This is a genomic window from Aerococcus sp. 150760013-2 (assembly GCF_053627715.1).
The window spans coordinates 1-115,343 of sequence record NZ_JBSEYI010000004.1 but is presented as its reverse complement, the minus strand read 5'-3'; the positions used below and the strand labels follow the sequence as shown (position 1 = coordinate 115,343).

The 115,343-nt window shown below is 40.5% G+C and carries 122 protein-coding genes, 1 pseudogene and 3 riboswitches (1 of these 126 running past the window's edge); of the genes and pseudogenes, 96 read left to right on the top strand and 27 right to left on the bottom strand.

The annotated features are described in order from the left end of the window. The 16 genes from ACUW85_RS03335 to carB all read left to right on the top strand — a co-directional run. Nucleotides 1–471: the 3' portion of a S1 domain-containing RNA-binding protein gene (locus ACUW85_RS03335; RefSeq protein ID WP_026465813.1), read on the top strand. 90 nt of this gene lie to the left of the window's left edge; only the last 471 of its 561 coding nucleotides appear in the window; its start codon lies off the left edge, out of view; the stop codon is at nt 469–471. 177 nt (nt 472–648) lie between these two features. Then, nucleotides 649–2,100: a tRNA lysidine(34) synthetase TilS gene (tilS, locus tag ACUW85_RS03330; RefSeq protein WP_182023169.1), complete on the top strand. Its 1,452-nt coding sequence runs from the start codon at nt 649–651 to the stop codon at nt 2,098–2,100. 197 nt (nt 2,101–2,297) lie between these two features. Then, entirely contained in the window at nt 2,298–2,849 is a 552-nt protein-coding gene (gene hpt / locus ACUW85_RS03325; protein WP_182023168.1) for a hypoxanthine phosphoribosyltransferase, read from the top strand. 67 nt (nt 2,850–2,916) lie between these two features. After that, nucleotides 2,917–5,082: an ATP-dependent zinc metalloprotease FtsH gene (gene ftsH / locus ACUW85_RS03320; protein ID WP_182023167.1), complete on the top strand. Its 2,166-nt coding sequence runs from the start codon at nt 2,917–2,919 to the stop codon at nt 5,080–5,082. A 268-nt stretch (nt 5,083–5,350) separates the two neighbouring features. Beyond that, nucleotides 5,351–6,226: an Hsp33 family molecular chaperone HslO gene (gene hslO, locus ACUW85_RS03315; RefSeq protein WP_182023166.1), complete on the top strand. Its 876-nt coding sequence runs from the start codon at nt 5,351–5,353 to the stop codon at nt 6,224–6,226. Nucleotides 6,227–6,301: 75 nt separating this feature from the next. After that, the gene (locus ACUW85_RS03310) at nt 6,302–7,231 is read left to right on the top strand and encodes a PLP-dependent cysteine synthase family protein (RefSeq protein WP_182023165.1); all 930 of its coding nucleotides are present in this window, start codon (nt 6,302–6,304) and stop codon (nt 7,229–7,231) included. 49 nt (nt 7,232–7,280) lie between these two features. Continuing rightward, nucleotides 7,281–7,616 carry an ArsR/SmtB family transcription factor gene (locus tag ACUW85_RS03305; RefSeq protein ID WP_182023164.1) on the top strand — a complete coding sequence of 112 codons (336 nt, stop codon included), beginning with the start codon at nt 7,281–7,283 and terminating at the stop codon, nt 7,614–7,616. A 228-nt stretch (nt 7,617–7,844) separates the two neighbouring features. After that, nucleotides 7,845–9,371 carry a lysine--tRNA ligase gene (gene lysS / locus ACUW85_RS03300; protein WP_182023163.1) on the top strand — a complete coding sequence of 509 codons (1,527 nt, stop codon included), beginning with the start codon at nt 7,845–7,847 and terminating at the stop codon, nt 9,369–9,371. 313 nt (nt 9,372–9,684) lie between these two features. Then, on the top strand, nt 9,685–10,095 hold the full coding sequence (gene rpsL, locus ACUW85_RS03295) for a 30S ribosomal protein S12 (RefSeq protein WP_026465805.1): 411 nt from the start codon (nt 9,685–9,687) through the stop codon (nt 10,093–10,095). 25 nt (nt 10,096–10,120) lie between these two features. Beyond that, nucleotides 10,121–10,591, top strand: coding sequence for a 30S ribosomal protein S7 (gene rpsG, locus ACUW85_RS03290; protein ID WP_016896550.1), 471 nt, complete (start codon nt 10,121–10,123; stop codon nt 10,589–10,591). Nucleotides 10,592–10,701: 110 nt separating this feature from the next. Next, nucleotides 10,702–12,795 (top strand): elongation factor G, encoded by a 2,094-nt coding sequence (fusA, locus tag ACUW85_RS03285; protein WP_016896551.1) that lies wholly within the window; start codon nt 10,702–10,704, stop codon nt 12,793–12,795. A gap of 168 nt (nt 12,796–12,963) precedes the next feature. Beyond that, nucleotides 12,964–14,151, top strand: a complete 1,188-nt coding sequence (gene tuf, locus ACUW85_RS03280; RefSeq protein ID WP_048727763.1) for an elongation factor Tu — start codon at nt 12,964–12,966, stop codon at nt 14,149–14,151. Between the two features lie 318 nt (nt 14,152–14,469). Beyond that, a complete protein-coding gene (locus ACUW85_RS03275) occupies nt 14,470–14,904 on the top strand; it encodes a glycosyltransferase family 2 protein (RefSeq protein ID WP_182023162.1) in 435 nt (144 codons plus the stop codon). A gap of 3 nt (nt 14,905–14,907) precedes the next feature. Continuing rightward, a complete protein-coding gene (locus tag ACUW85_RS03270) occupies nt 14,908–15,327 on the top strand; it encodes a hypothetical protein (RefSeq protein ID WP_149315103.1) in 420 nt (139 codons plus the stop codon). A 447-nt stretch (nt 15,328–15,774) separates the two neighbouring features. Then, entirely contained in the window at nt 15,775–16,863 is a 1,089-nt protein-coding gene (locus tag ACUW85_RS03265; RefSeq protein ID WP_149315104.1) for a carbamoyl phosphate synthase small subunit, read from the top strand. Beyond that, nucleotides 16,863–20,057, top strand: a complete 3,195-nt coding sequence (gene carB / locus ACUW85_RS03260; protein ID WP_149315105.1) for a carbamoyl-phosphate synthase large subunit — start codon at nt 16,863–16,865, stop codon at nt 20,055–20,057. The genes ACUW85_RS03265 and carB overlap by 1 nt, the downstream gene beginning before the upstream one ends. Nucleotides 20,058–20,136: 79 nt before the next feature. Here carB and ACUW85_RS03255 read toward each other — a convergent pair whose 3' ends face one another. The 4 genes from ACUW85_RS03255 to ACUW85_RS03240 all read right to left on the bottom strand — a co-directional run bounded on the left by ACUW85_RS03255 (nt 20,137) and on the right by ACUW85_RS03240 (nt 24,261). Further along, the gene (locus ACUW85_RS03255; protein ID WP_149315106.1) at nt 20,137–20,976 is read right to left on the bottom strand and encodes an energy-coupling factor transporter transmembrane component T family protein; all 840 of its coding nucleotides are present in this window, start codon (nt 20,974–20,976) and stop codon (nt 20,137–20,139) included. After that, entirely contained in the window at nt 20,969–22,771 is a 1,803-nt protein-coding gene (locus ACUW85_RS03250; protein WP_182023161.1) for an ABC transporter ATP-binding protein, read from the bottom strand. The genes ACUW85_RS03255 and ACUW85_RS03250 overlap by 8 nt, the downstream gene beginning before the upstream one ends. Nucleotides 22,772–22,789: 18 nt before the next feature. Further along, nucleotides 22,790–23,344, bottom strand: coding sequence for an ECF-type riboflavin transporter substrate-binding protein (locus ACUW85_RS03245; RefSeq protein ID WP_048727747.1), 555 nt, complete (start codon nt 23,342–23,344; stop codon nt 22,790–22,792). A gap of 74 nt (nt 23,345–23,418) precedes the next feature. After that, nucleotides 23,419–24,261: an SAM hydrolase/SAM-dependent halogenase family protein gene (locus ACUW85_RS03240; RefSeq protein WP_149256026.1), complete on the bottom strand. Its 843-nt coding sequence runs from the start codon at nt 24,259–24,261 to the stop codon at nt 23,419–23,421. Between the two features lie 359 nt (nt 24,262–24,620). On the opposite strand from ACUW85_RS03240, the gene ACUW85_RS03235 reads away from it, so the two are divergent. From ACUW85_RS03235 to fabV, 38 genes are all read left to right on the top strand, one after another. Then, nucleotides 24,621–25,028, top strand: a complete 408-nt coding sequence (locus tag ACUW85_RS03235; RefSeq protein WP_259345804.1) for an SseB family protein — start codon at nt 24,621–24,623, stop codon at nt 25,026–25,028. A 368-nt stretch (nt 25,029–25,396) separates the two neighbouring features. Next, entirely contained in the window at nt 25,397–25,705 is a 309-nt protein-coding gene (rpsJ, locus tag ACUW85_RS03230) for a 30S ribosomal protein S10 (protein ID WP_016896561.1), read from the top strand. A 68-nt stretch (nt 25,706–25,773) separates the two neighbouring features. After that, the gene (rplC, locus tag ACUW85_RS03225) at nt 25,774–26,409 is read left to right on the top strand and encodes a 50S ribosomal protein L3 (RefSeq protein WP_004262542.1); all 636 of its coding nucleotides are present in this window, start codon (nt 25,774–25,776) and stop codon (nt 26,407–26,409) included. A gap of 23 nt (nt 26,410–26,432) precedes the next feature. Further along, nucleotides 26,433–27,056 (top strand): 50S ribosomal protein L4, encoded by a 624-nt coding sequence (rplD, locus tag ACUW85_RS03220; protein WP_016896562.1) that lies wholly within the window; start codon nt 26,433–26,435, stop codon nt 27,054–27,056. Continuing rightward, on the top strand, nt 27,056–27,346 hold the full coding sequence (rplW, locus tag ACUW85_RS03215) for a 50S ribosomal protein L23 (protein ID WP_004262545.1): 291 nt from the start codon (nt 27,056–27,058) through the stop codon (nt 27,344–27,346). The genes rplD and rplW overlap by 1 nt, the downstream gene beginning before the upstream one ends. Before the next feature lie 21 nt (nt 27,347–27,367). Next, entirely contained in the window at nt 27,368–28,201 is an 834-nt protein-coding gene (rplB, locus tag ACUW85_RS03210) for a 50S ribosomal protein L2 (protein WP_016896563.1), read from the top strand. 37 nt (nt 28,202–28,238) lie between these two features. Further along, nucleotides 28,239–28,517 carry a 30S ribosomal protein S19 gene (gene rpsS, locus ACUW85_RS03205; RefSeq protein WP_016896564.1) on the top strand — a complete coding sequence of 93 codons (279 nt, stop codon included), beginning with the start codon at nt 28,239–28,241 and terminating at the stop codon, nt 28,515–28,517. A 21-nt stretch (nt 28,518–28,538) separates the two neighbouring features. Next, nucleotides 28,539–28,895, top strand: coding sequence for a 50S ribosomal protein L22 (gene rplV, locus ACUW85_RS03200; protein ID WP_048727736.1), 357 nt, complete (start codon nt 28,539–28,541; stop codon nt 28,893–28,895). A 3-nt stretch (nt 28,896–28,898) separates the two neighbouring features. After that, on the top strand, nt 28,899–29,549 hold the full coding sequence (gene rpsC, locus ACUW85_RS03195; protein ID WP_004262563.1) for a 30S ribosomal protein S3: 651 nt from the start codon (nt 28,899–28,901) through the stop codon (nt 29,547–29,549). Nucleotides 29,550–29,552: 3 nt separating this feature from the next. Continuing rightward, complete coding sequence (gene rplP, locus ACUW85_RS03190; protein ID WP_004262566.1) at nt 29,553–29,981, top strand: 50S ribosomal protein L16; 429 nt, start codon at nt 29,553–29,555, stop codon at nt 29,979–29,981. Then, nucleotides 29,974–30,165, top strand: a complete 192-nt coding sequence (gene rpmC / locus ACUW85_RS03185; RefSeq protein ID WP_004262569.1) for a 50S ribosomal protein L29 — start codon at nt 29,974–29,976, stop codon at nt 30,163–30,165. The genes rplP and rpmC overlap by 8 nt, the downstream gene beginning before the upstream one ends. A 29-nt stretch (nt 30,166–30,194) precedes the next feature. Beyond that, nucleotides 30,195–30,458: a 30S ribosomal protein S17 gene (rpsQ, locus tag ACUW85_RS03180; RefSeq protein ID WP_004262572.1), complete on the top strand. Its 264-nt coding sequence runs from the start codon at nt 30,195–30,197 to the stop codon at nt 30,456–30,458. A 27-nt stretch (nt 30,459–30,485) separates the two neighbouring features. Beyond that, nucleotides 30,486–30,854: a 50S ribosomal protein L14 gene (rplN, locus tag ACUW85_RS03175; RefSeq protein WP_004262575.1), complete on the top strand. Its 369-nt coding sequence runs from the start codon at nt 30,486–30,488 to the stop codon at nt 30,852–30,854. Between the two features lie 32 nt (nt 30,855–30,886). Continuing rightward, nucleotides 30,887–31,225: a 50S ribosomal protein L24 gene (rplX, locus tag ACUW85_RS03170; RefSeq protein ID WP_004262586.1), complete on the top strand. Its 339-nt coding sequence runs from the start codon at nt 30,887–30,889 to the stop codon at nt 31,223–31,225. After that, the gene (gene rplE / locus ACUW85_RS03165; RefSeq protein WP_016896565.1) at nt 31,225–31,767 is read left to right on the top strand and encodes a 50S ribosomal protein L5; all 543 of its coding nucleotides are present in this window, start codon (nt 31,225–31,227) and stop codon (nt 31,765–31,767) included. Before rplX ends, rplE begins: the two co-directional genes overlap by 1 nt. 27 nt (nt 31,768–31,794) lie before the next feature. Then, nucleotides 31,795–31,980 (top strand): type Z 30S ribosomal protein S14, encoded by a 186-nt coding sequence (locus ACUW85_RS03160; RefSeq protein ID WP_004262592.1) that lies wholly within the window; start codon nt 31,795–31,797, stop codon nt 31,978–31,980. A 36-nt stretch (nt 31,981–32,016) separates the two neighbouring features. After that, nucleotides 32,017–32,415 carry a 30S ribosomal protein S8 gene (gene rpsH, locus ACUW85_RS03155; RefSeq protein WP_026465792.1) on the top strand — a complete coding sequence of 133 codons (399 nt, stop codon included), beginning with the start codon at nt 32,017–32,019 and terminating at the stop codon, nt 32,413–32,415. A gap of 49 nt (nt 32,416–32,464) precedes the next feature. Next, nucleotides 32,465–33,001, top strand: coding sequence for a 50S ribosomal protein L6 (gene rplF, locus ACUW85_RS03150; protein WP_016896567.1), 537 nt, complete (start codon nt 32,465–32,467; stop codon nt 32,999–33,001). Between the two features lie 92 nt (nt 33,002–33,093). Next, entirely contained in the window at nt 33,094–33,459 is a 366-nt protein-coding gene (gene rplR / locus ACUW85_RS03145) for a 50S ribosomal protein L18 (RefSeq protein ID WP_016896568.1), read from the top strand. 21 nt (nt 33,460–33,480) lie between these two features. Continuing rightward, nucleotides 33,481–33,993, top strand: a complete 513-nt coding sequence (gene rpsE, locus ACUW85_RS03140) for a 30S ribosomal protein S5 (RefSeq protein WP_016896569.1) — start codon at nt 33,481–33,483, stop codon at nt 33,991–33,993. Between the two features lie 13 nt (nt 33,994–34,006). Then, nucleotides 34,007–34,186 (top strand): 50S ribosomal protein L30, encoded by a 180-nt coding sequence (rpmD, locus tag ACUW85_RS03135; RefSeq protein WP_004262600.1) that lies wholly within the window; start codon nt 34,007–34,009, stop codon nt 34,184–34,186. A 25-nt stretch (nt 34,187–34,211) separates the two neighbouring features. Then, nucleotides 34,212–34,652 carry a 50S ribosomal protein L15 gene (gene rplO / locus ACUW85_RS03130; RefSeq protein ID WP_016896570.1) on the top strand — a complete coding sequence of 147 codons (441 nt, stop codon included), beginning with the start codon at nt 34,212–34,214 and terminating at the stop codon, nt 34,650–34,652. After that, entirely contained in the window at nt 34,652–35,953 is a 1,302-nt protein-coding gene (secY, locus tag ACUW85_RS03125) for a preprotein translocase subunit SecY (protein WP_149358574.1), read from the top strand. Before rplO ends, secY begins: the two co-directional genes overlap by 1 nt. A gap of 33 nt (nt 35,954–35,986) precedes the next feature. Beyond that, on the top strand, nt 35,987–36,634 hold the full coding sequence (locus ACUW85_RS03120; protein ID WP_149256030.1) for an adenylate kinase: 648 nt from the start codon (nt 35,987–35,989) through the stop codon (nt 36,632–36,634). A 119-nt stretch (nt 36,635–36,753) separates the two neighbouring features. Continuing rightward, entirely contained in the window at nt 36,754–36,972 is a 219-nt protein-coding gene (gene infA, locus ACUW85_RS03115) for a translation initiation factor IF-1 (RefSeq protein ID WP_004262604.1), read from the top strand. 31 nt (nt 36,973–37,003) lie between these two features. After that, nucleotides 37,004–37,117 (top strand): 50S ribosomal protein L36, encoded by a 114-nt coding sequence (rpmJ, locus tag ACUW85_RS03110; protein WP_004262605.1) that lies wholly within the window; start codon nt 37,004–37,006, stop codon nt 37,115–37,117. Nucleotides 37,118–37,149: 32 nt separating this feature from the next. Continuing rightward, on the top strand, nt 37,150–37,515 hold the full coding sequence (gene rpsM, locus ACUW85_RS03105; protein ID WP_004262607.1) for a 30S ribosomal protein S13: 366 nt from the start codon (nt 37,150–37,152) through the stop codon (nt 37,513–37,515). A gap of 23 nt (nt 37,516–37,538) precedes the next feature. Further along, the gene (gene rpsK / locus ACUW85_RS03100; protein ID WP_004262610.1) at nt 37,539–37,928 is read left to right on the top strand and encodes a 30S ribosomal protein S11; all 390 of its coding nucleotides are present in this window, start codon (nt 37,539–37,541) and stop codon (nt 37,926–37,928) included. A 66-nt stretch (nt 37,929–37,994) separates the two neighbouring features. Then, complete coding sequence (locus ACUW85_RS03095) at nt 37,995–38,939, top strand: DNA-directed RNA polymerase subunit alpha (protein WP_004262612.1); 945 nt, start codon at nt 37,995–37,997, stop codon at nt 38,937–38,939. A 25-nt stretch (nt 38,940–38,964) separates the two neighbouring features. After that, nucleotides 38,965–39,345 (top strand): 50S ribosomal protein L17, encoded by a 381-nt coding sequence (gene rplQ, locus ACUW85_RS03090; protein WP_004262615.1) that lies wholly within the window; start codon nt 38,965–38,967, stop codon nt 39,343–39,345. A 418-nt stretch (nt 39,346–39,763) separates the two neighbouring features. Then, nucleotides 39,764–41,674, top strand: coding sequence for an acyltransferase family protein (locus ACUW85_RS03085; protein WP_182023160.1), 1,911 nt, complete (start codon nt 39,764–39,766; stop codon nt 41,672–41,674). A gap of 115 nt (nt 41,675–41,789) precedes the next feature. Further along, entirely contained in the window at nt 41,790–42,239 is a 450-nt protein-coding gene (locus ACUW85_RS03080; protein ID WP_182023159.1) for an OsmC family protein, read from the top strand. A gap of 70 nt (nt 42,240–42,309) precedes the next feature. Continuing rightward, nucleotides 42,310–42,435, top strand: a riboswitch (FMN riboswitch). A gap of 120 nt (nt 42,436–42,555) precedes the next feature. Beyond that, nucleotides 42,556–43,398, top strand: coding sequence for an energy-coupling factor ABC transporter ATP-binding protein (locus tag ACUW85_RS03075; RefSeq protein ID WP_182023158.1), 843 nt, complete (start codon nt 42,556–42,558; stop codon nt 43,396–43,398). Further along, nucleotides 43,374–44,306: an energy-coupling factor ABC transporter ATP-binding protein gene (locus tag ACUW85_RS03070; protein WP_182023157.1), complete on the top strand. Its 933-nt coding sequence runs from the start codon at nt 43,374–43,376 to the stop codon at nt 44,304–44,306. Before ACUW85_RS03075 ends, ACUW85_RS03070 begins: the two co-directional genes overlap by 25 nt. After that, nucleotides 44,307–45,095: an energy-coupling factor transporter transmembrane component T family protein gene (locus ACUW85_RS03065; protein ID WP_048727713.1), complete on the top strand. Its 789-nt coding sequence runs from the start codon at nt 44,307–44,309 to the stop codon at nt 45,093–45,095. Nucleotides 45,096–45,119: 24 nt separating this feature from the next. Continuing rightward, a complete protein-coding gene (gene truA / locus ACUW85_RS03060) occupies nt 45,120–45,977 on the top strand; it encodes a tRNA pseudouridine(38-40) synthase TruA (RefSeq protein ID WP_182023156.1) in 858 nt (285 codons plus the stop codon). A 155-nt stretch (nt 45,978–46,132) separates the two neighbouring features. After that, nucleotides 46,133–46,915, top strand: coding sequence for a type I 3-dehydroquinate dehydratase (aroD, locus tag ACUW85_RS03055; RefSeq protein ID WP_182023155.1), 783 nt, complete (start codon nt 46,133–46,135; stop codon nt 46,913–46,915). Between the two features lie 233 nt (nt 46,916–47,148). After that, nucleotides 47,149–48,348, top strand: coding sequence for an enoyl-ACP reductase FabV (gene fabV, locus ACUW85_RS03050; RefSeq protein ID WP_182023154.1), 1,200 nt, complete (start codon nt 47,149–47,151; stop codon nt 48,346–48,348). Between the two features lie 113 nt (nt 48,349–48,461). Here the strand turns inward: fabV and ACUW85_RS03045 are convergent, their stop codons facing one another. Further along, nucleotides 48,462–49,358, bottom strand: a complete 897-nt coding sequence (locus ACUW85_RS03045; protein ID WP_107069894.1) for a fructose bisphosphate aldolase — start codon at nt 49,356–49,358, stop codon at nt 48,462–48,464. 193 nt (nt 49,359–49,551) lie between these two features. Here ACUW85_RS03045 and pepF point away from each other — a divergent pair, with 193 nt between their 5' ends. Next, nucleotides 49,552–51,363 (top strand): oligoendopeptidase F, encoded by a 1,812-nt coding sequence (gene pepF, locus ACUW85_RS03040; protein WP_182023153.1) that lies wholly within the window; start codon nt 49,552–49,554, stop codon nt 51,361–51,363. A 582-nt stretch (nt 51,364–51,945) separates the two neighbouring features. Here the strand turns inward: pepF and ACUW85_RS03035 are convergent. Further along, the gene (locus ACUW85_RS03035) at nt 51,946–53,124 is read right to left on the bottom strand and encodes a uroporphyrinogen decarboxylase/cobalamine-independent methonine synthase family protein (protein ID WP_149358575.1); all 1,179 of its coding nucleotides are present in this window, start codon (nt 53,122–53,124) and stop codon (nt 51,946–51,948) included. A 127-nt stretch (nt 53,125–53,251) separates the two neighbouring features. Here ACUW85_RS03035 and ACUW85_RS03030 point away from each other — a divergent pair, with 127 nt between their 5' ends. Next, the gene (locus ACUW85_RS03030) at nt 53,252–53,704 is read left to right on the top strand and encodes a LysR family transcriptional regulator (RefSeq protein ID WP_259345356.1); all 453 of its coding nucleotides are present in this window, start codon (nt 53,252–53,254) and stop codon (nt 53,702–53,704) included. 159 nt (nt 53,705–53,863) lie between these two features. Here ACUW85_RS03030 and metF read toward each other — a convergent pair whose 3' ends face one another. Next, complete coding sequence (gene metF / locus ACUW85_RS03025) at nt 53,864–54,745, bottom strand: methylenetetrahydrofolate reductase [NAD(P)H] (protein WP_048727200.1); 882 nt, start codon at nt 54,743–54,745, stop codon at nt 53,864–53,866. Between the two features lie 3 nt (nt 54,746–54,748). Further along, complete coding sequence (metE, locus tag ACUW85_RS03020) at nt 54,749–57,040, bottom strand: 5-methyltetrahydropteroyltriglutamate--homocysteine S-methyltransferase (RefSeq protein WP_396027403.1); 2,292 nt, start codon at nt 57,038–57,040, stop codon at nt 54,749–54,751. A gap of 445 nt (nt 57,041–57,485) precedes the next feature. Here metE and ACUW85_RS03015 point away from each other — a divergent pair, with 445 nt between their 5' ends. From ACUW85_RS03015 to rpsI, 3 genes are all read left to right on the top strand, one after another. After that, entirely contained in the window at nt 57,486–58,397 is a 912-nt protein-coding gene (locus tag ACUW85_RS03015; RefSeq protein ID WP_149315114.1) for a LysR family transcriptional regulator, read from the top strand. Between the two features lie 152 nt (nt 58,398–58,549). Then, on the top strand, nt 58,550–58,993 hold the full coding sequence (gene rplM / locus ACUW85_RS03010) for a 50S ribosomal protein L13 (RefSeq protein ID WP_004262667.1): 444 nt from the start codon (nt 58,550–58,552) through the stop codon (nt 58,991–58,993). Between the two features lie 14 nt (nt 58,994–59,007). After that, nucleotides 59,008–59,400 (top strand): 30S ribosomal protein S9, encoded by a 393-nt coding sequence (gene rpsI / locus ACUW85_RS03005; RefSeq protein WP_004262670.1) that lies wholly within the window; start codon nt 59,008–59,010, stop codon nt 59,398–59,400. A gap of 302 nt (nt 59,401–59,702) precedes the next feature. Here rpsI and ACUW85_RS03000 read toward each other — a convergent pair whose 3' ends face one another. After that, on the bottom strand, nt 59,703–60,017 hold the full coding sequence (locus tag ACUW85_RS03000; RefSeq protein WP_225968887.1) for a DUF4298 domain-containing protein: 315 nt from the start codon (nt 60,015–60,017) through the stop codon (nt 59,703–59,705). Between the two features lie 421 nt (nt 60,018–60,438). Between ACUW85_RS03000 and ACUW85_RS02995 the strand changes: the two genes are divergently transcribed. The 10 genes from ACUW85_RS02995 (at nt 60,439) to ACUW85_RS02950 (ending at nt 69,078) form a co-directional block, all read left to right on the top strand. Beyond that, the gene (locus tag ACUW85_RS02995; RefSeq protein WP_026465771.1) at nt 60,439–60,873 is read left to right on the top strand and encodes a cupin domain-containing protein; all 435 of its coding nucleotides are present in this window, start codon (nt 60,439–60,441) and stop codon (nt 60,871–60,873) included. 243 nt (nt 60,874–61,116) lie between these two features. Beyond that, on the top strand, nt 61,117–61,500 hold the full coding sequence (locus tag ACUW85_RS02990) for a tautomerase family protein (protein WP_048725549.1): 384 nt from the start codon (nt 61,117–61,119) through the stop codon (nt 61,498–61,500). Between the two features lie 99 nt (nt 61,501–61,599). Beyond that, the gene (locus tag ACUW85_RS02985) at nt 61,600–62,127 is read left to right on the top strand and encodes a methylated-DNA--[protein]-cysteine S-methyltransferase (RefSeq protein ID WP_149358577.1); all 528 of its coding nucleotides are present in this window, start codon (nt 61,600–61,602) and stop codon (nt 62,125–62,127) included. Nucleotides 62,128–62,211: 84 nt separating this feature from the next. Then, nucleotides 62,212–62,850, top strand: coding sequence for an endonuclease III domain-containing protein (locus ACUW85_RS02980; protein ID WP_048725555.1), 639 nt, complete (start codon nt 62,212–62,214; stop codon nt 62,848–62,850). Nucleotides 62,851–62,944: 94 nt separating this feature from the next. Continuing rightward, a riboswitch (FMN riboswitch) is annotated at nt 62,945–63,066 on the top strand. A 120-nt stretch (nt 63,067–63,186) separates the two neighbouring features. Then, on the top strand, nt 63,187–64,281 hold the full coding sequence (ribD, locus tag ACUW85_RS02975; protein WP_182023152.1) for a bifunctional diaminohydroxyphosphoribosylaminopyrimidine deaminase/5-amino-6-(5-phosphoribosylamino)uracil reductase RibD: 1,095 nt from the start codon (nt 63,187–63,189) through the stop codon (nt 64,279–64,281). Further along, nucleotides 64,282–64,884, top strand: a complete 603-nt coding sequence (locus ACUW85_RS02970) for a riboflavin synthase (RefSeq protein WP_182023151.1) — start codon at nt 64,282–64,284, stop codon at nt 64,882–64,884. Further along, nucleotides 64,885–66,081, top strand: a complete 1,197-nt coding sequence (locus ACUW85_RS02965) for a bifunctional 3,4-dihydroxy-2-butanone-4-phosphate synthase/GTP cyclohydrolase II (RefSeq protein WP_182023150.1) — start codon at nt 64,885–64,887, stop codon at nt 66,079–66,081. Between the two features lie 18 nt (nt 66,082–66,099). Then, entirely contained in the window at nt 66,100–66,573 is a 474-nt protein-coding gene (ribH, locus tag ACUW85_RS02960) for a 6,7-dimethyl-8-ribityllumazine synthase (protein WP_048725568.1), read from the top strand. A gap of 145 nt (nt 66,574–66,718) precedes the next feature. Next, nucleotides 66,719–68,098, top strand: a complete 1,380-nt coding sequence (locus tag ACUW85_RS02955) for a M24 family metallopeptidase (protein WP_048725573.1) — start codon at nt 66,719–66,721, stop codon at nt 68,096–68,098. A gap of 137 nt (nt 68,099–68,235) precedes the next feature. Further along, nucleotides 68,236–69,078, top strand: a complete 843-nt coding sequence (locus ACUW85_RS02950) for a glycosyltransferase family 8 protein (protein WP_082148198.1) — start codon at nt 68,236–68,238, stop codon at nt 69,076–69,078. Nucleotides 69,079–69,236: 158 nt separating this feature from the next. Here the strand turns inward: ACUW85_RS02950 and ACUW85_RS02945 are convergent, their stop codons facing one another. Then, on the bottom strand, nt 69,237–73,190 hold the full coding sequence (locus ACUW85_RS02945; RefSeq protein WP_182023149.1) for an FtsX-like permease family protein: 3,954 nt from the start codon (nt 73,188–73,190) through the stop codon (nt 69,237–69,239). A gap of 13 nt (nt 73,191–73,203) precedes the next feature. Beyond that, the gene (locus ACUW85_RS02940) at nt 73,204–73,905 is read right to left on the bottom strand and encodes an ABC transporter ATP-binding protein (RefSeq protein WP_048725582.1); all 702 of its coding nucleotides are present in this window, start codon (nt 73,903–73,905) and stop codon (nt 73,204–73,206) included. Nucleotides 73,906–74,084: 179 nt separating this feature from the next. On the opposite strand from ACUW85_RS02940, the gene ACUW85_RS02935 reads away from it, so the two are divergent. Next, nucleotides 74,085–74,669 (top strand): TetR/AcrR family transcriptional regulator, encoded by a 585-nt coding sequence (locus ACUW85_RS02935; RefSeq protein WP_182023148.1) that lies wholly within the window; start codon nt 74,085–74,087, stop codon nt 74,667–74,669. A 122-nt stretch (nt 74,670–74,791) separates the two neighbouring features. Here ACUW85_RS02935 and ACUW85_RS02930 read toward each other — a convergent pair whose 3' ends face one another. After that, a complete protein-coding gene (locus ACUW85_RS02930) occupies nt 74,792–75,313 on the bottom strand; it encodes an alpha/beta hydrolase (protein ID WP_259345354.1) in 522 nt (173 codons plus the stop codon). Nucleotides 75,314–75,424: 111 nt separating this feature from the next. Further along, nucleotides 75,425–76,786, bottom strand: a complete 1,362-nt coding sequence (locus ACUW85_RS02925; RefSeq protein WP_182023147.1) for a DNA/RNA non-specific endonuclease — start codon at nt 76,784–76,786, stop codon at nt 75,425–75,427. Nucleotides 76,787–77,015: 229 nt separating this feature from the next. On the opposite strand from ACUW85_RS02925, the gene ACUW85_RS02920 reads away from it, so the two are divergent. Together ACUW85_RS02920 and ACUW85_RS02915 are read left to right on the top strand one after the other, a co-directional pair. Next, nucleotides 77,016–77,369, top strand: coding sequence for a winged helix-turn-helix transcriptional regulator (locus tag ACUW85_RS02920; protein WP_048725587.1), 354 nt, complete (start codon nt 77,016–77,018; stop codon nt 77,367–77,369). 157 nt (nt 77,370–77,526) lie between these two features. Continuing rightward, a complete protein-coding gene (locus ACUW85_RS02915) occupies nt 77,527–78,096 on the top strand; it encodes an NADPH-dependent F420 reductase (protein ID WP_048725590.1) in 570 nt (189 codons plus the stop codon). Between the two features lie 283 nt (nt 78,097–78,379). Here the strand turns inward: ACUW85_RS02915 and ACUW85_RS02910 are convergent, their stop codons facing one another. Both ACUW85_RS02910 and ACUW85_RS02905 read right to left on the bottom strand, forming a co-directional pair. After that, complete coding sequence (locus ACUW85_RS02910) at nt 78,380–78,667, bottom strand: YkvA family protein (RefSeq protein ID WP_259345353.1); 288 nt, start codon at nt 78,665–78,667, stop codon at nt 78,380–78,382. A gap of 74 nt (nt 78,668–78,741) precedes the next feature. Then, nucleotides 78,742–79,239 carry a GNAT family N-acetyltransferase gene (locus tag ACUW85_RS02905; RefSeq protein ID WP_149256289.1) on the bottom strand — a complete coding sequence of 166 codons (498 nt, stop codon included), beginning with the start codon at nt 79,237–79,239 and terminating at the stop codon, nt 78,742–78,744. Nucleotides 79,240–79,473: 234 nt separating this feature from the next. Further along, nucleotides 79,474–79,564, top strand: a riboswitch (TPP riboswitch). 185 nt (nt 79,565–79,749) lie between these two features. Here ACUW85_RS02905 and ACUW85_RS02900 point away from each other — a divergent pair. Genes ACUW85_RS02900 through thiD form a run of 3 tightly spaced genes read left to right on the top strand, consistent with a single transcriptional unit; the run spans nt 79,750 to nt 82,040 of the window. Further along, entirely contained in the window at nt 79,750–80,589 is an 840-nt protein-coding gene (locus tag ACUW85_RS02900) for a hydroxyethylthiazole kinase (RefSeq protein WP_182023146.1), read from the top strand. Then, nucleotides 80,589–81,215: a thiamine phosphate synthase gene (gene thiE, locus ACUW85_RS02895; RefSeq protein WP_182023145.1), complete on the top strand. Its 627-nt coding sequence runs from the start codon at nt 80,589–80,591 to the stop codon at nt 81,213–81,215. The genes ACUW85_RS02900 and thiE overlap by 1 nt, the downstream gene beginning before the upstream one ends. After that, nucleotides 81,216–82,040 (top strand): bifunctional hydroxymethylpyrimidine kinase/phosphomethylpyrimidine kinase, encoded by an 825-nt coding sequence (gene thiD, locus ACUW85_RS02890; protein WP_182023144.1) that lies wholly within the window; start codon nt 81,216–81,218, stop codon nt 82,038–82,040. A 93-nt stretch (nt 82,041–82,133) separates the two neighbouring features. Here the strand turns inward: thiD and relB are convergent, their stop codons facing one another. Further along, a complete protein-coding gene (gene relB / locus ACUW85_RS02885; protein WP_182023143.1) occupies nt 82,134–82,355 on the bottom strand; it encodes a type II toxin-antitoxin system RelB family antitoxin in 222 nt (73 codons plus the stop codon). A 427-nt stretch (nt 82,356–82,782) separates the two neighbouring features. Here relB and ACUW85_RS02880 point away from each other — a divergent pair, with 427 nt between their 5' ends. The 11 genes from ACUW85_RS02880 to ACUW85_RS02830 all read left to right on the top strand — a co-directional run bounded on the left by ACUW85_RS02880 (nt 82,783) and on the right by ACUW85_RS02830 (nt 96,948). Continuing rightward, nucleotides 82,783–83,919 carry a glycerate kinase family protein gene (locus tag ACUW85_RS02880; RefSeq protein ID WP_182023142.1) on the top strand — a complete coding sequence of 379 codons (1,137 nt, stop codon included), beginning with the start codon at nt 82,783–82,785 and terminating at the stop codon, nt 83,917–83,919. 152 nt (nt 83,920–84,071) lie between these two features. Next, entirely contained in the window at nt 84,072–85,169 is a 1,098-nt protein-coding gene (locus ACUW85_RS02875; RefSeq protein WP_182023141.1) for an SLC13 family permease, read from the top strand. Nucleotides 85,170–85,507: 338 nt separating this feature from the next. Beyond that, the gene (locus ACUW85_RS02870; protein WP_182023140.1) at nt 85,508–86,686 is read left to right on the top strand and encodes an ABC transporter substrate-binding protein; all 1,179 of its coding nucleotides are present in this window, start codon (nt 85,508–85,510) and stop codon (nt 86,684–86,686) included. A gap of 261 nt (nt 86,687–86,947) precedes the next feature. Further along, complete coding sequence (gene nagA / locus ACUW85_RS02865; protein ID WP_182023139.1) at nt 86,948–88,105, top strand: N-acetylglucosamine-6-phosphate deacetylase; 1,158 nt, start codon at nt 86,948–86,950, stop codon at nt 88,103–88,105. Nucleotides 88,106–88,547: 442 nt separating this feature from the next. Continuing rightward, a complete protein-coding gene (locus ACUW85_RS02860; RefSeq protein WP_048725621.1) occupies nt 88,548–89,774 on the top strand; it encodes a M20 metallopeptidase family protein in 1,227 nt (408 codons plus the stop codon). Further along, a complete protein-coding gene (locus ACUW85_RS02855) occupies nt 89,746–91,032 on the top strand; it encodes a M20 metallopeptidase family protein (protein WP_048725624.1) in 1,287 nt (428 codons plus the stop codon). Before ACUW85_RS02860 ends, ACUW85_RS02855 begins: the two co-directional genes overlap by 29 nt. Continuing rightward, a complete protein-coding gene (locus ACUW85_RS02850) occupies nt 91,025–91,975 on the top strand; it encodes an ABC transporter permease (RefSeq protein WP_016896660.1) in 951 nt (316 codons plus the stop codon). The genes ACUW85_RS02855 and ACUW85_RS02850 overlap by 8 nt, the downstream gene beginning before the upstream one ends. A 211-nt stretch (nt 91,976–92,186) precedes the next feature. Further along, the gene (locus ACUW85_RS02845) at nt 92,187–93,131 is read left to right on the top strand and encodes an ABC transporter permease (RefSeq protein ID WP_149256296.1); all 945 of its coding nucleotides are present in this window, start codon (nt 92,187–92,189) and stop codon (nt 93,129–93,131) included. Between the two features lie 21 nt (nt 93,132–93,152). Then, nucleotides 93,153–94,781, top strand: coding sequence for an ABC transporter substrate-binding protein (locus tag ACUW85_RS02840; protein WP_149256297.1), 1,629 nt, complete (start codon nt 93,153–93,155; stop codon nt 94,779–94,781). A gap of 23 nt (nt 94,782–94,804) precedes the next feature. Beyond that, a complete protein-coding gene (locus ACUW85_RS02835; RefSeq protein WP_182023138.1) occupies nt 94,805–95,989 on the top strand; it encodes an ABC transporter ATP-binding protein in 1,185 nt (394 codons plus the stop codon). Between the two features lie 11 nt (nt 95,990–96,000). Further along, a complete protein-coding gene (locus ACUW85_RS02830; protein WP_182023137.1) occupies nt 96,001–96,948 on the top strand; it encodes an ABC transporter ATP-binding protein in 948 nt (315 codons plus the stop codon). Between the two features lie 76 nt (nt 96,949–97,024). Here the strand turns inward: ACUW85_RS02830 and ACUW85_RS02825 are convergent, their stop codons facing one another. Genes ACUW85_RS02825 through ACUW85_RS02810 form a run of 4 tightly spaced genes read right to left on the bottom strand, consistent with a single transcriptional unit; the run spans nt 97,025 to nt 100,106 of the window. Next, nucleotides 97,025–98,221 (bottom strand): hypothetical protein, encoded by a 1,197-nt coding sequence (locus tag ACUW85_RS02825; RefSeq protein WP_220456989.1) that lies wholly within the window; start codon nt 98,219–98,221, stop codon nt 97,025–97,027. A 13-nt stretch (nt 98,222–98,234) separates the two neighbouring features. Next, nucleotides 98,235–99,050, bottom strand: a complete 816-nt coding sequence (locus ACUW85_RS02820; RefSeq protein WP_182023135.1) for a hypothetical protein — start codon at nt 99,048–99,050, stop codon at nt 98,235–98,237. Next, entirely contained in the window at nt 99,050–99,736 is a 687-nt protein-coding gene (locus ACUW85_RS02815) for an ATP-binding cassette domain-containing protein (RefSeq protein WP_154837761.1), read from the bottom strand. The genes ACUW85_RS02820 and ACUW85_RS02815 overlap by 1 nt, the downstream gene beginning before the upstream one ends. Beyond that, complete coding sequence (locus tag ACUW85_RS02810) at nt 99,729–100,106, bottom strand: GntR family transcriptional regulator (protein WP_016896652.1); 378 nt, start codon at nt 100,104–100,106, stop codon at nt 99,729–99,731. The genes ACUW85_RS02815 and ACUW85_RS02810 overlap by 8 nt, the downstream gene beginning before the upstream one ends. Nucleotides 100,107–100,861: 755 nt before the next feature. Between ACUW85_RS02810 and ACUW85_RS02805 the strand changes: the two genes are divergently transcribed. From ACUW85_RS02805 to ACUW85_RS02765, 9 genes are all read left to right on the top strand, one after another. Then, nucleotides 100,862–101,668, top strand: a complete 807-nt coding sequence (locus ACUW85_RS02805) for an ATP phosphoribosyltransferase regulatory subunit (protein WP_182023134.1) — start codon at nt 100,862–100,864, stop codon at nt 101,666–101,668. Further along, nucleotides 101,665–102,273 carry an ATP phosphoribosyltransferase gene (hisG, locus tag ACUW85_RS02800; RefSeq protein ID WP_182023133.1) on the top strand — a complete coding sequence of 203 codons (609 nt, stop codon included), beginning with the start codon at nt 101,665–101,667 and terminating at the stop codon, nt 102,271–102,273. Before ACUW85_RS02805 ends, hisG begins: the two co-directional genes overlap by 4 nt. Continuing rightward, nucleotides 102,274–103,524, top strand: a complete 1,251-nt coding sequence (hisD, locus tag ACUW85_RS02795) for a histidinol dehydrogenase (RefSeq protein ID WP_182023132.1) — start codon at nt 102,274–102,276, stop codon at nt 103,522–103,524. It begins immediately after the preceding gene. Between the two features lie 3 nt (nt 103,525–103,527). Next, entirely contained in the window at nt 103,528–104,568 is a 1,041-nt protein-coding gene (locus ACUW85_RS02790; protein ID WP_182023131.1) for a pyridoxal phosphate-dependent aminotransferase, read from the top strand. After that, a complete protein-coding gene (hisB, locus tag ACUW85_RS02785; protein WP_016896645.1) occupies nt 104,558–105,136 on the top strand; it encodes an imidazoleglycerol-phosphate dehydratase HisB in 579 nt (192 codons plus the stop codon). The genes ACUW85_RS02790 and hisB overlap by 11 nt, the downstream gene beginning before the upstream one ends. Before the next feature lie 65 nt (nt 105,137–105,201). Further along, a complete protein-coding gene (locus ACUW85_RS02780; protein WP_048725673.1) occupies nt 105,202–105,900 on the top strand; it encodes a HisA/HisF-related TIM barrel protein in 699 nt (232 codons plus the stop codon). A 3-nt stretch (nt 105,901–105,903) separates the two neighbouring features. Further along, nucleotides 105,904–106,650, top strand: a complete 747-nt coding sequence (hisF, locus tag ACUW85_RS02775; protein WP_048725676.1) for an imidazole glycerol phosphate synthase subunit HisF — start codon at nt 105,904–105,906, stop codon at nt 106,648–106,650. Nucleotides 106,651–106,653: 3 nt separating this feature from the next. Continuing rightward, nucleotides 106,654–107,292 carry a bifunctional phosphoribosyl-AMP cyclohydrolase/phosphoribosyl-ATP diphosphatase HisIE gene (gene hisIE, locus ACUW85_RS02770; protein WP_048725679.1) on the top strand — a complete coding sequence of 213 codons (639 nt, stop codon included), beginning with the start codon at nt 106,654–106,656 and terminating at the stop codon, nt 107,290–107,292. Nucleotides 107,293–107,781: 489 nt separating this feature from the next. Beyond that, the gene (locus ACUW85_RS02765; protein ID WP_048725685.1) at nt 107,782–107,976 is read left to right on the top strand and encodes a hypothetical protein; all 195 of its coding nucleotides are present in this window, start codon (nt 107,782–107,784) and stop codon (nt 107,974–107,976) included. On the opposite strand, the gene ACUW85_RS02760 is transcribed toward ACUW85_RS02765, so the two are convergent. Next, nucleotides 107,973–108,695, bottom strand: a complete 723-nt coding sequence (locus tag ACUW85_RS02760; protein WP_048725688.1) for a GntR family transcriptional regulator — start codon at nt 108,693–108,695, stop codon at nt 107,973–107,975. The genes ACUW85_RS02765 and ACUW85_RS02760 overlap by 4 nt on opposite strands. A 598-nt stretch (nt 108,696–109,293) precedes the next feature. On the opposite strand from ACUW85_RS02760, the gene ACUW85_RS02755 reads away from it, so the two are divergent. Continuing rightward, complete coding sequence (locus tag ACUW85_RS02755; RefSeq protein WP_048725692.1) at nt 109,294–109,758, top strand: glutathione peroxidase; 465 nt, start codon at nt 109,294–109,296, stop codon at nt 109,756–109,758. Nucleotides 109,759–110,115: 357 nt separating this feature from the next. Here ACUW85_RS02755 and ACUW85_RS02750 read toward each other — a convergent pair whose 3' ends face one another. From ACUW85_RS02750 to ACUW85_RS02725, 6 genes and pseudogenes are all read right to left on the bottom strand, one after another. Further along, a complete protein-coding gene (locus ACUW85_RS02750; protein ID WP_060779322.1) occupies nt 110,116–111,288 on the bottom strand; it encodes an IS256 family transposase in 1,173 nt (390 codons plus the stop codon). Between the two features lie 292 nt (nt 111,289–111,580). Further along, the gene (locus ACUW85_RS02745) at nt 111,581–112,642 is read right to left on the bottom strand and encodes an AI-2E family transporter (protein ID WP_003141351.1); all 1,062 of its coding nucleotides are present in this window, start codon (nt 112,640–112,642) and stop codon (nt 111,581–111,583) included. Between the two features lie 50 nt (nt 112,643–112,692). Beyond that, nucleotides 112,693–113,676 (bottom strand): type I restriction endonuclease, encoded by a 984-nt coding sequence (locus tag ACUW85_RS02740; RefSeq protein WP_003141349.1) that lies wholly within the window; start codon nt 113,674–113,676, stop codon nt 112,693–112,695. Nucleotides 113,677–113,691: 15 nt separating this feature from the next. After that, the gene (locus tag ACUW85_RS02735; RefSeq protein ID WP_048726159.1) at nt 113,692–114,078 is read right to left on the bottom strand and encodes a restriction endonuclease subunit S domain-containing protein; all 387 of its coding nucleotides are present in this window, start codon (nt 114,076–114,078) and stop codon (nt 113,692–113,694) included. Between the two features lie 115 nt (nt 114,079–114,193). Beyond that, entirely contained in the window at nt 114,194–114,319 is a 126-nt protein-coding gene (locus ACUW85_RS02730) for a transposase (protein WP_235585509.1), read from the bottom strand. A gap of 95 nt (nt 114,320–114,414) precedes the next feature. After that, nucleotides 114,415–115,026: pseudogene (locus tag ACUW85_RS02725) on the bottom strand (metal-binding protein ZinT); the annotation flags it as partial. Nucleotides 115,027–115,343 lie beyond the last annotated feature (317 nt).

The window sequence follows — 115,343 nt, the reverse complement described above, 5'->3', positions numbered from 1 at the left end:
GGTTTAGTCCACATCTCTGAAGTAGCTGAAGGCTACGTGAAAGATATCAACGATGTCTTATCGGTTGGAGATGAAGTAACTGTTTTAGTGACCAATGTAGCTGATGACGGTAAGATTGCATTGTCAATCCGTCGTTTAAACGCAGATGGCGCAAGCAAACCAGCGTCTTCTAATCGCGGAAACAACGATGGTGGCGGTCGCGACCGTGGCAACCAAAACTTCCGTAAAGATGACAACCGCGACAACCGTGGTGGTGGCTATCAAGGTAAACCAAAATCAAACAACCATTCAGGTGGTCGTTCAAACTTTGGTGGCGGGAATTCATTCAAGTCTAACGCTGGTAATAAAGCGGGTACAAATGATTTCGATAGTTTGATGTCATCATTCTTAAAAGATTCTGATGACCGTTTAACTTCTTTAAAACGTAATACAGAAGGTAAACGCGGTGGTCGAGGCGGCCGTCGTTCTTAATAAGATATAGTGGGTCGTAACTAAGGTTACAGGCCCAAAACTAAGTGTAGACACTTATTGAGAGGGGTCTGTGGCAATTTGTCGCAGACCTCTTTGATGTTTAACCGTGTCTATGATAGAAAGGGATACCTAGAGAATATTCGGGAAAGTAAAAACTTAGGAAAGGAGCGGTATGTAATGGGTGAAAATGTACTAAAGATAGTGGAAGACTGGCTACTAGCTACGAAAGACCGGTTGAAGTCGCAACTACCGGCTAACTATGTGCCAATTGATGGGCAGATCCCCTTTCTATTGGCTGTATCTGGTGGCGTCGATTCTATGGTTTTGTTGGATTTGTTTCACCGCTTAGGTCAAAAATCATTAGTGACTTTTTCAGTAATCCATATTAACCACCAGCTCCGTCCTGAATCAACGGCTGAGCAAGATATGGTCATCAAGTTTTGCGAGGACCGAGACATTCCTATCCAAGTAGTGGCTTGGGACCACGATGACCCGCAGAATCCAAATCGGTCGGAATTGGCGGCACGCGAATTCCGATATGCGGTCTTTGAGCGGATGATGGTCTTGACCAAGTCACCTTTCCTAGTGACTGCCCACCATCAAAATGACCAGGCGGAAACAGTCTTGATGCGGTTGGTTCATGGCGGCCGCTTGAAGAGTATTGCCGGCATTCATCCCTACCGGCCAATTCCCTTGGACCAGGGCTTGCAGACGGGCTATGTGCTCCGCCCCTTGTTAAGTGTGGATAAGGCTGATTTATATGACTATGCAATGGCGTGGCAGATCCCTTTTAGTGAGGACGCGTCTAATCTTGACCTGTCTTATACCAGAAACAGGTTTAGACAGCAGTATCTGCCGGAATTGGAGTCGGAAGATGGCACTCTTATCGACCATCTGGGCGACTTCGCCTTGGCTGCTCAAGCGACTAGCCGGTTTGCGGAGGCTTATATGGACCAAGTTTTAAGAGATGCCTTGACGAAGAAAGATGACACTTGGCAAGTTGATCTGCCTACCATAGCGGACTATGACTTGCCTGAACAGGTCTTGTTGTGGCAACGATTGTTCGACCGAACGAGGGTTGCCGCCTTGGCTGCCTTTACGCAAGACGGCTTTAAGCGGATGGTGGCTTTCTTACAAAGCGAGAATGGGCAAGCTGAGTGGCGGTTGCCCGGAGGCTACCGCCTGGTCAAGGTGTATGATACGGCCTATATTCTGCCCAGTGGCCGGTCTGATTTCTTAGCAAGTGCTGGTGCCACCGGTAAAATGACTGAGCAAGTTTTAAGCTGGCAGGACTGGGTGGCAGTAAGCGACCAGGTCAAATTTGGTTGGTTTGACGAGGACCAAGCGGATGCTTATTTGCACCAGGGGTCTATTTTGTTGGCTGAGGTGGGTGTTGACGTTAGCTTAACTGTGCGCAATCGCCGTCCCGGAGATTTTATCAGCCTCTCAAACGGTCATCGACAAAAGCTAAATCGCTTTTTAATCAACGAAAAAGTCCCATCTGGTATCCGAGATGATATTTTTGTGTTAGCGGATTGCCAGCAAGAGGTGTGGGGCCTCTTTTTCAATGGAGAGGTCTTATATGTAAACCGGAGTGGTGCGGGGGCTAAAGTATTGGTAAAATTTTAGGGGTTTTTGACGTATTTGTTGGCGTTTAATGGTAAGATTGATATAATACTTTTCGCTTATTGAAAGTTTTTTAGGGTGGTTTTTCTGCGCTAAAGGGGCTAGATTTGGATGAGTAGTCTTAATTAATTGCTATTAAATTGGGTTGTTTGCTAAAATAACCTAGAATTATGTGAAATGAAATGTGGAGGATTATAGGCATGCATAAAGATGTAGAGGAAATTTTATTTTCTACTGAGGAAATTGCGGAACGTATTCAGGTGTTAGGTGAGGAATTATCGGCGGATTATCAAGATAAAAACCCGATTGTGGTTGGTATATTGAAGGGTTCTGTCCCATTCATGTCTGACTTGATTCGTGCAATGGACATTAAATTACAAATTGACTTTATGGATATTTCAAGTTACGGCGGTGGGATTGAGTCATCAGGTCAGGTGAAAATTTTGAAGGACTTAGATGCAGACGTATCTGGTCGTCACGTGATTATTGTTGAGGATATCGTGGATACTGGTAATACGCTAGCAAAAATTCATGATTTGTTCCAACACCGTAATGCAGCAAGTGTGAAGGTGGTAACTTTACTTAATAAACCTGAACGCCGTACTGCAGATGTTTCAGTGGATTATATTGGTTTTGAAATCCCTGATAAGTTTGTAATTGGTTATGGTATGGATTTTGACGAAGAATATCGCCAGCTACCTTATATCGGTATTTTGAAGCCTAGTGTTTACGCACATTTATTCCATAATTAGTGAGTTTTTTATATTTATAACTATTCGATGGCTACTTTAAGAACAACAATTAGAATGGGGAAAATGAATGCAACAAAAGAGACCTAACAGACCAAATAGAAACACCTTCATCAGAAGTGGTTTGCTGTGGCTGATTATGTTCTTTGCTTTGATGGCATTAGTTAGATCATTAACGAGTGATTCTACTGGTGGTACCACTGAAGAGTTAACACAATCAGAATTCATTCAAACACTTTCTGATGGAGATGTAGAGAGTTTCTCTATCCAATCCAACGCCGGGGCTTACCAAATCCGCGGTGCTTACAAGGGTTCGGGTGAGGAATCAAGTGAATCATCATCATCAACTAGTGATGGGATTCCAATTTTCCAAGATTTACAACAAAGCTCAGCTTCTGAGTTTGTGGTAAACGTATTACCCAATGACAACACGATTGCAACGATTACGGACACAGCGAATGCGACCGGTACTGAAATGACGGCCTTAGAAGAAGACCAGTCTGGTATGTGGTTGAGCTTATTATTCACTGCTGTACCGATTGTTTTCTTCGTTGTGATTATGTATATGATGTTCAGCCAAAGCCAAGGTGGCGGTCGAAACAACCCAATGTCTATGGGTAAATCGAAGGCTGTTGATCAATCGAAGAAAGAAGTAAAAGTACGATTCTCTGATGTCGCTGGTGCGGATGAAGAGAAACAAGAGTTGGTTGAAGTGGTGGACTTCTTGAAAGATCCACGTAAATTCCAAGCTTTAGGAGCCCGTATTCCAAAAGGTGTGCTTTTAGAGGGTCCTCCAGGTACTGGTAAGACATTGCTTGCTAAAGCAGTTGCCGGTGAAGCTGGCGTGCCATTCTACTCAATCTCAGGTTCTGAGTTTGTGGAAATGTTCGTTGGCGTCGGAGCTTCTCGTGTACGTGATTTATTCGAAAATGCTAAGAAGAGTGCCCCATCTATCATCTTTATTGATGAGATTGATGCTGTTGGTCGTCGTCGTGGTGCTGGTCCAGGATCAGGTCATGATGAACGTGAGCAAACATTAAACCAATTGTTGGTTGAGATGGATGGTTTCTCTGAAAAAGATAATGTTATCGTGATTGCAGCAACTAACCGTTCTGACGTATTGGACCCAGCTTTACTACGTCCAGGCCGTTTTGATAGACAGGTATTAGTTGGTCGTCCAGATGTTAAGGGACGTGAAGCAATCCTGAAAGTACATGCCCGTAACAAGCCGTTCGGCCCAGGTGTGGACTTGAAGGTATTAGCGAAACAAACGCCTGGATTTACTGGTGCTGAACTTGAAAACTTATTAAATGAGGCGGCTTTAGTGGCAGCTCGTGTAGATAAGAAACAAATTGATATGATTGATATTGATGAAGCGCAAGACCGCGTGATTGCTGGTCCGGCTAAGAAAGATCGCGTGATTTCTAAGGTTGAACGTCGTATGGTTGCTTACCACGAGGCTGGTCATACCATTGCTGGTTTAGTCCTAAGCGACGCCCGTGTAGTCCACAAGGTGACAATTGTACCGCGTGGTAAAGCTGGCGGTTATGCGATTATGCTTCCTCGTGAAGACCAAAACCTTTACACAACCAAAGACTTGCGTGAACAAGTTATTGGTTTACTAGGTGGACGTGCCGCTGAACAATTAATATTCAATACCCAAACTTCTGGAGCTTCTAATGACTTTGAACAAGCGACAGGTATTGTTCGTGCCATGATTACTGAATACGGTATGAGTGAATTACTTGGACCAATTTCATACGAAGGTAACCACTCAATGCGTGGGGCAGCTTCTGGTTATGCACAAAACAAATCTTACTCTGAACGCACGGCTGGTCAAATTGATGACGAAGTACGTAAGTTCATGGACGAGTGCTTGGAAGAAGCAGAAAGTATCTTAGCTTCTCACCGTGATCAATTAGATGTGATTGCTAAGAAATTACTAGAACTTGAAACATTAGATGAACGCACAATTCGCGCCTTATTCGAAACTGGTGAAATGCCAGAACCATTAGATGGCGAACAACAACGTGAATCAGAAGCTAAATCTTTTGAAGAAGTGAAAAAAGACTTACAACGTGGCGCTGAGCACCGTCAATACCGTAATGGTGAGTGGTCTGAAGAAATGACTTCAGAAGACCAAACCGAAGCGGCTGATGATGTTAATGACTCTGATGACGACAACGACGATCATCAAGGTCCACAAGGGCGAAACGCACATATAGATCAAGACTAAGGAAGGGCGCGAGCGAACCCGACTAGGGTGTAAGAACCGACTTTTCTTGAATCAATAAAAAACCTCCGATGACATTTTATCGGAGGTTTTTCAATGCAATTAAAGAAGCGACTTTCCTAGCAGCAATAAACGCAGTCATTATTTACCGGGTTGCTTTACACTTTGCTAACTATTATATTTTCACTGTTCGTCAAATTAGGTTAGAATGGTAGTTGAAGAGCGACAAGCGAATAATGGGTGCCTAGCACCTAATGATGGAGTGAAATAAATGACAGATAAATTAATTAAGGCAGTGGCCTTTGATGGTGAAATTCGTATTACAGCTGTAGATGCTACAGGTATTGTCCAAGAGGCACAAAAGAAACATGATACATGGTCTGCTTCTACAGCAGCCCTAGGACGTACGTTAGTGGGTACTTTGATGATGGGGTCTGATATTAAAGATGATGCCAAAATCACTATCCAAATCAACGGGAATGGCCCAGCTGGTAAGTTAGTGGCTGTTGCGGACGGTCAAGGAAATGTGAAAGGCTACGTTCAAGAGCCATATATCAGCCTAGATCCAAACGACAAAGGCAAGATTGATGTACGTGGTGCGGTTGGAACGGAAGGACTTTTTACCGTAACGAAAGATTTAGGTTTGAAAGAACCCTTCTCAGGTCAAGTGCCAATCGTTTCAGGTGAAATCGCTGAAGACTTCACGTACTATCTTGCTTATTCTGAACAAACGCCTTCTGCAGTAGGTTTAGGTGTCTTGGTGGATACGGATGAAACAGTAATTAACGCTGGTGGCTGGATGATCCAATTGATGCCAGGGGTGACTGAATCATCTATTGAAGCCGTTGAAAAGGCCGTTGCTGAAACACCGCAAGTAACCGAATTATTGTCAGATGGCGCGACAGCCAAAGACATGATCAACCGTTTGTTAGGAGAAGAAAATGTCAAATTCTTAGATGAACGTGATGTGCAATTCGCTTGTGACTGTAACAAAGACCGGTTTGCAGCTGGATTAGCGACTTTACCAAAAGAAGAAATCACAGCTATGATCGAAGAAGATAACGGGGCCGAAGTGGTATGTCAATTCTGTAATAAACGCTATCAATTCACAGCTGAAGATTTAAAAGGCATTGAAGACCAAGCTTAAGGTCAAGGTTTGCTATAATAGGCACAATCAACAAGGCTATGCAATCATTTTATAGAGAAAGGTTTGAGCTAGAACATGGAAGTTACAAATTATATGAGTCAATTAATCGGAGAAACACCATTACTGAAATTGCAACGAACAGTCCCATATAAAGCCGCCCAGGTATACGTCAAACTCGAAACAGCTAACCCAACTGGATCAATTTACGACCGAGTTGCCTTAAACATGATTGAGGTAGCGGAAAATGAGGGTCGCTTACAAGCGGACCAACAAATTGTGGTCGCAACTACAGCCGAAGTTGCTGCCTCTTTCGCCTTACTAGGAGCGAGCAAGGGTTATGATACAAAGGCCTTTGTCCCAGATACAGCCACTCACCATGACTTGACAATCTTGCGTGCATACGGGGCTCAAGTGCAACTAATACCCGGCAAACAAGGTGTTGTAGATGCGATGACCCAAGCGCGGGCTTACGCTGAAGCGGGCAACCACCTATTTATTGATGTTTACGATGATGAGGGCAACGCTGCCGTCCATGAAAAAACAACAGGACCAGAAATCATCGAAGCCTTAAACGGCGCGCCAGATGCCTTTGTATCAACTGTCGCAACTGGTGGGACGATGACGGGCGTTGGAACAGCCCTTAGACAAGAGAATAAGGATATCCAACTCTACGCGGTAGAAGATAAGGATAGCAAATTCTTGTCAGGTGAAATGGCTAAGCCAAGTGTAGCTACTGGATTCAACCCAGGTTTATTGCCTTTGAATTTGGATACCACTTTATACGACAGTATTGTGGCTATTGATTTGGCCAAGGCCAAAGAAACTAGTCGTTTGTTAGCCATCAATGAAGGTTTATTGGTAGGGCCAGCAGGTGGTGCGGCAGTTGCAGCAGCTATCGCAGTGGCTAAAACACTAGGCCAAAACAAAAAAGTAGTCGTTGTTATTCCAGATGATGGTAGACGATTTGTTGCTGAAGGTGCTTTCGACTTCAATACAATCAATTAATAGAAGTAATTGAGTGAATAAACATTATTAAAAGTGAAAGAAGGCTTTTATGAAGGAAACAGAAGAACATCTTGGGGATCTACATGGTACGGTTGAACCGGAGCAAATTAAACATTTGAGTAAAATGTTTAAGGCTTTGGGGGATCCGACAAGATTACGCATACTATATTTATTGGCTGAAGGCGAAATGATGGCTACTAAGATTTCTGAAGAATTAGGTTTGGAACAATCAGCAGTGTCGCATCAATTAAAGAAATTGTTTGAATTGCGGCTAGTAAAGAAACGTAAGGAAAGAAATACGGTCATTTACAGCCAGGCAGACAGCCATGTCCTGCAAATTTTAACGGATGCCTTTACGCATATTAAAGAAGAGGATGACCAATAATTGAAAGCATAAGCAGTTCCTACCATAATAAGGTTTTCTTTAACCTAAAAATTTGGTACAATGCTTGTGTTTTCGTATTCTCATAGAGAGACGACAGTTTATCCGAAAAAACTGTTCTGATAGAAATTGTCGACAAGGGTCGCTTGCTTTTTTGACAGAAAGTTGGCAATATAGATAAGTATCAAATTGACTAGAGGATAACGATAGATAAAGTAAGGAGTGTATATAGTGACTGAAGAAAATAATCAACATCAAGCTACTGATGCGACTGAAGGGTTGAACGACCAACTACTTGTCCGTCGTGAAAAAATGGCTGAGTTAGAAGAAAGCGGCTATAACCCATTTGCTTCAGGGTTTGAACGTAACGCAGTAGCAGCTGATTTACACAAAAAATATGAGGCTTATAACAAAGAGCAATTAGCTGAAATGGATGACGTCGTAGCCATTGCCGGTCGTTTAGTAACGAAACGTGGTAAGGGTAAAGCTGGTTTTGGGAACATCCAAGACATGTCAGGCAATATTCAAATCTACGTGCGTCGTGACCACATCGATGAAGAGGATTACGACCACTTATGGAAGAAAGCTGACTTAGGGGATATCGTTGGTGTTGAAGGTACTTTAATGCGTACAAACACTGGTGAATTATCTGTTAAAGCGACGAAATTCGTCCACCTAACAAAAGCTTTACGTCCATTACCGGATAAATACCATGGTTTAACAGACGTAGAACAAATCTACCGTCACCGTTACCTAGATCTAATTGCCAACCGTGAATCATTCGACCGCTTCACAAAACGTTCGCAAATCATCCGTGAAGTTCGTCACTACTTAGACAGTAACGACTATCTAGAAGTTGAAACACCTGTCTTACATAACATTGCTGGTGGTGCCTCAGCGCGTCCATTCATTACCCACCACAATGCCTTAGACATGGAATTATATCTACGTATCGCCCTAGAATTGCACTTAAAACGTCTAGTTGTTGGTGGTATGGAACGTGTGTATGAAATCGGTCGTGTATTCCGTAACGAAGGGATCGATACAACGCACAACCCTGAATTCACTATGCTTGAAGTTTATACAGCTTATAGCAAAATGACTGACGTGATGGACCTAGTTGAAGGTTTATTCCAATCAGTCGCTGAAAAAGTATTAGGTACAACAAGTATCACTTACGACGGTCAAGCAATCGAATTAGGTGGCAAATGGCGTCGTGTACACATGGTAGATGCAGTTAAAGAAGCGAGTGGCGTTGATTTCTGGCAAGAAATGACAGATGAAGAAGCTCGCGCAATTGCCAAAGAGCACCATGTACAAGTTGAAAACAACTTTACAGTTGGACATGTCATTAACGAATTCTTTGAAGAATTTGTTGAAGACACTTTAATTCAACCAACATTCGTTTACGGTCACCCAACAGCGATTTCGCCATTGGCACGTAAAAACGAAGAAGACCCACGCTTTACTGATCGTTTTGAAGTATTCATTGTAGGTTCAGAATCTGGTAACGCCTTTACCGAGTTAACGGATCCAATTGACCAACGTGAACGTTTTGAAGCCCAAGTGAAAGAAAAAGCTGAGGGTAACGACGAAGCGCATCCACTAGATGAAGAATTCTTAGAAGCCTTAGAAACAGGTATGCCGCCTACAGGTGGTTTAGGAATTGGTATCGACCGTATGGTTATGCTATTAACAGACGCACAATCTATCCGTGACGTCTTACTATTCCCAACAATGAGAAACGTAGAACAGTAAGTATAAAAAAAGGCCACACTTTCCCATGCTAGCCGGGGTAAAAGTGGTCTTTATTTTTTTGAGATTATTTGTTGACGCGACCTTGCGAATATGATAAATTATATAAGGTGCTTTTTGTATGCAGATTCCTGTATTTGTATCCAAATCGAACAGTCGTGCTGACTGGTACATTAGCACACAAACATTGAAAAGCTGAAATCGTAGCTGTAAAGCGATTTTTATTTTTTCAAAAAAATTATGACACGCTTGGATGTGTGAGCATAAAGTATATACAAAAAAATCACCCATTAATGGGAAGGAGGAGCTTATAGTTATGCCAACTATTAACCAATTAGTACGCAAATCACGCCAAAGCTCAACTAAAAAATCTGGTTCTCCAGCTTTAGGCCGTGGTTACAACTCAATGAAACGTAAATCTACTTCTACAAACTCTCCTCAAAAACGTGGAGTTTGTACACGTGTAGGTACTATGACACCGAAAAAACCTAACTCAGCGTTACGTAAATACGCTCGTGTTCGTTTATCAAACATGATCGAGGTAACAGCTTACATCCCAGGTATCGGCCACAACTTACAAGAACATAGTGTTGTTCTTATCCGTGGTGGACGTGTGAAAGACTTACCAGGGGTTCGTTACCACGTTGTTCGTGGTGCGTTAGATACTGCTGGAGTTAACGACCGTAAACAAAGCCGTTCTAAATACGGTACTAAAAAACCTAAATAATTAAAATTCGAAAGGAGGAGCACAAATGCCTCGTAAAGGACATATTGCAAAACGTGATGTATTACCAGATCCAATTTATAACTCAAAATTAGTTACTCGTTTAATCAACCGTATCATGGTTGATGGTAAACGTGGTAAAGCAGCTACTATTTTATATACTGCCTTCGACAACATTAAAGCTGAAACAGGTAACGATCCAATGGAGGTTTTCGAACAAGCAATCGAAAACATCGCACCAGTTTTAGAAGTTAAAGCTCGTCGTATTGGTGGTTCTAACTACCAAGTGCCAATCGAAGTTCGTCCAGAACGTCGTCAAACTTTGGCATTACGTTGGTTAGTAAACTACGCTCGCCTACGTGGGGAGAACACAATGGAACAACGCTTATCACACGAAATTATGGATGCTGCTAACAATACAGGTGCTTCAGTTCGTAAACGTGAAGAATCACACCGTATGGCAGAAGCTAACAAAGCCTTCGCACATTTCCGTTGGTAAGAGTTTTCTAAAAGTCGATAATTTATATTGTCGACTTTTCTCTAAAAACGTTATAATGATTGTGGAAACCAATTATTAAACGAATCAAAGAAAAAAGGAGTAAAGATAAGATGGCTAAAAGAGAATTTCCTCTTGAAAAGACTCGTAATATCGGTATCATGGCCCACATTGATGCTGGTAAAACGACGACTACTGAACGTATCTTGTTCTACACTGGTAAAATCCATAAAATCGGTGAAACTCACGATGGTGGGGCACAAATGGACTGGATGGAGCAAGAACAAGAACGTGGTATCACTATTACATCTGCTGCAACAACTGCACAATGGAAAGACCACCGTGTAAACATCATTGATACCCCAGGACACGTGGACTTCACTGTTGAAGTTGAGCGTTCATTGCGTGTATTAGATGGTTCAGTAGCTTTACTAGATGCCCAATCGGGTGTAGAGCCTCAAACAGAAACTGTTTGGCGTCAAGCGGATACTTATAAAGTACCTCGTATTGTATTCGTAAATAAAATGGATAAAATGGGTGCAGACTTCTTATACTCTGTAAACACTATCCACGAACGTTTACAAGCAAACGCTCAACCTATCCAATTACCAATTGGTTCTGAAGATGACTTCGAAGGTATCATTGACTTAGTGGAAATGAACGCTGAAGTTTACACTTCTGATGACGGTAGAGAATACGAAGAACGCGAAATTCCAGAAGAATACCGCGAATTAGCTGAAAAATGGCACACAAACCTAATTGAATCAATCGCTGACGTGAATGAAGATATTATGGAAAAATACCTTGAAGGTGAAGAGATTTCTAAAGAAGAGTTGAAAACGGCTATCCGTACAGCAACTACTAACGTTGACTTCTTCCCTGTAATGTGTGGTTCTGCCTTTAAAAATAAAGGTGTTCAATTAATGCTTGATGCAGTTATCGACTACTTACCTGCACCAACTGATGTACCACCAATCCAAGGTCATGCATTTGACAACCCAGAAGAAGTGATCGAAGTTCGTGCGAACGACGATGCACCATTCTCAGCATTAGCGTTTAAAGTTATGACTGACCCATTCGTAGGTCGTTTAACTTTCTTCCGTGTATACTCTGGTACTGTTCAATCAGGTTCATACATCCAAAATGCTACTAAAGACAAACGTGAACGTTTAGGTCGTATCTTAATGATGCACGCTAACTCTCGTTCTGAAGTAGATGAAGTATTCTCTGGTGATATCGCTGCTGCCGTAGGTCTTAAAGACACTACTACAGGTGATACATTATGTGACGTTGACAACAAAGTTATCCTTGAGTCAATGGAATTCCCTGAGCCGGTTATCGAAGTTGCTATCGAACCAGATACTAAAGCTGACCAAGACAAAATGTCTATCGCTTTAGGTAAATTAGCTGAAGAGGATCCAACTTTCCGTGCGTCAACTGACCACGAAACTGGTCAAACAATCATCGCTGGTATGGGTGAGCTTCATCTTGACATCATCGTTGACCGTTTGAAACGTGAATTCAATGTTTCTGCAACTGTAGGTGCGCCTCAAGTATCTTACCGTGAAACATTCACACAACAAACTCAAGTTCAAGGTAAATTCGTTCGTCAATCAGGTGGTAAAGGTCAATACGGTGACGTATGGATTGAATTCACACCTAACGAAGAAGGTGCTGGATTTGAATTTGAAAATGCAATCGTCGGTGGTGTGGTTCCTCGTGAATACATCCCTGCTGTTGAAGCTGGTCTTAAAGATGCAATGGAAAACGGTGTATTAGCTGGATTCCCATTAATCGATGTTAAAGCTAAACTTTACGATGGTTCTTACCATGATGTCGATTCATCTGAGACAGCTTTCAAAGTTGCTGCTTCATTAGCGTTACGTAACGCTATTAAATCTGCTAAACCTGCAATTCTTGAACCAATGATGCGTGTTGACATCCAAGTTCCTGAAGAATACTTAGGGGACGTTATGGGTCACGTATCAGCTCGTCGTGGACGTATTGAAGGTCAAACACCACGTGGTAACGCGTTGATGATTAACTCACAAGTTCCGTTATCAGAAATGTTTGGTTACGCAACTACTTTACGTTCTGCAACTCAAGGACGTGGTACTTTCACAATGACATTCGATCATTACGAAGCTGTACCAAAATCTATTCAAGAAGACATTATCAAACAATATGGTAAAGGTTCAGAAGATTAATTTTTAAATTAAGACTTTGACCATAGGCTTACTCGTGGAAATCAAGTACCTGCTAGGTTTTTCAAAGGTTAGATGCTTGATTTCTGAAGCGAGTTTGACTATAATGAACTTATTGAAAATCTATAAAATTTAGGTTTATATTTTCTATTCTTAGGAGGAATACATAAAATGGCAAAACAAACATATGAACGTACAAAACCCCATGTTAACGTTGGTACTTTAGGACACGTTGACCACGGTAAAACAACTTTATCAGCTGCAATCGCAACTGTATTAGCTAAACACGGTTTCGGTGAAGCTCAAGACTACGCTTCAATCGATAACGCTCCAGAAGAGCAAGAACGTGGTATTACAATCAATACTTCACACATCGAGTACGAAACAGCTAACCGTCACTACGCGCATATCGACGCCCCAGGACATGCTGACTACGTTAAAAACATGATCACTGGTGCTGCTCAAATGGACGGTGCGATCTTAGTAGTATCTGCTGCTGATGGTCCAATGCCACAAACTCGTGAGCATATCCTTTTAGCTGGCCAAATTGGTGTTCCAGCATTCGTAGTATTCTTAAACAAAGTTGACCAAGTTGACGATGAAGAATTACTAGAATTAGTTGAAATGGAAGTTCGTGACTTATTATCTGAGTACAACTACCCAGGTGACGATCTACCTGTAGTTGCTGGTTCTGCTTTATTAGCATTACAAGGCGACGAAGCTCAAGAAGCTAAAATCATGGAATTAATGGAAGCTGTAGATACTTACATTCCAGAACCAGAACGTGACAACGACAAACCATTCATGATGCCAATTGAGGATGTATTCTCAATCACTGGTCGTGGTACTGTTGCTACAGGTCGTGTTGAACGTGGTGAAATTCGTACAGGTGACGAAGTTGACATCGTTGGTATTGCTGAACAAATCGGTAAATCAGTTGTAACTGGTGTTGAAATGTTCCGTAAAAACTTAGACTACGCTCAAGCTGGTGACAACATCGGTGCATTATTACGTGGTGTTCAACGTGAAGACATCCAACGTGGTCAAGTATTGGCTGCTCCTGGTTCAATCACTCCACATACTAAATTTAAAGCGCAAGTTTACGTTTTATCTAAAGAAGAAGGTGGACGTCATACGCCATTCTTAACTAACTACCGTCCACAATTCTACTTCCGTACTACTGACATCACTGGTGTTATCACTTTACCAGAAGACGTAGCTATGGTTATGCCTGGTGACAACGTTGATATGGACGTTGAATTGATTCACCCAGTTGCGATCGAAGATGGTACTAAATTCTCTATCCGTGAAGGTGGACGTACTGTAGGTGCGGGTACAATCACTACAATCGAAGCTTAATTAACACAATTAAACTTTAAAAATCAAATTTGCAAATTGGAAAGGCGACCGGGTGACGACTCGGTCGTCTTTTTTTGTGCTTCTATAATAAAAGGTTCTATAATAAATAGTGTTGGTGAGATTTCATGTTGAATCTCATTGACACTATTTTTGTGTACGCCAAAAGGCCATGCTATCTTTCATGCATGCAAAACAGTTACCTAACGAAATATCATGAATGATGTAAACAAATAACGAAATATTTTGCCGCAATATCTTTTTTTTTGAACCAAGGGAGTATACTTATGGCAGCGAAATTTAAATGAAATTTGGTGTTTTATGCATATCTTTGAGGATGCGACTACGGTTGCTGTTGGTGGTTTATTAGGCGTTTCAAATGATGTTGTTTTTAAACATGCATATCCTGTGGAAACAAAAATCTCTAAAAGTTTGGTAGCAGCTATGCAGTCACTAGAGTATTCACGAGCCTTTATGGGCTCTCGCATTTTTAGCGATGCTTTTAATGGTAATTTAAATGTATCGGGTGGGTTTGGTCTCTTTAAAAAGGAAGCGCTTATTCGTGTGAATGGTTATGATGTGAATAGTGTGGCTGAAGACATGGACTTGGCTTTACGCTTACATCGGTATTACGTGGAGAATAAAATCCCCTATAATAATCGGTATGTTGCGAATGCAATCTGTTGGACGCAAGCGCCTTTTACTTTAAAAGACTTGGCGAAACAGCAGTCGAGATGGCATCGAGGATTAATATAAAGTATGTGGCAACACCGTACCATCATGTTAAATCCTAAATATGGTTTACTAGGTACCGTATCGTACTTATTCTATTTTCTATATGAATTGATGGCGCCATTTATTGAATTACTAGGTATCATCATTATTTCTTTATCATTCATGCTAAGCATATTAAATGTTTCTTCCGCGATAGCACTTGCGCTGTTATATTTTCTGTTTTGTGTTTTTCAAACGATGGTTTTCTACGTGGGCAGATATTTTATCCAAGACTATCAATTTTTCCGCGGGGATACCTTAAAAGCTTTTGGTATTACAATTCTAGATTCGATCTTCTATAGACCCTATCTACTATTTGTTCGTTTATATGCTGCGATTACTTATAGTACCCACTTGCATAGTTGGCATAAGATTGAACGAGAAGCATTCGATAAGATAAGCTAAATAAAGCTAGTGCATTTGTAAAGAGACAAGTAGCTTTAAGGAATAAGGATTTGTGCTTGCTTGTTGTCTTTTCATTTTTATACAGTATTTGCACATTCTAACCTAAATTAATATAGTAATGAAATTTCAGGAGACCGGATTTAAGGGCCTTTTATTAGAATTCTATGAGTAGATTGTATATAAAATTGTGAAAAATGATAATTTTTTACATGATTTTGTTGACTTTGCATAGTCAATAGCGTAATCTTAGAAAAAACAAAGCAACCTTTTAATCAAGTCCTGTGAGGCTTTCAAGGGGTCAAGTGAAACCATGCGAATGGTTTGTTTACTATATCTTCAATTTACTTGTAGTGTCGTAAAGCGCTTAGCCCTCGGGCTAAGTGCTTTTTTTTATAGTGTAAATGTAAATGGTCATAATCGGTGTGTTCGTTGAAGGTGAGTGAAAAAATGGAAAAAATATTGTTGTTAGAAACTGGTGAAACATTTTATGGTGAAGCTTTTGGTGCTACGAAAGAGGTTATTGGCGAAGTAGTCTTTTCAACAGGAATGACTGGTTATCAAGAATCATTAACTGACCAGAGTTATAACGGTCAAATGTTAACATTTACCTTTCCATTAATTGGAAACTATGGTGTAAATGCTGATGATTTTGAATCTGTAGACCCTACAGTGAAGGCTATCATTTGTCGTGAAGTTGCACGTTTCCCATCTAACTGGCGATCAAAAATGAGCTTGGATGAGTTCTTAGTGGAATATGATATACCAGGCATTAAACATATTGATACGCGTCAATTAACCAAAACAATCCGTAGTCACGGAACGATGAAAGCTAGTTTACTAAATGAGGAGACTGACATTGAAGCTGCGCTTGCGACACTTCGCGCGACAGACTTGCCTACAAACCAAGTAGCGCAAGTATCAACTAAAACGCGATATGTGAATCCAAATGCTGGTAAGAATGTGGTCGTAGTAGACTTTGGTTTGAAACATTCAATTTTACGTGAATTAAACAAACGTGAGTGTAATGTAACGGTGGTACCATATGATACAACTGCCCAAGAAATTTTACGTTTAGCTCCTGATGGCGTCATGTTAACCAACGGCCCTGGGGATCCAACGAGTATTCCAGAAGCTTTAGACATGATTAATGAAATTCAAGGTAAAATACCTTTGTTTGGTATCTGTCTTGGTCACCAATTGTTGTGTTTAGCGAATGGTGGCGAAACCTTCAAAATGAAATTCGGCCATCGTGGCTTTAACCACCCTGTACGTGAAATTGCTACTGGTCGTATTGATTTCACTTCTCAAAACCACGGTTATGCGGTAGATGCTGATTCATTAGTGCATACAGATTTAGAAATCACTCATATCGAAATCAACGATGAAACGGTAGAAGGTGTGCGCCACAAAACTTTACCTGCTTTTAGTGTGCAATATCATCCTGATGCAGCACCAGGACCACATGATGCAGACCACTTATTTGATCGTTTTATTGAATTAATGGATAACAACAAGAACTTGGAGGGGACTATTTAATGCCAAAACGTACTGATATTCACAAGATTATGGTTATCGGATCTGGTCCAATTATCATCGGACAGGCAGCAGAATTTGACTATGCTGGTACACAAGCATGCTTATCTTTACGTGAAGAAGGTTATGAAGTTGTATTGGTTAACTCCAATCCAGCAACTATCATGACTGACACGGAAATTGCTGACAAAGTGTATATTGAACCGATTACGCTAGAATTTGTATCACGCATCTTACGTAAAGAGCGTCCAGACGCGATTCTACCTACTTTAGGTGGCCAAACAGGTTTAAACATGGCGATTGAATTAGCCAATGATGGTATTTTAGATGAATTAGGTATCCAATTATTGGGTACAAAATTATCAGCTATCGATCAAGCTGAAGACCGTGACCTTTTCCGTAATCTAATGCGTGAATTGAATGAACCAGTTCCTGAGAGTGATATTGTACATACAGTTGACGAAGCACTAGCTTTCGCAGAACAGGCTGGTTATCCAGTAATTGTACGTCCTGCCTTTACCATGGGTGGAACAGGTGGGGGGATTTGTAATGACCATGCTGAATTACGTGAAATTGTTGCTAAGGGCCTTAAATTATCGCCTGTAAACCAATGTTTGATTGAAATTTCAATCGCTGGTTACAAGGAAATCGAATACGAAGTAATGCGTGATAGCGCAGATAATGCTTTGGTTGTTTGTAACATGGAAAACTTTGACCCAGTTGGTATTCATACAGGAGATTCAATTGTTTTCGCACCGACCTTGACTCTAACAGACCACGAAAACCAAATGTTGCGCGATGCATCATTAAAGATTATCCGTGCCTTAGGTATTGAAGGTGGTTGCAATGTGCAATTAGCCTTAGATCCAAACAGCTTCAATTACTACGTTATTGAAGTAAACCCACGGGTGAGCCGTTCTTCAGCGCTTGCATCTAAAGCAACTGGTTATCCAATCGCCAAAATTGCAGCCAAAATCGCAGTAGGGTTAACACTTGATGAAATGATCAACCCTGTAACAGGTACAACCTTAGCCGAATTTGAACCAGCTTTGGACTATGTGGTTGCGAAGATTCCACGTTGGCCATTCGATAAATTCGAGAAAGGTGATCGTCAGTTAGGTACTCAAATGAAAGCCACTGGTGAAGTCATGGCTATTGGTACGAACCTTGAAGAAGCGCTGTTAAAAGCTGTCCGTTCACTAGAAATTGATGCTGAACATATGGCAACAACTGCTAGTCGCGAAGCTGATGAAGTAACCTTAATTGATAAGATTACACGTGCACAAGACGACCGTATCTTCTACTTAGCTGAAGCTTTGCGCCGCGGATATACCATTGAACAATTGCATGACATGACAAAAATTAATCTCTATTTCCTAGATGTTTTAATGCACATTGTAGAATTAGAAAATACACTTGAAGCCAATAAAGAAGATGCTGCTGTCTTAAAAGAAGCAAAACGTTATGGTTTCTCTGATTTAGCCATCTCTAGACTATGGGAAAATGATTTAGCAGATGTACGTGACTTACGAGCTGCAAACGGCATTCGCCCAGTCTACAAAACCGTTGACACCTGTGCGGCCGAGTTTGAATCGAACACACCATACTACTATTCAACCTATAGTGCTGATAACGAAAGTATGCCTTCAGACAAAAAGACTGTTTTAGTATTAGGTTCAGGTCCCATCCGTATCGGTCAAGGGGTAGAATTTGACTACGCCACAGTTCACTCTGTTAAAGCAATCCAACAAGCTGGCTACGAAGCGATTATCATGAATAACAACCCAGAAACAGTTTCAACTGATTTCTCTATTTCGGATAAACTTTACTTCGAACCACTTACTTTAGAAGACGTACTACATGTCATCGACCTTGAACAACCAGAAGGGGTTATTGTACAATTTGGTGGTCAAACAGCGATAAATCTAGCTGAACCATTACATGCATTAGGTATTCCTATCTTAGGGACAACCGTAGAAGACTTAGATCGTGCTGAAGACCGTGACTTGTTCGAGCAAGCCTTAACAGACTTAGGAATCCCTCAACCAGAAGGTTTTACAGCAATGTCTGTAGAAGATGCTTTACAAATCCCAAGTAAGATTGGCTATCCAGTCTTAGTACGTCCAAGTTATGTCTTAGGTGGGCGTGGTATGGAAATCGTGGATAACGATGCCGACTTACGCAGCTATATGGAAGATGCCATGATTGCCTCTCCAGACCGACCAATTTTGATTGACCATTATGTAGTGGGTACCGAAGTCGAAGTCGATGCAATTTGTGACGGTGAAAATGTCTTAATCCCAGGAATTATGGAACATATCGAACGTTCTGGGGTCCACTCAGGTGACTCTATGGCCGTTTATCCTTCACAAAGTCTAACTGATGAGGTGAAGGCGACCATCGTCGATTACACTGAACGTCTATCTTTTGGCTTAAATTGCTTGGGTATGATGAATATTCAATTCATTGTTCAAGATGGCCAAGTTTATGTGATTGAAGTAAATCCACGTGCCAGCCGTACAGTACCTTTCTTGAGTAAGGTAACGGGTATTCCAATGGCACAAGTAGCAACGCGTGCTATCCTTGGCGAAAGCATTATTGACCAAGGTTACCAACCAGGTCTTTACGCTGAAGGCAACATGGTTCATGTAAAAGCACCAGTATTCTCATTCACTAAATTGAACCTAGTTGATCCGCAATTAGGACCAGAAATGAAATCAACTGGTGAAGTGATGGGTTCAGATATCAACCTTCAAAAAGCACTATACAAGGCCTTTGCAGGTAGCAACATCCACGTCAATGATTTCGGTAATGTCTTGTTCACAATTACCAAGGCTGACGTAGCAGAAAGTTTGGCATTGGCACAACGTTTCCGTCAAATTGGCTTCAGTGTCATGGTAACGGGCGACATGCAAGCGGAATTTGAAGCTGCAGGTATTGATACTGTTGCAGTGACATCAAATGAAGTAACAGACGAAAAAGAAATTGAGCAAACATTAGTGAACTTGATTACCGAAGAACGTGCACAAATTATCATTAATACATGGGGTCGCGCGCGACACGACCAAAACTCGGGTCAATTAATTCGTAAAGCTGCCATCGAGCGTGGTGTGCCACTATTAACATCCATCGATACAGCAGAAGCAATTCTATACGTATTGGAAGACCGCGGTTTCCAAATCAAAGCGTTAGTATAAACCGCCATCTGATTTGAAACTTTAGGCAAAATAAAAAGGTAGTCCGAAAGTACATGAAACTTTCGGGCTACCTTTTTTGTTATTGAAATGGATTATAGAAACGACCACCATTGGTAAAGAATAGATATATACCAATCGCTACAATGATGACTGTCACAAACAGGGCAAGGAAATCCCCACGCTTGAAGGGGCGTGCGCTATACCATGTACGTCGATTTTCTTTACCAAAACGACGCAATTCCATCGATTGGCTAATCACTTCAATGCGGTCGAGACTAGAAAATATCAAAGGCATGATAACCTGAGCCGAACGCTTAATGCGTTGGAAAAAGGGCGCCTTTTTTGACATTTCAATCCCGCGCGCTTGTTGGCTTTGACGAACAGCAAAGAATTGACTTTGGATATCCGGAATATAGCGTAAGGCTAAGGCCACAGCATAAGCAATACGGTAGGAAACCCCAATCCGGTTTAAGGAAGAAGCAAACTCACTAGGGTTTGTCGTTAAGATAAAAATTAAAGCCAGGGGTATGGTCGAGAAATATTTAACAAACAGATTAAACTCATAGAATAGTTGTTCCTGAGTGATGGTATAACGACCAATACCTTCAGCAATCACCGTACGTGCTCCATAGAGTTGAACCCCGTATTCTGGTTCGAAAATATAGATCGTAATTAGGTTCAAAATAGAGAAGAAGAGGATAAAGTAAATGACTGTATTCACTTCAGACCATCGAATCTTGGAAAGCCAAAAGAGTACAAGCGACAAAATACCCAAGCCAATCAGAAATCTTGTATCGTAGGATGTCATGGCAATAACCGAAAGGGTGATAAAGGCAATTAACTTGGTTGCACCAGATAAACGGTGAAGTGGCGTGTCATGGGCAATGTAGCCTAATGTTTGGGCTTGTGTTTTAGCCATAGTCAGTCACGCTCCTTTCTATACCTGCTGTCGTTGGGTTAACTGCTGGAAGATTTCGTTCAAAGCGAATGAAGGTATCAATAAAGTTTGTCGGTGTGATATTAGGCAATGTCTTGGCTAACTGATAAATGCTAGTTGGTGCCAAATGTGCTTGCTTCATCAAATATTCATTAGAAAGAACGGCAGAAGGTTTATCATCTGCTAGAATTTTTCCATCATGTAGTACGATGGTTCGATTAGAGTATTCCTGCATCAAATGCATATCGTGGGTAATCATCAATATGGTGATTCCTTCGGTAGCATTCAATTCTTGAATAAATGTCATCATATCCGTGTAGTGTTTATAATCTTGTCCAGCCGTAGGTTCATCCAAAATCAAGAGCTTTGGATTTAAGACTAGAATGCTTGCAATCGTCGCGCGTCTTTTTTGCCCATAAGATAGTGCCGAAATTGGCCAATTACGATAGGGATATAGACCACAAATGGTCAACGCATGACCCACACGTTCCTGTAAGGCCTCATCCGTTGCATACTGGTACAAACCGCGATTGATTAAACCCGCAGCCACCTCATCCGCCAGAATATTCTTTGAAATCATCAAATTTGGATTCTGCATGACATAGTCTATATTATCTGCAATTTCCTTAATCGATAGATTTGCCGCATCTTGACCGAACAAGGTAATTGTCCCCGCATCAGGACGCTCAAAACCACACAGGAGCTTAGCGAGCGTTGATTTGCCAGCCCCATTCGTGCCGACCAACGAAATGAGTTCCCCATCGTAGATTGTCAGATGCATATCGGAAATCAGAGGCGCATCTTGATAGCGAAAAGCAACATCATCGAGTTGAACAATTGGGGTCTGTTGGACATCTTGGCTCGTTTCAACCTGACTATCATACCAAGTCGTTAACTCCTGCGCCACCTTAGGCGTTACTAGGTCAGGTGTAAAGGCACCAAGGTGTTGAAATTGATCCAAGGAGACCCCAGCATAAGCAAAAGCATCCAAATAGAGGGGTTGACGAACTCCAATTTGGTCCAACAAATCAGAACGTAGCAACGCGTCAACGGACATATCGCCCACCAAATGGCCGTCTTCAATCACGATGACGCGATCAATATCAGCAATCAGGGTTTCCTCCAGACGATGCTCGATCACAATCGTCGTTAATTGTTCAGACGCATTTAGCTGACCAATGAGTGCCATGGTTGCTAAGCCCGATGCTGGGTCTTGATTAGCTAATGGTTCATCAAATAGGGCAATCGGTGATTCGTCAATTAAAACCCCACCAATAGATACCCGTTGTTTCTGCCCGCCTGACAAGGCTTGAGGTTTGGCATTTAATAAGTCATGAAGATCTAATGTAGTAGCCCAGGCATTTACCTTGTTTACCATTTCTCCTTGATCAACATAATCATTTTCTAAAGCAAAGGCTAGGTCTTCAGCTACTGTTAAGCCAACAAATTGACCATCGGTATCTTGCAAGACGGTACCAACTTGTAGTGAAAGGTCAAAAATTGACTGTCCTTTAATTGATTGCCCGTTAATAAAAATATCACCTGTGAAATCACCGTCAAAGGTATTGGGGATTTGCCCATTAATCATTTTTCCGATAGTGGATTTCCCAGAACCTGAAGGTCCGATAATAAGTACTTTCTCACCAGGATAAATGGCAAATGACAAATCGTGTAGATTTAAGTCCGCTTGACTCGCATAGCGAAAAGATACATTTTTAAATTCAATAGCCGGTGTGACATTCAAGTCCACCGGCTCTGTTGTAAATACGTTATTCATAATAAAAACTACTTTCTATTATTGCTCTTTACGCAAACTTCCTGATTTCGTACGTGTAGAAGCATATCCTTTAAGTAACAATGTACCAATAATACCAACAGATAATGCGTTAACAAGTGCAGAAACACCACCTTGTAAGAAAACTTTGTTGGCAGGTTCAGAATAAATTAAAATGTCTAAGACTGGTGCAATGACAACCCATGATAACACGTTCACGATAACTTGACCAATATTGAATTGAATTGCATCTTTCAGTGTAAAAATACCTTCGTTTACTTTTAAACGACGACCTACGATACCAAAACCATAACCAGCAAAACCAGATGTTAGTACCCATGACCACCACAAACCGTATGTTAATAGGTCTTTGATAGCGTGACCGATTAAACCAATGAATAGACCAGCAAATGGTCCAAAGATAGTAGCCATTAAAGCTAAGAAGGGATAGGTTGTTTCAATACTTGTATTTGGAATACCAGTCGGGATAGATAGGAAGCGACCTAAGATAAAGAATACGGCTGCACCCACACCGATAGCAACTAGGGTTGTAATAGATGATTGTTTTTTATTCATTTTTATTCTCCTTTTAATGTTTCTTCTATATAATATAGGGTTTTACTTATGGTGATTTAAATGGAAAAATAGCTTTAAATTTTTCGAACTTCAATTTGCCAATCAATTCCGGTACCAACACCGTAAGTTTCAGCAAAGTTCTTTTGATTAATTGCGACACCTAGATTTAATAATGAATTGATATAACCGATTGGTTCACCAACAGGCACGTCCGCAAATGAATGGCCAAATAGAATATAATTTTGATAATGTTTGATGCCGTTATGGTAAATGGTTACGCTGATCGTATCGCCGTTTTCAATCCCAGCTGTTTTTAAGGTACTTGAAGGGATATTCGTCCAAAGTGAGCCAAATCGGATATCAAGAATATCTACGGTACCGTGGATAACACCATCGGCTTCATACAGTTCCCCTAATTCGAAAGTAGTAACATCTTCCACAGCGACAGTTTTTTCTAATTGATTGAAATAATCAGCATTATTCGCTAACATGGCGCCGTTGTACACATACACATCGCGTCCATGGAAGGTGTGTGATTCTTCTGAATGCGGCAAACGATTTTTGATCTCGTCAATCTCTTTAACAGCTTCTAGTCCCAAGTGTGCAGCTACATGTGTCAAAGTACCATTATCTGGCGTAATGATGTAGTGACCTGTTTTAGTTTTGGCTACAACTGATTTACGAGCTGAACCAACACCAGGATCTACTACAGATACGAATACTGTTTCCTCAGGCCAGTATTTAATCGTTTGTAATAAGCGATATGACGCCGCAAAGATGTCATATGGAGGAATCTCGTGTGTCAGGTTTGAAATTGTTAGGCTGGGATCTACGGTATAGGCAACACCGTACATTGCTGCTACCGCACCATCACCTAAACCAAAGTCAGTTTGTAATACTAAGAAACTATTCGTCATATCTGTATCCTCCAATGATATAATATCCTTTTATAGGCTTATCATACGCAACTTGTGGGCATTTAACAATCACTGTCAAATGAATTTCGCAGGATATAAGCTATCGCAAGTGATAGGTAAACTTGTTCGGTCCAAGTGGAGATATATGATTTTTGAACAGTCATTTGTTACAATAAACACCGAAAGCATGAATTCGCTATAATATAGAAGTAATCCTTATTTGAAAAAGCTGGTCCGGATTAGCTGACGACCATCTAAAGGAGAGAATGCTATTTTCCGAGAAACTCAATAGCCAATAATAAATAAGAATGATTATACAGTTATTATATAGAAGAAAAATGAAAGGAAGGCAAGATTTAATGACGCAGCCATTCGGCAAGAAACGTTTAATAGAAGTATTGACCGCATATAAGGCAGATCCCAATCCGTTAACAACGCTGGCTATGTTGACCACGATGGCGACCGCCCACTTATACGCTATCCAACTAGAGGGGACACCAGCCGACAAAAGTATCTGGTTAACTTACGACAAAGAAAAGGGACAACGAGAGCTTGTGACTTTCACGGACAAAGATCAAGCTAGCCAATACGCATCTAAAGCAGATAATGTTTCGACTCAGCAAATGACTTTTAAGCAGATTGCCTTGATGGTTTTAGCCAAAGACAACCCTATTGATAGCTTTATCGTTAATCCTTGGACCACCAAAGCAAAATTTAATCAAAGTATCATCGAAAAGGTATGGCAGTACGCGATAAAACATGTATAATATACCTAATGAAAGATGACACAGTAGGGCGCGTTGCTAAGAAATGGCAACCGCCTTGTAAAATGTTTCAAAATGATACACTAGGTAGCGTTGGCAATAACCCCCAAAAAATAGCCTTTAATAAAGAAATAGCGATAAATAAGGATTTTTTTAAAAAAAAGACGAGAAAAAGCTTGCACTGCCTAGTTTAATTTTGTATACTAATTGGGTGCCGTTTTATACGGAGCAACAGTATTTGCGTGCAAACGTTGATACACCAATAAGCAGTGATGTATGAGGTTGCGACACACCCGGTAGCATTGCCATAAGGGTGGCCGGTAATTCATACGGAGCAAGTCAAATTTAAAATATGACGAGGAGGAAAAGTCATGGCAAAACAAAAAATTCGTATTCGTTTAAAAGCTTACGAACACCGTGCATTAGATCAATCAGCAGCTAAAATTGTTGATACTGCACAACGTACAGGAGCAGAAGTATCAGGTCCAATTCCATTGCCTACTGAACGCTCATTATTCACAGTAATCCGTGCAACACATAAATACAAGGATTCACGTGAACAATTCGAAATGCGTACGCACAAACGTTTAATCGACATCGTTAACCCAACACCAAAAACTGTTGATGCGTTAATGAAATTAGATTTACCATCAGGCGTAGACATCGAAATCAAATTATAATTCCAGAATCATCGAAACAAATTAGTTAACCCAATTATTAAATAAAAAAATTATACGGAGGTGTACTCATGACTAAAGGAATCTTAGGAAAAAAAGTAGGTATGACACAATTCTTTACAGAAACTGGTGAATTAGTACCAGTTACAGTTATCGAAGCACAACCAAACGTTGTTTTACAAGCTAAAACAAACGAAACTGATGGCTACGAAGCTATTCAAGTTGGTTTTGACAACAAACGTGAAGTATTGGCAAACAAACCTCACAAAGGTCATGTAGCAAAAGCAGAAACTACTCCTAAGCGCTTCATTAAAGAATTCAAAGATGTTGAGCTAGGAGATTACGAAGTTGGATCAGAAATCAAGGTTGATATCTTCCAAGCAGGAGACATCGTTGATGTTACGGGTACTTCAAAAGGTAAAGGATTCCAAGGTGCTATCAAGCGTCATGGTCAATCACGTGGACCTATGTCACACGGTTCTCATTACCACCGCAGCCCAGGTTCAATGGGTATGGCGTCGGATGCTTCTAAAGTATTCAAGGGTAAAAACTTACCAGGACAAACTGGTGGTACTCAAATCACTATCCAAAACCTAGAAATCGTTAAAGTAGATGCAGAGCGCAACGTCATCTTAATCAAAGGTAACGTTCCAGGTGCTAAAAAATCTATGGTAACAATCAAATCTGCAGTTAAATCTGCTGAATAATACCAGGAAGGAGGAACAGTTTCATGGCAAACATTACATTATTTAAACAAGACGGTTCACAAGCTGGCGAAATCACATTAAACGATGAAGTCTTCGCAATTGAACCAAATGAAAATGCAATTTACGATGTAGTTATTATGCAACAAGCTTCATTACGTCAAGGTACCCACAAAGTTAAAGGACGTTCAGAAGTTAGCGGTGGTGGACGTAAACCATGGCGTCAAAAAGGTACAGGTCGTGCTCGTCAAGGTTCAATCCGCTCTCCACAATGGGTAGGCGGTGGCCGTGCATTCGGACCAACACCTCGTTCATATGCTTACAAATTACCTCGTAAAGTTCGTCGTTTAGCTTTACGCTCTGCATTATCTAATAAGGTAGCAGAAAACAACTTTATCGTTGTTGATGAATTAGCATTCGAAACACCAAAAACTAAATTATTCCAAGAAGTGTTGAATAACTTACAAGTTGAAAATAAAGTTTTAGTTGTAATCAATAAAGACAACGACAACGCACAATTATCAGCTCGTAACTTACCAAACGTAAAAGTAGTTGATGAAAACAACGTTAACGTATTCGACTTAGTTAACTCTGAAAAAGTCATCATTACAAAAGCAGCACTTTCTAACGTAGAGGAGGTACTAGCATAATGTTGGCACACGACGTAATCATTCGCCCAATCATCACTGAAGAATCAATGTTGAAAATGGACGAAAACAAATACACTTTTGAAGTAGCTGTTAAAGCAAATAAAACAGAAGTTAAACAAGCAATCGAAGAATTGTTCAACGTAGACGTGAAAAACGTAAACATCATGAACGTTCGCGGTAAATTAAAACGTATGGGACGTTTTGCTGGTTATACACGTAAACGCCGTAAAGCAATCGTAACCATCGCTGAAGGTCAATCAATCGAAATCTTCGGAAACGAAGCAGAATAATTAAGATAGGAGGAAATTCACGTGGCGATAAAAACATATAAAGCAACGACTAACGGTCGTCGTAACATGTCAGGTTCAGATTTCTCAGAAATCACTAAAACAACTCCTGAAAAAACATTGTTAGAATCACAAAGCAAACGTGCTGGTCGTAACAACAACGGTCGCATTACAGTTCGTCATCACGGTGGTGGACACAAACAAGCTTACCGTATCATTGACTTCAAACGTAATAAAGACAACGTTGAAGGTTTAGTGAAAGCTATTGAGTACGATCCAAACCGTTCAGCTAATATTGCGTTAATCCACTATACAGATGGTATTAAAACTTACATCATCGCACCTAAAGGTTTACAAGTTGGTGCTCGTATTTCTTCTGGTGAAGCAGCAGATATCAAAGTTGGTAATGCATTACCATTGAAAAACATTCCAGTTGGTACTTTAGTACATAACATTGAAACTAAACCTGGTAAAGGTGGACAATTAGTTCGCTCTGCTGGTGCTAGCGCTCAAGTGTTAGGTAAAGAAGACAAATACGTATTGATCAAATTAACTTCTGGTGAAGTTCGTATGATCTTAGGTACTTGTCGTGCAACAATTGGTGTTGTTGGTAACGAACAACACAGCTTAATCAACGTAGGTAAAGCAGGACGCTCTCGTTGGGCAGGTAAACGTCCAACTGTTCGTGGTTCTGTAATGAACCCTAACGATCACCCTCACGGTGGTGGTGAAGGTAAAGCTCCAGTCGGACGCCCAAGTCCAATGACTCCATGGGGTAAACCTGCACGTGGTATTAAGACTCGTGATAAGAACGCACGTAGCAATAAATTAATTGTACGTCGTCGTAACTCTAAGTAATCACATTAAATAGGATAGCGAAGGGAGCCAAATAAATATGAGCCGTAGCTTGAAAAAAGGACCTTTTTGTGATGACCATTTAATGAAAAAAGTGGTTGCACAACAAGACGCACAAAAGAAACAAGTAATCAAAACATGGTCACGCCGTTCAACAATTTTCCCTAACTTTGTTGGGTTAACAATTGCTGTATACGATGGCCGTAAACATGTACCAGTTTTTATCCAAGAAGATATGGTAGGTCACAAACTAGGTGAATTCGTACCAACTCGTACATACAAAGGACATGGCGCTGACGACAAGACAACTCGTCGTTAATCTGAGAGGAGGAAATAAAGAATGGCAGAACAAATTACATCTGCAAAAGCAACTGCAAACACAGTTCGCGTTTCTGCTCGTAAAGCACGTTTAGTTGTTGATTTAATCCGCAACAAAACTGTCGGTGAAGCTATTGCAATCTTAAAAAACACTCCTCGTTCAGCATCTCCTGCTGTAGAGAAAGTGTTAATGTCTGCAATTGCAAACGCAGAACACAACTTTGGCTTAGAGCCAGCTAACTTAGTAGTAAGCGAAGCATTCGTAAATGAAGGACCAACGATGAAACGTTTCCGTCCACGTGCGAAAGGTACAGCTTCTAGAATCAACAAACGTACAAGCCACATTACAGTGGTAGTAAAAACAGCAGAGGAGGCATAATTAATGGGACAAAAGATTAATCCTATCGGTATGCGTATCGGCGTCATCAAAGATTGGGACGCTCGTTGGTATGCAGAAAAAGACTTTGCAGATACTTTACACGAAGACTTACATATCCGCGAATACATCGCTGAAACATTAAAAGATGCTTCTGTATCTCAAGTTGAAATTGAACGTGCTGCAAACAAAGTTAACGTAAACATCCACACTGCTAAACCGGGTATGGTTATTGGTAAAGGTGGTTCTGAAGTTGACGCATTACGTAAAACTTTAAACAACCGTACAGGTAAAAAAGTACACATCAACATTGTAGAAATTAAAAAACCTGAATTAGACGCTAAATTAGTTGGTGAGTCAATCGCTCAACAATTAGAAAACCGTGTAGCTTTCCGTCGTGCGCAAAAACAAGCAATCCAACGCACAATGAAATCAGGAGCTAAAGGTATCAAAGTTCAAATCTCAGGTCGTTTGAATGGTGCCGACATGGCGCGTTCAGAAACTCAAGTAGAAGGAACAGTTCCATTGCATACATTGCGTGCGGACATCGACTACTCATGGGAAGAAGCCGACACTACTTACGGTAAGATCGGTATCAAAACATGGGTATGCCGTGGTGAAATCCTTCCAACAAAAAATATTCAAGGGGAGGCTTAAAACATGTTAGTACCTAAACGTGTAAAACACAGACGTGAATTCCGTGGTAAAATGCGTGGCGAAGCTAAAGGCGGAAAAGAAATTGCATACGGTGAATTCGGTTTGCAAGCATTAGATTCAGCATGGATCACTAACCGTCAAATTGAAGCATCTCGTATTGCCATGACACGTTACATGAAACGTGGTGGGAAAGTATGGATTAAAATCTTCCCACATAAATCTTATACAGCTAAAGCAATTGGTGTTCGTATGGGTTCTGGTAAAGGTGCTCCAGAAGGTTGGGTATCTCCAGTTAAACGCGGTAAAATCTTATTTGAAGTTGCCGGCGTTCCAGAAGAAGTAGCTAAAGAAGCATTGCGTTTAGCATCTCACAAATTACCTATTCGTACTAAAATCGTAAAACGTGAAATTGGTGGTGAATCTAATGACTAAATTTACAGATATTAAAGATCTTTCCACTGCTGAACTTACTGCTAAAGAACAAGAATATCGTCAAGAATTATTCAACTTACGATTCCAATTGGCAACTGGTCAATTAGAAAACACAGCTCGTATTAAAGCTGTTCGTAAAGATATCGCACGTGTTAAAACTGCGTTACGTAATCAAGAAGCGTAAGAAAATTCAGTAAAGGAGGAAACCTGTCCATGGAAGAACGTAATAACCGTAAAGTGTTACAAGGCCGTGTTGTTTCTGACAAAATGGAAAAAACAATCACAGTCCAAGTTGATACTTTCAAATTCCATCCAACATATGGTAAACGTATCAAATATTCTAAGAAATACAAAGCACATGATGAAAACAATTCAGCAAAAATGGGTGACATCGTCCGCATCGCGGAAACTCGTCCATTGTCAAAAGACAAATACTTCCGTCTTGTTGAAATCGTTGAAGAATCAATCATTATCTAATAACAACTGGAAGGAGGTACTCTATAAATGATTCAATCAGAAACTCGTTTAAAAGTAGCAGATAACTCAGGCGCGCGTGAAGTCCTAACAATTAAAGTATTAGGCGGATCTGGCCGTAAAACTGCAAACATTGGTGATGTTATCGTGGCAACTGTTAAAAATGCAACACCAGGTGGAGTTGTCAAAAAAGGTGATGTAGTTAAAGCAGTTATCGTTCGTACTAAGAGCGGCGTTCGTCGTCCAGATGGTTCATACATCAAATTCGACGAAAATGCATGTGTAATTATTCGTGACGATAAATCTCCTCGTGGAACACGTATCTTTGGTCCAGTTGCACGTGAATTACGTGACAACAACTATATGCGTATTATTTCATTAGCTCCAGAAGTAATCTAAAATCTGAAGAAAATAAGGAGGTGCCCGTTTAAATGAAAGTAAAAGCAAATGACACAGTTATCGTTATTGCCGGTAAAGACAAAGGCAAACAAGGTCGTGTAAAACAAGCTTTGCCAAAAGCTGACAAAGTTGTTGTTGAAGGTGTTAACATCGTTAAAAAACATCAACGTCCAACTCAAATGAACCCTCAAGGCGGTATCATTGAAGTTGAAGCACCTATTCATGTATCTAACGTACAACTAGTAGACCCTAAAACAGGCGAAGCAACACGTGTAGGTTACCAAGAACAAGATGGTAAACGTGTTCGCGTAGCGAAAAAATCAGGCGAAGTAATCGCTGAAGCAGTATCAGGAGAGGAGGACGCTGAATAATGGCTAATCGTTTACAAGAAAAATATAAAAATGAAGTAGTTCCGTCAATGATTGAAAAATTTAACTATAGCTCAATCATGCAAGCACCTAAATTAGATAAAATCGTTATCAACATGGGTGTTGGTGATGCAGTATCTAACGCGAAAAACTTAGAAAACGCTGTTGAAGAATTAACATTAATCGCTGGTCAAAAACCAGTTATTACAACTGCTAAGAAATCAATCGCTGGTTTCCGTTTACGTGAAGGTATGCCAATCGGTACCAAAGTTACTTTACGTGGCGAACGTATGTATGAATTCTTCGACAAATTAGTATCAGTATCACTACCTCGTGTACGTGACTTCCGTGGTATCAGCAACCGCTCATTCGATGGTCGTGGTAACTACACATTAGGTATCCGTGAACAATTGATCTTCCCAGAAATCGACTTTGATAAAGTATCTAAAGTACGTGGTATGGACATCGTAATTGTTACAACTGCTGATTCAGACGAAGAATCATTAGAATTATTAACTCAACTAGGAATGCCATTCCAAAAATAATAAAGTCTTGAAGGAGGCGTGAGTAATTTGGCAAAAAAATCAATGATCGAAAAGAACAAGAAACCAGCTAAATATTCTACTCAAGAATATACTCGTTGTGAACGTTGTGGACGCCCACATTCAGTTTACCGTAAATTTAAATTATGCCGTATTTGCCTTCGTGAACTTGCCTATAAAGGGGAAATTCCTGGAGTCAAAAAAGCAAGCTGGTAAATTTCTGGTAATTAAGTAAAGGAGGGTGTACTCGTAATGGTCATGACTGATCCAATTGCGGACTTTTTAACTCGTATTCGTAACGCCAACATGGTGCGCCACGAATCATTCGAAAGTCCATCATCAAAAATCAAAGAAAATATTGCTGCTATCCTTAAAGAAGAAGGATATATCAAAGATTACGAAATCATCGAAGATGATAAACAAAACGTTATCCGTGTATTCATGAAATATACTAGCGATAACCAACGAGTAATCACAAACTTAAAACGTATCTCTAAACCAGGTTTACGTGTATACGCGAAAAGTGATCAAATTCCTAAAGTTTTAAACGGTTTAGGTACTGCATTAGTTTCAACATCGGAAGGTGTTATCACTGATAAAGCGGCTCGTGCTAAAAACATCGGTGGCGAAGTTTTAGCTTACGTTTGGTAATAAATAACAAAAATAAAAAAACAAAATTGAAAGGCAGGTGCAGTCTAGAATGAGTCGTATTGGTAACAAAATTATCGAGATTCCTAGTAACGTAACCGTAGAAAAAGCTGGTTCAACTATCACTGTTAAAGGCCCTAAAGGCGAATTATCACGTGAGTTCAACCCTGTAATTGATATTCAAATCGGAGAGAAAGAAATCACTTTCACTCGTCCGAATGACCACAAAGAAGTACGTTCTATCCACGGAACTACTCGTGCATTAGTAAACAACATGGTTGTTGGTGTTTCTGAAGGATTCGAAAAGAAACTTGAAATGACTGGTGTTGGTTACCGTGCACAATTAGCAGGTAACAAATTAACTGTCAATGTTGGTTTATCTCACCCTGTTGAATTCGTAGCACCAGAAGGCATCGAAATCGAAGTGCCAACTAACACTACAATCAACATCAAAGGTATCAACAAAGAAGTTGTTGGTGAACTAGCAGCGAATATCCGTTCAACTCGTTTACCAGAACCATACAAAGGTAAAGGTATTCACTATGTTGGCGAATACATTCGTCGTAAAGAAGGTAAAACTGGTAAATAATTGTAATTCTTTACAATTATTTCCTTTTACTTGTATCCAAATTATCTATAAAATAAGGGTGACGAGGTCATCCTTACAAATCTAACAAAGAGGTGACTATTTTGATCAGCAAACCAGATAAAAATAAATTACGTCAAAAACGCCACGCGCGTGTTCGTCGCAACATTTCTGGAACAGCAGAGTGCCCACGCTTGAACGTATTCCGTTCTAACAAACACATCTACGCTCAATTAATTGATGACGTAGCGGGTGTTACTGTAGCGAGTGCCTCTACAAACGAAGAAACATTATCTGCCGCAACTAAAACCGAAAGTGCAGCATTAGTTGGTAAAGCTATCGCTGAACGCGGTGTAGCAGCAGGCGTTAAAGTTGTAAAATTTGACCGTGGTGGCTACCAATATCACGGACGTGTACAAGCTTTAGCAGATGCAGCTCGTGAAAACGGCTTAGAATTTTAGGAAAAGGAGGAAGCCAAGAACATGACAAACACATTTCAAGAATTAAACATTAACGAAAACGACCTTGAAGAACGCGTTGTTGCCATTAATCGTGTTGCTAAAACCGTTAAAGGTGGACGTCGTATGAACTTCGGTGCCGTTGTTGTTGTCGGTGATAGAAATGGCCATGTTGGTCTAGGTACTGGTAAAGCTGCCGAAGTACCAGAAGCAATCCGTAAAGCGGTTGAAGATGGTAAGAAAAACTTAATTACTATACCTCGTGCAGGATCAACTGTTCCTCATGAAGTTATCGGTAAATTTAACGGTGGTAACGTATTACTTAAACCAGCTCAAGCCGGTTCAGGTATCGCTGCTGGTGGTCCAGTTCGTGCCGTAGTCGAATTAGGTGGTATCGCAGATATTACTTCTAAATCACTAGGTTCTAATTCACCAATCAACATCGTACGTGCTACTCTAGAAGCAATTAAATCATTAAAATCTCCAGAAGATGTCGCTGCATTACGCGGTAAATCTGTGGAAGAATTATTAGGTTAAGGAGGAAATTCGAATGACTGAAGTAAAAATTACTTTAAAACGCAGTTTAATTGGACGTCCTCAAGACCAAATTAAAACAGCTCAAGCACTAGGTTTAACAAAAGTTGGTAAAACAGTTGTTAAAACTCGTAACGAAGCAATCAACGGTATGATTACTAAAATTGCTCACTTAGTAGTTGTTGAAGAAGCATAATCTAGAATAGGAGGTGCCTAACAGGATGAAATTACATGAATTACAACCTTCAGAAGGATCTCGTCACACACGTCACCGTGTAGGTCGTGGTGCAAGTTCTGGTTGGGGTAAACTATCAAAACGTGGACAAAAAGGTCAAAAAGCTCGTTCAGGTGGTGGTGTACGTTTAGGTTTCGAAGGTGGACAAACACCATTGTTCCGTCGTATTCCAAAACGTGGTTTTACAAACATCAACCGTAAAGAATATGCGATCATCAATCTTGATGACTTAAACGTATTTGAAGACGGTGCTGTTGTAACCGCTGCTGACTTAATCGAAGCAGGCTTAGTTAAAAAAGAAAAATCTGGTATCAAAGTTTTAGGTAATGGTGAATTAGAACGCAAACTAACCGTTAAAGCAGCTAAATTCTCAGCATCAGCTAAAGAAGCTATTGAGACCGCTGGGGGTTCTATTGAGGTGATCTAATGTTTCAAATACTGAAAAATGGATTTCAGGATAAGGATATTAGAAGCCGCTTGGCATTCACAGCAATCATGTTGATTGTATTCCGTATCGGGGCTAGCATAACTGTCCCGGGCGTGAATGCTGCAGGAATTCAAGGGTTAGCTGAATCTGGTTTATTCAGCCTACTAAACACTCTTGGTGGGGGAGCACTTTCGAGCTACTCCATCTTTTCATTGGGTGTTTCACCGTATATAACCGCATCAATTATTATTCAACTATTGCAGATGGAGATTATACCTTCATTTACAGAGTGGTCTAAACAGGGTGAAGTTGGTCGTCGTAAGTTAAATCGATGGACTAGATTCTTTGCAGTAGCAATTGGCTTTTTCCAAGCTTTAGCTATTTCAATAGGATTTAATTCATTGTCATCACTAGGATTAATTGATAATCCAGGTTTTGTAACTTACTTATTGATTGCTTTATTCATGACTGCCGGATCTATGTTTGTTGTCTGGATTGGTGAGCAAATCACTGAATATGGAATTGGTAATGGTACTTCAATCATTATCTTCGCTGGTATTCTAGCGCAAATCCCTTCAGAGTTAACGTCTTACTATCAAAATAACATTGTAGATGCTACTAGCAGTGAATTAAATCAACAAATGATTTATGCAGGACTATTTGTTCTTGTATTTATCCTATTAATTATGTTCGTCATTTTCATGAGTCAAGCGGAACGTCAAATTCCCGTACGTTATTCCAAACGTGCGAATTCGGCATCGCAAAAGTCTCATTTACCATTAAAAATTAACTCAGCAGGTGTTATTCCCGTTATCTTCGCGTCATCATTAATCATGGTGCCACAAACGGTACTCGGATTATTTGCCGCTGATTATAGTGATGTTTCTTGGTATCAAGTATTGTCAACAATCTTTAATTTGGAGCAACCAGCGGGTATTGCTATTTACGCAATTGTCATTATTTTGTTCACATTCTTCTATGCACATATTCAGATTAACCCTGAACGTGCTGCAGAAAACTTGCAAAAAGCTGGTGGTTATATTCCAAGTATCCGTCCAGGTTTAGCAACTAAAGAATATTTACAGAAAATGTTAAATCGTTTAAGTGCAGTTGGCTCACTATTCTTGATGGGTGTAGCAGTTCTACCTTTACTAGGGGCATACTTCTTTGATATGCCACAATCAATTGCTTTAGGTGGTACAAGCTTACTAATCGTTGTCGGTGTTGCTTTAGACACTGCAAAACAAATTGAAGGGCGTACAATTAAACGTCAATACGTTGGCTTTATTCATGATAAATAAGACTAATGCGTAACGTGCTTGGGGAGGACAATTATGAATATTATTTTAATGGGCTTGCCTGGTGCCGGTAAAGGTACTCAAGCAGCTAAAATCGTTGAAGATTACAAATATCCACATATTTCTACTGGAGATATGTTTAGATCAGCAATCGCTGAAGGAACTGAATTAGGAAAAAAAGCCAAATCATTCATGGATGAAGGTGCATTAGTTCCTGATGAAGTAACGAATGGTATTGTTGAAGAAAGACTTCAAAAAGAAGATACACAAGCTGGCTTTATGCTAGACGGTTTTCCAAGAACTGAAGCGCAAGCTAAAGAACTTGGCGGTATCATGATTCGCTTAGATCGCGACATTGATGCAGTTATCTACTTAGACGTGCCAGCTGAAACGTTGAAAGAACGTTTATCAGGACGAATCATTTGTCGTAACTGTGGCGCAACATACCACAAAGTTTTGAACAAACCAAAAGTAGACGGCGTATGCGATGTTTGCGGAAGCCATGATTTCTACCAACGTGAAGACGATAAACCTGAAGTTGTTGAGAACAGATTAAATGTTAATCAAGAACAACAACAACCAATCTTAGACTTCTATGAAGGTCAAGGTAAGCTTTATCGCATTCCTGGTGATATCGGTATTGACAATGTTTACGCTGAGATCCAAAAGATTTTAGATAAATAATTTTTGTTGCTTTAAGTCGCTAATTATGGTAAGATATTCGGGTTGACTGAACATTTCGTATTTCTATCCTATAATCAATTAGTGATTAAACGAAACAACCACCATTAGGAGGAAAAACTTTGTCAAAAGAAGATATGATCGAAATTGAAGGTACTGTTACTGAAACATTACCTAATGCTATGTTTAAGGTCCAATTGGAAAATGGTTATGAAGTTTTAGCGCATATTTCAGGAAAAATGCGTGTAAACTACATTCGTATTTTGCCAGGTGACCGTGTAAAAGTTGAGATGTCTCCATATGACTTGACGAAAGGTCGTATCACCTACCGATTCAAGTAATGTAGAGATATATAATCGAGGAGGTATAACTGTGAAAGTAAGAGCATCTGTTAAACCAATGTGCGAACATTGTAAAGTTATTCGCCGTAACGGTAAAGTTATGGTTATTTGTTCTAATCCAAAACATAAACAACGCCAAGGCTAATTAAAGATAAATAAAAAGGAGGGTTTTCGTATATGGCTCGTATAGCAGGAGTAGATATTCCACGTGAGAAACGTATCGTTATTGCCTTAACATACATCTATGGTATCGGTAAAACGACTTCTCAAAAAATCTTAGCGCAAGCTGAAATTTCAGAAGATACTCGTGTACGTGACTTAACTAACGATGAGTTAGATCGTTTACGTGCAGCAGTAGATACAATCAAAGTTGAAGGTGACTTACGTCGTGAACGTGCTTTAGACATCAAACGTCTACAAGAGATCGGTTCATACCGTGGTATCCGTCACCGTCGTGGTTTACCAGTTCGTGGTCAAAACACTAAGAACAACGCACGTACGCGTAAAGGTAAAGCTGTCGCAATTCAAGGTAAGAAAAAATAATCTAAAAGGAGGTTAATTACACTATGGCTAAACGTCCAGTTTCACGCAAACGTCGTGTGAAGAAAAATGTCGAAACAGGTGTGGCGCACATCCACTCTACATTTAATAATACTATCGTTATGATTACTGATGAGCATGGTAATGCAATTTCTTGGTCATCTGCAGGTGCTTTAGGATTTAAAGGTTCTCGTAAATCTACTCCTTATGCTGCACAAATGGCTTCAGAAACAGCTACAAAAGCTGCTATGGATCACGGTATGAAATCTGTTGAAGTTTCAGTAAAAGGTCCTGGTTCAGGTCGTGAATCAGCTATCCGTGCTTTACAAGCAGCAGGTTTAGAAGTTACTGCTATTCGCGATGTAACACCTATTCCTCATAATGGTTGCCGTCCTCCAAAACGTCGTCGTGTTTAATCGATTGATGAACTTGGATATGCGATGATACATTTTCTCACGTTTTGAAAGGGGTAATTTGTCGATATGATCGAAATTGAAAAGCCAAATATTGAGACAATTGAAATTAACGACGATAGTAAATTTGGTAAATTCGTTGTAGAACCATTAGAACGCGGCTATGGAACAACCCTAGGTAATTCATTACGTCGTATCTTGTTGTCCTCACTACCAGGTACAGCAGTTACATCAATCCAAATTGACGATGTTTTGCATGAATACTCAACAGTCCCAGGTGTACGTGAAGACGTTACTGAGATTGTGTTGAACGTAAAACAATTATCATTGAAATTGTATGACGTAGAAGAAAAACAAGTAGAAATTGACATCACAGGTCCAGCTGACGTAACAGCTGCTGATATTATTGCCGATGCTGATTTCGATGTTATGAATCCAGACTTACATATCTGTACGCTTGCAGAAGGCGCTCGTTTCCACATGATTATGAATGTTAAAAACGGTCGTGGTTTTGTACGCTCAGAAAATAATAAAGTGGATTCAATGCCAATTGGCGAAATTCCAGTGGATTCTATCTACACACCAATTTCCAAAGTAAACTATCAAGTCGAAAATACGCGTATCGGAGAAATCAACGAATACGATAAATTGACTATGGATATTTGGACTGATGGTACAATTTCACCCGAAGAAGCATTAAGCTTAGCGGCAAAAATCATGACAGAACACTTGGAAGTATTCGTTAACTTAACAGACGAAGCTCGTCAAGTTGAAGTTATGGTCGAAAAAGAAGAAACACAAAAAGAAAAAATGCTTGAAATGACTATTGAAGAACTAGACTTATCAGTTCGTTCATACAACTGTCTAAAACGTGCAGGCATCAATACTGTTGAAGAATTGACTAACAAGTCTGAACCAGAAATGATGAAAGTACGTAACTTAGGTCGTAAGTCTCTTGAAGAGGTTAAAAACAAGCTAGCTGCTCTTGACTTATCTTTACGTCAAGAAGATTAATAAATCATAAAGGAGGATACTGACAATGGGTTACCGTAAATTAGGTCGTACTAGCTCTCAACGTAAAGCTATGTTACGTGACTTAACTACTGATTTAATTATCAATGAACGTATTACTACAACAGAAACTCGTGCGAAAGAGATCCGTCGTACAGCTGAAAAAATGATTACTTTAGGTAAACGTGGAGATTTAGCTGCTCGTCGTCAAGCGAACCAATTCGTTCGTAACGAAATCGCCGATGTTCGCGCTGAAGGTGAAGACATCGTTATCGAGTCTGCTTTACAAAAATTATTCAACGATCTTGGTCCTCGTTACGCTGAACGTCAAGGTGGATACACTCGTATCTTAAAAACTGAACCTCGTCGTGGCGATGCTGCACCAATGGTTATTCTTGAATTAGTTTAATAAAAACTTTTAGTGATGTATAAAACGGAGTGTCATGATGGTGGTTGTACCTAGTATAACCGAGTCTAGCTCTATCTACTCCTAGCGTGATGAAGTTCGCTAGGAGTGGAATATATCCATAAGTCTTATGAATAAATCAAGGCCAATTCATTTAGGTGAAAAATTGGTTCGGCATATGTGTTGTTTAACCAACAGGTGTTTGGTAGCATATATGCTTTTTTATTTTCTAAAGTGGTTGGGGCTAGGGCTCAACCACTTTTTTGGTCTTTTGTGAATCATTTGTCGGCAGGGCTATGGGAAATCTCAAAATTGATGTTCTCATTTTCTCATACTATCGATATAATATATGTATTATAATTGCGTAAATTGTCTCGAGCATTGACAATTGCGTGCTTGACAATTTAGAGAGGCGAAGGTAATGAAGAAAAACTACTTTACACAGTTTGATACAATTCGATTCTTAGCGATGTTGGGTATTATTTTATATCACTATCTAACTCACCGTGTTTCAGGTGGTTTCTTAGGGGTGGACATCTTTTTAGTCCTTTCAGGTTACCTAGTGACGAGTCAGATGGAAAGTAAATACCAAGCGGACATTGATGAAGGATCCTATTTTAAGAAAACCTGGGAGCGTATGCGCAAGGTATGGTGGCCCATGGTCATTATCACTATGGTTGGCCTTACCTATCTACTCTTATTTAGACAGCAACTCCTAGTAAATATAGGGATTAACCTATCCACCTCCCTGTTATTCGTGAATAACTGGCAGCAGATTCTATCTGGATCGTCCTATTTCGCCAATATGTTACACCCGTCTTTGACCACTCATTATTGGTATATAGCTGTTTACATGCAGTTTATGGTCATTTGGCCACTATTCTTCAAGGTTAGTCGACGTTTCACCAAGACCAAATGGCAATCCGGTTTGGTCATGCTCGCTGCCGCACTTTTGTCAGGCATCTTGATGGCGATCGTCTTCACACCCGGTGAAGATCCTTCAAGAGTTTACTATGGTACGGATACTAGATTCTTCTCTATCGCTCTTGGTGGGGCTGCTGCTCAATTGTTAGATATGGACCAACTGGCTACTTGGTTGAAGGACCGAGTTGGGCGCTTTCACCACTTTATTGTTGATGTGGTGTTGTTAGGCCTACTGGCTATACTCACTTATGGGATGCTCCACATGCTTGATGCAGCGACGTTCACTTACTATGGTGGAATGTTTGGCTTTGATTTATTAGCTGCTGTAATGATTGCCTTGTTGACTTATGAAGGATCTTGGATTGGTTTTCTATTGAAATTTAAACCTTTGCGGTGGTTAGGGCAACGTACATTCCATATGTATTTATGGTATTACCCAATCAATGTGCTGTTCCATATGGTACCAACCAGCCAGAATCGGTTTACCAATAGTATTTGGCCACAAGTCATTTTGATTATTATCCTGTCGTGTTTATCTTATGCCTTACTAGAGGAAAAAAGATGGCCGGTGCCGGTTTTCAATGAAGTGCGTAACAACCAACCCGTCCATCTTTTTACTAAGGTTCGCAACTTGTTTAAAGAGCCGGCACCCTGGTTGACCCGCATTTTATTCATTGCATTTGCCCTCGTTTTCCTAGGAGGCGTGAGTGCGGTGGCGGTGTCTAAACCAGCTGACAATGTGACGGTAGAGGAGCAGCAAGCTGCTGAGCAAGCCAAGAAGATTGAAGAACTGAATAAACAAAGGGCTGAGCAAGAAAAACAAGCTGACGCTAGTCTTTCAACTTATAAAAAGAACTTAGGTGAGGCATCATTAGGGTTTTACCAAGGTATTCCTGATGAGCAAGCTCGGTTTGCGTATCAGCTATCTGTGACTTTCATCGGTGATTCCTTAATGGTGGGCGAATCAGAAGGTTTGTATACTTTGTATCCTAATGCAATTGTGGACGCTGCGGTTGGCCGCCAGTTATATACCTTAATTGGCTATCCAGCTAGCTTGGACGCGCAGGGTATGCTAAAAGATGTCGTTTTGGTTGACCTAGGTGCAAATGGTGGCTTTACATCAGCACAACTAAGTGATTTCTTAGATGAGATTGGTCGAGAGAAAACGATTTTTCTAGTGAATACGCATGTTGATCGCCCTTGGGCAGATGATGTAAATAAAACTTTGGCTCAGGCAGCTAGTGACGAACGTGATTCAGTCTACTTACTGGACTGGCATGATTACTATACCAACCATGCTGAAGCGCCTACTTGGCTAAGTCAGGATGGGGTACACTTTAATTCTGATGGTGGGCAAGTTTGGTTACAATTTCTGACAAATGGCATGTATCAAGTCTTGAAAAAATAATACTGAATTGAAAGGCAATTGCATGATTTAAATGCGATTGCCTTTTTTGCTAGGAGTATTAGGGGTATAATGACCCATATTAGAGCATAACCAAGAAGATGGAGGAAATGCCCATATGGCTGAGGATAAATTGTTATATTCAACACGAGTGCATAATGATCAAGGACTTAAAGGAACGGCTTGGGTTGAAGGGGAAAATGAGCTGCGGGTTCAAACATCAAGTCCATTGAAAGCAGATGAGCCGGGGACTAACCCAGAACAACTCATTGCCTTATCATGGGCAACTTGCTTGAATGCGACGATTGAAATTGCTTTAGACCGACACGGGATCAAGGATGTAACCAGCGAGGTAGCTATCCAAGTGGACTATAAGTTAAACAAGGAAACGAAGATTACCTACTTTGATTTTAAAGTAGATGTTTTCCTCGATTTACCACGCGACCAGGCGGAAACCATTGTTCATGAGGCAGAAGGACGGTGCCCGGTATCTCAAATCATCGGTGATTATACATACACGGAAATGGTAATCCACCCTAATGATTATGGTGACGGTTCAAAGGGGTAAGGTGTCTTGACATCTAATGATTGCTTTTACTGGTGGATTTTAGTAGACTAAACTAAGTGAAAAATATATGAAATGTCTTCAGGGCAGGGTGCGAGTCCCGATCGGCGGTAAAGTCCGCGAATTACCAGGTGTATTAGGTGATTGAACTAGTGGAATTCTAGTACCGACTGTTACAGTCAGGATGGAAGAAGCGTATAGCAGGATGAACGAGACAGCGATACAAGTGGCTAGCTGGGCTTGGTCTTCTTTAACAAACTCTTCCAAGTAACGTTGGAGGAGTTTTTTCTTAAATATATAAAGTGAGCGAGGGAACAAGATGGCGAAACCGATTATTCAGGTTCAGGATTTGTCTTTTCAATATAGTCAATCAGATGAGAAATTAGCTATAGATGGCCTATCAACGACTATCTACGAAGGTGAGTGGCTAGCGATTATTGGTCATAATGGATCAGGGAAATCAACATTTTCAAAACTATTGGTAGGCTTATTAGAAGCTAAATCTGGAACAATTGAAGTGGATGGAAAAGTCCTATCTATGGAAACCTTATGGGCTATTCGTAGCCAAGTTGGACTAGTCTTTCAAAATCCAGACAACCAATTTGTGGGCGCTACTGTAGAAGATGATGTGGCTTTTGCCTTGGAAAATATGGGCATGCCGGTTGATGAGATGCATGAGAGGGTGGAGTCTGCCCTAAAACGAGTTAAAATGTGGGACTACCGCGACAAGGAACCAGCAGCCTTATCTGGTGGTCAAAAGCAACGGGTTGCGATTGCGGGCGTGATTGCTATGGCACCAAAAATCATTATTTTAGATGAATCGACTTCAATGTTAGATCCTGAAGGTCGGGACGAATTGATGGCAATTGTGGCGGATATCAAACAAGATAAGGCCCTGACTGTGATTTCGATTACCCATGATTTAAATGAGGCGGCGGAAGCTGACCGTATGCTTGTTTTTAAAGAGGGGCAAATTATTAAAGAGGGTACGCCAGCTGATATCTTTATTTACGGGAATGAGTTAACTGAGATTGGTTTGGATGTGCCTTTTTCCGAGCAACTAAAAAGTGCCCTAGCAAAACGTGGGGTTGCTGTACCGGATGCGTATTTTGATGAGGAAGGGTTAGGTGAATGGTTATGCAAATCGCATTTGAACAAGTAGGCTTTACCTATGGCGCGGGCACACCATTCGCTAGTGAAGCTCTCCATAATATCAATGTGACAATTCCAGATGGTTCATATACGGCGATTATTGGCCATACTGGGTCAGGGAAGTCGACCATTACCCAACACCTTAACGCCTTGGTACAACCCACTGTGGGCCAAGTACGGATTGGTGAGGCGGTAGTGTCAGCTGACTCTAAACCAAAAGACTTGAAGAAGATCCGCCAACGAGTGGGGATGGTCTTCCAATTTCCTGAAGGGCAACTATTTGAAGAAACTGTCCTTAAAGATGTGATGTTTGGGCCCATGAATTTTGGCGACGATGAAGCAACGGCCCGCGAGAAAGCTGAAGCGGCTTTAGCTGCAGTTGGGATTGCCTCGACTTTATTTGAGCGGTCACCCTTTGAGTTATCTGGTGGGCAAATGCGCCGTGTAGCTATTGCTGGGGTGATTGCCATGAAACCAGAAGTACTGGTTTTAGATGAACCAACTGCTGGATTGGATCCAAAAGGTCGGATGGAAATGATGTCTATGTTCGACCGCTTGTACCGAGATCAAGGGTTGACGATTGTTTTAGTGACCCATCAAATGGAAGATGTGGCGGCTTATGCCAACCACGTGATTGTGTTGGATGCAGGTACATGTGTGAAAGAAGGAACACCAGCTGAAGTATTTGCAGATCCTGCTTGGTTAGCCAGCCACCAATTGGCTTTACCGGACGCAGCTGATTTTGCTTTTAATTTACAAGATAAATTAGACCGCCAGTTATGGGACACAGCGACTGAAGTCCCATTAACGGTGGATGCTTTAGCTGACTTAATTGTTGATAAATTGGCTTTAGCAACCAGACAAAATAACGACGACAAGTTAAGCGGATTTATTACAGGGGAAGGGGGTCAATTATAGATGAAAGATAAATTGATTATTGGCCGGTACATTCCCGGTAATTCCTTGATGCACAAACTGGACCCAAGGGTGAAATTGGTGGGCTTGATTGTGATGATGTTGCTGGTGTTTGCGGCAACTGATGTCACGACCAATATCGTCATGATTGCAGTGGTTACGAGTTTGGTCTTTTTAACTGGGATTTCTTTAGGGATATTTTTACGTGGTTTAAAACCCATGATTGCTATTATTATTTTTACGGTAGCCCTACAAATCCTCTTTACGCATACTGGGGACGTCCTGTGGTCATTTGGTCCACTAGCCTTAACAACTGGTGGTTTATCCAATGCGGCCTATATTTTTGTCCGCTTCCTATTGATTATTTTCCTATCGACGATTTTGACTTTGACTACTCAACCCTTGGCTATTACCGATGCCATGGAAGCCTTGCTGAAGCCTGTTCGTAACATTTTGCCAGTCCATGAGATTGCCTTAATGTTATCGATTGCCTTGCGATTTGTCCCGACCCTACTAGAAGAGGCAGATAAGATCATGAATGCACAGCGGGCACGTGGTGTAGACTTTTCAGAAGGGAATATCCTTGAGCGGGTAAAAGCCTTTATTCCAGTCCTAATTCCCTTGTTTATTTCTGCCTTTAACCGAGCTTACGACCTAGCCACTGCCATGGAAGCGCGTGGTTACAAGGGTGGTGAAGGCCGGACCAAGTACCGTCAATTGCATTGGGGCAAACTAGATACCCTTGCCAGTATCTGTCTTGCGGTTTTGACCGTTGTCATGATTATCTTATAGCCACTAGTAGAAGGAGGGCGCATTTTGCCTAGATTTAAAGTAACCTTGCAATACGACGGAACACCCTTTGTCGGCTTCCAAGTGCAACCAAATGGCCACACTGTACAAGAAGCCCTTGAAAAAGCCTTAAAGCTCATGTCAAAAGGACAGACGATTCCTGTTGTTGGGTCAGGCCGGACCGATTCAGGTGTTCATGCCCTTGGCCAAGTCATTCATTTTGACTATCCAGCGGAAATTGGTGAGGAAGCGGTCTTAAGGGCAATGAATTCAATCCTTGATGATGCTATTCGAATCACTAAGGTTGAACGGGTGGAAGATGATTTCCACGCCCGTTTTCATACTAACGGTAAGAAGTATATTTACAAGGTAGATACGGCCAAGTTTCCGTCACCATTTACTAGACAGTATATGTACCACCATCCCTACCGAACGGATATTAAGCGTATGCAGGAGGCTTTAAAGGACATTATCGGCGTTCATGATTTTAAGTCCTTCTGTTCGACTAAAACGGATAAAACCAACTTTGTCCGAGAAATTTACCGGGCCGAAGTGACGGCTGACCCGGATGCAGAAACCTTGACCTTTGTCTTTGAAGGGTCAGGGTTCTTGTACAATATGGTCCGGATTTTGGTGGGCACAACGCTTCAAATTGGGGACGGGTTAAGACCAGTTGACGAGATGAAACGGTTGATCGCAGCCGAAGACCGGAATGAAGCAGGACCCACAGCAGCCGCACATGGCTTGTATTTAGCGGAGGTTTATTACCTAGGGCTAGAAGACCGCCGCCAGGTTTCCAAGGCTTATAGCGACTATAAAGCTGGTTTAGGGACTCTTGTGGATGCAAGTGTGGACTTAGATGCAAATTCAGATGAAGACTTTTAGGAACGGTCGACAAATTTGATGATATGAATGAAGAATGAGTTCTTCAATCTTTGGTCACAAATTTGATATAGCTTAAAAGGCAAAAACTCGATACAATATACATATCAAATGGTATCGAGTTTTTTATTTTGCCTTGATGTCAGAAGGAGTCCAACATGAAGAGTGTAAAAATTGCTTCCTTGAAGTTCGGGGAGGATAGACCAAAAATTATTATTCCCTTAGCCGAGGATAATGCTGTAGATATTATCAACTGTGCCAATTTCTACCGACGTCAACCAGGCGATATGGTGGAATGGCGGATTGATTACTTTGACGATTTCGACGAGCTGGAAGAGTTGGCTGAATTGAGTAAACGGGTGAAAACCTCTATTCAAAAGCCCTTACTTGCCACCTTTAGAACCTTGAGCGAAGGCGGGGAGTCAGCTATTGGCAAGAGCCAGTATGTTGAAATGTATCGGTATTTAATCCAAGCTAAGGCTGTCGACGCTATTGATATCGAGTTTGAGCGAGGCCAGGACATCTTAGACAACCTGATTCCTTACGCTCACAAACACCAAGTCAAAGTCATCGTTTCCTACCATGATTTTGTGAAAACCCCTTTAGAAAATGATATAGTCAAGCGCCTACAAAAGATGGGTCAGTCAGAGGCGGATATTGTGAAAATGGCCGTCATGCCCCACGATGAAGCGGATGTATTGGCTTTGATGAATGCGACCCACCAAGCGTCCACATTAATCGACCAATCCTTGATTACCATGTCGATGGGCCGTTTAGGTAAGATTACCCGAATTGCCGGGGAAATCTTCAAATCAACGGCTAGCTTTGCCACTATAGAAGGTATGTCGTCTGCTCCTGGGCAAATGGACGTTGAAGATGTGGAAGAATGCATGAACTTGTTGAATTTACGTGTAGATGACCTAGATGATGACGATTTCTAGGAAATAATTTGTTTCTAGGGTTGAAAAACGGCCATTAAGTAATGAAAATACGCATATGACAAGAGAGGATTGCAGGGTAAAACCGCAGTCCTTTTTGCTTTCAAAAAATTTTTTCATTAAAGCTTTGATTTTTGATATAATCATGTAAAACTTTACTACTAGTTTCCTTAACTATATAATTAAAAAGTGAATTATCAAAAAAATGAGAAATTAGTAAATATTAGGAGACTTATATGACTTTAGAATTTAAAGCAAAAATGCGTGGAAATGTCCTTGTTGGTGTGAATCCGATGGGGTTGAAGCAAGAAGTAAACAATCAAATTCAATATGTTAAAGACCAAGGGACCTTTGAAGGGCCGAAGAAAGTTTTGGTATTAGGGGGCTCATCTTCTTATGGATTGGCTAGTCGGATTAACTTAGCTTTTGGTGCGGGGGCAGATACGATTTCAGTTTCCCACGGTGGGGTACCACGATCTGAGAAAAACCTTGGTAAGCCAGGCTGGTATAACAATATCTTTTTCCGGCAAGCAGCGGAAGCTGAAGGGTTAATCGCGAAAAATATTATGGCAGATGCCTTCTCTAACGAAGCGAAGGACAAAGTGATTGACTTCATCAAGAATGAATTCGGCGGAAAAGTGGACTTTGTGGTCTATTCATTGGCTTCAGGACGCCGTACAGACCCAAATACAGGGGAAACTTACAATTCAGTGATCAAATCAATCGGCCAAGAAGTTGTGGGACCAAATGTGAATTTACAAAAGGAAACCTTCTATGAGCAAGTGCTTGAACCTGCAACTGAGCAAGAAATCGCAAATACTGTGAAAGTAATGGGCGGTGAGGACTGGCGGATGTGGATGAATGCCTTACAGGAAGCAGATGTGCTTGCTGAAGGTGTTGAGACAGTGGTTTATTCTTATTTAGGGGCTGAATTAAACGAGTCATACTACAATAAGGGAACTTTAGGCCGCGCTAAAGCGGACTGTGATAAGGCTGCCGCTTTAATCAATGAAGACTTAAAAGACATCGATGGAAAAGCGACTGTCGTTGTAGCAACAGCAGTGACGACGAAAGCATCATCAGTTATTCCATTCTTCCCAGTTTATTGTCTAGGGTTGTATAAAATAATGGAAGCACGCGGCCAACATGAAACGCCAATTATGCATATTGACCGAATTTTCCGTGACATGTTGTTTGGTGATAAGCCAGAGTATGATGAAGAGGGCCGTTTGCGTCCGGACTCATGGGAATTAGATCCAGAAGTACAAGCTGAAGCCAAGGTTTTAATTGAACAAATCAACCAGGACAATTTTAATACTGACTTTACTGCATGGGATACCTTCATGAAAGAATTCTTGAATTTAAATGGCTTTGAAGTGGATGGTTATGAAGAAACACCAGTGACTTATGAAGAGTTAGTGAATTTAAAACCCTAAATAGCGATCATCATCAAGCACGGTAAGGAAGACGCGTTCGACTTATCGTGTTTTTTGCTATAAAAAAGCTCAGAGGACTAAAATCCCCTGAGCATGATGTATATTAAAATAGTTTATCTCTTGTTAACGGATGCGTCGTAAATGGTATCAATAGCACTGGCTAGTAAGTCATTGAATTCGTCATCTGCTTGGCTTGCTCGTAAATCAGACGCGAGGGCACGTGAGAACGACGCAATCATGTCGTGGTTTTCCGCCAATAGTTCATTGGCTTCTTCACGGGTATAACCACCTGATAAGGCCACTACACGAACAACGTTAGGGTGACTGGCTAATTCACGATAAGTATCTGGTACAGTAGGGATTGTCAGCTTCAACATGACTAAGTCATTTTCCCCTAATTGATCTAAGTGTAATCTGATTTCTTCAGCTAATAATTCTTCGATGGCTGCTTTGTCTTCAGCCTTGATATTCACTTCAGGTTCAATAATCGGTACTAAACCTGCATCAATAACTTGTTTAGCGACTTCAAACTGTTGGTCGACAACTTCTTTGATGCCTACAGGGTTAAATGCGAGAATATTAGACCGTTCCTTAGTACCGAAAATACCGCGGTCATTTGCACGTGCTAATAGGTCGTCAAGTTCTGGCATATCTTTCATTAATTGTACGCCATTGGCTTCTTCGGCAAGTCCTTTATCAATTTTAAGGAAGGGTACGATCCCTTTGTCTGCTAAGTATTCTGCGGTGTATTTACCGTCTACTTGGCGGTCCATGGTATTTTCAAATAGGATAGCAGCTAGAATTTTATCGCTAGTAAAAGCTGGACTGGTCATGATTCGCGTCCGCATTTCATGAACTTTCGCAAACATTTCGTCTTCATTGCTGTAGGTATCTTCGGCTACACCATAGGCTAATAGGGCTTTTGGTGTTGAACCGCCTGATTGGTCTAGGGCAGCGATAAATCCAGGGGCATTTGACATGCGTTCTAATTGTGCTTGATTAATTGACATATTGAAAATTCCTCCTTAAAAATTAGCGGTGGTATCATTTCGTCACTTATTATTATGAACCTAATATTTTAAAAATCCAAAGAAAAACACTTATGAAGAAGGATAGCCAACCTATTTCTGGTAAGTTTTGGGGTTTTAGTGGTAAACTTGTTTAAGAAAATTACCATTAAGCTAGGAAAGAAGGATATGCCGGATGACAACAGAGAATACATTCCCAACCCGCGACCAAGTAGATGTAGCAGCCACTTGGGACCTCAGCCAAATTTTTGAAGATGAAGCAACTTTTGAAGCGAAATTAGCTGAATTTAAAGATCTAGGACAAGCTTTCAAGGAAAATTATGAAGGTAAATTAAGTGACGCGAGCGATATTGCTAATGCAGTTTTAGCGGCTTCTGACGTGCAAGTTTTAGGGTCACAATTGATGCACTATACCTTTTTAGCGGTTGAAGCCGACCGTACAAATTCACAAGCAGCATTGAAATTACATAAGGTATCGGCAGCGAGCAAAAATGTTCAAGAAGCGATGCTATTTTTCCAAAATGCATTGCTAGAAAAATCAGCAACTGAACTGGAAGAAGTAAAGGCCATTGCTCCAGAAACAGCAGATTATATTGCTGAAGTTGAACGTCAACAAGCGATATATCTGGGTGCTAAAGTGGAAGATGTACTATTCCAATTCGAACAAGCACATGATCAAAATTATGAAGTGTATAACAACGCTAAATTAGCCGATTTAACTTTTCCTGATTTTGAAGTAGATGGTACTACTTACCCTTTAAGCTTTGTTTTATATGAAGATAAATATATGTTTGAAGAGGATACAGCCGTTCGTCGGGCAGCCTTTGATGCTTTCTCAAAAGAATTGGCAAAATACCAAAATACCTTTGCAACAACTTATTATGGACATGTCTTGCAGGAAAAAGCTCAAGCTAACATTAGGGGGTACGAGTCGGTAATTGATTATCTACTCTTCAGCCAAGACGTGCACCGAGAACTATATGACCGTCAAATTGATGTGATTATGGAGAAATTAGCGCCCGTTATGCGTAAATATATCAGCCACGTTAAAGAAGTACGCGGCTTAGATAAGATGACTTATGCAGACTTAAAGATTAGTTTAGATCCAACTTTTTCAAAACCCGTTTCTTTTGAAGAATCAGAAGCCTACGTTAAAGAAGCCACAGCTATTATGGGTGAGGACTACTTTAACGAAATCGCACCAGCCTTCACCGACCGATGGGTAGATTACGCCCAAAATATTGGTAAATCAACTGGTGGATTTGCAACCATCGCTCCTGGTGTTCATCCATATATCTTAATGAGCTGGACAGAACAATTGTCTGATGTCTATACCTTGATTCACGAATTGGGTCATGCTGGTCAAATGAGCCGGGCAGAAGCCAACAACTTGTTTATTTCAAGTGAACCCAGCTTGTATGTGATTGAAGCGCCGTCAACTTTCAATGAGTTACTATTAACTGGCTATTTACAAGCCAATGGTGAAGACGACCGTACCCAACGCTTTGCCTTAGCCAATATGCTAACCAACACATATTTCCATAACTTCATTACACACTTGTTAGAAGCAGCCTACCAACGTGAAGTTTACCGACTAATTGACAAGGGTGAAGCCTTCACAGCTGAAACCCTTTCTGACTTGAAAAAAGGGGTATTAGAAGCTTTCTGGGGTGATGCTGTAGAGATTAATCCGGGTGCTGAATTAACTTGGATGCGTCAACCACATTACTACATGGGCTTATATTCATATACTTATTCAGCAGGCTTAACGATTGCTACACAAGCCTACTTGAATATCCGTTCAGGTGAAGATGATCAAGCCATTGAAAAATGGATTGACTTCTTGAAATTGGGGCGGATTAACCCGGTTGAAGCTGCAAAAGTAGCAGGAGTGGATATTGCAAGTGGTGAACCATTAGAAAATACCATAGCCTTCTTAAACGACACAGTTGACGCTATTATTGACTATTCAGCGAAACTGGCTTAATGAAGACTAGGGATTGCCACAAATAGATGGAGAGAAAGTTTGGTGAATAGATGATTTGGGTATTTTTCGTAGCAGCTCTTTTGCTACTGATTACCAGTAATTATATGTACAAAAAAGAGCAGAAGCGTATCTACCTCGTCTTCGGTGTCCTCGCGGTTGTGCTATTAATCTTCTTTATGGCTTTCTTTGTACTATACAATATGCAAGGGGCTTAAATATTGAATTGCTATCTAAGTAGAATCCTATTTTTTGGATTCTACTTTTTTATTTATTACAAAAATCCGTAGGCTTCCGCTTTCTCTATCATTGCCTTAAAATCCTTGGGACCGATCTCATCCAAGGTGTGAGAACTTGCCTGACCATTCAGACTGTAAGGGGGTTACCCCGAACATTCTGAATGGTCAGCATGAGAATATTTAAGCCCTTAATAGGCGAGGGCTGCAACAAAGTAAAGCTCAAAGGCTTAACTTTAACTTCTCCGATTGATTGAAGTGATTGCTGATACAAGAATAAAGACATTAAAAAAGAGGCTGGCGTGGGGAGCCAACCTCTTTTGAAGGATGATAGTTTTTTGATTAGGGATTATTCACCAAAGTATTTGAATGCGATTGCTTGTCCTTGTTTGATTTTGTCCCATTGGTTTTCGTGGGTTAATTCGTTACCACCGTCACATGAGGCAAAGCCACATTGGTGGGATAGGTATAATCGATCTTTTGATACATATTTGCTAGCTTCTTCTAAGCCGTTTAGGGCGCGTTCTTCATCGTCTAAGTCAGCTGTTTTTGATGATAGTAAACCTAATACAACTTCTACTTGGTCGTTGTCTTTAAAAGCTTCTAATGCGTCGATTGAACCAGCACGCTCGTCGTCCCACTCTAAGTAGAAACGGTCGTAACGTTGGTTTTTCAAGAAATAATGAGCAATTTTCTCATACGAACCGTCACCTAGGTGTCTAGAAGCGTAGTTACCACGACAGTTGTGGGTGTATACTTTTAAACCTAATTCATGACCATAATCAATAATTGCATTGTTAATAGCTACATAAGCTTCTGCACTGGCTTTAGCGGCCTCAGCGTCCCAAGTACCATCTTCATTTCTAAATGGTGAATTTGATGCATCCTCTGCATGGATAGTCCATAAACAGTCATCTAATTGGAGGACTTTACCGCCTTCTTGTACATATTCATCTAAGAATTCTTTGTAGGCCTTGATTAAACCTTCTCGTAATTCAGCTTGTGATTTGTATACCTCGTTGTATGTTTGTAGGTTTAAACCTAAATCAACATACATATGACCTGGTGAAGGGATACAAACTTTCACATCAGCATCTGAATCATTTAAGGCCACTAAACGTTTGTAGTGGTCGATGAAGGGATGATTTTTTCCTGATAATGGTTTGAAGATTTCAATACCGATATCTTTACGCGTTTCGAATGCATGCTCATGGTCATGGTCAACGAAGATATAACCTTGATCAGCAATGAAACGACGTACGCCGTCAAAGCCCCAAACGAAGTCTAGATGCCATAATGATTTAGAGTATTCGCCATCTGTAATTTCTGGGAAGTCTAATTCGATTTCTTTTTTTACGATATCAGCAACTGCTTCGTCTTCTACTTTTTCGTAGTTGTCGAAATCTTGGTAGAATGGATATTGGATATCGTCGCGTTCCTCGATTTGTCGTTTGTAGGCTAATAAGTCTTCTGGACGTAAGAATGAACCAACTGTAAGGAATCGTTTTGAAGTTTGTGTTTGTGTCATAATAATGTTCTCCTTTTTCGATAAATATTTTTGAACTTGTTATGAGTATATGGGTCTGGCATAATAATTACAAATAACTATTATATGTCGGTTTTCATAGCTTGAAACTATGGTAAGGAGTGAGCGTATGCGGATTGAAGATTTGCAGTATTTTATGAAGGTTGTTGAAGTGGGGAATATGACGCAGGCGGCCAAGGACTTGTTTATTGCCCAGCCGTCTTTGTCGAAAGCCATGGCCAATTTGGAGTCTGAGATGGGGGTAACTTTGTTTCAGCGGACGGCTAAGGGGACGGTTCTGACGGTGCAAGGGGAGGAATTCCTCCAGTATGCACGGCAGGTCTTGGAGCAGATTGACTTGATGAACCACCGCTACAAAGAAGGCATTACGGCCAATCGAATATTCTCCATTTCCGCTCAACATTATGCCCTTGTAGTAGATGCCTTCGTAAAGCTTCTTAGCGAAATGGACGCTGATCAATATGAAGCAACCCTAAAAGAAGAGTGGACCTTCGAAGTCTTGGACGACGTAGCCAATTTGAAATCAGAAATTGGTGTTATCTATGCTTCTCAATTACTCTAAGAACAGCTGCGACTCTTTCATCTAACATATGCTTAGTCCCTCTTTTAGACATAAAAATGCCCCCTTTACAGTAGTAGAGAACTTTTATTATTTCTCTGTCTACTATATTGGGAGCATAGCAAATCACGCTGGAGGCTGTTGCTTTATATAATTTGCTCTTTATACGCCTAAGAGTTCCGTAGTTTGAAACAATGATTTTGTTGCTTGATGAATTTGCCGAGCGGTATCGGATTGATTCATGGTATATAAATGAATGCCATCCACGCCTTGTGTGACTAAGTCGACAATCTGATCAATGGCGTAGGCAAGCCCCGCATCACGCAATGCAACAGGATTGTGTTCATATTTTTCTAAAATTGCTAAAAATTTCTTCGGCAGTTGAGAAGAGCTGACTTTAATTAGACGTAAAGCCTGTTTACGATTTACGATAGGCATGATCCCAGCCAAAATGGGGGCATCAATCCCTGCCAGTGAGCATCCTTCTTTGAACTGATAAAATTGTTCATTGTCAAAGAAAAGCTGTGTAATCAACTGACTGCAGCCAACTTCTACTTTTTTCCTTAGATGCTTGATATCAGAAATCCGGTTGTCTGAATCTGGATGAATTTCAGGGTAGCAAGCACCTGAAATGTCAAAGTAGGGTGCTTGTTCCTGAATAAAAGTAACCAAATCACTCGCATAAGAAAAATCTCTTTTAGGTGGAATTCCTTCAACAATATCGCCTCTAAGAGCTAAAACATGCCGGATTCCTAGTTTTTCAAGCTGTCCAAGGATGGTAGATACTTGTTGCTTGGATAAATAAGCTGCCGGTAAGTGTGCAATGGTAGGAATTCTCAATGTGTTTGTTACATAATCAGCAATTTTGACGGTTGTTTCTTCAATATTAGCTTTGTTATTACTGCAAGTTACGCTAATAAAATTCGGCTGTAAATCCTGTAGTTCATTCAAGGTCTGAATCAATTTTTTTGTACCAACTTGGGTATTCGCTGGAAAAACTTCAAAAGATAGGGAAGTGCCATTTCCTCTTTGAAAATCGGTCATTGCCTACAGCTCCTTTCGAATCGTCTTCACTGCTTGCGTCATGTTTTCCAGGCTCGCTTTTGTTTCACGTTCCCCACGAGTCTTCAAACCACAATCCGGATTAATCCAAACTTTCTCTTTTGGAACCTTTGCTAAAATTGCTCGAATGGTTTCCGTAATTTCTTCCACTGAAGGAATTCGTGGTGAGTGGATATCATAAACACCGGGGCCAACTTGAATTTTAAAGTTTTGTTTTTGTAATTCATCTAAAATTTCCAAATTAGAACGAGACGCTTCAAAGGAAATGACATCCGCATCCATATTCTCAATCGCAGGGATAATATCGGTAAACTCGCTATAGCACATATGGGTGTGGATTTGCGTTTGGGGTTTCACTTTGCTGTGAACCAATCGAAAGGCAGGGATTGCCCAATCCAAATATTCTGAATTCCAATCACTTCTTCTTAATGGCAACTTTTCCCTCAAAGCAGCTTCATCGATTTGAATCACGCGAATACCGTTTGCTTCTAAGTCCAATACTTCTTCCTGAATCGCCAGAGCAATTTGTAAAGTAGATTCACGCAATGAAAGATCCTCTCGAGGGAATGACCAATTTAAAATGGTCACCGGACCCGTTAACATTCCTTTTACGAATTTATCTGTTTGTGACTGCGCATAAGCAGACCATTCCACCGTAATCGGTGCCGCTCTTGAAACATCTCCCCATATGATAGGCGGTTTCACACCACGAGTGCCGTAAGATTGTACCCAGCCATTTTTACTAAATAGATAACCTTCCAAGTTTTGCCCGAAATATTCGACCATGTCGTTTCGCTCAAATTCACCGTGAACCAAAACATCTAACCCAATTTCTTCCTGCCAAGCTAACCAATCATTCGTTCGGTTTGCGATAAATTCTTTATAGTAATCTTGACTGATTTCTTTTCGTTTGAAAAGAGCACGCGTCTTTTTGACATCTTTCGTTTGTGGGAAAGAACCAATCGTTGTAGTCGGTAGTAACGGAAAATTAAAAATGTCCTTTTGCAAAGCTTCTCTTTTTGAAAAATCTGGTTTCCTTGTAAAGGCATCTTGGGACAATTGATTGATTTTTTCCCCTAGAGCAGTATTTACCGCAATTCTTTCTGATGCAAACAAGTCTTTATTTTCAGCCAGAGCAGCGCTGCTTTCTCCATCAAGAATTTCTTTTAATTCAACGAGCTCCTGTAACTTTTCTTTAGCAAAAGAGAAATGCCGCTTGATTTCTTCAGGAAAACTTTCCTTTTCTACTGTGAATGGTACGTGGAGCAAGGAGCAAGAAGTAGACAGGACATAATTTTTCACCCTCAAACTCTCTAATAGGGCCAAGCTTTTCGAATAGTCATTTCGCCAAATGTTTTTTCCGTTAACGACTCCTGCATACAGAAATTTGTCTTCTGGAAAGGCAATTTGAACCAACTCGATATTTTTAGTACCTTCCACAAAGTCCAAGCCGATTCCTTCTACTGCTAAGGCAGTCAATTCATGATACACGTCACGTACATCACCAAAGTAAGTTTGAATGAGGATTTTCAAGCCAGCTTTATCTGTAAGCAAGGAATCATAAAGATCTACAAATAATTTCTTTTCCGCTTCATCAACATCTTTTACCAAAGCAGGTTCATCTAATTGAATCCATTCTGCACCGATTTCATTCAATTTGTGAAACACTTCTTGGTATCCTTTCACCAAGTCAGCGACAAAGTCACGAGCAGCTAATCCATCTTCAAACTCGCTTAGTTGAAGCAAAGTAAAAGGCCCAACTAAAACAGGGCGGCTATCAATTCCCAAATCCTTGGCTTCTAAGAACTCATCAAAAATTTTGCTCGTACTAATTTGAATAGCGGTGTCTTTTTCAAATTTTGGTACGAGATAATGATAATTCGTATTGAACCATTTTTTCATCGGGAGAGCTTTAATATCGCCTTTTTCTCCTTGGTAACCATGTGCTAAAGTAAAATACTTATCTAGGGAAGATAAGTCACTTTTTTCGACTTCTTTTGGAAGAATATTGAATAGAAATGCAGTATCCAAGGTCTGATCGTAAAAGGAAAAGTCATTACTTGGAATAGAATCAATTCCTGCTTTTTTTAATAGTGTAAAATGCTTGCGCCGGATTTCTTTTCCAATTCGGAATAATTCTTCTTCATTGATTTCGTTTCGGAAATACTTCTCCGTCGCAAATTTTAATTCACGGTTTTCGCCCAACCTGGGGAAACCAATAATGGATGTTTGAGTCATAGTGAATCCTCCTTTGTTGTTATCACCTGAATAATTCATACCTCTAATATCAAAGGCTGTTTTATCTATATTGTTATATTTTCTTTATCGTTTATCATCTTCTATCCTAATTGATTAATTTTTCTGGCCCTTATAATTATTTTGAGTTTTTTCACTTTTCAAACTCAAATTTTGGACGCACTGCTCCTTGGGCCATTTAAAAATTTTTAAAAATCTGGTTATTAAATGTACTGCCGAATCCTTTGGTTTTGCCTGAATACGGTATAAAATTCTCGCTGATAAAGGGGTTCTTTTTCATTACCTAATGGGTGATGAAGCAGATTACTTTAAAGACTAATAAATCAATGTTAGGAAAGACTATTAGTAAAACTATGAATTATTCAGGTTTTGAACTTGTTATGAGTATATGGGTCTGGCATAATAATTACAAATAACTATTATATGTCGGTTTTCATAGCTTGAAACTATGGTAAGGAGTGAGTGTATGCGGATTGAAGATTTGCAGTATTTTATGAAAGTTGTTGAAGTGGGGAATATGACGCAGGCGGCCAAGGACTTGTTTATTGCCCAGCCGTCTTTGTCGAAAGCCATGGCCAATTTGGAGTCTGAGATGGGGGTAACTTTATTTCAGCGGACGGCTAAGGGGACGGTTCTGACGGTGCAAGGGGAGGAATTTCTCCAGTATGCCCGGCAAGTCTTGGAGCAGATTGACTTGATGAACCACCGCTATAAGGAGGGAAGTCAGGCCAACCGGATATTTTCAGTATCCGGCCAGCATTATGCCTTTGTAGTGGATGCTTTTGTGAAGTTACTAAGAGAGATGGCTGCAGACCAGTATGAGGCGACATTAAAAGAAGAGCGAACATTTGAGGTCTTGGATGACGTTGCTAATTTTACCTCTGAGGTAGGTGTTATTTACCGGTCTAATTATAATCAGAAAGTATTGGAAGGGGCTTTTCAAGAGAAGCAACTGACTTTTACGCCATTGTTTAAAACTGCACCACATGTGTTTATTGATAAAGGGCACCCTTTAGCGAAACAAGCGACGATTAGTTTAGATGACTTAACCGCTTATCCTCGTTTATCATATGAACAAGGTACCCACAATTCTTTCTACTATTGGGAAGAGATTTTAGCGGATATTCCTGTCCCAAAACGGATTATTGTATCTGACCGGGCAACTTTATTTAATTTACTCATCGGTCTAGATGGCTATACGATTTCTTCAGGGATAATCAATGATGACTTGAACAGTCCGGATATATTAGCAATTCCTCTTGAGTCAGACGAGGTGATTGAACTAGGTTACCTAACTGCTAACCGTCACCAGCTGTCTTCAATTGCCAAACGCTACTTAGGCTTACTCGAGGAATCAATCCAACAATATGCTAAATAAGAAATCTATGATAAGTGATTTTTTTCGTTGAAAAAGATTGACGTAATGAATTTCAAAGTGGTACAATATAAGACGGTATTGTTTGCCCCATGATAGGCCCCGGAAACCAATTATGAATCGAACAATCAGACAAGATAAACGGAGGAAATATAATGCGTACAACATATATGGCGAAAGCAAATGAAGTTGAACGTAACTGGGTTGTCCTAGACGCAACAGATGTTCCATTGGGACGTCTATCAACAGTTGTGGCAAGCATGTTACGTGGTAAAAATAAACCAACATTCACACCAAACGTTGATACAGGTGATCAAGTTATCATCATCAACGCTGAAAAAGTGAAATTAACTGGTAAAAAAGCAACAGATAAAAAATACTACCGTCACTCAGGTTACCCAGGTGGTATCTATGAAACAACTGCAGGTACATTACGTGATGAAAAACCAGCACGTTTAATCGAAACTTCAGTTAAAGGTATGTTACCAAAAAACCGTTTAGGTCGTGCTCAATTTACACACCTACACGTATACGCTGGTGCGGAACACCCACATGCAGCGCAACAACCTAAACAATTAGACATTAACGAATTAATCTAAGGAGGGAAAAGCAAATGGCACAAGCTCAATACATCGCAACAGGCCGTCGTAAAAACTCAACAGCCCGTGTACGCTTAGTACCTGGTACAGGTAAAATCGTTTTTAACGGTAAAGAAATGGCAGAATACCTACCATACGAATCATTATTCGTAATCGTTAAACAACCTTTAGCAGTTACACAAACTGAAGGCCAATATGACATCTTCATCAACGTTAACGGTGGTGGATATGCTGGTCAATCAGGTGCAGCTCGTCACGGTATCTCTCGTGCGTTATTAGAAGTAGATCCTGACTTCCGTAAACCACTTAAAGATGCTGGTCTTTTAACACGTGACCCACGTATGAAAGAACGTAAGAAACCAGGTCTTAAAAAAGCCCGTAAAGCACCTCAATTCTCAAAACGTTAATTTTTGGCGCTATTACGAATTTATTCGTTTATGGATACAGTATGGGACGGAGATTTCCAAAGAAGTCGAGTACGAATCCATATACAAATCAAAAAGACATTTCTCACTTATGTGGGGAATGTCTTTTTTTGTTTTTTTGTGATAAATAGCCTAATATCAATAAAATAGCTGGATTAGCTTATCCTAAACTTCTACTTTTGATAGATGCGCCAAATTAAGCTAAATAGAATAAAGGATAGCTATTTACCACTTAAAATTCGATTTAATTAGCAGTAAATAACTAAATTTTTGTTATGGATGGATTAGGAATTTGAGCTGTCTTCCAATAAGCTTTCACCAACACTTTTTAGTTTATTGGCTAAATCCATAATATCTATAACAAGGTCATAACTGTAGTCTTCTCCTAGTACAGCTGTTGTACTAGCATCTTCAAATAAGCCTTGTTCTTCCATCTTTAAGTGTTTAAACCAAGTCTCACTGCCATAGTAGTTAAGGAATAGTTTGATATTTGGTAGGTATCTTTCAAAATTTTCCAGGGAATCAGACATGGCCTCAATTTCTTTAGAAATATTCAAAAAATTTTCTTCCATCTCATAAAAATTATCAGTGTTCTTCACGTTACCCCCACCTTTCTTTAATGATATACATTTGATGATTATTTTATTGCGCTAATGATAGTGGTAATTGTTGGTACGATTGAAATGATCGTATAAACTTGGACAAAATAAGCAATAGGTTCCTCCCATGAAGGAGGTGCAATTAAAGCAATAAAGTAGAGTATAATAATAAAAATAAGATTTGTTAAAATCCTAGATAATGCTAGGCGCCAGCCTATTTTCTGTTTAAAATTAAATGTTTGTTGCCAAAATTGGATAAGTGATCTCATGATAAAACGCCTTTCTAAATATGAATGCATAACTAAAAAAAGCATAAACTAAAAATATACAGCAAGCAACAAAATTATTTATGATCACTGATTCACAATATATTTGCATTTAAATATATAAGGAGTAAAATTATAGATAAGGAGGGATTATGATGACTGATAATAAATTTCTGACTGGTAATGTAGATAACGACAAAAAGCCGTATATTATAGATGTTGAAAAAGAAACGTTAGAGAATACAAATTTTCGTACGACGATTTGGACAGGTAACAAGTTGCAGTTGACTGTTATGGAAATTCCTGTAGGCGGTGATATTGGTTTAGAAGTACATCATGAAAGTGATCAATTTATCCGTATCGAGCAAGGTGAGGGTCTTTGCCAGATGGGTCCTGCTGAGGACGATTTATCCTTTGAACAAAAAATTGGAGAAGATGAAGCAGTCTTTGTGCCACTAGGTTTATGGCATAATATCACCAATCGGGGGAGTGTACCGTTAAAACTGTACACCATTTATGCTAGCCCTGACCACGTACCTGGTACTGTTCATGGCACTCAAGAAGATGCTGAAAGCGATCCAAATGAATAAAACAAACATGAAATGCATCAAAAGTACAAACAATAGTTAAACCAAGAAAACCGATGACTTTAAAGGCGTTATCGGTTTTTTTTATGCTAGAAATCAACCAGTCTCTATAAAAAGATATTCCTTTACATATATCAATCAATGTATAGTACGGTACTTCTAAAAAATTGTTGTAGGGTGAAACTAGCAATTTAATTAAATTTTCATATATAATAATATTATGCAAAAAGATAAGGAGTGTGCTACATGCCATTAGTTAGAATCGATCTTTTAGAAGGTAGGACTGCAGAATTTAAATCACAACTAGGTGAGTTAGTTTACGAATCTATGCTTGAAACAGTTGGCATTCCTGAAGAGGATAAGTTTGTGGTTGTTAATGATTTAAAAGCTGAAGAACTGATATTTTCTACCAACTACCTAGGTATTGACCGTACAGATGGTATCGTGATCATTCAAATCACGATGAATGAAGGGCGTACAACTGAGGTGAAAAAAGCTTTATACAAGACAGTTGCTGATAAATTAAATAGCCAATTAGATATTCGCAAAGAAGATGTCTTTATCAACTTAGTAGAAGTAAATAAAGAGAACTGGTCCTTTGGTAATGGTATTGCACAGTACGCAGAATAAGTAGCATTACTACAAGTATATAATAGCCATACCCTAGCTATCCCCATCTTTTTTTGAGATAGCTAGGGTATCTGTTATCTTAACCCAGGAGGGATTACCATGTATTACAAATCATCTTACACCTCACCACTTGGTCAAATGACTATCGTGAATGATGAACATGCGATTAAAGGATTGTGGTTTAGTGATCAAAGATACTTTGGTGGTAAATACGATTTACAGACTATGATAGAAGGAGAAACGCCAGTGACAAAGCAAGTCAAAAATTGGTTAGACGCTTATTTTGCTGGTGAGAACCCAACTCTTGACCCAAACATTTTGGCCCCAGAAGTAACGTCTTACCGTAAGCAAATCCTGAACGCACTGATTAATGTCCCTTACGGCCAAACGACTAGCTATAAGGAATTAGCTGATAAAGTTGCTTTAAACACTCTTGGGAAAAGAGGCTCAGCTCGTGCAGCTGGCGGTGCTGTTGGCCACAATCCCATTTCGATTCTAATTCCATGTCACCGGGTTGTAGCCACTAACGGTGCATTAACTGGTTATGCAGGTGGTATCGACCGCAAAATTGCCTTGCTGGCTTTAGAAGGCTTTGACCAATCCAAGCTAGATAACCACCAAGTATAGGTGTGACGCTCATAGGAACCCATTAATTTTTACATGAAGATGCAAAGAAAAATACCACATAACGGCAAAATAATTTAGGGTGAGATGATGGATAAATTAGCTATTAGAAAATTATATGATACTTTACTGAAAGAAATGGGGCCACAAGGATGGTGGCCTGCTGAATCTAAGGTAGAAATTATCTTGGGGGCTATCCTTGTTCAAAATACCAACTGGCGTAACGTTGAAAAGTCCCTAAATAACTTGAACGCAGCTACTGACTTTTTGCCAGAAGAAATTTTAAAACTCCAACTGGAAGAATTAGAAACGTTGATTCGACCAAGTGGATTCTACCGCAACAAGGCGCGAGCAATTCAAGCCAGTTTCCAATGGTTTGATAACCACAAATGGGATTATCAAGCCATGGAGTATGAATACGGAAAACAGTTGCGAAGTGAAATCTTGAAATTACAGGGGGTAGGGTTTGAAACAGCTGACGTATTTCGCGTTTTTATATTTGACCAACCAGCGTTTATCGCTGATGCCTACGCTAGGCGGTTATTCAGTTGGTTGACAGGCAATTCGTACACAACCTATCAAAGCCTTTACCAAGAGATTAACCTACCGGATGACTTCACTTATGAAGAAGCCCAGGAATTCCATGGCTTAATTGATGAGTTTGGCAAACTATACTTGGGTAAAAATGGCCAAGTGAAGGGAAATTTTTTATCCAATCACCCATGATAAATACTCTATAGTATATATTTTTAATTTAAAAAATACATTTGGGTTTACATTTTCTTTTTAATACCGTATGATATCACCATAAACATTCAAATAAAATCTTCAGGGCAGGGTGTAATTCCCGACCGGCGGTAAAGTCCGCGACCCCCTTTAATTAGGGGTTGACTCGGTGTAATTCCGAGACCGACAGTAGAGTCTGGATGGAAGAAGAGTAGAATTAAAATAAACGAATACTATAAGTCTATAGTTTATTTGTGTGCCCTAGGAATCTTATTTCTAGGGCTTTTTTTCGTCACTCTGACTGGATTATTTGTTGTTTAGAGAAAGGATGAGTGAATGAAAGACTATATGCAAGAAGCACTTGACCTAGCCAAATTAGGACAGGGGTGGACAAGGTCTAATCCTATGGTTGGTGCAGTTATCGAAAAAAATAGCCAAATCATCGGTCGAGGCTATCATCAGCAGTATGGTGGTTTGCATGCGGAAAGAGAAGCCTTAAAGGATGCCAGCGAACAAGGGCATGATGTAAAAGGGGCAACTATGTACGTAACCCTTGAACCCTGCTGTCATTTTGGTAAAACGCCGCCTTGTACGCAAGCTATTATCGAAGCGGGTATTGAAAAAGTGGTAGTTGCTGCAATTGATCCGAATCCATTAGTTGCTGGAAAAGGCATCCAGGAATTAAGAAACTACCATATTGAAGTAGAAACGGGTCTTTTGGCTGAAGAAAGTGAAGACCTTAACCGTAAATTCAATTACTTTATGACTCATCAACGCCCCTATGTCACCATGAAATATGCCATGACCCTAGATGGTCGAACGGCCGCCTATACTGGGGATTCCCAGTGGATAACGGACAAAATTGCACGAGAGCATGTGCATTACCAACGCCACAGTAACCAAGCCATTATGGTTGGCATAGGGACTGTACTTGCTGATGACCCATCGTTAACAGTTCGAATTGAAGACTTTGAGGGGATTAATCCTATCCGTATTGTTTGTGATACTAACTTGAAGCTCCCCTTAACCAGCCAATTAGTGGCGACAGCGAAGGAAACGCCCACAATTATTGCGACAACTAATCAGAATCTACAAGATCACCAAGCCTATCAAGCAGCTGGCTGTCAGCTATTGGTTGTGAATGCGAAGAATGACAAGGTAGATTTAGTGGATTTAATCACACATCTAGGTCAACAAGGTATTCAAAGTATTTATGTTGAAGGTGGACCAAAACTAAATGCTTCGCTACTTGAAGCTGGTTTAATCCAGGAAATCCACACGTATATTGGACCCAAAGTCATTGGTGGTTTTGACCAGTATAGTCCTATCAGTGGTTTTGGTTTTCCGCAGATGGACCAAGCACTTACAAGTAATGTTCAGGCAATCACACCATTAGGTAAAGACATTTTGATAGAAAGTAGGGTGGATTAAATGTTTACAGGAATTATCGAAGATATTGGCCACATTAAAAGTATCGAGGCTATCAACAATGATGCAGGACTTCTTTTAACCATTGCATCAAGAAAAATAGTATCCGATGTCAATCTAGGGGACTCTATTAGTGTGAACGGTATTTGTCTTACCGTGACGAATTACACTGATACGAATTTTCAAGTTGAAGTGATGCCAGAAACGATTGCGAAAACGTCTTTAGAAGGAATTGCTAACAATAGCCGCGTGAATCTGGAACGGGCGATGAAGGCAAATGCAAGATTTGGTGGTCATATTGTAAGTGGCCATATTGATGGTATTGGTAAAATCACCGCAATTGAGGCGGATGGTATCGCTAATTGGTACACGATTCAAACAAGTAAACCATTAATGCGCTATATCATCATGAAGGGGTCTATTGCTATTGATGGCACAAGTTTAACGGTTGCTGGCGTTGAAGGAGATACATTTAAAGTATCAATCATTCCTCACACGAGTGAACAAACAATTTTTTCAACCTATCAAGTAGGAACTATAGTGAATTTAGAAAATGATATTGTCGGCAAGTATATTGAGCAATTTACAGTGAAGGAGCGGGTATAGATGGATTTTTCAACAATCGAAGACGCATTAACAGCTTTACAAGCGGGTCAAATTATCATGGTTTTGGATGATGAGAATAGAGAAAATGAAGGAGACTTGATTTGTGCAGCTGAGTTTGCAACAACAGCTAATATTAATTTTATGGCGACTCATGCTAAAGGGCTAATTTGCCAGCCAATGAGTCAAGCAGTAGCTAGTCGGTTGAATTTATCGCCAATGGTGAATGATAATACAGACCCACATACAACCGCATTTACGGTATCCATTGATCATAAAGAGACAAGTACAGGTGTATCCGCAGTTGAACGTGGGTTAACCATGCGTGAAGCAGCAAATCCGGCTAGCCAACCCAGCGACTTTAACCGTCCGGGCCACGTTTTCCCATTGGTGGCGAAAGAAAATGGTGTCTTGGAGCGAAATGGTCATACAGAAGCAACGGTTGATTTGATGAAATTAGCTGGACTGAATCCAGTGGGTGTTTGTGTAGAAATTATGCGCGAAGACGGTACAATGATGCGCCAAGCCGAATTGCTTGAGCAAGCAGAGAAATGGCAGATGCCAGTCATCACCATTAAAGGCTTACAAGACTACCGGTTAAAAACTGAGCGTCATACCCACCATGTATCACAAGCTAAAATGCCGACAAAATTTGGTGAATTTACTATCCATACTTTTATCAACGATGTAGATAATCAAGAACATGTAGCTTTGGTAAAAGGGGATGTTTCAGGTAAGGGACAGATCCTAACGCGTTTGCATTCTGAATGTTTAACGGGAGATGTATTGGGATCAAACCGGTGTGACTGCGGAGAGCAATTACATGAAGCCCTGCGGAAAATCAATGAAGCTGGCCAAGGCGTTCTCTTGTATTTAAGACAGGAAGGTCGCGGTATTGGCTTAATCAATAAAATAAAAGCCTACCAGTTACAAGAAGAAGGACTGGATACTGTAGAAGCCAACCATGCCCTAGGATTCCCAGATGATTTAAGGGAATACCATACGGCTGCGCAAATGTTGGAGGAACTGGGTGTGACATCCATTGACCTGATGACCAACAACCCAGATAAAATCGCACAATTAGAAGCATCTGGTATCCAAGTAGCCAACCGTGTGAGTATTGAAATGGCTGCTAATCCGGATGATGAAAACTACTTAATCACTAAAAAAGTAAAAATGGGTCATTTATTAGACTTATAAAATATGGAGGAAAATAGCATGAATATTATTCAAGGAAAATTGTACAACGGAGAAGATGTTAAAATTGGGATTGTCATTGCACGATTCAATGATTTTTTAACTAAAAGCTTACTAAGTGGTTGTGAAGATGGCCTTACGCGTTCAGGCGTTTTGACAGAAAATATCGACGTTGCTTGGGTGCCGGGGGCCTATGAAATCCCGCTTACAGCCGCAACGATGGCTGAAACAGGTAAATATGATGCAATCATTACACTGGGTGCTGTGATTAGAGGGGCTACAAGTCACTTTGATGTGGTAGTTAATCAAACATCAAGCGGGGTATCTCAAGTAGGTTTAACCCATAAATTACCGGTCATTTTTGGTGTCTTAACCGTTGAAAACATCGAACAAGCTATTGAACGCTCTGGTACTAAAGCTGGTAACCTTGGGTTTACTTATGCAACGAATGCTATTGAAATGATTAATTTATTCAAGGAAATTAAACAACAATAGGTCATCAATCCATATGAAAATATCTCTAACAGTACAAGACTAGCTTTAATTTTAAATCATGGTAAGATGGATGTTGGAACAATAAAGCGCATTCAATTATCATATCTTTCTGATGATTTGCGTAAAAAGCTTAAGGAGACTTCATATGACGATTCAATTTAAACAAACATTAGCGCCAACCAAGGATAATTCTGGAAAACCTATCATTTTAAGTGACGCTACCTTCGCTCAACGCAAGGAGAAAGTCCTTCAGTTAATGCGAAAATATGACTTCTCATCATTGATGATTTACGCAGACAAGGAACACGGTAGTAATTTTGAATATTTAACTGGCTTTATTCCACGATTTGAGGAAGCTATCCAAGTAATAAACCAAGACGGGACGTCGACATTGATTTTAGGTAATGAGAATTTCAATAAGACTAGTATGGCACGTACACAAAGCGAAGGCGTTCTTTGTCCATTCTTTTCTTTACCAAACCAACCTATGGATTTCACTAAAACTTTCGCTGACTATTTAAAAGATATTAAAGTAGATGATTCTAAACGAATTGGATTAGTAGACTGGAAGCTTTTATCTAATGATATGACTAACTTCCACAACCATCATTCAATACCAGCATTTATTGTGGATGGTATACAAGAAGTTTTCGGTTCTGACAAGGTAGTGAATGCAACCCAACTATACATGCATCCAAAAGAAGGTGCTCGTGTAACAAACAACGCAGAGGAAATCGCTCGTTATGAATACGGAGCTTCCCTTGCATCTGATGCTGTCCTTGAAGCAATGAACCAGCTAGCCGTTGACCAAAGTGAGTTAGAAGCAGGTAATCACTTAAATCGCGATGGTCAATATCCTTCTGTTGTGACCATTGCAGCCTTCGGTGATCGTTTTAAAGACGCTAATATTTATCCAACTGATAACACGTTAAATGATGGCGATAAAGTTGCATTAACTGTAGCCTATAAAGGTGGCTTGTCTAGCCGTTCTGGCTATGCAGTGAAAGATGAAAGTCAGCTCGCTGAACGTGATCCAGGATACTTAGAAGAAGTCGTTTACCCCTATTTCCAAGCTTATAAATGGTGGTTAGATAATTTAACTATCGGGAAAAAGGGTGGCGACTTCTACCAAGCGTTCAGTGAGTTTTATCCGCAAGCTACTTATGGCTGGAACTTGTGCCCGGGGCATTTAGTAGCTGACGAAGAATGGCTAAGCTCACCATTTTATAAAGACTCTGATGCAACAATTCAAAGTGGCTACATCTTCCAACTAGACTTTATACCTTCACAAGCGAACCATAATGGTGTTTCAGCTGAATCGACGATTGCGGTTGCTGACGCGGCACTACGTGAAGAGATTAAGATTAAACAACCAGAACTTTGGTCAAGAATCTCTAAGCGGAAGGATTATCTAAAAGAAGCATTAGGTTTAGCGTTACCAGAACATTTATTACCATTAGCGAGTACTTTTGCCTACTATAGACCATTCTTATTAGACAAAAAAACTGCTATCTACTTTGGATAAAAAAATTCCCCTCAAGATTGGTTGCCAAACTTGAGGGATTTTTGTCTATTTTTTAAGTGAATAATGACGGACTATCCATACTGAATTGCCATAAAGATGTTAATATATGTATAATATTATAAATAAATTGGAGGGTTATGCTCTTGGACGAACAGATTGAATTATTATTTACCATCGATGAAGGCTATTTAAATCCCTTAAAAGTGGCATTAACATCGATTCGCCAAAATAATCCAGGCCAAGCCATCCGTATTTGGCTGATTCATGAATCAATTGCAATGCAAACTATTCGCGAATTGCAGAAGTTAACGGATTATTTACAGTTTGGTTTTGAAGCGATTGAAATTGATGGCAGTCGATGGAATAGCGCTAAAACTGAAGATAGGTACCCAAAAGAGATGTACTTCCGCTTGCTTGCGGGTGAAATATTACCTAAAGAAATGAAACGTGTGATTTATTTAGATCCAGATATTTTGGTGGTTAACCCTTTATTAGAGCTGTGGCAAACAGATTTAGAAGGTCATATGCTAGCAGCCGCTACACATGTTGGGTTGACGGACGTTTCTACTCGAGTAAACCAAATGCGACTTGACGTTGACCATGCATACTATAATTCTGGTGTGATGGTGATTGATTTAGATAAAGCTAGAGAAATTGTCAAATGGTCAGATATTGCGCGAATGATTGAAAAATATAATCTGTTACTCTTCTTACCTGACCAAGATATTCTAAACCATTTGTATGGTAAATATACGAAGGAAATACCCGAAGAAATTTGGAATTATGATACCCGTAAATATATGCGCTATTTTACCAAAAGTCTTACCCAACACGATATTCACTGGGTTATGGCCAATACCTCTATCCTTCATTTCTGTGGCGGACCAAAACCATGGGACGATAAACATGACAATCGGTTTACCAGTCTTTACCTTAACTATCAAAACCAATTGAAGCGTATCGAATCGGTGATTAAGTAATTTAAAATAAGTAATTTTCATTACCTATGGTGGTTAAATTCTTATTTATTATCGTCAAATCAGGCTTATACACTTTGGTATCCAATAAAAAATCCCCAGAAGTAAGCGTATGTCTGCGTACTTCTGGGGATTCTTTTTTTATAGGATAAATAATCCAATTAATCGACTGATTTTAATGCTTCTAGCATATCGACGTGTTGTAGGCGTTTATAAATGATATAGGCTAGAACGGCTGTAATTGATCCGATAATAACAGCTGGAACAATAAAGCTTGTCGCTGCTAGTGCAGGGTTAAACATTACATCAGCAGGTGGAACGATTCGAATAATATATTGATGGAGCATTTCACCAATACCGAAACCTACTAGTATACCTAGGGCAGTTAAAACGATTGTTTCACGGTAAATATATAAGGTAACTTCATTATCAAAGAAACCAAGTACTTTGATAGTAGATAATTCACGCATCCGTTCAGAAACATTAATATTCGTTAGGTTATATAGGATAACGATACCTAGTAAACCAGCAACAACAATTAGAACAGTCATGATTTTATCCAATGAATGAACAATTGTATCGATTTGATTCATTAGGGTAGTGTTTTGTACTACACCGGCAACACCGTCTAATTCAATGAATTTTGCAGCTTGATTTTCTGTGTTGTTAATTGAATCATCTTTTAAGTTGACTAGATAAGCATTAGATTGGTAATCCTCACCGTAAATTGTTTCATAAACTTGTGGACTAGCGAAGACAAAGTGACCAATATACATTTCTGTAATTCCTGATACTTTCATTTCACGGTCTTTACCGTTCGTATCTTGAAGTGTAATTGTATCACCCACTTCAGCATCTAATAGGCTGGCTAGTCGTTCAGAAATGACTACGCCATCATCTGGTAAGTTTAGCGTTTCATCAGAACCACGTTCAGTTAATTGAATATAGTCTGAAAATTCATCTATATTTTCTGGGGAAATTAAAGTAATATCTTGTGTATCGTTTTGTTTTCCACCGACAGTTGTTAGCTCTTGATATTCTACTTCACCGAATTGATCAATGTCTTGAGAAGATAAAGTATCCTTAATCTCACCATTTTGTTGATCAGAGACATAATCATTTTCCGCTACAATCATATCGTAATGGATTAATTCACCAAATTGACGTTGGTTAATTTCGCCAATAGATGTTTGTACGCTAAGCCCTGAGAATAATAAGGCAGTAGCACCGGCAACACCAAAGATTGTCATTAGCATCCGTTGTTTATAACGGAAGATGTTTCTTGCTGTTACTTTGTGGGTGAAGGACATCCGGTTCCAAATTGGTGTAATCCGTTCTAATAAAATCTTAGATCCAGCGCTAGGTGCTTTTGGTAAAAGCAGTTGCGCAGGTTGTTCTTGTAATTCTCTCTTCGCTACTAAGTAGGCTGGTAAAACAGCTGCTAATAAGGCTAAAAGAATGGCAACCAAGGAAATTGCCCAGTGGAAGTGTAATTCAATGGCTGGCAAGGTATAGCTTGCACTATAAGCATTGTAAACAATATAAGGGAGTAGGGTGTGTCCTAAGATAATCCCTAAAATAGTACCAGATAAGCTGGCGGTTAAACCGTAGAAAGTAAATTTCTTAATAACGTCTTGGTCATCATAACCTAGGGCTTTCAAGGTACCTGATTTAGTCCGTTCTTCGTCTACAAAGCGTGTCATGGTAGTAAAGGTAACTAGTGCAGCAACGAAGTATAAGAAGATTGGGAAGATATTTGCTAGGGAATCTACAATATTTGAAATGGTACTATAGATTTTATACCCATCGCTACCTGGAATCTCCCGACGACTATTTACGGAATAAGTTGGTAGGGATAAATTATCCACCATTTCTTGTGCTTCGGCTAGTTCATCTTCTTTGTCTGCTATCTCATCTTCAGCATCCGCTTTGGTTTTAGCGAATTCAGCGGCTTTATCTTCGTATTCTGCCTGACCCTCCGCAAGACTTTCTTTGGCATCTGCAATTTGGGCTTCAGCATCCGCAGATTCAGTTGCTAATTGGTCTTCTGCTTGGGCTAATTCCGCTTCTTTATCAGCTAATTCCGCTTTTGCTGCGGCTAACTTATCTACATTCGCTTGGTATTCCGCTGATTTCTTATCTAATGTCTCTACACCAGCAGTCCATTGTGCTAGACCCTCATAGTAAGTATTTAAACCGTCATTATAAGATTGGATACCGGCATTGTATTTGGATAAGCCATCTTGGTATGCCGCTTCTTTTTCTTGTAAGAGGGCTTCATTCTCGCTTAAGCTAGCAGTTGCTGCTTCAATTTGAGCTTTACCATCATCAATTTTGGCTTGATTGCTAGATAATGCAGCATTACCATCACTTAATTGTTTGTTAGCAGTATCTAATTGTGCTTTAGCACTGTTTAATTGTTCTTGGCCAGCATCTAGTTGACTTTTAGCACTTTCTAATGCTGATTTTTGTTGGTCTAACTCAGCTTGACTAGCCTCTATTTTTGCCATTCCAGGAGTGTATGTTGAATTCATGAAGGATTCATATTCACTTTGGCTAGCATCTAATTCTTCTTGTAGGTCAGCAATTTGTGCTTGTAAATCAGCAGTATCAGCTTCATTTAAATCACCTGCATCTAATTTATTTTGTAGGCTAGTGATTTGTTCTGTTAAAGCTTGGATACCCTTTTCATAATTTGCTTTTCCATTTGCCAATTCTTGATTGTTTTGATCAAGTTGATTTTGTGCGCCTTCTACTTGACTGGCTTTTGCTTCGTAGTCAGCTTGTTTTTCCTCAAAAGCATTTAAGTTTTGAGTATATTCACTGTATTTGTTATCATACTCAGCTTGTTTGCTTTCAAGTGTTGCGTTTGCTTCGGCGATTTTTGCCTCAGCGCTATTTATTTGGGCTTTCTTTTCAGCTAATTGACTATAACCATTAGCAATCGCCGTTTGACCTTGGTCTAATTGGCTTCTTGCGGTAGTTAACTGATTTTGACTATCATTTAACTGTTTCTTTGCTTGGTTTAATTTAGCTTTACCATCTTGGAGTTGGTGCCACTTTTCGTCCAATGTAGCTTGCCCATTAGCTAACTGCGTTTTAGCAGCATCTAATTGTGCTTGACTATCATCAATTGTAGTATGGGCATTCGCAATTTGATTGGCACCATCATTAATTTGTGTAGTGGCGTCAGCTACTTTAGTGTCTAATTGATTTTGTGCATCTTCAATTTCAGCTTGACCATCAATTAATTGTTGTTTGGCATCATCTAGTTGTGCTTGTCCATCTGCCAATTTCTTCTTGGCATCATCAATTTGTTTTTGGCCATCATCAATTTCCGATTGATAATCATTTTTAATTGTTTCAAGACGATTTTCTGGTTGGTTTGCTAAGGCATCATCTAAATCATCTTTGTGAACTTGAAGTCTTTCAGTGTAAGTATCTGAATAAGGATCGATATTGATTAAATCATCGAATCTTAATCGAGCCAGCATGTAGACATCTGAATCAAACGCAGATTCAGGAACAATCGCGTAACCTTTTAAGGCGCCAGTTCCGGCTGTAGAAGCACCTTGGTTTAGATTGGATAAAATCTCACCAGAATAAACAAAACCGACAATTTCATAGGTGTCTTCTTTTAGTACAGTATCACCAGAGGCATCTGCCTGTTCTGACAGGTCAATTTTATCACCTACTTGATATTGATCATCAAAGCTTGCATCTATCGCTATTTCATTACTTGCTTTAGGTAATTGACCTTCCACTAATTCATAATCAGAGATATCTTCTCCCATTGAGAATACGCGAATAGCCGTATGGCTATCATCAATTGTGACATCTTTTAAATAGCCATATTCAATATCTGCCAAGCCCGAGGTTTTATCCAAGATGTCAACATCATCATCATCAATACCCATTGAACCAATTACAGTAATATCTGAGACGTTTAAATCATCAAAATAATGTTCACCAGTTGTTCGCATATCTGGTCCAGTCACTTTTAAACCAATTAAGGCAAAAGAACCTATCAACATTAACCCCATGATAGAGAAAAATCTACCTTTTGATTTAGTAATTGATTTTCGAATATCCTTCCATAACATTTTCTTTTTCATGTTTATTTGTCACCTACCATTCGATATCTGAGATATTTTCAGGTGAATCATTCACTTCAATGGATTCCACTGTAGCATTACGCATGTGAATAACTCTATCAGCAATAGGTGCAATGGCTGCATTATGTGTCACGATAACTACAGTAGCACCATTCTTGCGACTCATATCTTGTAAGATTTGTAAGACTTGTTTACCTGTTTCAAAGTCTAAAGCACCTGTTGGCTCGTCACATAATAAGATTTTTGGTTTTTTAGCAACCGCTCTAGCAATAGAAACGCGTTGTTGTTCACCACCGGATAATTGTGCAGGGAAGTTGTCGATCCTCTCACCTAAACCTACACCCTCTAATACCTCGATAGGATCACTCGCATCTTTAACTATTTCAGAAGCCAACTCTACATTCTCCTTAGAAGTCAAGTTAGGCACTAAATTATAAAATTGAAATACGAAGCCTACATCCTCTCGGCGGTATTTGGTTAATTGCTTTTTGTTATAAGTAGCAATGTCATTGCCATCAATGATGACTTGTCCTTCATCATTCGAATCCATGCCTCCAAGAATATTTAGCATGGTAGATTTTCCGGCACCGGATGACCCTAAAATAATGGCTAATTCACCTTTTTCAATTGAAAAATTCACATCATTATTCGCGGTGATGACATTCTCACCCATTTTATAATGTTTAGAACTATTAATAACCTCTATGTAACTCATTTTCATTTCCTTCCTTATAAATATAAAATGATTGCCCAAGTAAATGAACAACGTGTTGATTTATTCACTTAGAGAGTATATAATGATTGTGCAAGAGATTCAATAAACAAAATACAAAAAAGTGTTGATTTTATAACAAAATTTGTCAATTAATCTATTCAAAGAAAGTAGGATAATCAATGAGCCGTAAGATGGAAACAAAAGAAAAAATTAAAGCAGCCTTTATTGATTTAGTACATGAAAAGGGATTTGAGGCGATGACTGTGAGTGATATCGCCAGAAGATGTGACATTAATCGCGGAACCTTTTATCTACATTATGTAGACAAGTATGACTTAATGAATAAGTTAGAAGAAGAAGTGATGTTTGACTTAGAGGCGATTATTTTAAAGGATTCGGATCATAAAGAAGCCAAGGAATCTTTAGAATTGATTCCATATGATGAAATTTTAGAAGCCTTAGTCTATGTTAAAGGTGAATTTGACTTTGTAAAAGCTATTGCAAGCCCAGGTGGGGATCCCAATTTCATGCAAACCTTAAAGTCTATTATTGGACAGCTGATTGATATAAAGGTAAAGCAGTCTAATCGCGTAAAGTTTGAGAAACTAGACCTGCCTGAAGACTATGCGATTGAAATCTTACTATCATCTATTGTGGGGATTATGACGTTGTGGATTAAAAAAGATGGAAAAGAGTCACCGGAAGAAATTGCGCACATGATTACCAAAGCAAAACTATTGCCGCCATATGAACTGCTAATGTAGAAAAATATACAGGATAAAGTACTGATCGTCATTTTTAATGGATATCTATCCTTTTTCGATGATATAAAAAAATAAAGCCAGTAAACCATGATGAACATGATTACTAACTTTATATCATTTTTCTAACACATATGTTTTCTAAAGAAACCAATTTGATCTAGGTTACAGTATTTTGCAACACCGGATTTTTGATCAATGTGAAATACATGGTTTAGTTCAGAACCATCAGTGTTTCTATAGATTTTAAAGTAGACTTCATTCCCTTTAGAAATTAAAAATTGGCCAAATTGGATAGCAGTTTCTTTTAGGAAATCATGGCTTGATGTCATGACAAAAGCAGGGGGAAAGTTGGTAGTGATGTATTGTTCAACGGGTAGCTGAGCTTTGAGTTGATCAGTCATTTTTCCATCGAGGTAATAAGGAAAATCATCAGCGGAACCGATATTATTGCCGATGTAATAGGCACCACAATTTAAACCAACAGCGTTAAATTGGATGTTAGGTACTTGAAAGTCAAATAAATTTTGATAATTAGGATTTGAAGCAATTGTAGCGTACTGTTGAGTGAGTTGACCACCTGCAGAATCGCCCAATAAAAATAAATTGTCTAAATCAATGTAGTATTCTTCGCTATTTGCAGTCATCCATTCAGACAGCGAAGACTAAGCTTAATCATTACAATAATAAAAGACGAAATGCACTTTTCTTGAAGCGCATTTCGTCTTTTTTCGCGTATATACAACTTGTAGGGCGGATTACTCACCAACCATACCATCGCCGTCACGGTCGTCCATATATGGATACAACCAATGGTCTGAATAAATAGGCATTGAAAATCCTGCTGCTTTGGCTTCTTTAATGGTTACCTGACCGTTGCCATTGGCATCAACCGAACTGACATCACCGCCGGAAGCGGGCGCTGTGGTAGCGGGTGCACTTTCGGCTGCAGGGGCAGTTTCAGAAACGGTTGAAGATTGGTTTAAGTTTGGTAATGATTCATCTTGTGTTGGGCCTTCAGGTCCTACTGATGAGCCGTCTGCATAGTTGATTTCAACGTCTGGTTGGATGTTTGGTACATAGATATTGAATTGGATAGTCGCCCCGTTATCTTCAATAGAGAAACCTTCCATGTAAACACCGGATGCCAGTAGGTTATCCCCTTCGAATGCTGGTGTAATGCGGTAGCGGACATGGTTTTCTGTTTGCTCAATATAGTTAGCCACAAAGTTTTCAAATGGCAACATCCCTTCAGTATTAAACCATCTAGTCCCAGTCATCAAGTTGCGGGCATTGGCATCTTCACCAGTTAGTTGGTGGCCAATCAAATGAGATCGGTTATACAACCAACCACCTGAAACGTTGGCATACTTAGCTTGTTGCCAGCCAGTGGGTTTGATATCTGAAATATCACCACGTTCTGTAGTAGGCATCAGTTCGACTCCGAGGACAGCGTTTGCGGCGGTTACCCGACCTAAACTATCCAGTTCACCATATGATTCGTAGGCTTCAGTCGATGTAATATCCGCATTTGTAAAGTAAGGGATATTATCGTTAATTTCTATATAAGTTTGCCCAACTGGTACTGTACGTACTTTTGTGAATTCAGCGCTTGCTTGGCTGGCAATTTCACTTTCGGCTTTTGCTTTAGATTCAGTTGCTGCCTTTTCTTTAGACTCTGATTCAGCACGTTTCATAGAAGAGGCTTGGCGTGCACTTGATTCAGCGGCTAATTTTTTGTCATAAGATTCCTTGGAGGATTTTTGTGACGCATCTTTAGCGGACTTAGCAGCCGCTTCTTCGGCCGCTGATTCAGAAGCCTCATCGGAATCCTTATCAGAAGCTTGATCTGAGGTTATGACTTGTTCTTGTGGTTGAAGGTCAGTTTGATCGGCTTCGGTTTCACCTGTGTCTATTGAAAAGATGACAATCGTACCGATTAATGCAGCTGCTGAGGCAATCAAGCTGTTTCTCAACCATTGATTATTTGGCTTAATCTTGTAGAAAAACAAGGCCAGAATAGGCGCAACAACTAAAATGAATGGTGATAACAAGATAAATATTATCAGTAAAGCCAAGTAAGCCAACAAACGTAACCAGTTAATATTCTTTTTCTTCATTATTTATATTTCTCCCAAAAGTATCTATTCTTTCCCATATTGCCTAACATTATATCGGCCGTCATTCTAAACTGCAATGATTATCGTTCTTTTATTTACAAAATGTAAAATAGATAAAATTATTTCTCGTCAAGAGTTTACAAAATCAATGTCTGTAGTCTTTTTACAATAATCATCAGGCAAATTTCTGGTATGATACTTGTAATAGAAAGTCGATTGAGGTGAAATCATGTTAGCGAAAGAAGAATTACCGGTATGTCCAGTAGCGACAACGGTCGATTTAATTGGGAATAAATGGAAGGTTTTAATTATTCGAGAATTATTAAAGGGAACTTACCGTTTCAATGAACTGCACCGGTCTATTGAAGGAATCAGTCAGAAAGTCTTGACGGAAAACCTGCGCAAGTTGGAGTCAGACGGGATTATCCAGCGGACCGTCTATGCAGAAGTGCCGCCGAGAGTGGAGTATTCCTTGAGTGAATTGGGGGATACTTTAAGACCTATTATTGAAGTGATGCGTGCCTGGGGGAACGATTATTTGAACGGTAACCTGCCTGGAATTGAAAATACAGAAAAAAATTAAAAACTTTTTTGCTGGCAATGCCTTGGTATCTGTCATTACTTACCAATAAGTAAGTAGCTAAGGAAAAAGTGCCTACTTTTAGTAAGTGGATTTTCATGGTTAAATATACCTATCAACAAGTAACCAATAAACTTACAAATGAAAGAGGTATATAAACATGGCAAATATTACAGTATTCGGTAAAGGTAACATGGGTTCAGCAATCGGTGGCTTATTCCAAGAAGCAGGAAACGACGTCGCTTACATCGGTTCTCAAGACGGTAAACAAGCATTAGGCGACATTGTTGTATTGGCAGTGCCTTACGCAGCAGTAGATGGCATCATCTCTAACTACGTTGACGAATTAGCAGGCAAAATCATCGTTGATATCACTAACCCAGTAAATTTCGACACTTTCGATGGTTTAGTTGTGCCAGCTGACTCCTCAGCAGCCCAAGAAATCCAAGCAAAAGTAAGTGGTGCGAAAGTTATCAAAGCTTTCAACACAAACTTTGGGACTACATTAGCTTCTAAACAAGTTGGCGACAATACGACAACAGTTTTAGCAGCTGGTGAAGCAGACGCTAAAGCAACCTTCAAAGATGCATTAGAAGGTAGTGGCTTGAACTTTGTAGACGCAGGTGAATTATCACGTGCTCGTGAATTAGAAGCAATCGGCTTCCTACAAATCACATTAGCAGCCCGCGAAGAAATCGCGTGGACAGCAGGATTTGCAGTAGTTAAATAAGGCGAGTGGTGAGAAAAGTCGTTTAGACTCGATGGGCTGGACCAAAAGTCGAACAATTACTGTCAAGTAATTGGCGTATTTTGGGAAGCATTGGAAGAGTTTGACTTTTCAAGCCGATATTTAGACTGGAATTAGTTATAAAAATATTATAGATTTAACACAACCACCAACGACTCAGTTAATACTAGCTTGTTGGTGGTTTTTATTTTGCCACATCCACAAAAAATAAGCCGTAACACCCGGGGTAGTGGGTTTCACGGCTTTTAGGGGTAGGTATTTTAATCTAGTTGATCACTTTATTTGGATCAAAGTCGGTGTGTGTATTGGCTGTTTGCGTAGATTGTTTTTCATTGTAATTATCTAATAAGGACATGGCAATCGTCGTCAAGACACCAATTACAGCTGCGTCATCCACAAATCCCAAGGGACCGAAGATATCTGGTAAGACATCAGCTGGTAAGACGGTATAAGCGAGTGCTAATCCAGTAATCGCCTTGATGTAGGTAGGTGTTTCCTTATTAAATAAGGCTTTGGCGAACTTGCCCAAGGTCATTTTTGATGTTTGTTTCATTGCGTACATCATCCTTTCTCATGTCTATATATTAAATGGAAAAGGGATTTGATGTATCCGTCCTAAGACCTAATTTAGAGATTTGTCTTCGTTAGGTCTAGATACATGATGTGCATGTCTACATAACGACCGTCTTTCACTTGGAAACCGCCTGGAATAGTTCCCACAATTTCAAAGCCAAATTTCTCGTAAGTATGGATAGCAGCCTTGTTTTCGGCCACAACCGCGTTAAATTGAATCCCTCTAAAACCGTGCATTTTAGCCGTTTCAATGGATTTTGCTACCAAGTCATTGATCAAACCTTGACCCCGGAAGGCTTTATTCACTGCGTAAGTCCCGTTGGCTATGTGACTTGCCCGACCTTCGTTATTTGCTTTAATCAGGTAGTAGCCAGCAATCTGATCATCCACCAACAAGACGTCAACTTGATTATAAGCAGCCAGTTTATTCTCAAATGCGGCACTTGAATAGAGGTCTAAACCTGGGAAGGCGACACCGTCCACCAAAATATCGTTCCATATTTCTCTAAGAACTTCCGTGTCGACTTGAGTGTAATTTTTAAAATTTTTCATACTTTTAGACCTCCAATAAATTTGTGTCGAATACTCACTATTATACCTATATCAATCACATGCTTACAATAGTGCGTAAACAAGAGCATTCATTAGAAGGACGATATGCCATCTATGGTTATGGTAGGTAAAGCATAAGACCTAAGGCTTTACTTTTTTAACTATCGTTCAAAAGTACCTCAAATTGAAAGGGTTGACATTCCTTTAAAAGATTGTTTGAATAGAGTTAATTCATAGAGACGTTTGGGGTGCTGTGACAGCTGAGAATATACCCATGGAACCTGATACAGTTAATACTGGCGAAGGAAAATGTAGTAAATATTGTCAAAAATATGATTCGTTTGGTTTTTTGCCTTGCTATCATTCATTTGGACACTATTTCCCCCCTTTTGTCGAATACTGACAGGAAAGGGGGCTTTTTTTGTTTTCCAAAAGGTGTCTAGATAATTGAACACCAATGATACTTCACCATATTGATTTAAAAGATGCGATATTGAAAGGATTTAAAAGATGACAATCGATTTGTATACATTGAAAGCTTTACCAACTTACGACAACCCCTTCCCATTAGCCAAAAGCCCGCTAATCCAGTGCTTAACCAATACCGTGACGGTGGAATCGGTGGCCAACGCCTTATTATATGTGGGGGCGGCACCAGTCATGGCAGACCAGGCAGCTGAGATGGAAGATTTCTTCAATCAAAACGATGGGGCCTTGATCAATATTGGGAGTTTATCGCCTGAAAAAATCCGCAACATTTTATTGGCTGCTAGAACAGCTGACGAAACAGACACGCCTTTCGTTCTGGATTTAGTGGGGGTTTCAGCCAGTCCCTTGCGTAACGACTTAGCCCAAGAAATCAGCGCATTCACACCAGATGTCATCAAAGGCAACTTGTCTGAAATGCGGGCTTTCTGTGGTTTAGGCTCAACTGGACGAGGTGTTGACGCAGGGGCCGATGACCAAAGTGAGGCGGCCTTAGTGGAATTGGGCCAAGCCATGCAAGAATGGGTGTCAGAGCATGTCGGTATAACTCTATTAGCAACAGGACCAGTAGACGTGGTCGCTGATGCGTCAGGCATTTACTACTTGAAGAATGGGGTAGAGAATCTTGGTCGCTTTACTGGGACTGGAGACATTGTCGGCGCCTTGATTACAGCCTTATTAGGAGCTGGTCAACCAGCCCTAGAAGCTGTCATTTTAGCGGTATCTTACTTCAATTTATGTGGTGAAAAAGCGGACGCAACAACACATGGTCTAGCCGATTTTAGACAAGCAACATTGAATAACCTGTCTCTATTGTTAGAAGACGATGAATGGGTAACAGGTATCAAGGGAGGTCAACTATAATGGATTACAGTTTATATCTAGTCACAGCAGGTTTTGATTACCAAGAAGACACCTTTTTACAAGTGGTTGAAGACGCAGTCAAGGCGGGGGTTACTTTGGTTCAATTCCGGGACAAAACGGCAACCAGCCGCGATGCTTACGCCTTAGCCCAAAAATTGAAAGCCATCACCGACCGATACGATGTACCCTTGATCATCAACGACCGGGTGGATTTAGCGCTAGCGATGGACGCAGCGGGTGTCCATATTGGCGACGACGAATTGCCGGTTGACGTGGTTCGGAAACTCATCGGACCAGACAAGATTTTAGGGGTCTCAACCAAAACCCTAGCGCGGGCAGAAGAAGCCTACCAACAAGGGGCGGACTATTTGGGTGTCGGGGCCATCTTCCCAACAACTACCAAGGATTCCAGCCTAGTAACAGTAGAAACTTTACAGACGATCAGCAGCCAAGTAGCTATCCCAGTTGTCGCAATTGGCGGCATTCAATTGGATAATATCAAAACATTAGCCGGTAGTGGGATTGCGGGGATTTCAGTAGTTTCTGAAATTATGTTGGCAGATTCGGTGACACAACGCGTAAGAGATTTAAAAGCTAAAGTAGCAGATATTTTGGAGGTGGACTAAATGGTAAATTCAACACCACAAGTAGTGACAATCGCTGGGTCTGACTCAGGTGGGGGCGCAGGGATTCAAGCCGACTTGAAAACTTTCCAAGCTCGCAAAGCCTTTGGTATGTCGATTGTGGTCGCCTTGACTGCGCAGAATACTTTAGGCGTCCAATCGGCCTTACCAGTACCCTTGGACTTTATCGATGCACAATTTGCCTCATTGAAAGCGGACTTCAGAATTGGCGCTGTCAAAACAGGCATGTTATTTAACGGTGCTTATGTAGAGAATGTGGTTAAAAATCTGAAAGAGGTAGACTTTGGACCTTTAATCGTTGACCCAGTCATGGTGGCTAAGGGTGGCCATCAATTGTTGGACCAAGACGCCGTCGACGCCATTCAAAACAAATTACTCCCTCTTGCGACCTTAGTCACACCAAATATTCCTGAAGCAGAAATCATCGCTGATATGACCATTGAATCAGAAACGGATATGTTGGCGGCGGGATTGAAGATACAAGGATATGGGGCTAAAAACGTGATTGTCAAAGGGGGCCATTCAAAAGCAGAACGGGCCAGAGACTTAGTTCTCTTTGAAAACCGGGAACAATTATGGCTGTCTAGTCCACGGGTCAATACAGAAAACACACACGGGACAGGGGATACCTTGTCTGCCGCAATTGCAGCCGAATTGGCTAAAGGAACTGACTTGAAGGACGCCATCATTATCGGCAAGCAGTTTATCCAGGGTGCTATCGCAGACGGAATCGACGTCGGCCATGGACACGGACCAACCAACCACTGGGCGGATTTGTCAGATGATATAGTTGTTGAAAGTGAGTAAAACATAGCAAAAAGGACCTAGACTAGGGAAAAAGTGCAAGCGCATAATCCCAAATCTTGGTCCTTATTTTATATGTTTAAAATTTATTACAGCCTAAAAGCCCAACACTTCCAGCATCTCTTGGTGAGATATGCTTTCATCTTTAGATTGATGTTGTGCCATTGCTTTCTCGTACAAGGTCATATCCATTTGCTTTTCTAGGTCTGTCAGAAGACTTGTTCTCACTAATTCTGAAACACTCAAGTTATTCAATTTAGCCATATATTGAATAAATAAGTATTCTTCATCCGTAACGCCAAAGGAAGATGTATGCATATTATAGCCTCCTGTGATGACTATTATTTCTGACGTCGTTTAACCACAAAATCATAGATGGTTAGGATTACGAGATAGATAAGTGTTGCGAGACTACCGATATTCATCATTTGACTATTTTGTGATACCATGCCATAAAGTAGAAATAGGGATAAGCAAAAACTAATAAAAAATCTTGTTTTAGACATGCCTAGCAAAATGATCACCTCTTCAATACACGAAACGCTGAATATTTTAGAATTTATCTAGCGCTTCTATCAAGGCATCCTTTAAAGAATGCCTACAAAAAATCTTTACCGCTAATATTAGCGTTATAATACCACATAAGATTATCACTTTCAAGTTAACGAAAAACTTCAATCTAGGTTTTGTAATCGCTTTTTTGGTAGAATGAAACAAAGACATTCAGGACGGGAGTGACAAGTATATGCGTAAAATTTTAGTGGCACCGGATTCCTTCAAGGGGTCCTTGACAGCTTTGGAGGCTTGCAAGGCAATGGCGATAGGCATTCGCCGAGCTCTGCCGGATGCGGAAATTGTGGAGATTCCCATGGCGGATGGTGGTGAAGGTACTGTCCAATCCTTAGTTGACGCAACGGATGGGAAAGTCATTGAAGCGGAAGTGGTTGGTCCCTTAGGTGATCCAGTAACGGCTAAATATGGGCTTCTAGGTAATGGCAAAACGGCCGTCATTGAAATGGCTGAGGCATCTGGCTTAGGCTACGTCACCGAGGAAACAAAGGATCCAATGGTGACGACAACATACGGAACTGGTCAATTGATTTTGGCTTGTCTTGACCAAGGTATTCAAGAAATTATTATTGGCCTTGGTGGTTCTGCAACCAATGATGGGGGTGCTGGAATGGCCCAAGCACTAGGCTACCAACTGATAGATAAAGCCGGCAATGAAATTGGCTACGGTGGTGGCGCCTTGGCTGACTTAGCAACCATTAAAGTTGACCAAGTAGACAAACGTTTAAAAACTACCCACTTTATCATCGCTTCTGACGTCAACAATCCCCTAGTTGGTCCAGAAGGGGCTTCAGCTGTTTTTGGCCCACAAAAAGGGGCGGATGAAGAAATGGTCGCTAGTTTAGACCATAATTTACAAGCATTTGCGGACATTATCCAAAAAGACTTAGGTAAATCAATCGCGGATACACCAGGTGCTGGAGCAGCGGGTGGTCTTGGCGGTGGATTCCTAGCCTTTACTGACGCAGAGATGAACAAGGGGATTGAAATGGTTTTGGCCTATACCAAACTAAAGGAAGCGGCAGTAGGCTGTGACTTATGTTTGACGGGTGAAGGGTGTATTGACTTCCAAACGAAATTCGGAAAAACCCCATATGGTGTTGCCCAGGCCTTCAAGTCGGTCAATCCCGATAAAAAGGTCATCGCCTTAGCAGGCCATGTTGGCAAGGGTATTGATGAGCTCTACACTGAAGGCATTGAGGCAGTCTTTGGCATTGCGCCAGGTGCTGCTAGCTTGGATGATCTGATTGCCAATGCGAAAGATAATTTAGCGTCTACTACTGAGAACATCATTCGCGCTATTTATTCATAGTCAAAAGTCCCTCTCGGATTTGTTAATCAAGGCAATTTTACATAGTTAATCCCACTTTCTTTTGGTAGAATAATGTAGCAATTAATGGAGTCACCGCCAATTTCTTGGCTGGTGACTTTTTTATGGGAATACAAATTTGAGGGGATTTACTTATGCATAAAATGAACATTTGGGTACGGCAGAACCTGCTCTTTGTGATTGCCGCAAGCTTGGCCACAATTGCTGTGATATTCGGCCAATTTGACCCGACCTATATCAAATATGACGTCTTAGTCAGTTTATTCGGCTTGATGATTGTCCTAGCCTTTTTCCAGACTTCAGGCTTATTACGGTGGGCGTCGATAAAATTGATCGACTGGTCCGGAAATAGCCGCGTCATCATCCAATCCATGGTCCTGACCTCATTCTTTGGATCATTCCTATTGTCCAACGACATCGCCGTCCTGACCCTACTACCGATTTACTTGAACATCCTGCGTCACCTACCAGCCTTCAAAGGCCGGGTGCTCGGGGCAGCCCTAATAGTCGTAGCCGCAAACTTAGGCGGGGTCTTCTTCCCCTTCTCCAACCCACAAAACCTCATCATCTATTCAACCTATCCAGTCGATTTCGTCAGCTTCATGTGGTGGACCCTACCCCTGATGGTCGCCGGCTTTATCCTTGTTATGGTCGCAACTTTCTTCGTAGAGAAAAGGGCAGCACACACACAAGTTGAGGGCAATGCAGTAGATAGGTCGATTGTTATTCAAGCGAGTATTGGCATGGTGCTTATGGTCACTGCTATCTTTGGCTTATTTAATATTTTTTGGACCGTGGCCTTTATTGTGGCCTATGTCCTCCTGACTAACTGGCGGTATTTACTGCAAGTGGATTATTTATTGCTACTGACTTTTGCGTCATTTTTTGTATTAGTCGGAAACATTACTGACTTAACACTTGTCCAAACTTGGTTGGCAGCTAATATTTCAAGCAAGGCCATGGCTTACCTAACAGGACTCTTGGCTTCACAAGTCTTTTCAAATGTTCCGACCACTATTCTGGTTTCACCCTTTACAGACCAGGCTCATAGCTTGTTGATGGGGGTTAACATTGGGGGCTTAGGAACCATGGTCGCTTCATTAGCCAATTTAATCGGTTTTACCATTATTCGAAACGCTATGTCCATGGATTCTAGGGCTTATTTCAAGATTTTCACCATCATAAATGTGATTTTTGTCCTGATTTTAGGCCTCCTTTTCTTCCCGTGGTAGTTTTTTCTCACTTTTTTATCATTATCCTTTAATTAAGTATTGCATTCTTGACCCTTTTAGTATAAATTAAAATTATATTAGAAAACGAAAGAGGCATCTCATTATGTTAAGCACAACGCAAAATAATAAGCATATTGTCATTATTATTATTGATTCTAGGACTTAGGGAATTCGGCAGCAGCCAATTTCATATGTCCTATTTGTGTTGAAACACTAGATGGGACCTAAGCTTCCCATTTAGGGAGGCTTTTTTTATTGGTATAAGCAAATTTTTAGTCTACTTGATAAAGGTTTGTATTGTTGGTATTTATTGGTAGGGTTTGATTTAGGAGGAAAATATGAATTTGAAGAAATTTGGTTTAACATTATTATCTGCAGCTACTTTAGCTGCCTGTGGTTCAGTGACACAAACATCCAACAGCTCCTCTTCTGCGGGGTCAGAAGATTCTGATACGATTAACATCGGCGGGGACTTTGGTTTAACTGGATCAGCATCTGCTTACGGTTCTTACATCAATGACGGTGCGACTTTAGCCTTCAATGAACTTAACGAATCGGGTGGTATCGATGGTAAGCAAATCAACTACATTGCAACAGATAACAAATCTAACGTTCAAGAGTCTGCCAATGAAGCCACACGTCTGCTAGCAGAAGAAAACTTGTCTGTATTATTAGCGTCAGATATCGCAGCCTCAACAGAAGCAGCGATTCAACCAGCTGAAAACGCGCAAGTTCCAATGATCATCCCTTCAGCAACGGTTGATGATTTAACATTGGATTCACAAGGAAATGTATTTGAATATGTCTTCCAAATTGCCTTCCAAATCTCTAACCAAACAGAAGCACTTGGCCGTTTTGCGGACGAGAAAGGTTGGAGCACGGCTGCCGTTTTACAAGATAACTCATCGGATTATGGTCAAAACTTAGCTTCTCAATTTGAAGAAGACTACTCAGGTGACGTTGTCATCAAAGAGTCATTCTTGTCAGGAGACACTGACTTCAGCTCAATCCTAAACAACGTTAAAGCCCAAGATCCAGACGTATTATTCATCGCTGGTTACTACCCAGAAGGTGGAGCCATCGTGAAACAAGCCCGTGAAATGGGTATCGATGCCGCTATCTTAGGACCAAACGGATTAGGTAACGACGAATTCATCAACTTAGCGGGTGCAGAAAACGTAACTGACTTCTACTACGCAACCATCTTCGTGACAGGAGAATATGGATCAGACGCAGCCAACGAATTCGCAGAGAAATACCGTGCGGAATTTGACACAGAGCCAGACTTGTTCTCAGCAGGTGGTTACGACGCAGCCCGCTTAGCAGCTGACGCCATCGACCGTGCCGGTTCAACAGACCCACAAGCCATCCGCAACGCCCTAGAAGAAACCCAAGACTTTGAAGGGGTAACAGGAAACATCTCATTCGATGAAGACCACAACCCAGTAATGAACTCATTCGTAGTAGGCTACACAGAAGGCGAAATCTCATCAGTAGAAGCCGTAACAGCTGAATAAGACCTACTTTTTTGAAAAAAGGATAACAAGACTAAGTTGGGCCAATATTAGTAGAAGAGTCGCGATGTTCATGTCGTGACTCTTTTTTGAGTACAGCTAATATTTCAAGTTAATTCTACACATAGCTTCTGAGACATTTTCACGGTATGAGAAAATCGATTGTTAGTCATAGGATGATTCGATCAAGTAGCGTATAATACATTATGGATCAACAAATCACATTGAAAATATATTTATATATAGAAAGAAAGTGTGGGACATATGCTAGAAGAAAATAAATATTATATCTATGCGGACCGGATTATCTTAGCGGACGAAGTTGTAGAAAAGGCTTATTTAGAAGTCAAAGATGGTCAATTTGGTTATGCAACGATAGAGAAACCCTTAAAAGGTGAGGTTAAAGATTACACGGGTTATACAGTGGCGGCTGGTTTAGTGGATACCCACATCCATGGTTTCCACGGGGCAGATGTGATGGATGATGATTTTGAAGCGGTTCAGACTATGTCTAAAGGCTTGCCATCGACAGGTGTGACAGCCTTTTTGCCAACAACCTTAACTTCTTCTGCTGACTTGTTGACTTCTGTTGCTGGAAAAATCGGTGACCACTACGAGGAAGCTGAGGGGGCGAAAATTTTAGGTATCTTCTTCGAGGGACCATGGTTCACGGAAGAACACAAGGGGGCGCAAAACCCAGCCTATATGGGTGATCCTGACTTGGGTCAATTTGAAATCTGGCAGTCAGCGGCCAAAGGTTTGATCAATAAAATTGCCCTAGCGCCAGAGCGGAAGACGGCTAAAGCTTTCACAGAAACTATCACGAAAGAAGGGGTACGAGTAGCCCTAGCTCACTCATCTGCGACCTATGAAGAAGCGACTGCAGCGGTTGATGCGGGTGCCAACATTTTCATCCATACTTATAACGGCATGTCTGGTTTACACCACCGCAATCCAGGAATGGTTGGGGCAGCGATGGCAACGGATGATACCTATGCGGAAGTAATTTGTGATGGAAAACATGTCCATCCAGGTGCAACCAAAGCCTTGGTGAAAGCCAAAGGATGGGACAAAACAGTCTTGATTACAGATGCCATGTCAGCGGCAGGTATGCCTGATGGCCACTACCAATTAGGCGAATTTCTGGTTATTGTAAAAGAAGGTGAAGCGCGACTTGAGTCAGGTAATTTAGCTGGGTCAGTCTTGACCTTGATTCAAGCGGTTAAGAATGTGGTTGAGTGGGACGTTGTTGACAGTGAGCATGCCTTGCGCATGGCGTCGCAAGTGCCAGCAGCCTCTGTTGGTTTAGAAGACCAAGTTGGTGTGATTGCACCAGGCCGTGCAGCGGACTTCATTGTGGTTGATGCTGATATGAACCTAAAAGAAACTTACCTAAATGGTGTTTCAGTATTTCAAGCGTAACCAATAGATATAAAAATGAATTTGTGCAGTGGAGCGACTTTCTGCGCACCTCCAATTTTAAGCACCAAGCTAGTTGACATGAGTCGACTGGTTTGGTGCTTTTTTTGTTTGTAAAAAGGCAAAATTCTTACAAACCTATCTAGTCAACTCTTAATGACATGTAATGTTTTATGACATAACTTGTCACAATTGTGAGCAAATTCGCCTTTTGACTAGATCAATTGGTAAAATTTTTTAACCTTTCAAAAGCTTGGTTTTATCGTGAAAACGAATGAAAATGAGATTTCACTGATAAAAATGTACTTGCATATAATTATTTTTCAATCTATAATTTAAACATCGATTAAAAAACGTTACATGAGTAACCTTGTATGTTATAAAATGTAACACAAAGCGTTATATCAGTATAGATAATCAGATAAGAAAATTAGGGGTGGAGAACATGAACCAAGACGCCAATCATCACGCTTTGAATTATCAAGCGTATGCCAGTGAAACATTCGAACATTTACACCGTCATCCAGAAATATCTTTTCATGAATACCAGACCAGAAAGCTTATACGCCAAGAACTAGAAAATTTTGGCTACACCGATATTGAAACAGATGTTGGTGGCGGAGGGGTGATCACCAGACTTAAAGGTGACAAGCCGGGTCCGACAATTGCCTTTCGGGCCGACATGGACGCGCTACAAATTCAGGAAGAGACAGACTTAACTTATAAGTCGGCAGTTGACGGGGTGATGCACGCTTGTGGTCATGACGCCCATACGACAATTTTATTAACGGCAGCGAAATACTTGATCCATTTGAAAGAAGAGATCGCTGGGACATTGGTATTCCTTTTCCAACATGCGGAAGAAGTGAAACCAGGTGGTGCCAAGTCCATTATGGCATCCGGCGCCCTAGACGATGTGGATAAAATCTTCGGCCTTCATGTGTCAGGCGAAAAAGCCTTTGATGGCACCATCTCTTACCACGAAGGGTTTGCGACCGCCAATTCAGATACCTTCGCCATCGAGGTCCACGGGAAAGGTGGTCACGCAGCTACTCCCCACCAAAATGTGGATGTAACCTTGACAGCAGCCTACCTGATCCAGCAATTACAGTCCATTATCTCGCGCCATAAAAACCCTATGGATCCTGGTGTTGTTACAATTGGGAACTTCCATGCTGGGAACGGGGTGGCCAATGTCATGGCCAACGTTGCTAGCTTAAATGGGACGATTCGGACTTATAATCCTGACTTACGTGCCCTTGCAAAAAAAGATTTATTCTCCCTATCTGAAGATATTGCGGCAGCCCACGGTGCTTCAGTTAAGATAGATTTCATTGATGGCTATCCAGCCCTCTACAACCATCCAACGGAAACGCAAACAGTAGTTGATATCTTTAAAGAAAGATTTGGCCAAGACATGGTCAATGAAAAGCCAGCTAGTATGGGTGGGGAAGATTTCGCCTACTACGTCCAAAAAATCCCGGGACTTTTCTATTTTATTCCAGCGGGTGCCCATCCAGACGGCGAGAATTACCCCCATCACCATCCAAAATTTGAAATTGACCAAAGATGTCTCATGTTGGGACTAGAAACCATCTTAACCATCGTCAATCATTATGTTATCGAAAGTGAGGTTGAAGCCTATGTTGAAAGCAGATATAGCGAGTACTAGTCGAATCGAAAGTGAAGTCAGCCAAGCCACGGCAGCCCTTTTGGCCAAATGGTTAAAACATGCAGCGTCTATTGAATCAGATGTTGTCCAAGTCCGGCGCCACCTACACAAAAATCCTGAATTGTCTTTTGAGGAGGTAGCAACAGCCAATTTCGTTTATATGGAATTGTTGTCAGCCAAAATCTTTGATATCGACCGGAATGTGGGGGATGGTTATGGAATTGTCGCTCGGGTCCATGGGTCTAAACCGGGTCCAACCATTGCCTTAAGGGCAGACATGGACGCCTTACCCATTACGGAAGAAACAGATTTACCCTTTGCATCGGAAAATACAGGTGCCATGCATGCTTGCGGACATGATATTCATACCGCAACACTTTTAGGAGTGGCTCAAGTCATCCAAGCCCACCGCGATGAATTTGCGGGCACGGTCGTCTTCATCTTCCAACACGCTGAAGAGAAGAAACCTGGCGGGGCTAAAGCCATTGTAGATGCTGGTTACTTGGCGGGTGTGGATGCAGTATTTGGTCTCCATATTGACCCTTCAAAAGAGGCCGGCACTGTTGGATATTCGCTGGGTTATGGGTCAGCTGCTTCAGACGCCTTTGAAATCAAAATTCAAGGTCGTGGCGGTCACGCATCATCTCCACATACAGCCATCGATTCTGTGGTCATTGCTGCTGAAACGATCGCCAACCTACAAACTTTAGTATCCCGGGTGTCCAACCCCATTGAACCGTTAGTGGTGACTGTTGCGGGGGTAGACGCTGGTATGGGCGCGCCAAATATTATTGCCGATACAGCAACCCTTGTTGGCACAGTACGGTCCTCATCGCCAGAAGGTCGGGTCACAATCAAGAACCAATTCATTCAAATCGCTGAGATGACAGCAGCTATGCATGGTGGATCAGCTAGTGTGGATTATGAAGAGGGCTACCCAGCCATTCAAAACACCGCAAGCATCGTGACTGACCTAGTGGCCGCCATCGACTACTCAGCCGTTTTCACAGATGTTATCGAAAACACCGCCGCAACAGGCGCAATGATGAACGGCGAAGACTTTGCCTACTACCTTGAAGACACACCAGGTGCCTTCTTCACTATCGGTTGTGACTTCCTGGAAAAGGACAAGCAAGGTCAAGCTAGCTACCCTTTGCATAATAGTAGATTCGTCGCCAATGAAGCTTGTATTCTAAACGCTATGTCACTATTTCTGGTGACTTTAAGTCAATATTTAAAGGTGGTGCCTCATGATTAAATACCTCAGCAAACGATTATTACTAATTGTGCCAGTTTTGTTGATTATCTCTATCTTAGCCTTCGCCATGATTCAAATGGCGCCAGGTGATATTGCCGATTTATACCAATCACCGGATGCCACTCCTGAACAAATAGAAATGATTCGGGAAAACTTGGGTTTAAATGATTCAATTGTAGTTCAATATTGGCGGTGGTTGACCAACTTATTTACAGGCGACTTAGGTTTCTCCTTTAGAACGAGAACGGCTGTTACAGGTTTAATCGGCGAAGCTCTCTTACCAACTTTACAGTTGATGTTTGGGACCTTGATTGTTGCCTATATTGTGGCTATTCCACTAGGAATTTATGCAGCTAACCATAAAAACACCTGGGTTGATCATTTGCTGACGACTTTTTCTTTTGCCGGTGTATCTATGCCTAACTTCTTCTTAGGGATGCTATTGATTTATTTCTTCTCAGTTGAATTGGGCTGGTTACCAATTGGGGGTCGGGAAAACTTATCAGGAGATATGACCTTCTGGCAGGGTCTTTCCTACTATGTATTGCCTACTCTAGTATTGGGGGCTTCTTACTGTGCCAACATGACCCGTTATGTCCGGTCAACCGTCATTGGCATTAACGAACAAAACTATATGCGAACAGCAGTTGCTAAAGGGTTAAAAGAAGAGGATATGATTAAGCGTCATACCTTGCCAAATGCTTTAGTGCCGATTTTAACCGTTATGGGGTCTGATATTCCCCGTTTAATCGGTGGGGCAGTCGTAACTGAACAAGTATTCCGCTGGCCAGGGATTGGGTCATTGATGATGGCGTCTATTAATGCACGGGACTATCCAGTCATTATGACCATTACCTTGATATCAGCCTTTGCTGTATTGGCATGTAACTTATTGGTAGATGTATCTTATGCGTATGTAGATCCGCGGATTCGCTACGAATAAACATGACAGTGCGAGAAGATGCCAAGATGATTCCTTTCTTTGCGTCGGCTTTGTACATTGAAAAGGGATTAAAATCGGATTCGAGCCTCCAAAGAGAACTGTGTTTCAGATTAGGTTGTTGCTGACTTTGTCAGCCACTGCCCTAATCTTCCAACGTTCTTCTCTTTGCGTCGGCTCTTACACCTTAACAGGAATTTAGGAGGGGAAAGAGATGGCTGAAGACCACTTATTTAAAGCGACTTATGCGAGTCCAAAAGATTTTATGGATCAACATATGCTTGCCCGTGAGACACAAAAAACAGATACAAGCATCAAGCAAACGGGCTACTGGACTATTATTTGGCAGCGGTTTGCCCGCAACAAGGCGGCTGTATTTGGCCTAATTTGTTTTATGATTTTATTAGCCGCAACAGTATTTGCGGGGGTAATTGCCCCTTATAATCCAGATGAAATAGTAGGTGGGTTTCTAGAAGCACCAACTGCTACCCACTGGTTAGGGACAGATGAAATTGGCCGGGATGTATTCTCTCGTTTACTATACGGGGGCCAAGTCTCTATGTTTGTAGGGATTGTATCGGTATTGATTTATGCAGCCATTGGGACCAGTTTAGGTTTACTAGCTGGATTCCTAGGTGGTGTATGGGACTTTGTGATCATGCGTTTAACGGAAGTGATTATGTCCTTCCCTTATTTCCTAGTAGTCCTAGTTGCAGTTGGGATTCTTGGACCATCTATTTGGAATGTAACGATTGTGATTGGTTTATTTGCTTGGGCACCGCTTTGTCGGATAGTCCGGGCAGAAGTGATGAAACTAAAAGGTGCTGATTATATTCAAGCAGCCGTTGCTTCTGGTTATTCAACAAGCAACATTGTCTTTAAGCAAATCGTTCCAAATATTTTGTCACCAATTTTAGTCAATATGACTTTTGGGATTTCAACTTCTATTATCACAGAAGCTTCGCTTTCTTTCCTAGGTGTAGGGGTTGTACCACCTACTGCCTCATGGGGGAATTTGTTGACTGCAGCTCAGTCCCTATCGGTATTAACCATGCAATCTTGGCGGTGGATACCAGTTGGATTGGCCGTATTCTTAGCCGTTTTATCCATCAACTTTATTGGTGAAGGCTTACGTAGCGCAGTTGAAGGTGAGATATAAGACTGGGAGGAGGGAAAAACCATGAAAGCAAAACGATTATCGCTAGTTATCGCAACAGCGGCTACCTTAGTACTTGCGGCCTGCGGTACATCCAATGATAGTTCAGTGGGTCTAACGACTGAAATCCAAGCCCAAGAAACAAGCACTACTGACAATACACTGGATATTGGGACAACTAACACCATTTCCGGCTTTAACGTTTTTAACACCACAGACGTTGCCGGCCAATGGATTCAACGGTTCATGTACCCATCATTACTAGACCAACCTGAAGCAGGCGTGTTTGAACCCAATGTCGCTTCAATGACAACAGAAGACAACTTAGTTTATACCATCACCATAAAAGATGACGTTGTTTGGTCAGACGGGACCCCTTTTACAGCGGATGATGTGGCCTATAATTTCAACGTCATCGCCAATCCAAATGTTGAAACTTCTAACTCAGCCAATCTGAAGTCTATCGAAGGGGTGGATGATGCTGGTAAATTAGCGGAAGGAACTGAAACCATTTCCGGTGTTCGAGTCATTGACGACAAGACCTTAACCATTACCTTGAAAACACCCACTGACCCAGCTTACGTTTATGAAAACATTGCCTTTAAGATTATGATTGCCCCTAAGCATATAGTTGAAAAAGAAGACATCTATAACCTGGGTTCTTCTGAATTTGCCACAAATCCGACTGTTTTTGCTGGCCCTTATAAATTCGTGAAATATGAGTCAGGGTCTTATGTCAAGATGGTGGCCAATGAAAGCTACCATAAAGGCAAGCCAGCTATTGAAAATGCCATCGTCCATATCATGGATTCAACCGGTATGGTGATTGCCCTTCAAGCAGGCGAATTAGACATGACCGCTGGTGGTGGGATTGCCTTAATCCCTATTTCAGACATCAAATTCCTTGAACAGAATGAGGACATCTATGTCGAATCTAACTACGGGACTTCAGTCCAGTTTATGTATATCAATAATGAAAAATTCGATAACGCCACTTTCAGACAGGCGCTTTTAGCAGCCATTGACCGCGACCGGATGTCAGACGGCTTATTGCAGGGGGAAGGAGAGGTTATTCCAACTACCTATACCTCAATTTCAGCCTATAAAGATCCTGATTTAGATCCAGTGGCCTATGACCCAGATCGTGTCAAAGAATTGCTAGCAGAATCAGGCTTCGATACTAGTCAAACCATTAAATTGGCCGTTCCAACAGGAAATGTTACCCGGATGAATGCCGCCAACCTGATTGAGCAAGACTTAGAAGCTATCGGACTAGATGTCGTGCAAACATCAGCCGACTTTACCACCCACGCGGCCAATGTATCAGCAGGTGACTACGACCTAGCTATGATGGGGTTAGCCCTAAACGTTGACCCAGACCAAGGCTCTTATTGGTCATCATCAGGATCAAATCAAGTCAACATCAACGATCCAGAGCTTGATCAATTAATCAACCAAGGCGCATCACAAACAAGCTTTGAAGACCGGTACGAAACCTACAAGGCTATCCAAGCGCGTTTCCAAGAACAAGCTTACCTAGTGCCACTGTATTCTGACTACCAATTTACCATTCAAACCACCGACTTAAATGGTGGTATCCAGCCATTCTGGTTCGGATCCCTGACAGATATTCAAGAATGGACCTTCAACTAGGCCACAGAAAGGATTTGATCCACATGCACAACGACAATATACTCGAAGTTAAAAACCTCAAAATTTCCTTTAAAACCCTAAACGGCGTCCTACCAGCTATCCGCGACGTATCCTTCTCCTTGAAAAAAGGGGAGACACTGGCGATTGTTGGTGAGTCTGGATCAGGCAAGTCTGTATCTACCAAAGCCATTACCGGTTTGTTGGCTAAGAACGTGACCAATATTGAAGGTGGCGAAATCCTTTTTAAAGGCCAAGACCTTTTAAAAGCCAGTAAGTCCGACTTAACCAAGATTAGAGGGTCTGAAATTGCCATGATTTTCCAAGACCCAATGACCTCGCTGAACCCAGTAATGACAGTGGGCATGCAAATTGCTGAAGCCGTAATGGCTCATACCAAAGTCAATAAGGCAACGGCCATGCGCCGAGCTATTGACCTTATGGGAAAGGTAGAAATTAAAGACCCAGAAACAAAGGCCTACCATTATCCCCACCAATTTTCAGGCGGGATGCGCCAACGGATCATGATTGCCATGGCCCTTGCTTGTAAACCAAAAATCTTAATCGCGGATGAACCAACGACAGCACTAGATGTGTCTGTTCAAGCCCGTATTATTGAATTGATCAACCAATTAAAAGATGAATTCGACACCTCAGTTATCTTTATTACCCATGATTTGGGCGTCGTGGCCAATGTGTCCGACAGAGTAGCTGTCATGTATGCCGGCCGAGTTGTTGAAACAGGGACTACTAATGAAATCTTCTACCATCCGCAACATCCTTATACCTGGGGCTTACTAGAAGCGACCCCAACCTTGTCGACAGAAGACGACAACTTGTATACCATTCCAGGTAACCCACCCAATATGGCCAAGTTGGCGGCGGGTGACCCTTTTGCCCCACGGAACCCTTACGCACTGGATATAGATTTTGTAAAAGATCCACCCATGTTTAAGGTCTCAGAAACGCATCAGGCTGCAACATGGTTGTTAGATGAGCGAGCGCCTAAAGTGACGCTACCAGTAGATATTCAAGCGCGTTATGTGGTCTACCAAAGTATTTTAGATCGGGCTGCTGCTGAAAAAACGCAAGCGGGCCAAGGGGCTACTAGTTCAGCTTACGGACTTGCAGCCTTTGAAAATGCCGACTCAACTTACGGGCCATATTTATATGAAGAATTAGCCGAAATTGTACCGGTTTATGAAAGTTAGGAGGGGATTTGATGACAGATATTGTGTCAGTTAACCATGTGAAAAAGGTCTACGCTGAAGGGCGGGCGGAAGAAGTAATCGCCGTAAACGACGTGACCTTTAGCATTAAGGCAGGGGAAACCTTTGGATTGGTAGGAGAATCAGGGTCCGGTAAGTCAACAACAGGGAAACTCTTGATGAAATTAGAAGACCTGAGTGATGGTGAAATCAATTTTTTAGGTCAAGATATTACCCAAATTAAAGGACGCCGTGACCTATTGGCCTTTAGAAAAGACATCCAAATGATCTTCCAAGATCCCTTTGCCTCTTTAAATCCTCGGATGACAGTGGGAGAAATTATTGGTGGGCCAATGCGGATCCATGGTTTGGTCAAAACAAAACAAGAACAAGAAGCTGCTGTGGCCGAATTAATGGCTCAAGTTGGCTTAGACCCACTTTATGCTAATCGGTACCCACGGGAATTTTCAGGGGGTCAATGCCAGCGGGTTGGGATTGCTAGAGCGCTTGCCCTAAGACCAAAGTTAATCATTGCGGATGAAGCTATTTCAGCCCTTGATGTGTCCATTCAAGCTCAAATCGTTAACTTGTTGAAGGAATTGAAAATCGCCAATGATTTAACCTATTTATTCATTACCCATGATTTGTCTATGGTCAAATATATTTCTGACCGGATTGGTGTCATGTGCCAAGGGCGGTTGGTTGAAATCGGTACAGCTGATGAAATCTATAACAACCCCTTGCATGACTATACCAAGTCCTTGTTATCGGCGATTCCAACAGCTGACCCAGAGTCAGAAAAAGTTCGTCAACGCCTTCACTATGACGGCTTAGCTTATAGTGAGGATCAATGGGCAGACTGTAGCTTAGTTGAAGTGGCCCCTGACCACTTTGTCTACTGTCATCCAAGTGAAGTAGCCGGCTACAAAGACCAGGTGACACCAGCTTTGGCATTGGTATAAATATAGGCGCATACGAAAAAGGTGGTCTGGAATTTTTCCAGACCACCTTTTTAAGATTTTTCACGACATTATTTTCTTATTGAAGGAATTGTTGTTCTTCAACACTGGTAGTTTTTGCGAAAGAATATGGACTGTTTTCTTCTATAGTATATTCTTCTACAGTGGTCATTTCACCAGTGGCAACATCCACTCGTTGCAATTGGCCTGTTTTGCCATCTGCAAGGGTTTGGAAAATATAGCCATTGTCAATGTAGTAGCTAGGGTCTTGTTCAAGGTCTGACTGCCATACTTGGTCAAAGTTTTGACTCTCCATGTCGTAAGCGTAAATACTTAATTGACTAGGATAGCTACCGTAGTCATTCTCCACATAATTATTGGTTAAGACAAAGATTTTATCTTCAATAATCATCGGCATAAAGTCAGTTTCACCAGCTTGTTCTTCTAGAGTACTTACTAGTGATGACGTGTCCATGGTTTGTTTGCTACCATTTGTTGGATTGATAATCTCATAAGTAGTTGGAGAGATATAGTCTTCACTGTCTTCATTATTTGTTGCTGCTATTGGCAACAAGTGGTACTTAGGATTCCGGTTTAAGCCATCAACGCTTCCTGAGTACAATTCATAACTCGCATTGTCCATGGTAGTGGATTCCGTGATTTCACCATTTTCCTTGTTTAATTCAAAAGTTTTTAAATAATCGGCTTGGTCGTAGTCTTGTAGGAATGCGTATACCAAGTAAATGGTCGTGTCATCTTCAGCGATGGATATCAGGCTGTTACCAGTCCGGTCCGCTTGGTCTAACTGATAAGGCGGTTTGGTATAGGTCCAGTTGCCCTCATCATTTTTTTGAATCAGCGTCAAGTCTAACTGGGCTTTGTTATCGCCTAGGGGGGTATCAGCCTGCCATAATTGTAGGGCGTCATTCTCCAAAACCAATCGGGAATTGGACAAGTTTGGCCGGTCGAATAAGGAGAAGTTTTTGTAGACCGCATCTTGAACTTGGGCGCCAAAAATACTGTAACTGCCGTTGATCGTAAGACTTAGCGCGTCGCCTCGTCTCGATAGGGGGATCCAATGAATTGAATTCTGATCGTCTTCACTTGTTATATAAAGGCTCGATGGTTGGGTTTCTTGCCCGCTAACTCCAGGGTTTACACTGGTCACCTTAACAGGTTTAAAGGTGCCGACCCCAAGCCAGACGAATAAGGACACGCCAACAATTACCACTAGGAAAATAAGTGTCAGCCAGTTTTGTTTACGCATTTTCATCATAATGCCTCCTTTCTTAAACACTGACATAATGGTTCATCAACCATGACATCATGTAACCGTTGATCATATTTGCGGCATAAATGAAGACTAAGACGATAATAGTCCCTTCAGTCGCAGTAAGTGGCATAGTGAGTGTTGAAAAGCCCATCAGGTAGACAAGGGCAATGGATACTACCCAGTAAATGACGATTGTTAATAAAGTCCGCGACCAAGTGTAACCTTTCGTACTAAGTAAAATGATCATGCTATTCATTAAGGTGAATAAGAACCATAGGCCACCACCATAAGTTACGAAGGTTTGTCCCGGGTGAGGCGGGAACAAGACTAAACTCGTTTGCATTTGGGTTGCAAGTTGAATCAAAACTGGTGTCGTGGTGTAGATTTCAGCAAACATGATAGAAAAAGCGGCGTTTGCAACATAGAATACGCCCAATTGTAAAATCAAAATGCCAGCCATCATGATCAAAGTAGAGATTAGCTTGGCGTAGGCAATCGGTGCCCGGTTTCCAGGTAGGGTTAACAATCGGTAAATAAAGTTTCCCTGAAAGTGCCAGTCACGAATCCAGGAAAAGACCGAATAAGCGAGTAAGGCAAAACCAGTGGCCCCAATAATCATGGTAAAGGCCATGCTATCGTCAAAAGCTGACGCTAAGTTGGTAATAGGGAAGGGGTAATCTGTGGTATTTCCGGATGCAATCGCCATATAGCTTGCCCTGACGTTTCTAAAAACCATGATTCCTTCAGTCACTAATACAAAAGCAATCAGCAGGGAATAGAACACTTTCGCCCGTTTTAATTCATCCGTTATTAAATTCAGTAATTTTGTCATTAGCGATACACCTCCCACATCTTATCGGTAATCGACTTACCTTCTTCTAAACGTAAATCTTCCGTATAGAAATCTTGAATAATCCGGCGGTCTTTTAGCATGATTACCCGGTCCACCAAAGTTTCAATCTCATTAATCTCATGGGTTGAAATCAAGACGCCACGCCCAGCCATCAACTTACTGGTGAAAACATTGGCAATCTCTTCCCTAGTAAAGATATCAACCCCAGAAAACGGTTCGTCCATGATGAGATAATCCGAGTTTAAAGTTAGACCTAGCAGTAAATTCACCTTAGCCGTATTCCCCTTAGACAAGTGTGAAATCTTTTCATCAGGATTTAAATTGAAGAAAGTCACTAAGTCTTTAGCTAAGACTGGATCATAAGTATCATAGTATGTGGCCATATAATCCAAAGCTTCTTGAATAGTCATCTCTTTCACCACGATGATGGTGTCAGGAATGTAAGAAATCCGGTTAAAATCATTAAAATCGATCGGTTTACCATCAATTAAAAACTGACCAGAAGCGACTGGGGTTAACTTCATCAAACCATTCATCAAACTCGTTTTTCCAGACCCATTCTCCCCAATTAAAGCCGTAATTTCTCCTGGTTTAATAGAGAAAGATACATCCTCGAGAATTTTCTTCGCCCCGTAAAATTTATTCACCTTTTCAATCTCAATCATCTTGTTCACCTCGTTTTTGGAAATATTCTGTCATGTAAGTGGCAATCTCATGCGGGTCCATATTCAAGACCTGGGTCGTATCATAGAAGACCGCCATGGCCTGCTCCAAAGCATCACGCTTTAATTGTTGAATAATCATTTGGTTTTCCGTCACTCGACTTGGCACATTGGCTTCTGACACAATAATCCCTTCTTCCTCTAATGATTTAAACGCCCGCTGAACCGTATTAGGGTTAATCTTGAACGTTTTGGCGATATCACGACGAGAGGGCAACTTATCCCCAGCCATCAATCGGCTAGCAACAATTTCCCCCTTATAATGGTCGGCTAATTGCACATAAATTGGCGCCTGCTTATCAAACACAACCATGAAGACCCTCCTTTCAAAAATGCTTTAACAAAAGTGTGTTAGTCAATTAATACACTTTTCTTATCTGTATTATATGGTTAATACACTTCAAGTGTCAATAGCAGGATTCTATAAAAATCATTTAATGATTTTTATTGGCAAAAAGGGGATAGGTTGACAAGCGTATGTATATTGAGGGAGGGTTGTTGCTATACAAATCAATTCGCTACTTAAGAGAGCAGTCGTGTATAAAAGTTCAACTAACGCAGATTATTCTCTTACGTTCTATTGCAGTACTTTTCTGACAAAGCATTGACAACGTTTGTCCACGGGTAAAAGAAAACAGACTTAAGGAAATGATTGAAAGGTATAGTTAATTTTTACTGGAATAATGATTACACTTAACCAAATTAAACATAATTATTTAAACATAAATTAGAATACTATTAGAATTCACTTGACTTTTTAATTTGAACATTTTAATATGAGTGTAATCAAGTGAGAGACAGTAAAGATTAAGAGATAGGATCAACATTTACAGAAAGTCTGTGGTTGCTGCGAACAGACAATGTCCCCTATGAAGACACGCCTTTGCTTAAATGACACTTAGTCCGGTGGCACCGTTATAGCTAGACTAGCGGATAAAGACTAGTCAATGAGGTTATAAGTGTGAACTTATAATGAATTAAGGTGGGAACACGTTTCGGCGTCCTTGATCCAGTGATGGATTGAGGGCGTTTTTTTTATGACATTTTACATTTTAAAGGAGGGGCAACATGGCAATATCTTACGTATTACAACGAATTTCATTAGCAAGAGATTATCTTGAAACAGTATCAAATGCAGGTTTCCAATTAATTGATTTGAATATGGTGGAACCATTCGATGGGGACGGCAAAGCCGAATATCCAAGCAACATTGTATTTGAAAAGGAAGGGCAATTATATGCCATTCGTAGTGACTGGACTCGGTCCATTTTAAATTACATGAAGACTTACGACCTGAAACAAGATAACTTCGCTTACTATGGTCCGATGGTGAGAGACCACCAATCAACCTACCAAGCAGGGGTTGAATTAGTGGAGCCAAGTGCTAGTCAAATGGCCAATACCATTGAACTACATTTAGATTTCGTTGAACAGATGAGCCAAGCTTCTTTCAATATGATTGTTGTAAACAACGAAGAAATTTTAGATAAATACATTGAAAAGTTTGCTTTTGGTCCTGAAATCAAGGGTTATGTAATTGAAAAGAACTTGTCGGCTCTAGGTAATAACATTGGTAAAGACCACTATTTCTACCAATTGATGGCTAAACCAGTTTCAGAGCAGTTTGATCTAGTGAAGAATGACTTTGGTGATACGAACGATATGGCCGTGATTCATTTGTTGAAAGAGACACTTGAAAAACGCAACACCAAAATGGTGCTTGATTTATCATTCCGGTCGCCGCAAAAATACTACAACGGCTTTTATTTCCAAGCATTTTTACAAGGAAATTCTAAACCTATCTTCTCAGGTGGACAGTACGCTAACGGCTGGTTTGGTATTGGATTGAATTTATCTAAAGGAGGATTTCTATGATTACTGTGGCTTTATCAAAGGGTCGTGTTTACAAGGCTTTCAATAAATTTTTAGCAGATAAGGATTTAAATGACTATGCGGAGGCCTTGACAGATAGTGGTCGTGATCTCTTCCGTGAGGTTGGCGGGGTTAAATTCATTTTCGCAAAAGGAAAAGATGTCCCTACTTATGTGGAGCAGGGGGTTGCGGACCTCGGTGTTGTAGGTTCTGACACGATTGCCGAAAAGTTGTTCAATGTCTTGAATGTGTCTGAATTGCCATTTGGTCAATGTCGACTAGCGATTGCCGGGCCTACTAACTTGGATGAATCAGATATCAAAGTGGTGGCAACATCATTTCCAAATATTACCCGCAAGTACTTTAACCAACAAAAGCAAGATGTATCGTTAATCTTTTTAAACGGTTCGGTTGAATTGGCACCGATTCTAGGCTTGGCTGATGCGATTGTGGATATTGTCCAAACAGGGACAACGTTAAAAGAAAATGACCTAGAGGAGTACAAAACTATTTTGCCGGTACAAGCACGACTGATTGCCAACAAGCAGTCATTCTATACGAAAGAGAAGAAAATCTACAAGTTTATGCAAGAAATTGAGGTGGTATAAGTGGATGTAGCAGCATTTCAAACGGCATTTAGCACAAAAATTCAAGAGACAGTAGACCTAAACCGGTTGGTGGCTGTGCAGGAGATGATTCAAGCGGTTCAGGCTAGTGGAGACCAGGCAGTCATTGACTATACCAACAAGTTTGATGAGCAGGTTTACCAAAATGCGGCAGATTTCAAAGTGTCAGCTGAGCGGTTGAAGGCGTCTTGGGACAACTTAGACTCAGCCTTACAAAGGGCGTTAGAAACGGCTAAAGACCGGATTGAGACTTATGAGCGCGGTGGTTTACATCCGGACCGACCAGGGGAAGAAATTTCCTATGTTTACAACGCTTTAGATAGTGCAGGATTTTATATTCCTGGTGGGAAGGCCTTGTACCCGTCAACAGTTTTGATGACGGTTGTGCCAGCCCTTGTTGCGGGGGTCGAAAACTTGGTAGTGACAACGCCTGTTTTCACGGAAGAATCAGTGACTTTCGCAGCCTTATACTTATGTGGGATCCGAGACAATGTGTATGCGATTGGCGGGGCACAAGCCGTTGCTGCTATGGCTTACGGGACGGAAACGATTCCTAGAGTAGACAAGATTTGTGGTCCAGGGAATGCCTATGTGGCGACTGCCAAACGGTTGGTCAACGGGGATGTATCGATTGATGCTATTGCTGGGCCGAGTGAAATCCTCTTATATGTGGACGAAACGATTCCGGTTGATGCCATTGTTTACGATATTTTCGCCCAGGCGGAACATGACCAAGACGCTCGGACTTTCCTCTTATGTGAGTCAGAAGATTTTCTTGGCAAAATAGCCGACCGCATGCAAGTTTTGTTGCCGAGCCAAAAAAGAGCGGGCATTATTGAAGCTTCAGTTAAAAACAATCACTATGCAATCTGTGATACGAGAGAGCAATTGATCGCCGTATTGAATGACATTGCACCAGAGCACGTGTCCATTCAACATACAGCTCAAGATGAGATTGTTGAACAAATCAAATACGCGGGTGCTGTTTTCAAAGGCTACTACGCCATGGAAGCTATTGGTGACTATGTGGCAGGGCCATCGCATGTCTTACCAACTGGGCGGACTGCCCGGTTCTCGCATGGTTTAACCGCCAATGATTTCCGGACTTCACATGCCATTATTAATACATCAAAAGCCAGCTATGAAGCTATTGGGCCTGCTGGTCAAGCGATTGCTGAGGCTGAAGGATTGGACTGTCATGCTCAGTCAATTGCCATTCGAAAGGAAGGGTAAGCTATGAAAACCGAGGATTATTTAAAAACGATTGAAGTGAATCAAGACGGGGACGCGGTTATCATGAACCGCAACACCTCTCCCATTCGTCCCTTGTCAGATCAAGACATTGTGGATGCAGTCTTGGCCACCCCTTTTAATCAGTATCCTGAAGACGAAGAAGCTAATTTCATTGCGGCGTATGCAAATTACGCCGGTCTTAATCCAAAGAATGTGGCCGTTGCTAACGGGTCAGATGAGTGGATTCAGAAATTGATTATCCAGTTTGGTCGCGAGGGTGTCTTGGCGGTTGATCCTGATTTCTTTATGTACCAGGATTATACCAACCAGTTGGGCTTCCCCTTTTTCCAGGTGGAGAGTGAAAAGGACTTTATTTTTGATTTAGACACAATTATCAGCGCTTTAGATGAATTTAAGCCGTCTTTATTCTTCTTGTCGAACCCGCAAAATCCTACGGGTCAGCAGTTTTCTGAAGAATTTTTACAGAGATTGGCGGATGAAACGGCAGGTCGGGATATGACTTTTGTGATCGATGAAGCTTATATTGAATTCGGCCAGGACTATCAACGGCCAGATAATGACAACGTCTTATTTATCCGGACCCTATCTAAGATTTATGGGGTAGCGGGTTTACGGGTTGGTATCGCCTTTGGGCAAGGACCTCGTTTCGATAAATTGAAGGAGATTAACCACCCTTATCCTATGAATAGTGTGTCACTAAACCTTGCCAGCAAGCTGTTTGAGGATACCAAGCGACTAGATGAGTGGGTGAATTACCAACGCGATATCAAGCAAGAATTGCAGGAGGCTTTTGACCAGGTTGCTGATCTAGTCACTGTGATTCCGTCCGCAACGAATTTTGTGTTTATCTTTGGCGATTTGGTCCCAGATTTAGACCAGCATTTAGCGGACAATGGTTTCGTTGGCCGTAAGTATGCAGATGGGAAAATGGCAAATGCGGCGCGATATTCGGTAATCGATTCAGCTGAATATCCCAAGTTAAAGGCAACAATCAAAGCATGGAGGGAACAAATTGAAGATTAAAGAGCGGAATACCTTAGAAACGCAAATCAAGCTGGGCTTGGCTAAGGCGGATGGGTCTGGACAAACATCCATCAATACTGGCGTGGGTTTCCTTGACCACATGTTAACCCTATTTACCTTCCATTCGGGCCTTGATTTATATGTTGAAGCCAAGGGGGACACTTGGGTTGATGACCATCATGTCACTGAAGATATTGGGATTTTACTTGGTGAAGCTATTCGGGGCCTTTACCAAGTCCAACCTTCATACGAACGGTACGGATCATATTTCCTGCCCATGGACGAAACCTTAGCCCGTGTCGTATTAGACTTATCGGGCCGACCAGTCTTAGTTTATGACGCCAACTTTTCAGCTGAAAAAGTGGGGACCTTTGATACCGAACTTGTCAAAGAATTCTTCTACGCTGTGGCTATGAACGCTCGCATGACCCTACATATTGACCTATTGAAAAACGGCAACACCCACCACGAAATCGAAGGTATTTTTAAAGCATTCGCCCGCGCCCTAAAAATCGCTTTGAAAGAAACAGACGGCGGCGTCCCATCCTCAAAAGGATTGATTCAATAAGTCAGGGTGTTTTGATCAAGAATAAGTAAAATAAAATCATTTTTACAAAAAGGAGGCAATTATCCATGGAAATTATCCCCGCTATTGACCTGATTGATGGTAAAAGCGTTCGCTTACAACAAGGTGACTATGACAAACAAGTCGTCATGCCAATGTCAGCAGCCGAAGCGGTGACCTACTATAGCCAATTCCCACAGGTGACGAGAATTCATGTGGTAGACTTGATTGGCGCTACTAAACAAGCGGCTGTTGAAGGTGACACTGTTGAAGTTTTAAAATCTCTAACTGATATTCCTTTAGAAATCGGTGGCGGTATCCGCGACTTAGAAACTATCGATTTATACGATAAATTAGGCATCGACTACTTCATTCTAGGTACAAGAGCCATCATGGATGTGCCTTGGTTAAAAGAAGCTGTCGCTAAGTATCCTGGCCGTATCTATGTTGGTCTAGATTGTAAAGATGAAGCGATTTATATCAATGGTTGGAAAGAGGCATCCGGCCGCTACATCCAAGAATACCTTGATGAAATTGCCGACTTAGATATTGCCGGAATTATCTATACTGATATTTATAAAGATGGCATGGAAGCCGGGCCTAATGTAGAGAAGACGGGTCAAATCCAACGTATCACCAAACATCAGGTTGTTGCTTCTGGCGGTGTGAGGAGCCGGCATGATTTAGATGCCCTCCAAGCACAAGGCGTAAACCAAGCAATTGTCGGGAAAGCTGCACAGAATCCAAGTTTTTGGGAAGGACTGTAAAAAATGAAAAAAATTATTCCATGTTTAGATACGCGCGACGGTAAATTAGTCAAAGGTGTTCACTTTGTAGATGTAAAAGAGTTAGGGGACCCCGTTGATTTTGCCAAAAAATATTCAGACGCAGGTGCTGATGAATTAGTCATCCTAGATATTACGAAAACGACTGACGGTCACCAATTACGTACGCAAATGATTGCGGATGTAGCCAACGCTATTGATATTCCATTGACTGTTGGTGGGGGAATTGCCTCCGTTCAAGATATTCAAGACGCTCTTGATGCAGGTGCCAGCAAAGTCGGTATTAACTCAGCGGCTGTAAAAAATCCTGACTTCATTAATGAAGCGGTAGCCAAATTCGGTTTTGATGCGGTAACGATTGCCGTAGATATGGCTTATGATGAAGCGAAAGGTGACTACTATGTGTACACTAACGCAGGTCAAACGCAAATCGACATTAACGCCCTTGAATGGTGTAAAGAGTGTGAAGAACGCGGTGCTGGCGCCTTACTAATCACTTCAATTGATACTGACGGTGCCTACACAGGTTTTGATATGCCATTCTTGAAATTGGCTTCTGAGACCGTTTCGATTCCAATTATCGCTTCAGGTGGTGCGAGCGGTATCCAAGACTTCATTGACTTGTTCCAACAAACAAACCTAGAGGCAGGACTTGCGGCATCTATTTTCCACAAGGGAGAAGTAGCGATCGAAGATTTAAAAGCAGCACTTATCGCAGAAGGGATTGACTAGTAAATGACAGCAATTGATTTTGGCAAAAACGGTGGGCTTGTCCCAGCTATCTTGCAAGATTACCGGACAAATCAAGTCTTAATGTTGGGTTACATGAATGAAGAAGCTTACGAATTAACAGTAAGTGAAGGCGTAGCTTGGTTTTATTCACGTTCTAAAGGACGTCTTTGGAAAAAGGGCGAAACTTCAGGCAACTTGCAAGAAGTGGTAAAAATTGAGGTGGACTGTGACCAAGATACCCTATTGGTACAGGTACGCCCAACTGGCCCAACTTGCCATACGGGTAGCCAGTCATGTTTTGGGGATGATTTCTTCAACTTGAATATCCTTGAAAAAACGGTGGTCGACAAAGTGGGCAATCCTAAAGAAGGATCGTATACGTCTTACTTGATGGAACAGGGTTTGGATAAGATTCTTAAAAAATGCGGGGAGGAAATGACGGAAGTCGTGATTGCCGCGAAAAATGCCCAGGCCGGTCAAGGAAATGATGAATTGGTATCTGAAACCAGTGACTTACTTTACCACCTGCTAGTTTTATTGGTTGAAAGAGGCCTGTCATTAACAGATATTGAAGCAGCCTTAAATACCCGCCACGGCCAATATCATACCTATTCTGTCCGTAAAGAAATCGAAGATTATTAAGATAGAATGAATTATATTAGAATTGTATTAAAATTGTTGTTGACACTTATCATAAATTTTAATATACTGATGTCAGTAAATAAAACAAGTTGATGCGTTGAGAAGTAGAAGTAAGTTAGACGCTTGTGCACAGAAAGTACCGATTGTTGAGAAGGTATGACAAGCCCTAATTGAAAAGTAGACTTTGAGCTGTAGATGCGATCCACCTAAAGGGTGGTTGAGTGTTTACCGGGTGCTGCCGTTAAAATGCCAGTTGATCGGATGAATGTCCCGTCAACGTGAGTCTAATAGTCTAACCAACTATTAGAAAAATTAAAGGTGGTACCGTGCAGAAAGCGCCCTTTGACTTAACCAGTCAAAGGGCGCTTTTTTTATTTACTAAAAACTTAAAAATATATGTAAAAACTAGGAGCAATAAAGATAAGACGAATCAAATTGTCACTAGTAAGCCATATAACAGACTTGTAGTAGTGATTAGGAGGATTTTCAATGACATTATTAGCAGATTTAAAACAAGCTCCCACAGCGATCATTCCCGCTTGTGGTGACGGCCATACTTTTCAAATGTTAGCCAACAGCAAGGCACCAGCCATTTTCCTATCTGGTCAATTAACCACAGCATTTAAGCACAAAGAAAAGGACGTGAGCCAATCGCGTCCTTTGTCTTTGGTCAATTTCAATTAATAACGGTATTGAGTGCTGGCACCTTGAATAAAGAATTGTGTTTCTTCAAAGTGGTAAGTGATTTTTGAATAGTCGAATGGTTTCCCGTTATTTAAATGGAAGATCGACTCTGTTTTTAAACAAGGATCGCCTTCACTTAAATTTAAATGGTTAGCATGCTCAGCCTTCAATTTCCCAACCCGCAAGAAGTGGTCACCATAGCCAATTGGCATTTCCAGATCTTCTGTAATATAGTCGAAGATGGAATTCGATGCAATTTCTTCGCTTAAGTAAGGGATAATATCCTTGTCAAAATGAGACTCTTCCACACAGAAGGGGCGACCTTCGATATAGCGGATGCGCGTAACATGGTAGACCTTTGTTTTTGCTGGGTCGTCAATTTTTAAATTTTCTACCGCTTCATCAGTTGGGGCAATTAACTCAAGGGATAAAACTTTAGAATCGATTTTAAATTGGCTCAAGGTTGAATTAAACCCACCTAGGTTTAATAGGTTGATATAACCCTTACGTTGATTACCACGGACATAAACGCCAGAACCACGTACTTGGTAGATTAACCCTTGTTTCTCTAAGTCATTTAAGGCAGATAATACCGTATTCTTACTCACTTGGTAGTAGTCCACCATTTCTTGGATACTGGGTAACTTATCATCTGCATTTAATGCATTTTCATTGATGTAGCGGACCAACGCGCCAGCTACCTCTTCGTATTTAGCCATATATAAAGAACCTCTCTCTTAGGAATTTGATATATTATATCATGAAAGCTCTTACATATGCAAAAAGTTAGGGTATAAAAATGGATACCACCATATAATCCAAGTTTCTCAATTTTCCTTTATCATTTATATAATAAAAAGATAACAGGTAGCCATTGACTTAAACTTTGTGTTAGTATTTGTTACTTTGCATATATAAGCCTTCGGATTACACTTTTCCTATCATTCCTCAAAAGCAGTGGGAAACTCATCAGCCAAGGTCTAATGGCTTGGCTGACTATTTAATCTATAAGGGCCGAAGTCCAAAGAATGAATAGTCAGACCATCCTTTTTCACTGCTAAGGTATGCTAGGAAAGCTCCAGACTTTGGCTTAATAACGTAAGTTAACGATAGAAGCTAATAAATTTTAGTAACGTGGTTACTAGTACAAGCAAATATTATTGATGCAAAACTCAAGAACTAGCGAAAGCACATTGCACATTGATGATAAATAATCAATATATAAACGTGATTGTTCGCTTTCACAGGTAAAAAGGCGTATCATTTAGCCTAAGATACAGAAGGCTTTGAAGCGTTTCTACTATAAAAAGGAGAAATATGATGACTATCTATGATTACACTGTAAAAGATGCTAATGGGCAAGATAAAAACCTAGCGGATTATCAAGGGGACTTGTTGTTGATTGTAAATACAGCAACTAAATGTGGACTAGCGTCTCAATTAGAAGGACTTGAAGACTTGCACCAAAAATATCAACGTGAGGGCTTTAAGGTACTTGGATTCCCTTCTAATTCATTCATGCGAGAACCTGAGGATGGTAAAGGGGCTGCAGAAGCATGCGCACTAAAATTTGGCACCTCATTTCCTATGTTCGATAAGGTATCCGTAAACGGACCTAAAACAATACCATTATTTTCGTATCTGAAAAAAGCATCTGGTAATGGTCTAGTAAAATGGAATTACACTAAATTTTTAGTAGACCGACAAGGCAACTTTATTAAACGGTATGCCCCAACAACAAAACCCGCAGATATTGAAGCAGATATCCAAGATAACCTGTAGAGAATAAGCGTCTACAAATCAAAAAGGAAGACCTGTCAAAAGTAGATCTTCCTTTTTGTGTATGTATGGGTAAAACAAGTCAATATAGTTTAGAAACCACTTCGCAAATAGGTTTCGTGATCTGCCATCACTACAACTATTTACGCCAGTACTGCGAGCCTGAACGATTTTTGTCTCACCTTTTGCGGTCCAGTGGCTTTTAATTGGCTAGCACTCCTGGGAGTTTAGAAAAACACTAGGTATTTTGTTTATCTGTAAATATGAATCATTATATTCTAGGTTAGTGAGCCATCATTTCTTTCTTGTAGTCAAGTCCATAATCCTGTGTAAAATACTATACAATGTTTTACCGGTCACTCATTGATCAAACTTAATATATTTTATTGTAGAACTGAGCCATTCGTCATGGAGGTCCATAAGGACAGCTCCGATTAATCGATTGGCAGAAGTTCGGTTGGGAAAAATCCGAATAATCTTTTCTCTTCTGCGGACTTCCTGGTTCAGTCGTTCAAGAAGGTTGGTGCTTTTTAGCCGATTGTGACCATTTCCGATAACCGTGTATTGAAAGGCATCTTCGAAGCCATTATCCAATGTTTCGCAAGCTTTTGTATATTTAGACTGGTCGATATATTCACCGACTAAGGCATTCTTAGCTGTTCGAGCGAGTTCAATATCCGTAAACTTAAACATCGCTTTTACTGCTTCTCTAAACGGTTTTGAATTCTTTTTTGGAATGGAACTGAAGATGTTTCTTAAAAAATGGACCTGGCATCTCTGCCAACTTGCGTTGGTAAATGACTTACGAATTGTAGACACTAGGCCTTTATGGGCATCAGAAATGATGAGTTCTGTCCCCTGTAGACCGCGTTCTTTTAAGTATTCAAAGAAGATGGACCATGTGTCATCACTTTCTTCATTTTGGATCATGAAGCCAATGATTTCACGATCACCACCTTCTGTTATCCCGATCGCAATATGGCAGCTTTTAGAAAGCACTCGATGGTCCTCACGGACTTTTATGTAGAGAACATCAGTCATCAGATAAGGATAACTCGTACCTGAGAGTAAACGGTTCTGCCATTCGTTGACCATCGGGTCTAACTGCTCAGTCAGGCTAGAAACAAAAGATTTCGATACCGATTTTCCACATAGCTCTTCAACAATCTTTGAAACTTTACGTGTCGAAACGCCTGAAACATACATCTCAAGCATTGAAACGAGCAGTGCCTTTTCATTTCGCTGATAACGCTCAAACACCGTCGGTGAAAATTCACCATCACGTGTTCTAGGCACTTTTAATTCGAGTGTGCCCACACGAGTCGTAAAGTCTCGCTCATAATAGCCATTTCTTTGACTCTGACGACTTTCTGAACGTTCATAGTCATCGGCTTGAATATATTCTGTTCGTTGATTTTCCATCAATTGGTTGAAAACAGTGGTCAAAATTTTTTTAGAAACTTCATCTTTTACCGAATGTTCAATAATACTTTGAACCTCTTCGTTGTTCAGTGTAAAATGTACTTGGGTCATGTAACGTCCTCCTGGGTATGTCTTTGTGGTTAAAAACATTGTACCGTAAAAGGGCTGTTACATGGCCTTTTATCTTTTACACAATTATATGGACTTTATCTCTTTTTCATTTATACACTTCTTCCAAAATAACATAGTTCATTAAAAAACCATATTATCATACTTTTTTGTTTTATTAACAGTTAGAAAGGGCTTGAAAATTTTCACTCAAGTCCTCAATTCTAATGTATTTGTATTCATTTTTATTATCTAATATTTAATTTTTTCTTTCTCAACAAAATTAAGAATTAGATTAAATTGGTTTTGAATCAATCTCGCTCCTAAACTCTTTTAAGTATCTTAAAGCAATCTTTAGAAGCCCCATCAAGGGAACACCTATTATCATACCCAAAATTCCCAGCATATTCCCAAAAAATAATACCGAAAATATTACAAGAAGTGGGTGTAGCCCCACTGAATGGGACATGATTTGTGGAGACAGGAATGCAGACTCAACTTGCTGGATGACTACAATCAGCATTGTAACCCAAAGTGCCATTATGGGACTTTCCATAAAAGCAAGTATAACTGGCAAAACCCCTCCAATCCATGGACCAAAGTAGGGTATTATATTTGTAATCCCAGCAACTAGACCTATTGTCAGAGAATATGGCACTCCAATAATCCAACAGCCCATCCCCGTTAAAATACCTACAAATCCAGCCACTGTCAGCTGTCCTTTTATAAAGCCTCCCAACACCTTATCCACCTCTCCGCCCAGTTCTTTAGCCTTGGCCAGTCTTTTTACAGGTATTTCTCCAGTAATTGCCTTCATTATCCTATCTTTATCCTTAAGATAGTAAAATGTAATTATAGGAGTTATAATAATATCCAGAAAAGTCCCAGTATATGAGACAAATCTATTGAAAACTCCTCTTAATGAATTTCTAAGAACCTCCCCAATATTCTTGATCTGTTCATCCAAATTTAAAAACTCCTGAACCCCTTCAGGAATGAAAGGTATCTGTCCTGACTGGAGCTCTCCCACAATTTTTTCAATAAACTTCAATATATTTGGAATTTCATCTATAAATACCCGCAAATCCCCTGTTAGTCTTGGTATTAAGGTAGCAAAAGCTATGCTGAACAAAAAAAATAAAAGAACAAAGACAATTAGGATTGCCCATATCCTATTGACTTTGTTTTTTTCCAGAAGTTTAACAGCAGGATTCAATAAATAAGCTAGAACTAGTGCATAAATAAATGGATTTATAATATTCCTAAGTGGATTGTATATGTATGCAATGATAACAATCCCAAGCAACACAAGCCCTATATCAAATAATTTCTTCTTTTCTGGCATGACAATTTTCATTTAATCCCTCCTCTTAAAATCAAGTATTACTCTTCAATGCTTTTGTTTATTTATTCATTTAAAGTTCCTGAAACCCTTGATTTAATAACACAAACTGCACCCATCACTATTATGACACCTTCCCCGGTTGTATGCCAGACATATCCTCCATGACGAATACCATCTTCACCCCAGCCTAAAGCAGCTCGTTCAACCGCTTGTAAAGCATAAACCTGATATGGACGCATAATCATGTGTCTTCGGTTTTCTTCATCTTGGGCTTCATCAATAATTAAATAGTCTCCAACTAACTGATGAGCCATTGGAATCATTAAAAAGTGTTCAATCACTTTCTGCCAGTCATTGATTGGATTATTATCAGCATCTGCCCACTGAAAAACAAAACTTTTGTTAAAGTCATTAATAGATTTTGGTGCCGCAAAATAACGAGTGGCGACTTCCGACATAATAACCATCATTTGAGAGAATGCCATGAAATTATTGACAAATTCTCCATCTCGATAATAACGTTTAAACTGTCCAAAAGCTTCGTCTAAAGATTTATCTGTTCGCTTTTGTTCAATATTAATTAACGGCAAGCCATTAATTAATAAGACAACATCAAAGCGATTCCCATTTTCACTCTCCACTTCTCGAGCAATTTGATAGCTCGAGTCACCCCCACGAACTTGAGATTTTTTAAAAATTGTTAACGTAATTTGTTGGCGAGTTATACCAGGATGATCATCTCGGTAAATTCCATCAATTTTTCCAGTTGAGCCTTCCATCGCTAAGAATTTGGCTGCTTCAAAACTATTATCAATTTGTTTTACCTTTGCCATGACTTGTTCGAACTCTGCATCACTTAAAGGAACTCCTTCTAATTGATCAACGTTCATTCGATTTAATTCATGACGCCAATTCTCAACTAAGTGATTGACCGTTACGCGTTGTTTATTCCCATCTAAATGATCAGGTGCTTTCCATTTATATTTTTCTAATTCACGCACAAAGCGATCTTGAAATGCTTGTTCTGATGATGTTTTTTGTTGCATACAATTTCCTCCTTTCTAAACAAACATATCGTTTAAATAAGCTTGTTTTAGTTTCTCTAGCTTTTCTAATTTACTCATCTCTAATTTTTCTGCTTCATCTAATTCATTAATAAATAATCCAATTTTCTTGATCTCTTGATTATCAATTTTATCCTCCATTTTATTGAATGGAACATTAATATCTAGATCTAAAACTACCGGACCACTAAACTTTACACCCCAATTAAATCCCCCAGTAGCTTTTCTTAAAGTTTCTACAAAAAATATATATTCTTCTTTCTCTAAATCGTTATTTATCAAAACCCTCATGATATTTGAGGTAAAATAGTTTTCCTCTTGCAAGAATATAGCCTCAGGGTTATCTATTGAAAAACTAATGCTTGGCGTATTAAATATTTTCATCTTATTTCCATGATAATCACGAGTTTCTTTGTCGATACGGGCATATATACCATTATTCTCGGTGGTTGCTAAAATATAAGGTATATTTCCACCTTTTAATGATGTTTTTGCTAATCTATTTCCACTTAAAACAGTTGAAAACAGTGGTCAAAATTTTTTTTTTAGAAACTTCATCTTTTACCGAATGTTCAATAATACTTTGAACCTCTTCGTTGTTCAGTGTAAAATGTACTTGGGTCATGTAACGTCCTCCTGGGTATGTTTTTGTGGTTAAAAACATTGTACCGTAAAAGGGCTGTTACATGGCCTTTTATCTTTTACACAATTATATGGACTTTATCTTTCTTGTGCGATTTCTGAGCCAGACATATCAGTTGGATAGTATGTTGGCCAGTGGTCTGCTTCTTCAAGAAGGGCTTCTTGTGATTCGCCACCCCAGTAAATATGGTAGTGTCCTGTTTCAACGGGTGCAATATTATGGTCTGAGAATTGCACGTATTTGTAGTCGCCGGCTTCCGGGTCGTTTGTTTCAAATAAGAAACGAACACCACGATTTCCTTTTTCATAGGTTAAGATTTCATAACCAACATAGTTATACTCGAATGTCTTGCTTTCACCGGCCACAATATATTCAATTGTATTGTCAGTAATGTTGATATTATCGACGTCAGTTTGGTAACCAGTTGTGTAGTATTCTTTATACGCTTCAGCGGTCATGCCGTCGTTTAATTTAGATTTGTAGTCAAAGACTTGGTCTAAGGTACCGTCTTCAAGGAATGGGTAAACAGATTGCCATTCACCTGCATAGTCAGATAAGGTACGGTCTGCTACATCAGCATCTTCAAAGTAGCCATTGTAGACTGTTTGTTCAGTTTCTTCTTCAGCAGTTTCTGCGTTTGCGGCTGGTAGGTCTGTTGTTTTTTGCAATGAAGTTAGGTTTTCCTTCATTTACAAGCTGTCAGCTAAGGAAACCTAGGTATTGATACCTAGGAGGAATTAGCGAAATAGACAGCTCTTTTTGTTGATTTTACTAGGTTATCGTTTATGTTTCCTCTAAATAGATAGTATAATGTATTTTAAGAGAAAAGAGGTGATAAGATGCAGTTAACGAAAACGATTAAAGTGCAATTATACCCAAGTGCTAGTGATATTGAAAAGTTCGAAGAAACTCAACAACAGTTTTTAAACGCTTGTAATTTTGTTTCGACATATATCTTTGACCATGACTTTGAATTAGGTCAAACGACTTTGCACAACGCCTTGTA

Bases quoted from the DNA above. Each gene is read 5' to 3' on its own strand.
- tilS (WP_182023169.1), top strand. From the start codon at position 649: ATGGGTGAAAATGTACTAAAGATAGTGGAAGACTGGCTACTAGCTACG.
- hpt (WP_182023168.1), top strand. From the start codon at position 2,298: ATGCATAAAGATGTAGAGGAAATTTTATTTTCTACTGAGGAAATTGCG.
- ftsH (WP_182023167.1), top strand. From the start codon at position 2,917: ATGCAACAAAAGAGACCTAACAGACCAAATAGAAACACCTTCATCAGA.
- hslO (WP_182023166.1), top strand. From the start codon at position 5,351: ATGACAGATAAATTAATTAAGGCAGTGGCCTTTGATGGTGAAATTCGT.
- ACUW85_RS03310 (WP_182023165.1), top strand. From the start codon at position 6,302: ATGGAAGTTACAAATTATATGAGTCAATTAATCGGAGAAACACCATTA.
- ACUW85_RS03305 (WP_182023164.1), top strand. From the start codon at position 7,281: ATGAAGGAAACAGAAGAACATCTTGGGGATCTACATGGTACGGTTGAA.
- rpsL (WP_026465805.1), top strand. From the start codon at position 9,685: ATGCCAACTATTAACCAATTAGTACGCAAATCACGCCAAAGCTCAACT.
- rpsG (WP_016896550.1), top strand. From the start codon at position 10,121: ATGCCTCGTAAAGGACATATTGCAAAACGTGATGTATTACCAGATCCA.
- fusA (WP_016896551.1), top strand. From the start codon at position 10,702: ATGGCTAAAAGAGAATTTCCTCTTGAAAAGACTCGTAATATCGGTATC.
- tuf (WP_048727763.1), top strand. From the start codon at position 12,964: ATGGCAAAACAAACATATGAACGTACAAAACCCCATGTTAACGTTGGT.
- ACUW85_RS03275 (WP_182023162.1), top strand. From the start codon at position 14,470: ATGCATATCTTTGAGGATGCGACTACGGTTGCTGTTGGTGGTTTATTA.
- ACUW85_RS03270 (WP_149315103.1), top strand. From the start codon at position 14,908: ATGTGGCAACACCGTACCATCATGTTAAATCCTAAATATGGTTTACTA.
- ACUW85_RS03265 (WP_149315104.1), top strand. From the start codon at position 15,775: ATGGAAAAAATATTGTTGTTAGAAACTGGTGAAACATTTTATGGTGAA.
- carB (WP_149315105.1), top strand. From the start codon at position 16,863: ATGCCAAAACGTACTGATATTCACAAGATTATGGTTATCGGATCTGGT.
- ACUW85_RS03255 (WP_149315106.1), bottom strand. From the start codon at position 20,976: ATGGCTAAAACACAAGCCCAAACATTAGGCTACATTGCCCATGACACG.
- ACUW85_RS03250 (WP_182023161.1), bottom strand. From the start codon at position 22,771: ATGAATAACGTATTTACAACAGAGCCGGTGGACTTGAATGTCACACCG.
- ACUW85_RS03245 (WP_048727747.1), bottom strand. From the start codon at position 23,344: ATGAATAAAAAACAATCATCTATTACAACCCTAGTTGCTATCGGTGTG.
- ACUW85_RS03240 (WP_149256026.1), bottom strand. From the start codon at position 24,261: ATGACGAATAGTTTCTTAGTATTACAAACTGACTTTGGTTTAGGTGAT.
- ACUW85_RS03235 (WP_259345804.1), top strand. From the start codon at position 24,621: ATGACGCAGCCATTCGGCAAGAAACGTTTAATAGAAGTATTGACCGCA.
- rpsJ (WP_016896561.1), top strand. From the start codon at position 25,397: ATGGCAAAACAAAAAATTCGTATTCGTTTAAAAGCTTACGAACACCGT.
- rplC (WP_004262542.1), top strand. From the start codon at position 25,774: ATGACTAAAGGAATCTTAGGAAAAAAAGTAGGTATGACACAATTCTTT.
- rplD (WP_016896562.1), top strand. From the start codon at position 26,433: ATGGCAAACATTACATTATTTAAACAAGACGGTTCACAAGCTGGCGAA.
- rplW (WP_004262545.1), top strand. From the start codon at position 27,056: ATGTTGGCACACGACGTAATCATTCGCCCAATCATCACTGAAGAATCA.
- rpsS (WP_016896564.1), top strand. From the start codon at position 28,239: ATGAGCCGTAGCTTGAAAAAAGGACCTTTTTGTGATGACCATTTAATG.
- rplV (WP_048727736.1), top strand. From the start codon at position 28,539: ATGGCAGAACAAATTACATCTGCAAAAGCAACTGCAAACACAGTTCGC.
- rpsC (WP_004262563.1), top strand. From the start codon at position 28,899: ATGGGACAAAAGATTAATCCTATCGGTATGCGTATCGGCGTCATCAAA.
- rplP (WP_004262566.1), top strand. From the start codon at position 29,553: ATGTTAGTACCTAAACGTGTAAAACACAGACGTGAATTCCGTGGTAAA.
- rpmC (WP_004262569.1), top strand. From the start codon at position 29,974: ATGACTAAATTTACAGATATTAAAGATCTTTCCACTGCTGAACTTACT.
- rpsQ (WP_004262572.1), top strand. From the start codon at position 30,195: ATGGAAGAACGTAATAACCGTAAAGTGTTACAAGGCCGTGTTGTTTCT.
- rplN (WP_004262575.1), top strand. From the start codon at position 30,486: ATGATTCAATCAGAAACTCGTTTAAAAGTAGCAGATAACTCAGGCGCG.
- rplX (WP_004262586.1), top strand. From the start codon at position 30,887: ATGAAAGTAAAAGCAAATGACACAGTTATCGTTATTGCCGGTAAAGAC.
- rplE (WP_016896565.1), top strand. From the start codon at position 31,225: ATGGCTAATCGTTTACAAGAAAAATATAAAAATGAAGTAGTTCCGTCA.
- rpsH (WP_026465792.1), top strand. From the start codon at position 32,017: ATGGTCATGACTGATCCAATTGCGGACTTTTTAACTCGTATTCGTAAC.
- rplF (WP_016896567.1), top strand. From the start codon at position 32,465: ATGAGTCGTATTGGTAACAAAATTATCGAGATTCCTAGTAACGTAACC.
- rpsE (WP_016896569.1), top strand. From the start codon at position 33,481: ATGACAAACACATTTCAAGAATTAAACATTAACGAAAACGACCTTGAA.
- rpmD (WP_004262600.1), top strand. From the start codon at position 34,007: ATGACTGAAGTAAAAATTACTTTAAAACGCAGTTTAATTGGACGTCCT.
- rplO (WP_016896570.1), top strand. From the start codon at position 34,212: ATGAAATTACATGAATTACAACCTTCAGAAGGATCTCGTCACACACGT.
- secY (WP_149358574.1), top strand. From the start codon at position 34,652: ATGTTTCAAATACTGAAAAATGGATTTCAGGATAAGGATATTAGAAGC.
- ACUW85_RS03120 (WP_149256030.1), top strand. From the start codon at position 35,987: ATGAATATTATTTTAATGGGCTTGCCTGGTGCCGGTAAAGGTACTCAA.
- rpsM (WP_004262607.1), top strand. From the start codon at position 37,150: ATGGCTCGTATAGCAGGAGTAGATATTCCACGTGAGAAACGTATCGTT.
- rpsK (WP_004262610.1), top strand. From the start codon at position 37,539: ATGGCTAAACGTCCAGTTTCACGCAAACGTCGTGTGAAGAAAAATGTC.
- ACUW85_RS03095 (WP_004262612.1), top strand. From the start codon at position 37,995: ATGATCGAAATTGAAAAGCCAAATATTGAGACAATTGAAATTAACGAC.
- rplQ (WP_004262615.1), top strand. From the start codon at position 38,965: ATGGGTTACCGTAAATTAGGTCGTACTAGCTCTCAACGTAAAGCTATG.
- ACUW85_RS03085 (WP_182023160.1), top strand. From the start codon at position 39,764: ATGAAGAAAAACTACTTTACACAGTTTGATACAATTCGATTCTTAGCG.
- ACUW85_RS03080 (WP_182023159.1), top strand. From the start codon at position 41,790: ATGGCTGAGGATAAATTGTTATATTCAACACGAGTGCATAATGATCAA.
- ACUW85_RS03075 (WP_182023158.1), top strand. From the start codon at position 42,556: ATGGCGAAACCGATTATTCAGGTTCAGGATTTGTCTTTTCAATATAGT.
- ACUW85_RS03070 (WP_182023157.1), top strand. From the start codon at position 43,374: ATGCAAATCGCATTTGAACAAGTAGGCTTTACCTATGGCGCGGGCACA.
- ACUW85_RS03065 (WP_048727713.1), top strand. From the start codon at position 44,307: ATGAAAGATAAATTGATTATTGGCCGGTACATTCCCGGTAATTCCTTG.
- aroD (WP_182023155.1), top strand. From the start codon at position 46,133: ATGAAGAGTGTAAAAATTGCTTCCTTGAAGTTCGGGGAGGATAGACCA.
- fabV (WP_182023154.1), top strand. From the start codon at position 47,149: ATGACTTTAGAATTTAAAGCAAAAATGCGTGGAAATGTCCTTGTTGGT.
- ACUW85_RS03045 (WP_107069894.1), bottom strand. From the start codon at position 49,358: ATGTCAATTAATCAAGCACAATTAGAACGCATGTCAAATGCCCCTGGA.
- pepF (WP_182023153.1), top strand. From the start codon at position 49,552: ATGACAACAGAGAATACATTCCCAACCCGCGACCAAGTAGATGTAGCA.
- ACUW85_RS03035 (WP_149358575.1), bottom strand. From the start codon at position 53,124: ATGACACAAACACAAACTTCAAAACGATTCCTTACAGTTGGTTCATTC.
- ACUW85_RS03030 (WP_259345356.1), top strand. From the start codon at position 53,252: ATGCGGATTGAAGATTTGCAGTATTTTATGAAGGTTGTTGAAGTGGGG.
- metF (WP_048727200.1), bottom strand. From the start codon at position 54,745: ATGACCGATTTTCAAAGAGGAAATGGCACTTCCCTATCTTTTGAAGTT.
- metE (WP_396027403.1), bottom strand. From the start codon at position 57,040: ATGAATTATTCAGGTGATAACAACAAAGGAGGATTCACTATGACTCAA.
- ACUW85_RS03015 (WP_149315114.1), top strand. From the start codon at position 57,486: ATGCGGATTGAAGATTTGCAGTATTTTATGAAAGTTGTTGAAGTGGGG.
- rplM (WP_004262667.1), top strand. From the start codon at position 58,550: ATGCGTACAACATATATGGCGAAAGCAAATGAAGTTGAACGTAACTGG.
- rpsI (WP_004262670.1), top strand. From the start codon at position 59,008: ATGGCACAAGCTCAATACATCGCAACAGGCCGTCGTAAAAACTCAACA.
- ACUW85_RS02995 (WP_026465771.1), top strand. From the start codon at position 60,439: ATGACTGATAATAAATTTCTGACTGGTAATGTAGATAACGACAAAAAG.
- ACUW85_RS02990 (WP_048725549.1), top strand. From the start codon at position 61,117: ATGCCATTAGTTAGAATCGATCTTTTAGAAGGTAGGACTGCAGAATTT.
- ACUW85_RS02985 (WP_149358577.1), top strand. From the start codon at position 61,600: ATGTATTACAAATCATCTTACACCTCACCACTTGGTCAAATGACTATC.
- ACUW85_RS02980 (WP_048725555.1), top strand. From the start codon at position 62,212: ATGATGGATAAATTAGCTATTAGAAAATTATATGATACTTTACTGAAA.
- ribD (WP_182023152.1), top strand. From the start codon at position 63,187: ATGAAAGACTATATGCAAGAAGCACTTGACCTAGCCAAATTAGGACAG.
- ACUW85_RS02970 (WP_182023151.1), top strand. From the start codon at position 64,282: ATGTTTACAGGAATTATCGAAGATATTGGCCACATTAAAAGTATCGAG.
- ACUW85_RS02965 (WP_182023150.1), top strand. From the start codon at position 64,885: ATGGATTTTTCAACAATCGAAGACGCATTAACAGCTTTACAAGCGGGT.
- ribH (WP_048725568.1), top strand. From the start codon at position 66,100: ATGAATATTATTCAAGGAAAATTGTACAACGGAGAAGATGTTAAAATT.
- ACUW85_RS02955 (WP_048725573.1), top strand. From the start codon at position 66,719: ATGACGATTCAATTTAAACAAACATTAGCGCCAACCAAGGATAATTCT.
- ACUW85_RS02950 (WP_082148198.1), top strand. From the start codon at position 68,236: ATGCTCTTGGACGAACAGATTGAATTATTATTTACCATCGATGAAGGC.
- ACUW85_RS02945 (WP_182023149.1), bottom strand. From the start codon at position 73,190: ATGAAAAAGAAAATGTTATGGAAGGATATTCGAAAATCAATTACTAAA.
- ACUW85_RS02940 (WP_048725582.1), bottom strand. From the start codon at position 73,905: ATGAGTTACATAGAGGTTATTAATAGTTCTAAACATTATAAAATGGGT.
- ACUW85_RS02935 (WP_182023148.1), top strand. From the start codon at position 74,085: ATGAGCCGTAAGATGGAAACAAAAGAAAAAATTAAAGCAGCCTTTATT.
- ACUW85_RS02930 (WP_259345354.1), bottom strand. From the start codon at position 75,313: ATGACTGCAAATAGCGAAGAATACTACATTGATTTAGACAATTTATTT.
- ACUW85_RS02925 (WP_182023147.1), bottom strand. From the start codon at position 76,786: ATGAAGAAAAAGAATATTAACTGGTTACGTTTGTTGGCTTACTTGGCT.
- ACUW85_RS02920 (WP_048725587.1), top strand. From the start codon at position 77,016: ATGTTAGCGAAAGAAGAATTACCGGTATGTCCAGTAGCGACAACGGTC.
- ACUW85_RS02915 (WP_048725590.1), top strand. From the start codon at position 77,527: ATGGCAAATATTACAGTATTCGGTAAAGGTAACATGGGTTCAGCAATC.
- ACUW85_RS02910 (WP_259345353.1), bottom strand. From the start codon at position 78,667: ATGAAACAAACATCAAAAATGACCTTGGGCAAGTTCGCCAAAGCCTTA.
- ACUW85_RS02905 (WP_149256289.1), bottom strand. From the start codon at position 79,239: ATGAAAAATTTTAAAAATTACACTCAAGTCGACACGGAAGTTCTTAGA.
- ACUW85_RS02900 (WP_182023146.1), top strand. From the start codon at position 79,750: ATGACAATCGATTTGTATACATTGAAAGCTTTACCAACTTACGACAAC.
- thiE (WP_182023145.1), top strand. From the start codon at position 80,589: ATGGATTACAGTTTATATCTAGTCACAGCAGGTTTTGATTACCAAGAA.
- thiD (WP_182023144.1), top strand. From the start codon at position 81,216: ATGGTAAATTCAACACCACAAGTAGTGACAATCGCTGGGTCTGACTCA.
- relB (WP_182023143.1), bottom strand. From the start codon at position 82,355: ATGCATACATCTTCCTTTGGCGTTACGGATGAAGAATACTTATTTATT.
- ACUW85_RS02880 (WP_182023142.1), top strand. From the start codon at position 82,783: ATGCGTAAAATTTTAGTGGCACCGGATTCCTTCAAGGGGTCCTTGACA.
- ACUW85_RS02875 (WP_182023141.1), top strand. From the start codon at position 84,072: ATGCATAAAATGAACATTTGGGTACGGCAGAACCTGCTCTTTGTGATT.
- ACUW85_RS02870 (WP_182023140.1), top strand. From the start codon at position 85,508: ATGAATTTGAAGAAATTTGGTTTAACATTATTATCTGCAGCTACTTTA.
- nagA (WP_182023139.1), top strand. From the start codon at position 86,948: ATGCTAGAAGAAAATAAATATTATATCTATGCGGACCGGATTATCTTA.
- ACUW85_RS02860 (WP_048725621.1), top strand. From the start codon at position 88,548: ATGAACCAAGACGCCAATCATCACGCTTTGAATTATCAAGCGTATGCC.
- ACUW85_RS02855 (WP_048725624.1), top strand. From the start codon at position 89,746: ATGTTGAAAGCAGATATAGCGAGTACTAGTCGAATCGAAAGTGAAGTC.
- ACUW85_RS02850 (WP_016896660.1), top strand. From the start codon at position 91,025: ATGATTAAATACCTCAGCAAACGATTATTACTAATTGTGCCAGTTTTG.
- ACUW85_RS02845 (WP_149256296.1), top strand. From the start codon at position 92,187: ATGGCTGAAGACCACTTATTTAAAGCGACTTATGCGAGTCCAAAAGAT.
- ACUW85_RS02840 (WP_149256297.1), top strand. From the start codon at position 93,153: ATGAAAGCAAAACGATTATCGCTAGTTATCGCAACAGCGGCTACCTTA.
- ACUW85_RS02835 (WP_182023138.1), top strand. From the start codon at position 94,805: ATGCACAACGACAATATACTCGAAGTTAAAAACCTCAAAATTTCCTTT.
- ACUW85_RS02830 (WP_182023137.1), top strand. From the start codon at position 96,001: ATGACAGATATTGTGTCAGTTAACCATGTGAAAAAGGTCTACGCTGAA.
- ACUW85_RS02825 (WP_220456989.1), bottom strand. From the start codon at position 98,221: ATGATGAAAATGCGTAAACAAAACTGGCTGACACTTATTTTCCTAGTG.
- ACUW85_RS02820 (WP_182023135.1), bottom strand. From the start codon at position 99,050: ATGACAAAATTACTGAATTTAATAACGGATGAATTAAAACGGGCGAAA.
- ACUW85_RS02815 (WP_154837761.1), bottom strand. From the start codon at position 99,736: ATGATTGAGATTGAAAAGGTGAATAAATTTTACGGGGCGAAGAAAATT.
- ACUW85_RS02810 (WP_016896652.1), bottom strand. From the start codon at position 100,106: ATGGTTGTGTTTGATAAGCAGGCGCCAATTTATGTGCAATTAGCCGAC.
- ACUW85_RS02805 (WP_182023134.1), top strand. From the start codon at position 100,862: ATGGCAATATCTTACGTATTACAACGAATTTCATTAGCAAGAGATTAT.
- hisG (WP_182023133.1), top strand. From the start codon at position 101,665: ATGATTACTGTGGCTTTATCAAAGGGTCGTGTTTACAAGGCTTTCAAT.
- ACUW85_RS02790 (WP_182023131.1), top strand. From the start codon at position 103,528: ATGAAAACCGAGGATTATTTAAAAACGATTGAAGTGAATCAAGACGGG.
- ACUW85_RS02780 (WP_048725673.1), top strand. From the start codon at position 105,202: ATGGAAATTATCCCCGCTATTGACCTGATTGATGGTAAAAGCGTTCGC.
- hisF (WP_048725676.1), top strand. From the start codon at position 105,904: ATGAAAAAAATTATTCCATGTTTAGATACGCGCGACGGTAAATTAGTC.
- hisIE (WP_048725679.1), top strand. From the start codon at position 106,654: ATGACAGCAATTGATTTTGGCAAAAACGGTGGGCTTGTCCCAGCTATC.
- ACUW85_RS02765 (WP_048725685.1), top strand. From the start codon at position 107,782: ATGACATTATTAGCAGATTTAAAACAAGCTCCCACAGCGATCATTCCC.
- ACUW85_RS02760 (WP_048725688.1), bottom strand. From the start codon at position 108,695: ATGGCTAAATACGAAGAGGTAGCTGGCGCGTTGGTCCGCTACATCAAT.
- ACUW85_RS02755 (WP_048725692.1), top strand. From the start codon at position 109,294: ATGATGACTATCTATGATTACACTGTAAAAGATGCTAATGGGCAAGAT.
- ACUW85_RS02750 (WP_060779322.1), bottom strand. From the start codon at position 111,288: ATGACCCAAGTACATTTTACACTGAACAACGAAGAGGTTCAAAGTATT.
- ACUW85_RS02745 (WP_003141351.1), bottom strand. From the start codon at position 112,642: ATGAAAATTGTCATGCCAGAAAAGAAGAAATTATTTGATATAGGGCTT.
- ACUW85_RS02740 (WP_003141349.1), bottom strand. From the start codon at position 113,676: ATGCAACAAAAAACATCATCAGAACAAGCATTTCAAGATCGCTTTGTG.
- ACUW85_RS02735 (WP_048726159.1), bottom strand. From the start codon at position 114,078: ATGAAAATATTTAATACGCCAAGCATTAGTTTTTCAATAGATAACCCT.
- ACUW85_RS02730 (WP_235585509.1), bottom strand. From the start codon at position 114,319: ATGACCCAAGTACATTTTACACTGAACAACGAAGAGGTTCAAAGTATT.